Annotated in this window: 99 protein-coding genes and 2 pseudogenes (2 of these 101 running past the window's edge); 53 read left to right on the top strand and 48 right to left on the bottom strand. The window is 39.4% G+C overall.

The annotated features are described in order from the left end of the window. Positions 1-93 carry the 5' end (the start) of a LacI family DNA-binding transcriptional regulator gene (locus tag PS1M3_RS07130; protein ID WP_203986990.1) on the bottom strand. Its footprint begins 924 nt before the window's first position, so the window shows 93 of its 1,017 coding nt (coding positions 1-93); it begins with the start codon at positions 91-93; the stop codon falls past the left edge of the window. A 32-nt stretch (positions 94-125) separates the two neighbouring features. Next, the gene (glk, locus tag PS1M3_RS07125; protein WP_203986987.1) at positions 126-1,118 is read right to left on the bottom strand and encodes a glucokinase; all 993 of its coding nucleotides are present in this window, start codon (positions 1,116-1,118) and stop codon (positions 126-128) included. Between the two features lie 291 nt (positions 1,119-1,409). Between glk and PS1M3_RS07120 the strand changes: the two genes are divergently transcribed. The 3 genes from PS1M3_RS07120 to PS1M3_RS07110 all read left to right on the top strand — a co-directional run bounded on the left by PS1M3_RS07120 (position 1,410) and on the right by PS1M3_RS07110 (position 7,889). Beyond that, positions 1,410-2,426 carry a LacI family DNA-binding transcriptional regulator gene (locus PS1M3_RS07120; protein ID WP_203986984.1) on the top strand — a complete coding sequence of 339 codons (1,017 nt, stop codon included), beginning with the start codon at positions 1,410-1,412 and terminating at the stop codon, positions 2,424-2,426. Positions 2,427-2,727: 301 nt separating this feature from the next. Beyond that, on the top strand, positions 2,728-5,910 hold the full coding sequence (locus tag PS1M3_RS07115; protein ID WP_203986982.1) for a TonB-dependent receptor: 3,183 nt from the start codon (positions 2,728-2,730) through the stop codon (positions 5,908-5,910). A 71-nt stretch (positions 5,911-5,981) separates the two neighbouring features. After that, positions 5,982-7,889, top strand: a complete 1,908-nt coding sequence (locus PS1M3_RS07110; RefSeq protein ID WP_039036875.1) for a S9 family peptidase — start codon at positions 5,982-5,984, stop codon at positions 7,887-7,889. 288 nt (positions 7,890-8,177) lie between these two features. On the opposite strand, the gene PS1M3_RS07105 is transcribed toward PS1M3_RS07110, so the two are convergent. From PS1M3_RS07105 to PS1M3_RS07080, 6 genes are all read right to left on the bottom strand, one after another. Further along, complete coding sequence (locus tag PS1M3_RS07105) at positions 8,178-10,592, bottom strand: glycoside hydrolase family 15 protein (protein WP_203986979.1); 2,415 nt, start codon at positions 10,590-10,592, stop codon at positions 8,178-8,180. Between the two features lie 9 nt (positions 10,593-10,601). Next, a complete protein-coding gene (locus PS1M3_RS07100) occupies positions 10,602-12,101 on the bottom strand; it encodes an MFS transporter (protein WP_203986976.1) in 1,500 nt (499 codons plus the stop codon). Further along, positions 12,094-13,953 carry an alpha-amylase family glycosyl hydrolase gene (locus PS1M3_RS07095; RefSeq protein WP_203986975.1) on the bottom strand — a complete coding sequence of 620 codons (1,860 nt, stop codon included), beginning with the start codon at positions 13,951-13,953 and terminating at the stop codon, positions 12,094-12,096. Before PS1M3_RS07095 ends, PS1M3_RS07100 begins: the two co-directional genes overlap by 8 nt. 88 nt (positions 13,954-14,041) lie before the next feature. Beyond that, positions 14,042-15,898: a glycoside hydrolase family 13 protein gene (locus PS1M3_RS07090; RefSeq protein WP_203986973.1), complete on the bottom strand. Its 1,857-nt coding sequence runs from the start codon at positions 15,896-15,898 to the stop codon at positions 14,042-14,044. Beyond that, on the bottom strand, positions 15,898-17,391 hold the full coding sequence (locus PS1M3_RS07085) for a tryptophan halogenase family protein (RefSeq protein ID WP_138740748.1): 1,494 nt from the start codon (positions 17,389-17,391) through the stop codon (positions 15,898-15,900). The genes PS1M3_RS07090 and PS1M3_RS07085 overlap by 1 nt, the downstream gene beginning before the upstream one ends. Positions 17,392-17,506: 115 nt before the next feature. Then, entirely contained in the window at positions 17,507-20,293 is a 2,787-nt protein-coding gene (locus PS1M3_RS07080; protein ID WP_006792153.1) for a TonB-dependent receptor, read from the bottom strand. A gap of 660 nt (positions 20,294-20,953) precedes the next feature. Between PS1M3_RS07080 and PS1M3_RS07075 the strand changes: the two genes are divergently transcribed. After that, complete coding sequence (locus tag PS1M3_RS07075) at positions 20,954-22,576, top strand: alpha-glucosidase family protein (protein ID WP_203986970.1); 1,623 nt, start codon at positions 20,954-20,956, stop codon at positions 22,574-22,576. A gap of 66 nt (positions 22,577-22,642) precedes the next feature. Here PS1M3_RS07075 and PS1M3_RS07070 read toward each other — a convergent pair whose 3' ends face one another. After that, positions 22,643-23,197 carry a TIGR00645 family protein gene (locus PS1M3_RS07070; RefSeq protein ID WP_010557473.1) on the bottom strand — a complete coding sequence of 185 codons (555 nt, stop codon included), beginning with the start codon at positions 23,195-23,197 and terminating at the stop codon, positions 22,643-22,645. A gap of 226 nt (positions 23,198-23,423) precedes the next feature. Between PS1M3_RS07070 and PS1M3_RS07065 the strand changes: the two genes are divergently transcribed. Beyond that, on the top strand, positions 23,424-23,666 hold the full coding sequence (locus PS1M3_RS07065; protein ID WP_203986968.1) for a hypothetical protein: 243 nt from the start codon (positions 23,424-23,426) through the stop codon (positions 23,664-23,666). A gap of 171 nt (positions 23,667-23,837) precedes the next feature. Here the strand turns inward: PS1M3_RS07065 and topA are convergent, their stop codons facing one another. Both topA and PS1M3_RS07055 read right to left on the bottom strand, forming a co-directional pair. Further along, on the bottom strand, positions 23,838-26,546 hold the full coding sequence (gene topA / locus PS1M3_RS07060) for a type I DNA topoisomerase (protein ID WP_039036869.1): 2,709 nt from the start codon (positions 26,544-26,546) through the stop codon (positions 23,838-23,840). Positions 26,547-26,790: 244 nt separating this feature from the next. Beyond that, a complete protein-coding gene (locus tag PS1M3_RS07055; protein ID WP_203986966.1) occupies positions 26,791-30,141 on the bottom strand; it encodes an invasin domain 3-containing protein in 3,351 nt (1,116 codons plus the stop codon). A 191-nt stretch (positions 30,142-30,332) separates the two neighbouring features. Between PS1M3_RS07055 and PS1M3_RS07050 the strand changes: the two genes are divergently transcribed. Beyond that, the gene (locus tag PS1M3_RS07050) at positions 30,333-31,664 is read left to right on the top strand and encodes a dicarboxylate/amino acid:cation symporter (RefSeq protein ID WP_010557477.1); all 1,332 of its coding nucleotides are present in this window, start codon (positions 30,333-30,335) and stop codon (positions 31,662-31,664) included. Between the two features lie 76 nt (positions 31,665-31,740). On the opposite strand, the gene sohB is transcribed toward PS1M3_RS07050, so the two are convergent. Both sohB and PS1M3_RS07040 read right to left on the bottom strand, forming a co-directional pair. Further along, the gene (gene sohB / locus PS1M3_RS07045) at positions 31,741-32,757 is read right to left on the bottom strand and encodes a protease SohB (RefSeq protein WP_203986964.1); all 1,017 of its coding nucleotides are present in this window, start codon (positions 32,755-32,757) and stop codon (positions 31,741-31,743) included. Positions 32,758-32,859: 102 nt separating this feature from the next. Then, entirely contained in the window at positions 32,860-35,289 is a 2,430-nt protein-coding gene (locus PS1M3_RS07040; protein ID WP_010557479.1) for a VolA/Pla-1 family phospholipase, read from the bottom strand. A 206-nt stretch (positions 35,290-35,495) separates the two neighbouring features. Between PS1M3_RS07040 and PS1M3_RS07035 the strand changes: the two genes are divergently transcribed. Then, on the top strand, positions 35,496-36,242 hold the full coding sequence (locus PS1M3_RS07035) for a YciK family oxidoreductase (protein ID WP_006792162.1): 747 nt from the start codon (positions 35,496-35,498) through the stop codon (positions 36,240-36,242). A gap of 72 nt (positions 36,243-36,314) precedes the next feature. Here the strand turns inward: PS1M3_RS07035 and rluB are convergent, their stop codons facing one another. The 4 genes from rluB to PS1M3_RS07015 all read right to left on the bottom strand — a co-directional run bounded on the left by rluB (position 36,315) and on the right by PS1M3_RS07015 (position 39,091). Continuing rightward, positions 36,315-37,184 carry a 23S rRNA pseudouridine(2605) synthase RluB gene (gene rluB, locus PS1M3_RS07030; protein ID WP_006792163.1) on the bottom strand — a complete coding sequence of 290 codons (870 nt, stop codon included), beginning with the start codon at positions 37,182-37,184 and terminating at the stop codon, positions 36,315-36,317. After that, complete coding sequence (scpB, locus tag PS1M3_RS07025; RefSeq protein ID WP_058428988.1) at positions 37,181-37,771, bottom strand: SMC-Scp complex subunit ScpB; 591 nt, start codon at positions 37,769-37,771, stop codon at positions 37,181-37,183. The genes rluB and scpB overlap by 4 nt, the downstream gene beginning before the upstream one ends. 148 nt (positions 37,772-37,919) lie before the next feature. Beyond that, on the bottom strand, positions 37,920-38,441 hold the full coding sequence (locus PS1M3_RS07020) for an EF-hand domain-containing protein (protein ID WP_203986962.1): 522 nt from the start codon (positions 38,439-38,441) through the stop codon (positions 37,920-37,922). A 218-nt stretch (positions 38,442-38,659) separates the two neighbouring features. Beyond that, the gene (locus PS1M3_RS07015; RefSeq protein ID WP_008131524.1) at positions 38,660-39,091 is read right to left on the bottom strand and encodes a hypothetical protein; all 432 of its coding nucleotides are present in this window, start codon (positions 39,089-39,091) and stop codon (positions 38,660-38,662) included. Positions 39,092-39,331: 240 nt separating this feature from the next. Here PS1M3_RS07015 and xthA point away from each other — a divergent pair, with 240 nt between their 5' ends. Genes xthA through rlmA form a run of 3 tightly spaced genes read left to right on the top strand, consistent with a single transcriptional unit; the run spans position 39,332 to position 41,585 of the window. Beyond that, complete coding sequence (gene xthA, locus PS1M3_RS07010) at positions 39,332-40,138, top strand: exodeoxyribonuclease III (RefSeq protein ID WP_203986959.1); 807 nt, start codon at positions 39,332-39,334, stop codon at positions 40,136-40,138. A gap of 5 nt (positions 40,139-40,143) precedes the next feature. Then, the gene (locus PS1M3_RS07005) at positions 40,144-40,791 is read left to right on the top strand and encodes an energy-coupling factor ABC transporter permease (RefSeq protein WP_039036863.1); all 648 of its coding nucleotides are present in this window, start codon (positions 40,144-40,146) and stop codon (positions 40,789-40,791) included. Beyond that, positions 40,788-41,585 (top strand): 23S rRNA (guanine(745)-N(1))-methyltransferase, encoded by a 798-nt coding sequence (gene rlmA, locus PS1M3_RS07000; RefSeq protein WP_203986956.1) that lies wholly within the window; start codon positions 40,788-40,790, stop codon positions 41,583-41,585. Before PS1M3_RS07005 ends, rlmA begins: the two co-directional genes overlap by 4 nt. Positions 41,586-41,601: 16 nt before the next feature. Here the strand turns inward: rlmA and yfbV are convergent, their stop codons facing one another. Beyond that, positions 41,602-42,048 carry a terminus macrodomain insulation protein YfbV gene (yfbV, locus tag PS1M3_RS06995; protein WP_203987285.1) on the bottom strand — a complete coding sequence of 149 codons (447 nt, stop codon included), beginning with the start codon at positions 42,046-42,048 and terminating at the stop codon, positions 41,602-41,604. Between the two features lie 282 nt (positions 42,049-42,330). On the opposite strand from yfbV, the gene PS1M3_RS06990 reads away from it, so the two are divergent. From PS1M3_RS06990 to PS1M3_RS06960, 7 genes are all read left to right on the top strand, one after another. Next, on the top strand, positions 42,331-43,545 hold the full coding sequence (locus PS1M3_RS06990; protein ID WP_203986953.1) for an acetate kinase: 1,215 nt from the start codon (positions 42,331-42,333) through the stop codon (positions 43,543-43,545). Between the two features lies 1 nt (position 43,546). Next, positions 43,547-45,700: a phosphate acetyltransferase gene (gene pta, locus PS1M3_RS06985; protein ID WP_006792172.1), complete on the top strand. Its 2,154-nt coding sequence runs from the start codon at positions 43,547-43,549 to the stop codon at positions 45,698-45,700. Positions 45,701-45,923: 223 nt separating this feature from the next. Beyond that, complete coding sequence (locus tag PS1M3_RS06980) at positions 45,924-46,310, top strand: ACT domain-containing protein (RefSeq protein WP_138741132.1); 387 nt, start codon at positions 45,924-45,926, stop codon at positions 46,308-46,310. A gap of 3 nt (positions 46,311-46,313) precedes the next feature. Continuing rightward, positions 46,314-46,811, top strand: a complete 498-nt coding sequence (locus PS1M3_RS06975) for a PTS glucose transporter subunit IIA (protein WP_008131509.1) — start codon at positions 46,314-46,316, stop codon at positions 46,809-46,811. A gap of 3 nt (positions 46,812-46,814) precedes the next feature. Further along, entirely contained in the window at positions 46,815-47,159 is a 345-nt protein-coding gene (locus PS1M3_RS06970; protein WP_203986951.1) for an ArsC family reductase, read from the top strand. After that, entirely contained in the window at positions 47,159-48,286 is a 1,128-nt protein-coding gene (dapE, locus tag PS1M3_RS06965) for a succinyl-diaminopimelate desuccinylase (RefSeq protein WP_371816607.1), read from the top strand. Before PS1M3_RS06970 ends, dapE begins: the two co-directional genes overlap by 1 nt. Next, positions 48,286-48,972: a M15 family metallopeptidase gene (locus PS1M3_RS06960; RefSeq protein ID WP_203986948.1), complete on the top strand. Its 687-nt coding sequence runs from the start codon at positions 48,286-48,288 to the stop codon at positions 48,970-48,972. Before dapE ends, PS1M3_RS06960 begins: the two co-directional genes overlap by 1 nt. A gap of 8 nt (positions 48,973-48,980) precedes the next feature. Here PS1M3_RS06960 and PS1M3_RS06955 read toward each other — a convergent pair whose 3' ends face one another. Next, a complete protein-coding gene (locus PS1M3_RS06955) occupies positions 48,981-49,850 on the bottom strand; it encodes a DMT family transporter (protein WP_203986946.1) in 870 nt (289 codons plus the stop codon). A gap of 309 nt (positions 49,851-50,159) precedes the next feature. Between PS1M3_RS06955 and PS1M3_RS06950 the strand changes: the two genes are divergently transcribed. Genes PS1M3_RS06950 through PS1M3_RS06935 form a run of 4 tightly spaced genes read left to right on the top strand, consistent with a single transcriptional unit; the run spans position 50,160 to position 53,069 of the window. Continuing rightward, positions 50,160-51,524 carry a COG3014 family protein gene (locus PS1M3_RS06950; protein ID WP_203986944.1) on the top strand — a complete coding sequence of 455 codons (1,365 nt, stop codon included), beginning with the start codon at positions 50,160-50,162 and terminating at the stop codon, positions 51,522-51,524. 8 nt (positions 51,525-51,532) lie between these two features. After that, on the top strand, positions 51,533-51,958 hold the full coding sequence (locus PS1M3_RS06945) for a YcfL family protein (RefSeq protein ID WP_008131494.1): 426 nt from the start codon (positions 51,533-51,535) through the stop codon (positions 51,956-51,958). Between the two features lie 11 nt (positions 51,959-51,969). Next, positions 51,970-52,584 carry a penicillin-binding protein activator LpoB gene (lpoB, locus tag PS1M3_RS06940; protein WP_203986942.1) on the top strand — a complete coding sequence of 205 codons (615 nt, stop codon included), beginning with the start codon at positions 51,970-51,972 and terminating at the stop codon, positions 52,582-52,584. Positions 52,585-52,601: 17 nt separating this feature from the next. Then, positions 52,602-53,069, top strand: a complete 468-nt coding sequence (locus tag PS1M3_RS06935; protein ID WP_138741136.1) for a glycine zipper 2TM domain-containing protein — start codon at positions 52,602-52,604, stop codon at positions 53,067-53,069. A 54-nt stretch (positions 53,070-53,123) separates the two neighbouring features. Here the strand turns inward: PS1M3_RS06935 and PS1M3_RS06930 are convergent, their stop codons facing one another. After that, on the bottom strand, positions 53,124-54,341 hold the full coding sequence (locus tag PS1M3_RS06930) for a pyridoxal phosphate-dependent aminotransferase (protein ID WP_006792184.1): 1,218 nt from the start codon (positions 54,339-54,341) through the stop codon (positions 53,124-53,126). 163 nt (positions 54,342-54,504) lie between these two features. After that, positions 54,505-54,849 (bottom strand): Hpt domain-containing protein, encoded by a 345-nt coding sequence (locus PS1M3_RS06925; RefSeq protein ID WP_006792185.1) that lies wholly within the window; start codon positions 54,847-54,849, stop codon positions 54,505-54,507. A 135-nt stretch (positions 54,850-54,984) separates the two neighbouring features. On the opposite strand from PS1M3_RS06925, the gene PS1M3_RS06920 reads away from it, so the two are divergent. Together PS1M3_RS06920 and PS1M3_RS06915 are read left to right on the top strand one after the other, a co-directional pair. Continuing rightward, complete coding sequence (locus PS1M3_RS06920) at positions 54,985-55,578, top strand: tRNA-uridine aminocarboxypropyltransferase (RefSeq protein ID WP_203986940.1); 594 nt, start codon at positions 54,985-54,987, stop codon at positions 55,576-55,578. A 20-nt stretch (positions 55,579-55,598) separates the two neighbouring features. Beyond that, on the top strand, positions 55,599-56,390 hold the full coding sequence (locus PS1M3_RS06915; RefSeq protein WP_138741138.1) for a CLCA_X family protein: 792 nt from the start codon (positions 55,599-55,601) through the stop codon (positions 56,388-56,390). Here PS1M3_RS06915 and dcd read toward each other — a convergent pair. Then, on the bottom strand, positions 56,387-56,974 hold the full coding sequence (dcd, locus tag PS1M3_RS06910; RefSeq protein ID WP_006792188.1) for a dCTP deaminase: 588 nt from the start codon (positions 56,972-56,974) through the stop codon (positions 56,387-56,389). The two genes, PS1M3_RS06915 and dcd, sit on opposite strands and share 4 nt — an antisense overlap. Positions 56,975-56,978: 4 nt before the next feature. Continuing rightward, positions 56,979-58,055, bottom strand: coding sequence for an iron-sulfur cluster carrier protein ApbC (gene apbC / locus PS1M3_RS06905; protein ID WP_138741139.1), 1,077 nt, complete (start codon positions 58,053-58,055; stop codon positions 56,979-56,981). A 187-nt stretch (positions 58,056-58,242) separates the two neighbouring features. On the opposite strand from apbC, the gene metG reads away from it, so the two are divergent. After that, complete coding sequence (gene metG / locus PS1M3_RS06900) at positions 58,243-60,264, top strand: methionine--tRNA ligase (RefSeq protein WP_058429002.1); 2,022 nt, start codon at positions 58,243-58,245, stop codon at positions 60,262-60,264. Positions 60,265-60,327: 63 nt separating this feature from the next. Here metG and PS1M3_RS06895 read toward each other — a convergent pair whose 3' ends face one another. Together PS1M3_RS06895 and PS1M3_RS06890 are read right to left on the bottom strand one after the other, a co-directional pair. Then, positions 60,328-61,260, bottom strand: coding sequence for an IS3 family transposase (locus tag PS1M3_RS06895; RefSeq protein WP_203987283.1), 933 nt, complete (start codon positions 61,258-61,260; stop codon positions 60,328-60,330). Beyond that, the gene (locus PS1M3_RS06890) at positions 61,170-61,670 is read right to left on the bottom strand and encodes a transposase (RefSeq protein WP_203984230.1); all 501 of its coding nucleotides are present in this window, start codon (positions 61,668-61,670) and stop codon (positions 61,170-61,172) included. Before PS1M3_RS06890 ends, PS1M3_RS06895 begins: the two co-directional genes overlap by 91 nt. Before the next feature lie 142 nt (positions 61,671-61,812). On the opposite strand from PS1M3_RS06890, the gene PS1M3_RS06885 reads away from it, so the two are divergent. After that, positions 61,813-62,463 (top strand): bifunctional 4-hydroxy-2-oxoglutarate aldolase/2-dehydro-3-deoxy-phosphogluconate aldolase, encoded by a 651-nt coding sequence (locus tag PS1M3_RS06885; RefSeq protein ID WP_138740012.1) that lies wholly within the window; start codon positions 61,813-61,815, stop codon positions 62,461-62,463. 90 nt (positions 62,464-62,553) lie between these two features. Here PS1M3_RS06885 and lepB read toward each other — a convergent pair whose 3' ends face one another. Further along, entirely contained in the window at positions 62,554-63,204 is a 651-nt protein-coding gene (gene lepB, locus PS1M3_RS06880; protein ID WP_052242862.1) for a signal peptidase I, read from the bottom strand. A 168-nt stretch (positions 63,205-63,372) separates the two neighbouring features. On the opposite strand from lepB, the gene PS1M3_RS06875 reads away from it, so the two are divergent. After that, positions 63,373-63,870 (top strand): fasciclin domain-containing protein, encoded by a 498-nt coding sequence (locus PS1M3_RS06875; RefSeq protein WP_203986938.1) that lies wholly within the window; start codon positions 63,373-63,375, stop codon positions 63,868-63,870. A gap of 75 nt (positions 63,871-63,945) precedes the next feature. On the opposite strand, the gene PS1M3_RS06870 is transcribed toward PS1M3_RS06875, so the two are convergent. From PS1M3_RS06870 to aceK, 3 genes are all read right to left on the bottom strand, one after another. Further along, a complete protein-coding gene (locus PS1M3_RS06870) occupies positions 63,946-64,197 on the bottom strand; it encodes a DUF2999 family protein (RefSeq protein ID WP_008131476.1) in 252 nt (83 codons plus the stop codon). A gap of 69 nt (positions 64,198-64,266) precedes the next feature. Next, complete coding sequence (locus tag PS1M3_RS06865; RefSeq protein WP_203986937.1) at positions 64,267-65,229, bottom strand: zinc-binding dehydrogenase; 963 nt, start codon at positions 65,227-65,229, stop codon at positions 64,267-64,269. Positions 65,230-65,283: 54 nt separating this feature from the next. After that, a complete protein-coding gene (gene aceK, locus PS1M3_RS06860; protein WP_203986935.1) occupies positions 65,284-67,059 on the bottom strand; it encodes a bifunctional isocitrate dehydrogenase kinase/phosphatase in 1,776 nt (591 codons plus the stop codon). A 117-nt stretch (positions 67,060-67,176) separates the two neighbouring features. Here aceK and PS1M3_RS06855 point away from each other — a divergent pair, with 117 nt between their 5' ends. Together PS1M3_RS06855 and PS1M3_RS06850 are read left to right on the top strand one after the other, a co-directional pair. Next, on the top strand, positions 67,177-68,124 hold the full coding sequence (locus PS1M3_RS06855) for a LysR family transcriptional regulator (RefSeq protein WP_203986932.1): 948 nt from the start codon (positions 67,177-67,179) through the stop codon (positions 68,122-68,124). 521 nt (positions 68,125-68,645) lie between these two features. After that, complete coding sequence (locus PS1M3_RS06850) at positions 68,646-69,083, top strand: hypothetical protein (RefSeq protein WP_006792199.1); 438 nt, start codon at positions 68,646-68,648, stop codon at positions 69,081-69,083. A gap of 12 nt (positions 69,084-69,095) precedes the next feature. On the opposite strand, the gene icd is transcribed toward PS1M3_RS06850, so the two are convergent. Beyond that, positions 69,096-70,364: an NADP-dependent isocitrate dehydrogenase gene (icd, locus tag PS1M3_RS06845; RefSeq protein ID WP_006792200.1), complete on the bottom strand. Its 1,269-nt coding sequence runs from the start codon at positions 70,362-70,364 to the stop codon at positions 69,096-69,098. A gap of 184 nt (positions 70,365-70,548) precedes the next feature. Between icd and PS1M3_RS06840 the strand changes: the two genes are divergently transcribed. Beyond that, a complete protein-coding gene (locus tag PS1M3_RS06840) occupies positions 70,549-71,349 on the top strand; it encodes a hypothetical protein (RefSeq protein ID WP_203986929.1) in 801 nt (266 codons plus the stop codon). Between the two features lie 40 nt (positions 71,350-71,389). Here PS1M3_RS06840 and PS1M3_RS06835 read toward each other — a convergent pair whose 3' ends face one another. Next, on the bottom strand, positions 71,390-71,941 hold the full coding sequence (locus PS1M3_RS06835) for a hypothetical protein (RefSeq protein ID WP_203986925.1): 552 nt from the start codon (positions 71,939-71,941) through the stop codon (positions 71,390-71,392). 392 nt (positions 71,942-72,333) lie between these two features. Between PS1M3_RS06835 and PS1M3_RS06830 the strand changes: the two genes are divergently transcribed. Continuing rightward, positions 72,334-72,477, top strand: a complete 144-nt coding sequence (locus PS1M3_RS06830; protein ID WP_006792203.1) for a hypothetical protein — start codon at positions 72,334-72,336, stop codon at positions 72,475-72,477. A 125-nt stretch (positions 72,478-72,602) separates the two neighbouring features. Further along, positions 72,603-73,436, top strand: a complete 834-nt coding sequence (locus PS1M3_RS06825; RefSeq protein ID WP_039036843.1) for a transporter substrate-binding domain-containing protein — start codon at positions 72,603-72,605, stop codon at positions 73,434-73,436. Between the two features lie 60 nt (positions 73,437-73,496). Here PS1M3_RS06825 and PS1M3_RS06820 read toward each other — a convergent pair whose 3' ends face one another. From PS1M3_RS06820 to PS1M3_RS06800, 5 genes are all read right to left on the bottom strand, one after another. Next, on the bottom strand, positions 73,497-74,075 hold the full coding sequence (locus tag PS1M3_RS06820; protein WP_203986922.1) for a YceI family protein: 579 nt from the start codon (positions 74,073-74,075) through the stop codon (positions 73,497-73,499). Between the two features lies 1 nt (position 74,076). Continuing rightward, the gene (locus tag PS1M3_RS06815; protein WP_203986919.1) at positions 74,077-74,628 is read right to left on the bottom strand and encodes a cytochrome b; all 552 of its coding nucleotides are present in this window, start codon (positions 74,626-74,628) and stop codon (positions 74,077-74,079) included. 155 nt (positions 74,629-74,783) lie between these two features. Further along, positions 74,784-75,608, bottom strand: a complete 825-nt coding sequence (locus PS1M3_RS06810) for a ScpA family protein (RefSeq protein ID WP_203986917.1) — start codon at positions 75,606-75,608, stop codon at positions 74,784-74,786. Positions 75,609-75,614: 6 nt separating this feature from the next. Beyond that, the gene (locus tag PS1M3_RS06805) at positions 75,615-76,235 is read right to left on the bottom strand and encodes an L-threonylcarbamoyladenylate synthase (protein ID WP_138740003.1); all 621 of its coding nucleotides are present in this window, start codon (positions 76,233-76,235) and stop codon (positions 75,615-75,617) included. Beyond that, positions 76,232-77,086 carry a PHP domain-containing protein gene (locus tag PS1M3_RS06800; protein ID WP_138740002.1) on the bottom strand — a complete coding sequence of 285 codons (855 nt, stop codon included), beginning with the start codon at positions 77,084-77,086 and terminating at the stop codon, positions 76,232-76,234. The genes PS1M3_RS06805 and PS1M3_RS06800 overlap by 4 nt, the downstream gene beginning before the upstream one ends. 447 nt (positions 77,087-77,533) lie before the next feature. Here PS1M3_RS06800 and PS1M3_RS06795 point away from each other — a divergent pair, with 447 nt between their 5' ends. The 6 genes from PS1M3_RS06795 to trpA are packed head-to-tail and all read left to right on the top strand — an operon-like array spanning position 77,534 to position 84,120. Next, the gene (locus PS1M3_RS06795) at positions 77,534-79,102 is read left to right on the top strand and encodes an anthranilate synthase component 1 (protein WP_138740001.1); all 1,569 of its coding nucleotides are present in this window, start codon (positions 77,534-77,536) and stop codon (positions 79,100-79,102) included. A 1-nt stretch (position 79,103) separates the two neighbouring features. Continuing rightward, on the top strand, positions 79,104-79,706 hold the full coding sequence (locus tag PS1M3_RS06790) for an aminodeoxychorismate/anthranilate synthase component II (protein WP_138740000.1): 603 nt from the start codon (positions 79,104-79,106) through the stop codon (positions 79,704-79,706). Positions 79,707-79,715: 9 nt separating this feature from the next. Next, positions 79,716-80,753: an anthranilate phosphoribosyltransferase gene (gene trpD, locus PS1M3_RS06785; RefSeq protein WP_138739999.1), complete on the top strand. Its 1,038-nt coding sequence runs from the start codon at positions 79,716-79,718 to the stop codon at positions 80,751-80,753. Next, positions 80,746-82,110 (top strand): bifunctional indole-3-glycerol-phosphate synthase TrpC/phosphoribosylanthranilate isomerase TrpF, encoded by a 1,365-nt coding sequence (gene trpCF, locus PS1M3_RS06780; protein WP_203986913.1) that lies wholly within the window; start codon positions 80,746-80,748, stop codon positions 82,108-82,110. Before trpD ends, trpCF begins: the two co-directional genes overlap by 8 nt. Positions 82,111-82,117: 7 nt before the next feature. Then, positions 82,118-83,302, top strand: a complete 1,185-nt coding sequence (gene trpB / locus PS1M3_RS06775; protein WP_006792214.1) for a tryptophan synthase subunit beta — start codon at positions 82,118-82,120, stop codon at positions 83,300-83,302. After that, positions 83,299-84,120 carry a tryptophan synthase subunit alpha gene (trpA, locus tag PS1M3_RS06770; protein WP_203986910.1) on the top strand — a complete coding sequence of 274 codons (822 nt, stop codon included), beginning with the start codon at positions 83,299-83,301 and terminating at the stop codon, positions 84,118-84,120. Before trpB ends, trpA begins: the two co-directional genes overlap by 4 nt. A gap of 60 nt (positions 84,121-84,180) precedes the next feature. Here the strand turns inward: trpA and PS1M3_RS06765 are convergent, their stop codons facing one another. Both PS1M3_RS06765 and PS1M3_RS06760 read right to left on the bottom strand, forming a co-directional pair. Then, positions 84,181-84,759, bottom strand: coding sequence for a type 1 glutamine amidotransferase domain-containing protein (locus tag PS1M3_RS06765; RefSeq protein WP_203986907.1), 579 nt, complete (start codon positions 84,757-84,759; stop codon positions 84,181-84,183). A 207-nt stretch (positions 84,760-84,966) separates the two neighbouring features. Further along, positions 84,967-85,236, bottom strand: coding sequence for an HU family DNA-binding protein (locus PS1M3_RS06760; protein WP_203986905.1), 270 nt, complete (start codon positions 85,234-85,236; stop codon positions 84,967-84,969). A gap of 171 nt (positions 85,237-85,407) precedes the next feature. On the opposite strand from PS1M3_RS06760, the gene ispZ reads away from it, so the two are divergent. Then, complete coding sequence (gene ispZ / locus PS1M3_RS06755) at positions 85,408-85,983, top strand: septation protein IspZ (protein ID WP_008127733.1); 576 nt, start codon at positions 85,408-85,410, stop codon at positions 85,981-85,983. Between the two features lie 61 nt (positions 85,984-86,044). Beyond that, positions 86,045-86,686, top strand: a complete 642-nt coding sequence (locus PS1M3_RS06750) for a CPBP family intramembrane glutamic endopeptidase (RefSeq protein ID WP_203986903.1) — start codon at positions 86,045-86,047, stop codon at positions 86,684-86,686. A 53-nt stretch (positions 86,687-86,739) separates the two neighbouring features. On the opposite strand, the gene PS1M3_RS06745 is transcribed toward PS1M3_RS06750, so the two are convergent. Then, complete coding sequence (locus tag PS1M3_RS06745; RefSeq protein WP_006792220.1) at positions 86,740-88,164, bottom strand: sodium-dependent transporter; 1,425 nt, start codon at positions 88,162-88,164, stop codon at positions 86,740-86,742. Between the two features lie 189 nt (positions 88,165-88,353). Here PS1M3_RS06745 and PS1M3_RS06740 point away from each other — a divergent pair, with 189 nt between their 5' ends. The 6 genes from PS1M3_RS06740 (at position 88,354) to PS1M3_RS06715 (ending at position 92,652) form a co-directional block, all read left to right on the top strand. Continuing rightward, positions 88,354-88,656, top strand: coding sequence for a YciI family protein (locus PS1M3_RS06740; RefSeq protein ID WP_058429022.1), 303 nt, complete (start codon positions 88,354-88,356; stop codon positions 88,654-88,656). A gap of 155 nt (positions 88,657-88,811) precedes the next feature. Then, positions 88,812-89,072 (top strand): PepSY domain-containing protein, encoded by a 261-nt coding sequence (locus tag PS1M3_RS06735; RefSeq protein ID WP_010557520.1) that lies wholly within the window; start codon positions 88,812-88,814, stop codon positions 89,070-89,072. Positions 89,073-89,075: 3 nt separating this feature from the next. Next, positions 89,076-89,750 (top strand): response regulator transcription factor, encoded by a 675-nt coding sequence (locus PS1M3_RS06730; RefSeq protein WP_008127723.1) that lies wholly within the window; start codon positions 89,076-89,078, stop codon positions 89,748-89,750. Beyond that, positions 89,744-91,081 carry an ATP-binding protein gene (locus PS1M3_RS06725; RefSeq protein WP_010557521.1) on the top strand — a complete coding sequence of 446 codons (1,338 nt, stop codon included), beginning with the start codon at positions 89,744-89,746 and terminating at the stop codon, positions 91,079-91,081. The genes PS1M3_RS06730 and PS1M3_RS06725 overlap by 7 nt, the downstream gene beginning before the upstream one ends. Further along, positions 91,068-91,478 carry a hypothetical protein gene (locus PS1M3_RS06720; protein ID WP_138741009.1) on the top strand — a complete coding sequence of 137 codons (411 nt, stop codon included), beginning with the start codon at positions 91,068-91,070 and terminating at the stop codon, positions 91,476-91,478. Before PS1M3_RS06725 ends, PS1M3_RS06720 begins: the two co-directional genes overlap by 14 nt. Positions 91,479-91,581: 103 nt before the next feature. Next, a complete protein-coding gene (locus tag PS1M3_RS06715; protein ID WP_138741008.1) occupies positions 91,582-92,652 on the top strand; it encodes an FAD-dependent oxidoreductase in 1,071 nt (356 codons plus the stop codon). Between the two features lie 38 nt (positions 92,653-92,690). Here the strand turns inward: PS1M3_RS06715 and PS1M3_RS06710 are convergent, their stop codons facing one another. Then, on the bottom strand, positions 92,691-93,725 hold the full coding sequence (locus PS1M3_RS06710) for an AI-2E family transporter (RefSeq protein WP_008127717.1): 1,035 nt from the start codon (positions 93,723-93,725) through the stop codon (positions 92,691-92,693). A 170-nt stretch (positions 93,726-93,895) separates the two neighbouring features. Between PS1M3_RS06710 and PS1M3_RS06705 the strand changes: the two genes are divergently transcribed. Together PS1M3_RS06705 and PS1M3_RS06700 are read left to right on the top strand one after the other, a co-directional pair. Continuing rightward, positions 93,896-94,786, top strand: a complete 891-nt coding sequence (locus PS1M3_RS06705) for a TIGR01777 family oxidoreductase (protein WP_203986901.1) — start codon at positions 93,896-93,898, stop codon at positions 94,784-94,786. Positions 94,787-94,926: 140 nt separating this feature from the next. Then, positions 94,927-96,090 carry a GGDEF domain-containing protein gene (locus PS1M3_RS06700; RefSeq protein WP_138741006.1) on the top strand — a complete coding sequence of 388 codons (1,164 nt, stop codon included), beginning with the start codon at positions 94,927-94,929 and terminating at the stop codon, positions 96,088-96,090. 109 nt (positions 96,091-96,199) lie between these two features. Here the strand turns inward: PS1M3_RS06700 and PS1M3_RS06695 are convergent. Together PS1M3_RS06695 and PS1M3_RS06690 are read right to left on the bottom strand one after the other, a co-directional pair. Then, positions 96,200-97,707: pseudogene (locus tag PS1M3_RS06695) on the bottom strand (ISNCY family transposase). A gap of 233 nt (positions 97,708-97,940) precedes the next feature. Further along, a pseudogene (locus PS1M3_RS06690) lies at positions 97,941-99,101 on the bottom strand (IS30 family transposase). 278 nt (positions 99,102-99,379) lie between these two features. On the opposite strand from PS1M3_RS06690, the gene PS1M3_RS06685 reads away from it, so the two are divergent. Further along, positions 99,380-100,888 carry an ISNCY family transposase gene (locus PS1M3_RS06685; RefSeq protein ID WP_203983756.1) on the top strand — a complete coding sequence of 503 codons (1,509 nt, stop codon included), beginning with the start codon at positions 99,380-99,382 and terminating at the stop codon, positions 100,886-100,888. A 213-nt stretch (positions 100,889-101,101) separates the two neighbouring features. On the opposite strand, the gene PS1M3_RS06680 is transcribed toward PS1M3_RS06685, so the two are convergent. Further along, a complete protein-coding gene (locus PS1M3_RS06680) occupies positions 101,102-103,651 on the bottom strand; it encodes an exo 1,3/1,4-beta-D-glucan glucohydrolase (RefSeq protein ID WP_203986899.1) in 2,550 nt (849 codons plus the stop codon). Further along, entirely contained in the window at positions 103,651-104,925 is a 1,275-nt protein-coding gene (locus PS1M3_RS06675) for a sugar MFS transporter (RefSeq protein WP_006792235.1), read from the bottom strand. The genes PS1M3_RS06680 and PS1M3_RS06675 overlap by 1 nt, the downstream gene beginning before the upstream one ends. A 258-nt stretch (positions 104,926-105,183) precedes the next feature. Between PS1M3_RS06675 and PS1M3_RS06670 the strand changes: the two genes are divergently transcribed. Genes PS1M3_RS06670 through PS1M3_RS06660 form a run of 3 tightly spaced genes read left to right on the top strand, consistent with a single transcriptional unit; the run spans position 105,184 to position 108,948 of the window. Further along, positions 105,184-106,512, top strand: coding sequence for a GH1 family beta-glucosidase (locus tag PS1M3_RS06670; RefSeq protein ID WP_203986897.1), 1,329 nt, complete (start codon positions 105,184-105,186; stop codon positions 106,510-106,512). Positions 106,513-106,565: 53 nt separating this feature from the next. Then, on the top strand, positions 106,566-107,903 hold the full coding sequence (locus PS1M3_RS06665; RefSeq protein ID WP_203986893.1) for a glycoside-pentoside-hexuronide (GPH):cation symporter: 1,338 nt from the start codon (positions 106,566-106,568) through the stop codon (positions 107,901-107,903). Positions 107,904-107,946: 43 nt separating this feature from the next. Next, on the top strand, positions 107,947-108,948 hold the full coding sequence (locus tag PS1M3_RS06660) for a LacI family DNA-binding transcriptional regulator (RefSeq protein WP_203986891.1): 1,002 nt from the start codon (positions 107,947-107,949) through the stop codon (positions 108,946-108,948). Between the two features lie 48 nt (positions 108,949-108,996). On the opposite strand, the gene PS1M3_RS06655 is transcribed toward PS1M3_RS06660, so the two are convergent. Together PS1M3_RS06655 and PS1M3_RS06650 are read right to left on the bottom strand one after the other, a co-directional pair. After that, on the bottom strand, positions 108,997-109,665 hold the full coding sequence (locus tag PS1M3_RS06655) for a DUF2987 domain-containing protein (protein WP_203986889.1): 669 nt from the start codon (positions 109,663-109,665) through the stop codon (positions 108,997-108,999). Then, a complete protein-coding gene (locus PS1M3_RS06650; protein WP_203986887.1) occupies positions 109,658-110,467 on the bottom strand; it encodes a glucosaminidase domain-containing protein in 810 nt (269 codons plus the stop codon). The genes PS1M3_RS06655 and PS1M3_RS06650 overlap by 8 nt, the downstream gene beginning before the upstream one ends. A gap of 169 nt (positions 110,468-110,636) precedes the next feature. Between PS1M3_RS06650 and PS1M3_RS06645 the strand changes: the two genes are divergently transcribed. Then, positions 110,637-111,929: an anti-phage deoxyguanosine triphosphatase gene (locus PS1M3_RS06645; protein ID WP_203986885.1), complete on the top strand. Its 1,293-nt coding sequence runs from the start codon at positions 110,637-110,639 to the stop codon at positions 111,927-111,929. 98 nt (positions 111,930-112,027) lie between these two features. On the opposite strand, the gene PS1M3_RS06640 is transcribed toward PS1M3_RS06645, so the two are convergent. Further along, positions 112,028-114,187 carry a prolyl oligopeptidase family protein gene (locus PS1M3_RS06640; protein WP_203986884.1) on the bottom strand — a complete coding sequence of 720 codons (2,160 nt, stop codon included), beginning with the start codon at positions 114,185-114,187 and terminating at the stop codon, positions 112,028-112,030. Positions 114,188-114,343: 156 nt separating this feature from the next. Between PS1M3_RS06640 and PS1M3_RS06635 the strand changes: the two genes are divergently transcribed. Then, positions 114,344-114,658, top strand: coding sequence for a DUF962 domain-containing protein (locus tag PS1M3_RS06635; protein ID WP_203986882.1), 315 nt, complete (start codon positions 114,344-114,346; stop codon positions 114,656-114,658). A gap of 79 nt (positions 114,659-114,737) precedes the next feature. Here the strand turns inward: PS1M3_RS06635 and PS1M3_RS06630 are convergent, their stop codons facing one another. Continuing rightward, positions 114,738-115,343: the 3' portion of a branched-chain amino acid aminotransferase gene (locus tag PS1M3_RS06630; RefSeq protein ID WP_203986880.1), read on the bottom strand. Its footprint extends 393 nt past the window's final position; the window shows 606 of its 999 coding nt (coding positions 394-999); its start codon lies beyond the right edge, outside the window — the gene reads right to left on this strand; its stop codon occupies positions 114,738-114,740.

Below are 115,343 nucleotides of genomic sequence, written 5' to 3'. Positions count from 1 at the left end.
ACTCACGTTGGGCTCGTTATTTAGAACCCGCGATACTGTCTTTTTAGATACGCCAGCATGACTTGCTACGCTGTTGATTGTTACTTTCTTCATCACTCTATTTTCCACATGCAATCAACAAAAAACTAATTGGCGTTGTGCAAACACGCCGCTGCGCCAATTAAAGGTATGTTGTCTTGTGTCACTAATGTAACAGGTATTTGCCCTGTGTATTGCGACATAATCCCTTTTTGCGAAAAGCGTTCAACAAAACGGCTTTCAAGTAATCGAGCTTGCATACGCGGTAATATTCCACCACCTATAAATAGGCCACCCAATGCGCCATAAGCTAGTGATAAATCGCCTGCTACGCTGCCAATCCAATCACAAAATTGATTCAGGGTTGCATCGCACACATCACATTCGCCACTATTTGCTAAGCTGCTAATTTGTGCAGCATCAAGATTTTTAGGCGATTGCCCTTTAACTGCAGCCATTGCTTTGTATAGATGGGTAATACCAGGGCCTGAAAAAACGGTTTCGACAGACACGTGTTGATGCTCTTTTTTTAGTTCTTGAATTAACAAGGCGTCAAGCTCTGTTACCGCTGCAAGCGATATGTGCCCACCTTCCGAACTTAAAACAGAAGTAGAGTGAGATGTTCTGACTAAACAAGCCGCACCAAAGCCAGTTCCGGGCCCCATTACACCAATATTTGCATTGTCATCAGCTTGACCTGCTTTTATAACAACATTTTTGGATGGGCTTAAGTAAGGTGCAGCGTAAGCAAAAGCAGCAAAATCATTAATAACATCAAGCTCATTTAACTCAAAATGAGCCTTAAAATCGTTAACACTAAAGTGCCATCCTAAATTTGTTAAATGCACTTGCCCTGCTTTTATAGGGCCAGCAACCGCCAAACATGCGCGTTTTGGTACAATATGTGGTACGGTTGATAAGTAATGCTCGAGTGCTTTTTCAAGTGAGCCAAAATTAGCACTAGGAAACGTATTATTATGCTCAATTGCAAATTGGTTTGTTGTATCATCAAACGATGTAATTAAAGCAAAACGAGCATTAGTGCCACCAACATCGGCAACTAAAATAGGATCAAATTTGGTAGAAGAGTTTAGGCTCATGGTGTTATCTCTTTTGTTTAAGCAATCAGTGCTTTTTGTTCTACAATAGTAAACCATTGGTGTAATTGCTTTAGGCTATCACCCTAAAGCGGCTATCAGAGAAAAAATGCTGCCTGTAGCAATTACAAGCAGCCAATTCGTTTTGACAACAAAATGATAAAACATAAATATTATGACACCGGTGTCACAGTCAAATCAATAAATAATTTACATTAAACACAAAAAGCTTGAAATATTTAATTAATAAACGAAAATGGCACTATTGTGTATTACATTAACTAAGTTGTGATAATGAAAGGTAAAGCTACATCATTTGATATTGCCCACTATGCAGGGGTATCTCAATCAACTGTATCTCGCGCTTTACGAAATAGCCCGCTTGTTAACGAAGAAACACGTAAACGTGTTCATGACATTGCAAAAAAACTTAATTACAAGGTCGACAAAAACGCAAGCAACTTGCGCACGCAACAAAGCAGCACACTCGCACTTTTATTATTTGAAGACCCCACCTCAGACGAATCACAAATTAACCCGTTCTTTTTATCTATGCTCGGCAGTATTACACGTGCGTGTGCAAAAGAAGGCTACGATTTATTAGTATCGTTTCAATCAGCCAGTGCAGATTGGCAAGCCGATTACGAAGATAGCCACAGAGCCGATGGCATTATTTTGCTTGGTTATGGCGATTACATTGATTTTCAGCCTAAATTTAAAACACTGCTTGAGCAAAACACTAGATTTGTATGTTGGGGGGCAACGGTAGATAACAGACCTGATTTAACCGTGTGCTGTGACAATTACGGTGGTGGTAAACAAGCTGCGGCTCATTTTATAGCTCACAACAGACAAGATTGTGCATTTATTGGCGATGCTTCTGACCACAGTCCGGAATTTTTTGCTCGTTTTCAAGGGTTTAAGGACGAGTTAGAAGCTAACAACATCGCAATAAATGAACGTAAAATGGCTAACGCTATTTCAACGGAAGAATCTGGCTATCATGCAACTCGCTCGCTCATTGCCAATAATATTAAATTTAATGCCTTGTTTGCAGCAAGCGACTTAATTGCAATTGGTGCTATCAGAGCACTCAAAGAAGCAAACATTAATGTCCCTAAAGATGTCGCTGTAGTCGGGTTTGATAACATAGCTATAGCCAGTTTTGTAAACCCACCGTTGACAACCATAGAGCAGAATACAACTCTTGCAGGGCAAATGCTTGTTGAAAATTTACTCAAACTAATCAGAGAAGAAGATGTGCAAAGCACCCTTTTACCCCCTGTGTTAATTGCTCGCGGATCGAGTTAAATATTAAGAAAAGTCATGAAATTTAAACAAATGTAACACCTCCCTGATTTACATTTGTTTACAAATTGCAAGCCAAATCAACACAATAATTTAACCATCAAAAACAATATCTTACATTTACCCCAGCACTTTCACGTACATTAATTATCATTCTTAATCATTATACCTGTTGAAATGCAATGTTTTTTGAATTGGACCGATTTACATAACAAGCATCATGATGTAAATTTATTGTGACTTATCTATCTTTTTATATATAAGTTGTTAAACATTATAAAAAAAATATCACAGGGATTTTAATATGTTCAAAACCAAAGCTCTATCAAATGCAGTAAGGTACTCTTTATTGTTAGGCTCTGTAGCACTTGCCCCCAATGTATTGGCGCAGGAAGAGTTAAACGCAGACGTAGAATTAGAAGAAGAAGGTCCTGAGAGAATTGTTGTTACCGGCTCTCGTATACGAAAAGCAGAATTCTCTAATGCGTCCCCAATTCAAATTATCAATGGCGATTTATCACGCGAAATGGGGTTGTTTGACGCAGGCTCTATGCTGCAATCCACAAGCCAAGCTGCAGGTACACAAATAGATAATACATTTGGTGGTTTTGTATTAGATAACGGTCCGGGCGCTGCAACAATCGGGTTTCGTGGTTTAGGTGCAGAGCGTACTCTTGTACTAATTAATGGCCGAAGAATGGCTCCTGCTGGCGTTGGTGGTGCACCAACTTCTCCAGATCTTAACTTAATACCAGGTGTTATGGTTGAACGAGTTGAAAACTTGTTTGACGGTGCATCAACTGTTTATGGTTCTGATGCGGTAGCCGGTGTAGCTAACGTAATATTGAAAAAAGATGTTGAAGGATTCATTTTCGACGCATCGTACCGTCAGCCTAAAGGTGAAGGCGGAGAAGAAACTGTACTATCTGGTATGTGGGGTAAAACCATGGACAATGGTTTTATAACAGTCGGTGTTGAGTACTCTGAGCAAAAATCTCAATCTCTATCTGGTAACCCTTTTGTTAAAGGCTGTGAAGAGCGTATTTGGGAAGCAGAAGATGGAAGCATTGTTACGCGCAATAGTGGCTATGGTCCAGTTGCAAGTGGTGAAGACTCTTGTGACATATTTCCTTTAACGAATCGCATTAGTGTTCCTTCGTTTTTTGGAAGTGTTTACTACACACCTAATTTTACGAATACAGGGATACCTAATTTTAGTGAATCAACTGTTCCTGCAAGCCTTGAAGGATTTTTTCCATCTTGGGTAGCGGGTGATTTTGATGGCGATGGCATTAATGATGGTGTATTTGTTGATGGTGATGGTGATGGTTTCCGTGATGTTGACTTCCAAAACCCACTATATGCATTCCAACAATCTGATTATTACAAAAGCGGTGATTACAGAAGTAAAAATGAACGCATCTCGTTAATGCTAAACGGTGAATATAACTTTCAAGATGATAACGATACTACATTCTATTACGAAGGTTTATACGCAAGTCGTAAATCACCAATTTTTAGCCCAGGCGCACAAATTTTTGAGTATGTACCAGAAACAAACCCATACAACCCTTGTGGAACAAATGGCATTGATTGTTTTGGCGTTTTAGGTGTAGGTCCTGGAGGCCCTGAAACAGTTCGCCCTATTATAAATATTCGTGGAGATCGTGACCGTACTGATGTTGAAGTTTCTCAATATCGCTTAGTCTCAGGTGTAACGGGTAACTTAGGGATGTTTGAGAATGTCGGTTTAAACAACTGGTACTATGATGCATCCGTATCTTACAGCGCATCTAAAGGTGATGATCACCGTGTGGGTATTGATGAAGAACGATTACTTTACTCTCTAGAAACATCTGTACTCAATGATGACGGCACTGTTACTTGTGGTACAGGTTCTGATGGCTGTGTTCCTGTAAATTTATTTGCTGATAGTATATATCAAGAAGGTGGCGGAACGCTTTCACCTGAAGAAGCGGCTTACTTGTTCATTGACCGTGATATAGAGACTAAGGTAAACCAATTCGTATTCAATGCGTTCATGGGTGGTGATTTCTTTGCATTACCATGGAACGATGAAACTGTAGCTGGTATTGTTGGTGTTGAATATCGACGTGACGAAATTGAATCAAACCCGAATGCTGCAGCAGCTCAAGGCTTGCTTTGGGGTTACTTCTCTGACCAAGGAGCAGATGGTGCACGAAATCTAAAAGAGGTATTTACTGAAGTTGAATTCCCTTTGCTTAAAGGTCTTAAAGGTGCAGAAGAATTAACGTTTACGGCCTCTGGTCGTGTTTCTGAAGAGTCTTTTTACGATGCTGAATCTACGTACAGTATCAAAACCATTTATCGACCTGTAGATTGGTTCACACTTCGTGCTACGAAAGGTACTTCATACAGAGCACCAAATTTACGTGAACGTTTCTTAAATGGTACCTCTGGTTTTAATACAGTTACAGATCCATGTGTTGTACCTGAAGATGCACGTGATATTGATCCATTAAATCCAGGCGCTGCAGCGACATATAATGCAGCTGAAGAAACTCGTGATGCTGCGGTATTGAACGCTTGTCAAGCATCTGGGGTTGATCCTACTTCGCTTGGCTTAGGTCAAGACGGAACAACGGTTTACACTGCAGGATATAGTGCTGAAATAGAAACTGGTGGTACTACAGAGCTTCAACCTGAAACCTCTGTAGCAAAAACATACGGCTTTATCTTTGAACAACCATTCAGTGAAGCGTTTGATTTAACTCTATCATTGACGCGCTTTGATATTGAGGTTACCAACAGTATTGCAGAACCAAGTGCAGGATACAGCATTGCACAATGTTACTCTGCAGACGGTAATGAAGCATTCTGTGACAGAATAAACCGTAATGCTAATGGTCAAATTAGCTTGGTTGATGCTAGCTTTATTAATATTGGCTTAATCTCATCTAAAGGTTTTGACTACAACGTTTATTTCGAAACTGATACTGTTATAGCCGAGCAAAATTTAGGTATTACTCTAGACCTTCAAGCAACACGTATGACTGAACAAGTATATGATGTGCTTGGTACAATTGACGATAATATGGGTGAACCAGATTCACCAGAATGGCGTGGTACAGCTCGCTTACAACTTAAGTACTCTGATTTTAGATTTAACTGGGAAACTCGTTTCATCGGTAAAGGTCGTGAAGATGAAGATGATTTAGGTGAGTTTGAAGAAGGTACTGCAGGATGTCGTGGTTTAACTGACGCTAATGGTGAAGCACTTAAGTGTCGCCCTGTTGGTTTCACTGATGACTACTTTGTGCACAACGTTGGTCTTACATGGTCTAACGATGCATACAAGGTTAACTTAGGTGTCCGTAACGTATTTAATGAAGCGCCACCAAAAGTAGATCCGAGTGGGTCTTTCTCAAATACTAACATCCCACTGGGTGTTGGTTACGATACCTCTGGTCGAAGCCCTTACATCAGCTTTACAGCATCATTCTAATTTAGAATGGCTAAGTAAATTTCAATACAAATGGCCTAAAATTTTAGGCCATTTTTTTTGAAGGAATAAAAATGAAACTAAAAAAAAGAATGTTAGTAGGATTGAGCTTACTAAGCCTATCTTCTTTCGCCAATAGCGAAACTGAAGATACGACGCAAGTGAGCAGTATCGATGCTTTCTCAATGTCGGCTGCTATTCGGAGCGTTGTAGCATCACCAGATGGTAATAAGCTTGCTATTTTAAGAGCGACTACCAAAGATGGTGATTATATTATTGAGATACGAGATCCTAATAATCTAGAAGCAGAACCTGTAAGATTAGGTGCTGATAAGATGTTGATATCTTCCATCGTATGGTTAAACGATGAAAAAATTGGCGTTATGTTTAGGCAAATACTTGAAGATGGTAGTCGCAAATACTGGGTAAACAAATTTGCAATAACAGATGCAGATGGTAAAGGTGACTGGTTATTACCGTTTAAGAAAAAGCGAAATGTTCAATTTAATATAATCAATATACTTCCAGACAAAAAAGATGAAGTACTCGTAGAGGTTGATATTAATAATAACTACATTCCAGATGTAGTCCGATTTAATATTAATACTGGACGAAGTGTTACTGTAATGCGTGGTAATGAAAAAGTATCAGGCTCGTTTTTATCTGATTACGATGGTGAAATAAGAATAGCCCAAGGTTGGAATAAATCTGATAACGCAATTGATTATTATGCACGCGATAAAGGCAGTGATGACTGGAAAGTAATTAAGCAAGTTAGTCCTAAAAAGCGTGAAAGCTTTGAGATATTAGGATTTGCGAAAGGTAACCCTAACGAAGTTTATGTAAACGCTAACTTGGGCGAAAATACGACTGGTATTTATATATACAATATTAAAACAGGTCAGTACACTGACCGACAATTTGGTCTTAAATCTGTAGATACCGATGGTGTCGTACTTGATACCGACGGCACTTTACAAGGCTTTCGCTATACAACCAAGCAACCTAAGTTTTATTTCACAGATCCTAACCTTCAAGCACTTAACGAATCTGTTTCCTCCCTATTTAAGGGTAAATTTGTACAAATTGTTAGTAGCTCTGAAAACGATAACGTATTAGTGGTTAGAGTATCTGCTGACGACAATCCTGGCAGCTATTACATTGTTACTAATAAGCAAAAACTAACTAAAATTGGTGATCGACTCCCGTTTATTGATAAGAGTAAGCTAGGAACCGTTAAGTATATCTCTTATAAAGCTAGAGATGGTCGTAAAATAAAAGCATATGTAACCATCCCGGCTACTAAAGGCCCTTACCCTGCGGTAGTGCTTCCTCATGGTGGCCCTTGGGTGCGAGATTCCATTGTGTTTGATGATTGGGCACAGCTACTTGCTTATCATGGGTATGTAGTTATTCAACCAAACTATCGTGGCTCTACTGGTTACGGTTTAGAGCATTGGATGGCTGGTGATAATAACTGGGGCTTGAAAAAACAAGATGATTTAGACGATGCTGCGCAGTACTTGATCAAAAAAGGCTTAGCGACAAAAGATAAACTTGCTTTATTTGGCTGGAGCTATGGTGGTTACGCTGCATTTGCTGCATCTATGCGTGAAAACAACATATACAAATGTGTTGTTGCCGGTGCTGGGGTAAGTGATTTAAGTCGTATAAATGCAACCCTTAACGAAAATCGCTTTTTAAGTATTTTACAACGCCCTACTATTTCAGGTGTATCCCCTGTAGAACAAGTAGAAAAGGTAAATGTTCCTATATTGGTTATACATGGTGATATAGACAGTCGTGTTCCAGTAAAACACAGTAGAGACTTCGTATCAGAGCTTGAGAAGTATAAAAAAGACTTTAAATATGTTGAGCTAGAAGATGCCGATCACTTTTCCGATACGCTTTTCTACGATCATAAAAAAGAGTTTTATACAGAGTTGTTATCATGGTTTGATAATAAATGTGGTCTCAAATAATATAAATAAAAAAGTGGCATTCATTTTATTTGAAGAGCACTTTTTGTGTATTAAGTGAGGATATAGAAAAAGGGCTTCTAAATTTATTTAGAAGCCCTTTTTCCAGTTACAGTATTTTATATACCGTTCCTCAATAATACTTAATCATTTTTTGGGGCTAAACTTGTCGCTAACGGCGTTAAAAATGTCTCATTTAGAACAACTAAGAGCTAATTTTTTAGCCAAGCTATCAACGCGTTTTTCTAGCCCTCAAATAAATCACTTAATTATGCTAATTGGTATGATGTATTATTTCTTTAGCGATTCTTCAACAACTGGGTAATGATCCCATACTTGTTTATCACTTAGTGAGCGCACTAGCTTAACGTATTCAGCATGAGTCCATGCCAGTGGGGTTGCTGAATTAGTACCTTCGCCTAGTTCATAACCCGCTTTGTTGACACCTACACCATCCCATACTTGCTCAGGCAGCATCATGCCTTCATTCGCAAATTGTTCTAAACCTTTTACGTAACTATTTCTAATATCAGCCTGCTTAGCATCATTCAATGTTTTGGTAGCGTTGGCTGCCGCTATTTCGTAATGGCCACGTTCACCGGTGAAAAATGGCCATACACGACCACGTTGGCCTGGTGTGTTAGCGCCACCTTCTGCGTAATTTGTGCCTATTACTTCATCTTCGCCGTAACCGTCGTTACCGTAACGGCGGTAGCCTGCAAATGTGCCGGTCCCATCTTCAAAACTAAAGCTATATTTAACTTGTAGGTTATCTTCAAGCGTTTCGTCATCGTACTCAGGCAGTGTTTTAACAATACTTTCGTCGTTAGCACCGCGAACGCCATAGCGTACTAGCTCTAAAAAACCACCATCTAAAATTTGCTTTTTATTAAACCCTTCACGGCCATTATTGGCGTTAATTTTAGTGTTTGAATTGGCGTCAGTGTCCTGACCAATGCGAATAAAATATTCACCATCGGTACTTTCGCCTTTTAAATTACCCTCTGTAGTAAACATTTGCGATTCTATTTCGCTGTTATACTTTTTAGCCGTTTCTAAATAACGCTTAGCGTTTTTATCATCACCGCTAAGTGTTGCTATGTCACTTGCTGTTATTAGGCCTGCAACAATTGCGGCAGTAGTAGAAGGAGAATACCCTTCTTGCTCTTCCCAGCGCTCCTGCTGTGTTGCCGGTGGAGTGATCTGCGTGTCGTTCCATAAAATTTTAGCAAGGCCTCCATCAACTAAAAAGTCAGCTGCAGGTTTTAACATTTTGCCGTACCAAGTTTTTAGCTCTTTATCGCTTAACACATCCGCTTGGTGAAGTTTCCAAGCAAGCATAATAGGCATGGCTGTTTGGTCAAGCTGTACACCTACCCACTCAAGTTCACCATCAACATGTGTTTTTTGTAAAAACCAGCCAGTATCACCATTGTTACCCGGTGTACTGCTGTTAACTTGTACTTTTTCAAGGTATTCGAACGCTGTTTTAGCTGTAGCGGTATCGCCTAGCGCCATAAAAGCCATAGCTACTTGATAAAAATCGCGTACCCATACCGCTTTATAACCCGTAGAGCCCTCTTTAGCAGATACGGTTTCGCCCCATGGGTTTGACAGTGACGCAATAAGCGCACCCGCGTGTGTTTTATCTTCTTGCGCTTTTAAAACCATAGCACTGGTGTATAAAAGCTTGCCGTTATCGGCAGTTTGTTCAGTCATTGTATTTAGTGGTTTAAGGCTTTGTAGGTAATCTTGCCAACCTAGCGCATCGCCTTTACCGTTGTAATGATCGAGTACGGCTTGGTAGCCCTTAGCCAAACTTTGTTCGCCTTGCTGAATACTTTGCTGCTGCGTTTTGCCAAAGCTTAACGCTAAATCAAATGTGGTGTTGTTACTAATATCACCGAGTTCTGCAAGCATGTTTACATTACCTGAAACTTCACCGGTATTTGTATACTGATTATTAATTGCTTGCGTTGTTTTAAGTGCATTAATACCATCACTTTCACCTGTAAATCCTACTGTTTTAGCTTTAAAAGGTGAACTTGATTGTAATGTTAAATAGTTATCGCCTTCCCATGCGACAAGTCCTTGATCTGTTGTTTTAGCAAAGTCACCTAACCCGTTATTGTTAATGTACGGGTTAACGTTAACGTAAGCTTTTAGACCCTCTAATTGAGTATTAAACACACTTCGTACAAATAATGTTTGTGTATCTGGGTCGGTAAATATGTGCTTTTCTAAGCTAAAGCGGCCTTGCTTATCGGTACTTGTTACCTTATAAGCAAGCGAAAGCGGTCTGCCTTGCTCATCTTTGTATAAGTAATCAATGCTTACGTCTAAGTCATCCGCTTCGGTAACGGTAAAATCATTACCTGTTACTATAAATTGCATGTCTTTTATTTGCGCTTGGTGAATAAGCCCAAACATGGTTTCGGTGATCATTCCTTGAGCAATAGAAAACCATACTTTAGACACATTGCCTGTTGCGGCTGTATCGCTGTACTGCCCGTTTTTATATTCTTCAAACGATGTGCCAATACCTGTTTTGCCTGCATACGCCCAAAATGGCTCTACCCCTGGGGCGCCTGGTGCCGATGTGACTTTTGCTGAAGTACTTTCATTAGTTGTGCTTGTGTTTTGTGCGCCACAAGCTGTTAATCCTAAGGCTAAAAGTGAGGCGGTTATAAGGTTGTATTTTTTCATTGTGTGTCCTTAATTAGAATTTTTAACGCGCATTACGGCTACAGCGGCAACCACAAATGAGGCTGCACCAATTAATAGGGCGTAAATAGGCTGGTTAGAAAATACATGGCGTAAAATAAGCCCTAAAATGCTAGCGGCGAGTAACTGCGGTATTACAATAAAGAAGTTAAAAATGCCCATATAAACGCCCATTTTATTACTTGGTAAGGCGTTACTTAACATGGCATAAGGCAGCGATAAAATAGACGCCCACGCAAACCCTACGCCTATCATAGGTATAAGTAACACTTTAGGGTCTTGTATAAACATAAAGCTTGCAAGGCCTAATGCGCCTAGCAATAAATTAAAACAATGTGCGCCTTTTAAACCCATTTTTTTTACTAAAAACGGAATACACATAGCTGCAATTGCGGCAAAGCCATTGTAGGCTGCAAATAAAATACCCACCCAGTCTGCGCCATCGTTAAATGCTTTAGAAGTTGCATCGCTACTACCATAATGAAAGCTTGTTACTGCAGCGGTGGTATAAATCCACATAGCAAATAAAGTAAACCAGCTAAAAAACTGTACCCATGCAAGCTGCTTCATTGCCTCTGGCATTGTAAAAACATCTTGTACGACTTGGTAAAAACCACCTTGGGTTTTATTCGCACTTTTAAGCGCGGCTGCAATCCACTGCACAATACCAAATGCCAATAATCCACCAGCAAGTAGGTAAAGCTCTTTTTCAAGCGATAAACCCATAACTAATGCAAGAGTTGCTAAACCTAACACCACAAAAATAATGGCACCTTTATTAAAGTTAATATCAGCAATAATTGCAGTCGTAGATTTTGCTGTTTGCTGTTCAAATTCAGCAAGTTGTTCTGGGCTATATTCCTTCGTGCGTGCCACAGTCCATAAAACAGCAACTAATAAAACTACTCCACCCCAGTAAAATGAATATTTAACCGACTCGGGAATTTGCCCAGCCGCTGCGGTATTACTGACATCAAACCAGTTGGTCATCATCCATGGTAGCGCCGAGGCTAACACCGCTCCAATACCAATAAAAAAGCTTTGTAAACCGTAACCTGTCGCGCGTTGTTTTTCTGGCAGGTTATCGCCAACAAGCGCTCTAAACGGTTCCATTGTCACGTTGATTGAGGCATCCATGATCCATAACATACCCGCAGCAATCCAAAGTGTTGGCGAGTGCGGCATAATAAACAACGAAAGTGTTGTTAACACAGCGCCCACAAAGAAAAACGGACGACGACGGCCAAAGCGCCCCCACGTTTTATCGCTCCAGTAACCTATAATAGGCTGAACAATTAAGCCTGTAAGCGGAGCTGCAACCCATAAAATAGGAATATCATCAACTTGTGCGCCTAATGTTTGAAATATTCGGCTTACATTGCCGTTTTGCAGAGCAAAACCAAACTGTATGCCTAAAAAGCCAAAGCACATGTTCCATATTTGCCAAAAACTTAAATTTGGCTTATCGGTATTATTATTTTGATTATTCATTATTAGCCTTATTTGTTAATACTGCGCTGCTAAATGCATCAAGTGTCAGGTTAAATGTGGCGCCTTGTGAGTGTGTTTTAAGTTCCACTTGGTGTTGCTCGAGTAAATCAACAATTAGTGAGCTTTCTCCCAGTTTTGTTACTTGCTCCTGAGATAAATCAACTGAGATACTCTGTGTTTGATCACTGAAGTTACTTAGTACCAAAATTGTTTGCTGCCCTAGCGTTCGGCTAAACCCAACAATACGATCGCTACCTGTAAGGTTAAGCTTTTGCATATCGCCGCCTACAACAGCAGGTAAGCTATTTAAAGCCATAATTGCTTTATAGTACTCACGCAAAGCAGCTTGTTCGTTAGTGAGTTTTGCGCCATCAAACTTACCGTTATTCATCCATGCTTGATGAGCGGGTACGCCTATGTAATCAAAAATACTTGTGCGAGTAGGCGATCCAAAGCCGGCATTTTCAGATCCATCCTCACCAACATCTTGGCCAAAGTATATTAGGCTTGGTGCACGACTAATTAAGTTAGAAACCACCATGGCGGGTTTACCCCAAACTGCATTTCCTGCAAAGTCTGGGCTAGCGATACGTTGCTCGTCGTGATTTTCTAAAAAGTGCAACATGTGTTGCTCTATGTCTGCAACAGTTTTATGCGCATCAAAAATAGTGTTTGCTGGTTGCTTGCTTTGCATAATGGCCTTTAACGTATCGTAAAAGCCCACTTTGTCGTAAAGAAAATCCATTTTTCCTTGATGAATATAGGCGCGATACATTTTTGGGTTGTAAACTTCAGCCAGTAAAAAGGCATCTGGCTTTTGCATTTTTATTGATGAATTCAAAAAACTCCAAAATTCGACAGGTACCATCTCAGCCATATCATACCTAAAGCCATCAACCCCTTTGTCGAGCCAAAACAATGCAATATCTCTAAATTTATACCAGCTATTAGGGAGTTCTTTATCCTGCCAAAACGCATAATGAACACGGTAATCTTTCGTTTCTATGTTTTTTGGTAGTGTTGGAAAGTCGTAACTGCCGTCTGGTTTAACACCGTAATTCACTTTTACGGTTTCGTACCAATCGTTTATGTCAGGTTTTGGCGCTCGTGCACCATTACCAGTCCATTTTGCTGGGTTTTCATCAAAAAAGCGGTCCGCAAGTGGATGAGCATTGCCACCTAGGACTTGGTAATTTACATCTGTAGGTACTTGAAAAGACTTTCCTGGTACATAGTAAAAATTATTATTTTTATCGTACTCTTTGCTGGTGTCATCTTGCTCACCAAAGTCTTTAACACCTTTAGGCTTACCTAGCGATTCATAATTACGTGCCACATGGTTAGGCACTATATCAATAATGACTTTCATGCCATGGCTATGTGTACGTTCAATAAGCTGGGTAAACTCTCCCATGCGGTTTGTTACATTAACAGCTAAATCGGGGTTAACATCGTAGTAATCTTTAATTGCGTACGGTGAGCCTGCGCGACCTTTTATTACATCAGGGTCATCTTTTGAAATGCTGTAGTCGGTATAATCGCCCACTAACGCGTGGTGTAACACACCGGTGTACCAAACGTGCGTGGTACCTAGCTCTTTAATGCCTTTTAGGGCTGCGTCGTTAAAGTCGGCAAATTTACCTACACCGTTTTGCTCTTTCGTGCCCCATGGCACATTAGCTGTCTCGGTATTACCAAACAAACGGGTAAAAACTTGATACACAACTGGCTTGGTAAGCTCATTTTGCGTATGTGCAGGTGTTTGCTGTTGTTCAGGTTTATTATTTTCTGAACACCCTGTAGCAATAAGTGCACTACACAGCACTGCGGGTATATAAACTGATTTTTTCATTGTGTGTCTTTTTTGTCAGTATTGTTATTAACTTTATACTAAAGATTACTGCAGCAACCATACAGTTGCTGCATACGTATTCAGGTCACTATTGTGGCTTATTGATAACTAATACAGTTGCGCTCATAGCTGGTAATTGAACAGTTTTGCCAAGCTTTTGTGTTTTTTGAGTAAATAAATTAAATGCTGTTATGCTGCTAGGCATTACCTCTTGCATATACTCAATATTTTTTTGTAGTGCCTCTGTGTTTTTATTCATAAATACCAACACAGTTTGCTCATCGCCAATACGTGCATAACTATAAACCCCTTGTTGAGGCGTAAAGTGTACAAGTTTACCTTTATCTAGTGCTGAGCTGTTTTTTCTAAAGTTAAGCAGCGTACTGATGGTGTTATGCATCTCTTTTTGCTGTTTTGTTAAGCCCTCTTTGGTAAAGGCGTTACGTGTTTGCCCATCAAACCCTCCAGGAAAGTCAATTCTAATATCGCCATGGTCTTTACTTGGGGTGTTATCTAATAGTACTTCCGTACCGTAATACATTTGCGGTATGCCACGTGTGGTTAAAAACAAGGTCATCGCCATTTTTGTTTTGGCTACATCTTGACCTAGCTCAGTGTAAACACGGCTCATATCATGGTTATCGGCAAACACCATAATGTTATTTGTATCAGGGTATAAAAAGTCATTAGCTAACGATTCATATACTTTAATCCAACCCGTGTTCCAGCTTTCATCTTCATTTAGCGCTTGAATTACCGACTCTTGCAACGAAAAGTCCATCACGCTTGGTAAGCTTGATGTATACCCATCTTGATTATGCTTGCCACGTTGCCAGTAAGAAGCAATAGCAGGGTTAGACGTCCACTCTTCTCCAACAATATTAAAGTCTGGATACTCTTGCATTATGGCTTTTGTCCAATCACTTAAAAATGCTTTATCTGAATATGAGTAGGTATCAACGCGTATGCCGCTTAAATCGGCGTATTCTATCCACCAAATCGCATTTTGAATTAAGTATTCACTTAACAGTGGTTGGCGCTGATTTAAATCAGGCATGGTTTCTACAAACCAGCCATCGTTAAACTGGCGCTTATCGTATTCACTGGCGTGTGGGTCTTGTATGGTTTGGCGCGCATGGCTGGTGGCATTCTTGCCTTTATTAAACTCACCATTAAAGTTAATCCAATCTTTAGTTGGCTTATCGTTAACCCAAGTATGCTCAGAGCCAAAATGGTTAAGAACCATATCCATTACAAGGCCTATACCCTGCTCTTTTGCTTTTACAGATAACGTTTTGTATAACTGGTTTGAGCCCATTCGTGGGTCAACCTTATAAAAGTCTGTAATTGCATATCCATGATAAGAATAATTAGGCATGTTGTTTTCAAGCACAGGCGTTAGCCAAAGCTGTGTTACGCCTAAGTCATTTAAATAGGGAAGCGCGTTTATAACGCCTTGAATATCACCACCGTGGCGCCCACCTTTTATACTCGGGCTTGCTGCTTCTAACATGCTAGGGACGGTATCGTTTTCTTTATCACCATTAGCAAATCGATCGGGGTTAATTAAATAAAGCGTATCAGCTGATGTAAACCCTTTACGCTGAGCGCTGTTTTTATCTCGTTCAAGAAGTGGAAACTCAAAGTTATTGCTCGTTTCGCTGCTATTAAACTTAAGCGTTCCGGCTTTAGCGGCGTCGGTAATGGTAATATTTAAAAATACATAATTTGGATTATCGGTACGGGTTACTTTATTTAACTTAACGCCGTTGTATTTAGCTAATTTAATTTGCTCGTTTGCAATGTTTTGCTCATGAACCATGATGGTAATCGTGTTTTTGTTCATGCCAACCCACCAATTAGCTGGCTCAACGTCAAGTGCGTAGCTAATGGTTGGTAAAGTACAGGCACTTACAAGTAAAAGCTTTTTTAAAAGTTGCATCATCAGGCCTTTTTAATTTTTGCTAAAAAATCTTTATGAGTGGGTAATTGATCTACCGTTGAGGTAATAAGCGTTTTTAGTGTTGAGAATAAATCGTTTAGTTGTTCACTACTGAGTGAGTCAACGATGTTGTTATAATCCTCGGGAATAAGACCTTGTCCAATACACACCTGCTGCCAAGCCACTTCTGCAAATAGCTCGTCGTTTTCGCGCACTACCTTGCCTGTTTGCCTAAATAAATCTATTTTATGAGCTAGCGATTGAGGTATATCCATTTGCTTACATTGGCGCCAAAATGGCGAGTCTTCTCGTTCGGTTAATTTGTAATGCAAAATAATGAAGTCGCGAATATGTTCTATTTCAGTAACACTTTGCTTATTAAATTCAGTAACAAGCGCATCACTAATGCCATTATGAGGAAATAACTTAATTAAACGTATAACCGCACTTTGAATTAAATGAATACTGGTAGACTCAAGCGGCTCTAAGAACCCACTTGAAAGCCCCACTGCTACCACATTTTTATGCCATTGCTTTAAGCGTCGCCCAGTTTTAAATTTTATTAAGCGAGGATCTGTTGTAGGTTCACCCGGTAAGTTATTAAGTAAAAGTGCAGTCGCGCCCTCGTCAGATAAATATCGACTGCAGTAAACAAGCCCGTTTCCTGTTCTATTTTGCAACGGTATTTGCCACTGCCAGCCTGCGTTATGTGCAATAGAACGCGTATAAGGCCTTAATTCGTCACTTCCTGTTGATTGCACTGCTACGGCGCTATCGCATGGTAAATAATGCGACCAATCAACAAACCCTGTATTAAGCGTTTGCTCAATTAAAAGTGCACGTTGCCCCGTACAATCTATAAATAAATCCCCCTCTATTTGGCTATTATTATCAAGCGTTAGACTGTTAATTTGGCCTGTATTTGGGCACTGAGTAACACGCTCTATTTTTGCATCGATGTGTTTTACACCGCGTGATAATGCCAGTTTTTTAAGGTACTCAGCATATAAGGTCGCATCAAAATGAAAAGCGTAACTTATCCCAGGTAGCTGTGTATTAGGAATAGCGCTTAGTGGTGCAAACTTGTGCTTTTTAGCTGCTTGGTAATTAAGTGAAAAATCCCATAAAGAATCCTCACTACCACTAATTTGCCCTTTTACCCAAAAGTTATAAAAGTCACAAAACGGAAAGTCTTTACCAAACGAGCCAAACGCATGCATGTAACTATGTGATGGTGTTTTCCAGTTTTCGAACTCAATGCCAAGCTTTATAGAGGCATTAGTAGCATTTATAAAGTCTTGTTCATTAATACCTAACGCATTGTTGAGCTGAATAATAGGCGGAATGGTCGCTTCACCAACGCCAATAGTACCAATACTGCTGGATTCTATAAGGGTGATGTTAATTACTTTACCTAACACTTTATTAAGTAGCGCTGCGGCTATCCAACCAGCGGTCCCACCACCCGCAATAACAACGTTTTTTATTGGTTTCATAGTATTGCCCACTTCTACAAGCCAAAGCTTTGTTAAGTTTGATAAAATTTAGATAAAGTAGCTATAAAAAAGCCCTTGTAAAATAAATTACAAGGGCTTCTACACACAACGTTTATTATAGCTTGTAACTAAAGCCCAATAAGAACGTACGACCATAATCTTGGTAGTCACGTACTTGCAGCGCGTTATCGCCACTTAAAGTGGTAAACGGTTCTTCAGTAATATTTTGTACTTGGAAGGTTACATTTAAGCCATCTAAGCTATCAACACCTGCTTCGCCAAAATCAAAGCCCAATTGTGCATCCCAAATTGTTTCACCTTTAATGTCAACTTGAGTTGCAGCAAGACCTAATCCATTTACATTACCTTTAAAGTCACTACGTTTACGCATGCTGGTACGTGCTTGGAAACCATTACGCTCGTAGTAAACAGTCAAGCTATCTATTTGGTCAGATAAGCCAACAAGTTCATATTCATTCCCATTTTGATCTTCAACGTCTTGCTCAATGCCTGTATGGCTTGCAATTAAACCAAAGCCATCAAGTGAAGAATGAAATACGTTAAACGGTAGCGCAAGAGAAAGCTCGTAACCCCATAGGTCACCGCCGCCGCCATTTACTTTACCATTACCAGTACCTGAAGAAGTTGCTGGTATTTCACCCGTTGCAGGATTAGCTACGCCAGACATATCGACTGCGTAAGTACCATCAAATATCCACTGGTTGATATCTTTATAGAAAACCGCTGCAGAGAAGTAACCTTCTGCATTAAAGTAATTTTCGTAGCTGATATCAAAGCCTGTCGCTTCTTTTGGCTCTAGTTTAGGGTTACCACCTGAAATACTCCAAAAGTTACCATTATCATCTGGTTGTTGCCCGTATGATGCATTGATTGACGCATTCATATCGTTTAATAATGCGCGCGAAATAGTTTTAGCCGCACCAAAACGTAACGTTTGTTCTTCGTCGATTGCAAACGACAAGTTAATGCTTGGTAAAACGTGGCTGTAGTCGTGACTTACGTCTGTTGGTGTAACAACTACAAGACCGTCTACTGTGTTAGCAGCTGAACCTTGTGAAGACTGTTCAGTTTTAACATAGCGAACGCCCACATTACCTGTTACCGGAATTGATCCAATTTCTGCGTTAATATCAGCTTGAACAAAGAAGGCTGTTACTTTTTCTTGGACTGTCCACGACTGTGTTTTATGTTTTTGGTCTGTAAGGCTCTCTTGAAGTAAATCATAGTAACCATCGTTTATTAGGGCACGAGTATCGTAGGCAATCATATCGCCCATACCAATGAAGTCTAAGCTAGCTGAACCTAAACGGTACTGCTCTGGAACCGAAACCATACCTGGGTTAGATAGAGAAAAATCTTTAAGTGTTAAAAAATAACCTTCAGATAACTTTGATTTTTCACGGTCACGATAAGACATACCAAATTTAACAGCATTAACGTATTCGTTGTCTAGAATTTTAGTTGCAGCAAGTTTTAACGTGGTTAGTTCATCATTCACTTCTGGCGCATTGATGAAACCATCTTGTGCTGTATTTTGAAATGGTGTGTCAGTTAAACCATATTTGTCATTAAGGGCTTTACTTCCACCCCACGATAACGGGCCACCTAATTGAATTAGGTTATAGTCACTGTAATCTAGCTCATGAGAAAATTGTGCACCTGTATTACCACCATCAAGCATATAACCAATGTTGTCAGCAACACCATTAGCATCACCTCGACCTGTGCCTGAATAACTTTCAATGCTCCATAGCTGACGTTCAACCTCAGAGCGGCTAATATCAAACTCTGTGCTCCAACTGTCGTTAATATCGTATTTTGCATTAAAACCAAACTGCGTTAATTCGGCTTTTCGTTCTTGATGATCGTTACGAACAACAACACGCTGACCTTCAGTCACAGCACTTGTGATAAATCCAGTTTCAGCATCAACTGTTGTTGAATCTGAGCTAATTGAACCTTGACCCCATGCAAATGGAATTTCGATACCGCGCAAAATTTGTTCATCTGAAAAGTCGATATAAAGCGCATCAAACGTCATATTTAATTTATCAGTTGGTGCAGCTTCTAATACAAGCATTGCTGAATCACGCTCAAGCGTTGAAGAACGTACGTATGGTTTAGCACCACCTAATATAGAATATGATTGACCATCTTCAGTAGTAAACTCTGGGTAACCCCATGAGTTCCAACGCTTTTCTTGGTTTGGTGAACTCATTGTGTTTAGAGCAAACGCAACACCAATGGTGTCATCTGCAAATTGGTCAATGTATGAGACCGTACCGCGGTAACCTTGATCATCACCGTCTGGATTAAGCTTACCAAAACCAGTTTGCTCAAGTTGACCATTAAACATGATTACACGTTCACCTTTACTTAAAGGTTTAACGGTTTGCATGTCGATAACACCGGCGATGCCTTCAGCTTCGATACTCGCACTTGGTGTTTTATAAACGGTAACGCCGCTCATTATTTCAGATGGGTAAAGGTCGAACTCAACGCCACGGTTATCACCAATTGATACTTGCTCACGACCATTAAATGTAGTGGCACTTTCATTTTCGCTAAAGCCACGAACACTCACTCGGCTTGCACGACCGTCTAGGCGCTGTGCTGTTAAGCCAGGTAAACGAGCGATAGACTCAGCAATCGACGAATCAGGTAACTTACCTATATCTTCTGCAGAGATAGACTCAACGACTTCTGGTGAAAAACGTTTAGTGTTGATTGATTCTACAATACTGCCACGAAAACCTTTAACTTCGATAACTTCTACGTCATCATTTTTTAATTGTTTTTCTTCCGCTGCAGTTGCTGCAAAACTAGTGATGCCAGCAGCAGCTAACGCCAGAGTTAATATACTTGGTTTGAACATAGACATGATGTTTTCCCGTTACCCATATTGTGATACTCGCTCAATTGTTTAGTGATAGTAAACCGAGGCGAGCTTATTTTGTTGTCAGGATGGATATTAACGCTTGGTTTATTTTATTAACAAGTTTATGCATACGTATTCAAGCCTTATAAAACCAACATAAATTAACATAAACTTCACACAAAACTTAGTAACATACTGTTTTAAATGATATTAATTGGTGCAACAAATTTTATCCGAATATTACAATTATGCAAAATAGCCTAATGATTTAAACCTGCTTTAACAGCTTGTAATTATTAAGAAATAAATTAGATCTATACACCATTGGCTAAATTTAACTAATAAATATTAATGTGAAATTGGTAAGACCATTTCATGCAATCACTATTATAGTGCAATCCAGTAAAAATATGCACTTGCGAGGTGCTATGCCGTGTTACTTTTTAATTACATGCAATTGGTAAACAGATTCAATTTAATGGCAACGCTTCCTTAAAACTAAATAGACGCTTTTTGAAGTCACTCAAACATGCTTATTTTTGTGCATACGTATGCAGTCTTTTTACAGTATCTCGGCCTTCACGTATGCTTTTTGCAAATAACGTGATTTACCATAATCACATATAAGAATTTAAAAAACTGTTTGGAATGACGGAGAAAAGCATGGCCCAAAAGCAGTGGTATAAAGGTGCGGTTATTTATCAAGTTTACCCGCGTAGCTTTCAAGATAGCAACAACGACGGTATTGGTGATTTAAGAGGAATAATTAATCGTATTGATTATATTAAGAGCTTAGGTGTTGATGCTATTTGGATTTCGCCATTTTTTAAATCTCCTATGAAAGATTTTGGTTACGATATTAGTGACTACCGTGATATTGACCCTTTATTTGGCAATTTAAACGACTTCGACGAGCTTATTGGACAAGCACACGACCGCGATATTAAAATTATTATCGACCAGGTGTTAAGCCACACGTCAGATCAACATCAATGGTTTTTAGACAGCCGTGAAAATCAAAGTAACGACAAAGCCGACTGGTATGTGTGGGCTGACTCTAAAGAAGACGGCACTGCACCAAATAACTGGTTATCAATTTTTGGCGGCGGTGCATGGCAATGGGAACCACGCAGAGGGCAATACTACCTTCATAACTTTTTAACTGAACAACCCGATTTAAATTTTCATAACCCAGATGTTAGAAAAGCAGTGCTAGATAACGTTGAGTTTTGGCTTAAAAAAGGCGTTGATGGTTTTAGACTCGATGCCATTAACTTTTGCTATCATGATGCGCAGCTTCGTGATAATCCTGCAAAACCAAAAGAAAAACGCCAAGGCCGTGGTTTCAGTGAAGACAACCCTTACGCATTTCAATACCACTATTACAATAATACCCAACCTGAAAATATTGAGTTTATGCAAGATATTCGTGCGTTACTTAATAAATACCCAGGCACTGTATCACTGGGTGAAATTTCGTCAGAGGACTCTTTAGCCACTATGGCAGAGTACACACAAGGCGGTGATAAGCTGCATATGGGTTATAGCTTTGAGCTTTTGACTAACGATTATTCAAGTGAGTATATAAGAACAACCGTGCAAACCCTTGAAAAAGGAATGACAGAAGGCTGGCCTTGTTGGGCGTTTAGCAATCACGACGTTGAACGTGTAGCAAGCCGTTGGAGTCAAAATGGCGAAGTTAATTCACAGCAATGTAAAATGCTCACCGCCCTACTCGCATCCTTGCGCGGTAGCGTATGTATGTACCAGGGTGAAGAATTAGGCCTAGGGGAAGCAAACGTAGCCTTTGAAGATTTGCAAGACCCGTATGGAATAACCTTTTGGCCAAACTTTAAAGGCCGTGATGGCTGTAGAACGCCGATGCCATGGGATAATGCCGATTTACACCATGCAGGCTTTAGTGACACTAAGCCATGGCTGCCTGTAGACGAGCAGCATAAGCAGCAATCAGTAAAACAGCAAACACATGATCATAATTCTATTTTAAATGCTTATCGTGAATTTATGGCGTGGCGAAAAACAAAAACCGTGCTACTTGAAGGCGATATTGAATTTATTAACACACATGAGCCTGTACTTGCTTTTTACAGAACATTCGAAAATGAAAAAATGTTGTGTGTTTTTAATTTAAGTGGCACTGAAGCATCGCTATCGCTGCCAACTGAAGTATTAACAGAGTTTAGTGAGCTTAGCCACCACAAAGGCCATGTAACGAACGATGAATTACTATTAGCGCCTTTTGCATGCTATTACGCAAAGTGCTAATTGATACTAACCGCTAATTAGTTACAAAAAAGCCCATGTAATAACATGGGCTTTTTTTAGGTAAGTTTAATGGTTATGGGTTTTACTATTGAGGTAATCGGTAAATGCAAACAACACTCCAGACATCACAAAGGTAACGTGGATTATTACTTTCCATAGTAGCTCGTCGTTTGAATGCGCCTCTGAATTTATAAACACTTTTAATAGTTCTACAGCCGATATTGCAACGATTGCGCTGATAAGCTTCATTTTCAGCCCTGAAAACCCCACTTTACCCATCCAAGATGGCTTATCTTCATGATTATCTATACCTAGTTTAGACACAAAGTTTTCGTATCCACTAAATATAATAATTAACAATAAGCCTGCAAGTAACGCTGTATCAACCAGCGTCAATATGCCTACTAGTAAATCTTGGCTTGATGCGGTAAAAGTAGCGATCCCCATTAAATAAAGTTGTTTAAAAAACTTTATTAATAACAAAATAACTGCAAACAAAAGGCCAACAAAAAAAGGCGCTAACAACCAACGTCCTTTAAAAATAAACGACTCCAGTGCATGCTCTATTTTATTGGTTGATTGGATGTTTTTTTTGGGTGTAACGGGAGTGTTAGGTGTCATTTATTAATCTACGAATTAAAAAAGGCGACATTAACGTATTAATTAAGGTTATACAAATAATTATAAAATACGGCTCATAAATAAACTTATCTTTACGATAAATATATTTCGTTATCTTTTATTTAAAATTCGATTAAATTCAGCATACCAACAGAAGCGTTCTGCTTGGACATGTTTGTTTAATAGCAACAATCACCGCTATAAAACCATTTTTAGGAATAAACGAATGAAAAAAGCATTACTTGCATCACTTACAGCGTCACTATTTGCAGTATATGCAACATACTCAGCAGCAGACGATACACCTGTAGCATCAGCACAAATGGTAAAAGAGTACACTGAGATGTGCGTTAACTGGGCTAAAGACGACGATGTAATGAATGAAGACCTTTACGCGTATGTTTTAAATTGCGTAAATGATGAGCTTGAATCAGAAGGCTATCAAAAAGTAACTTCTGTAAAAATCTAACCCTGACTCAAAGATATGCTTTAAGCCTGCTTTTAAGGCTAGCTATGCTTAGCTAATTGAACAGCCAAAAAGCCGTTGCGAGCACAATTACCAAGCATAAAAAAACCGGAATAGACACATGCTGTGCATTCCGGTTTTTTGTAACTATAAGGTGTTAAAAACGAGCTTTAGTTACTCTTCATCTTTTTTTGCTTTTGCTTTAGGTTTTGCTTTAGCAGGGGCTTTTTTAGCAGCTGCTTTCTTTTTAGGTGCAGCTTTTTTCTTGGCTTCTTCTACCCACTTACCTGCTTCATAATGAGCAGTCCAACCAGTTGCTTTGCCGTCTATCTCAGTCATAACATACTGCGCTTTGTTTTTACGACTGTAGCGCACAACAGCAAGATTACCATCTGGGTCTTGACCTGGTGCGTCCGCTAAATAGTAGAATTTAGGGGATATACGATCTCTAAATCGTTTTAACTCTTCAACCTTAGGTGCTCGAGTTTCACGCGATTTAGGGAATGTATTTGCAGCTAAAAATATACCTGCAGCACCATCTCGTAATACAAAATAGGCTTCTGATTTTTCACATTCTAATTCAGGAATATGAACTGGATCTTCTTTAGGCGGAGCGGCTTCACCATTTTTTAGTAACTTACGTGTATTTTTACACTCTTCGTTATTACAGCCAAAGTATTTACCAAAACGTCCAGATTTAAGTTCCATGTCTGAGCCGCATTTATCACACTCAATAATTGGACCGTCATAGCCTTTAATCTTAAACGTGCCTTGCTCAACAATATGCCCTTTACACGCTGGATTGTTACCACATACATGTAACTTGCGGGTTTCATCGATTAAATACGAATCCATCGCTGTTTCACAAACAGGACAGCGCTTCATTTGCATTAATTTTTCTGTTTCTTCGTCTTCAACATCAGCGGCAACCGCTTCATCGCCCGACACTAAATTCATAGTTGTAGTACAACGTTCTTTAGGTGGTAAGTTATAACCAGTACACCCTAAAAACACCCCGGTTGAAGCAGTTCGAATACCCATTTTACGGCTACAGGTAGGACACTCTATATCAGTTTCAACCATTTCATTAAGACGCATGCCACCTTGTTCTGGTTCGTCTTTTGCAATGGTTAATTGTGTTGAAAAATCAGCGTAAAACTTATCAAGTACTTGCGTCCATACACGCTCACCTTCTGCTATATCATCTAAACGGCCTTCCATTTTTGCTGTGAAATCAAAGTTCATTAAATCGGTAAAGTTTTCAACCAGACGATCGGTTACAATTTCACCCATTTTTTCAGCAAAGAAACGACGGTTTTCTACCCGCACATAGCCACGGTCTTGAATTGTAGAAATGATAGAAGCATAAGTAGATGGACGACCTATTCCTCGTTTTTCTAACTCTTTTACTAAACTTGCCTCACTAAAACGCGCTGGTGGCTTAGTGAAGTGCTGTTTAGGATCAAGTTCAACAAGTGTGAGTGTTTCGCCCACTGCAACAGCTGGGAGTGATTGATCTTCTTCGTTCTTCTTACGAACAGCTGGTTGCACTTTGGTCCAACCATCAAAACGAAGCACACGCCCTTTTGCCTTAAGCTGAAAATCGTTAGCCGCAACAGTTAAGGTTGTTAAATCGTACTCTGCAGGTACCATTTGGCACGCTACAAATTGACGCCATATTAATTCGTAGAGCTTTTTAGCATCGGCATCTACACCTTCAAGGTGTCCAGACAGTACAGTAACGCTAGAAGGACGAATCGCTTCGTGTGCCTCCTGTGCATTACCTTTAGAGCTGTAGTTAATTGGTTCTTTTGGCAGATATTTTGAGCCAAACTGCTCTGTAACGTATTCACGACACATCTCAACAGCATCTTTCGATAAGTTTGTTGAATCAGTACGCATATAAGTAATATAACCACCTTCGTACAATCGCTGCGCTAGCATCATGGTCTTTTTAACACCATAACCTAAACGTGTACTGGCAGCTTGCTGCATTGTTGATGTGATTAAAGGTGCACTTGGGCGACTTTTACTCGGTTTTTCTTCAACATTAACAACTTTATATTCTGCACTCTCAAGGCTTTTTACCGCCTCTTTGATCTGTGCTTCATTTACAGGTTTAAATGGCTTGTCTGCTTGTTTAGTGACTTCTAAACGTAAGTCAGACTCGCTATTTTTAACATCTGCATGAATATCCCAGAACTCTTCTGGAATAAACGCTTTTATTTCACGCTCACGCTCTACGAGTAATCGTACTGCAACTGACTGTACTCGCCCTGCAGATAAACCACGCGCTACTTTTGCCCACAGAAGCGGCGATACCATAAAGCCCACAACACGGTCTAAAAAGCGACGAGTTTGCTGAGCAAATACCATGTCAGTATTTAGCTCACCCGGTGTTTCAAACGCTTGCTGAATGGCATTTTTAGTAATTTCGTTAAAAACAACGCGTTTGTATTTTTCTGGTTCACCACCAATGATTTCTTGAAGGTGCCAAGCAATTGCTTCCCCTTCTCTATCCAAATCCGTTGCGAGGTATATTTGGTCTGCTTTTTCGGCCAGCTTTTGTAATTCTTGAACAACCTTTTCTTTACCCGGTAGGATTTCGTAATGAGGCTGCCAGCCTTTTTCAGGATCAATCCCCATACGTGCAACCAGGTTTGTGTAATCTCGTTGCTGTTTATAAGCTGCTTTCTCATCCGGTGGCATTTTACGCACTTCTGCTGGCGTTTTAGTTGCCGGCACTTTTGCTTTGCTCGAACCTGAGGTAGGTAAGTCTCGTACATGTCCAATACTGGACTTTACGATAAAGTCATTACCTAAGTATTTATTAATTGTTTTAGCCTTAGCAGGTGACTCTACAATTACTAGCGATTTGCCCATAGTTGCCTATTTCTAACCAAATATTGAAAATGTGTTTACCGCATTAGCGGTGCGAATATTTATAGGTATATCTACAAACACTAGTTGTTACAAGCTTTTAATACAAACTTTTCAGTATTTACTGAATAAACGAACAATTTTTGTTGCTAATTTAGACAAACTGGTGTTTTTAGAATAATTGCTGTGGAATATATAGAACACAAAGAAAAATGCCAACCTAAAGGTTGGCATTTTTTACGATAACTTAAACATCATCGAAAATTGTGATGCCTGTCGAGACCGTTTTACTGGCCCCTAGTTGGTTTTCAAATTCAAAAGTAATACTTAAAACCCCACTTGTTTGGTCGTTACCATCAGTCTCTCGTGAAATTAATACATCTGAGTACATCGGTTTATCTGTGTTGGTATTAGGTATTGTTTCACTGTGACTAATAATTGACAGATCGCCATTGCTCGTTGTTAAAGACACTACCGTGTTTGCAGGTAATGGATTACCAAATTCATCTGTGTAGTGAATACGAACAGCCATTGATGTTAAACCAATGTCCACGGTAAGTGTTTCAGGGTCTGTTTCGTCAGGGTCATTAGGATCGAAATCTGGGTTAGCGATTTCAACATTGTTGACAGAAAGGTCTATTGCAGCAACATCACAACGCTCAGTTACATCGGACTCTTCTAACTCTACAAAAGTTCTGTTACCAGATACTGAACTTGAACAATCCGCAGGAACAAATACTTCAAATGGTGCTGGTAATGCATCCGTTTTAACCACAGAGAAACGTACGTATGGTTCATCGCCTGACATAACTAGCTCTATGTTTTTACGAACCTCAACCAACTCACGTGAACACTCGCCTGCAGCATTTGCAGCTTCGCTACATAATAACCCATTGTATAGGCCGTCAGCGGCATCGTAGATACCGTCGTTGTCTAAGTCACGCCACGTTTCGTTATGACCACCACGTGAGTTTAACTCTGAACACGCATCTGATACAGGGTCGTAATCATCGCCGCGTGCATCACTACAATCCGCTTTATCAAAGCTGTTATTTTCGTTGTGGTCAATAAAGGCTTCAGGTAAATCGTAGCTAGCGTAGTACTCGCCAATATCAAATAAACCATTCGTACGCTTTATATCATCAGTTGATTGCTCATCAACAAAATTCTCTTGACCTTTAGTAACTGCAAGCACACTTACGCGCCCGCCCATTACTACACCATTTTCGTCATTTTTAGCGCGGGTAATACCATTAATACACGGTGCAGCTGCGCCAAAGTAAGGGTCACAGTTAATTTCGCCCGTTTTAGGATTGATACCCTCAGTTGTAGACGCATTACCGTCGATATCGCCTATTCTGTTGCCCCATTTGTAATCTTCAAATGGGCGGTCACCTTGAGAGCGCCATGTAACAACACAGGTTGCATCGGTTGTTTTACATGTTTCTTCGTTGCTTGAAGAACCAACTACACCCGCCTCTGAAAGCACTGTGGCTTCAACACCGTCACCGTTGTAATTATTAAACTGGTCACCAAAAAATACAGTTAAATCGGTTATGATACCGTTGTAGTAAAGCGAGTTAGTGTTAAATGTTGTTGGGCTTAAATCAAAGCTGTTTTGATCAGTTACACCCGAGGCAAGTGTAAGCTGAGCAGAAACAGAACTAATTTGCTCAGAAAGTGGGATCAGGTTTAATGTACCCTCTGGGCATATTTCATTGCTAGGATCAGTTTGGCACAATTGGAAGTCATCAACCCAACACGTTAAATCATCACCCTCTGGAAGTGCTTTAACATCGTCTTTAGACACATAACACGCTTTCACAACTAAAGGCCCAGGCACAATACCTGACGTTACTGTCGTTTGTACCAAACCTTCGTTATCTGTGTTGCCACTGGTAAGCGTTAAATTTGCAGCGCCTACCGAATCTGTTAGTTTAAAGTCTATTCGTTGCTGAGAAGACGCTATATTGTCAGCATCTAAAAGTTTAAAAGTAACGATTGATTGAGTTGGAAGGCCACCTTCGCCTGGTGGAAGCGCAATAAATGTTTCGCTTACATCCACAAATTGAATAGACTGTACTGCAGAACTTTCCACGGGTATAACCGTTGATTCAGTAAAGTTTTGTCCGCCTGTTTCAACAGTGATAGTTACATCATCGTCAATGTTACACCCTGTTGCTCTGTAAGTTGCTGTAGCAATACCATTTGACGATTTTACGCTGTCATCAATGACCGACTCACCCGCAATCGCACAGGTAGAGCTAAATTCAACGTCAGTAGCCGTTAAGTATAAATTACCATCTTCGTCTGTAAGCGTTACTTCAATTACAGTACTACCACCTGCTTTAAGTGGTATTACACTACCGTCATCATTGGTGTTCAAGCCGTTATCAACGCTAAGCGTTAAATTTGCAATACCCACTGCAAAGTTTAAAGATGCACTTTCATCGAGAGCCGTTGCTGTAACGGTTCCTGCGCCACCAGTATTGCCCGGTTGCAGCTTCAATAATGCAATACCAAAGTTATCAGTTAAAGCAGTGCCCGATGAAGGTAAAATTGTACCTAAATTAGTTTCAATATTTACGAGTGCGTTTTTACTGCCTTCGCCACTTTGTTCGTTGGTGACTTCTACAAATAGCTCACCCAATTCAGAAGATGAAATACTGTTGGTCACAGTACAACCAGATGCTGCAGATAAAGGGTCTAATTTAACATTGCTTCGGTTATCATCCCAATCAGCATTACAGCCTGTTAGTAGTTTAATAGATACCGAAAATTGCGCTTCATCTTGCGCTGCACCATCACCCGATGAGTAAAAGACAGCCGTGTTGCTAACGCTCGTACCACTTGCTGGAGCGTAACTTGCTACAACTTGGCCAGCACCCGTTGCAACACCACTGCCCAATGTGACGCGAGCTTCGCCTGAATCATCAGTAATTGCCGTGCCAAGCTCTGGCGTTATAACGCCCGTAAAATTGGTATTAAAAGAAATGAGTTTATCCGCAACAGCAACACCATCTGATTTAAGTGTAGCAACAACAACACCAACGTTATCCGCAGTTACAGGGTTAGCACTGTTAAATTTATCACCATTTTGGTCAACAATTTGGACTTCTAAAGTTGTTGAGCCACTCACACCCGTGTCGTCACCTTGGCCACCTGTTGATTGAAATGCAAACGTGGCTGTATACGTTTCATCATCGCCATTGTAGGTGGCAGTAACTTCACCAGCGCCTGCCTCAGAGCCTGCACTTAACTCGATTGTTGCTATGCCATCGTTTTGTGTCAGGGCTGAATCAGGGTTTAAAACCCCTATATCGTCAGCCAACGTAAAGGTAATGCGTTTACCAGCAACAACAGCGCCATCATTGTCTTTTAGGGTTGCACGTAAATCTAATGCCGCAGTATTCGTCACGCTATTTGATTTAGTTGCGTCTGCTTGAGAGTACCCTTGTAGCGTTAACGTGTAAGTTGTTGTATCTGTGTCCGTATCAGTGTCACCAACTGTACCGCTTTTTTCAATTGATCCACCGCCACCACAGGCTGTGAGTAATAAACTGAGCAATAAAATGCCGAGTAGTCGCATTAAAGGCATGAACCTCTCCCTAGCGTTGTTATTATTAACAATATGTTGTTTACCTCATATTAACCTATAACTTAGTCTAAAATCACAGTTTTTTATTACTTTTTTGTACAAAAATATTTCGTGTAAATACTAATTTTTTCTGTAGTAAATAATTTCTTACTGGTAGTCTATGGCAAATTTATAAAAAGTAGATTCGGTGTATGTCAAAAATCGGTACGTTAAGTTTAACTACTCGCATCATGATTGGTATGGTGCTCGGTGTTACAGTTGGTTTTATATTTCAAGCAATCTTAGCTGGTCAAGACGATTATCTAATCCCTCTTGGGTTATTCTCTTTGCCAATTAAAGCATTTTTTGTTGACGGTATTTTTCATGTGGGTGGGCAAATTTTTATTGCTAGCCTAAAAATGCTCGTTGTCCCTCTTGTTTTTGTGTCGTTGGTATGTGGAACCTGCAGCTTAAGCGACCCAAAAAAATTAGGCCGTTTAGGTGGTAAATCAATTGGGCTGTATTTAATTACAACAGCGATAGCCATAACCGTGGCTATGACTCTTGCCTTATTATTTAACCCTGGTGAAGGCATTGGCTTGCCATCTCAAGCAAGTTACGATGCAAAAGAAGCCCCAACCCTTGCGCGCGTTATTATTGATATGTTTCCAACTAATCCTTTTGAAGCGATGGCAAAAGGTAACATGTTGCAAGTGATTGTGTTTGCATTGTTATTTGGTATTGCTATGGCTTTAAGTGGCTCAGCAGGTAAACGTGTTGCAGCAGTTTTTGAAGATTTGAACACCGTTATCTTAAAGTTAGTAACGTTACTCATGAACATTGCCCCTTACGGTGTGTTCTTTTTAATGGCCAAACTATTTACTACCATTGAACTTAATTTGATTGTAAGTTTAGCTAAATACTTTGGTGTTGTTGTATTAGCGCTATTGTTTCATGCCTTTGTAAACTACACCTTATTATTAAAACTCCTTACCGGCTTAAACCCTGCTACTTTCTTAGCAAAAATGAAACACACGTGTTTATTTGCCTTTAGTACATCAAGCTCTAGTGCAACCATGCCAATAACACTTGAAACAGCAACTAAAAAGTTAGGTGCCAGTAATTCTGTAGCTTCGTTTACTATTCCGTTAGGTGCAACCATTAATATGGACGGCACTGCAATCATGCAGGGTGTGGCTACGGTATTTATTGCACAAGTTTTTGCCGTTGATTTAACGGTGTCTGATTACTTAATGGTAATTTTAACAGCCACACTTGCGTCCGTCGGTACGGCAGGTGTACCTGGGGTTGGTTTAATAATGCTTGCGATGGTGCTTAATCAAGTGGGCTTGCCGGTAGAGGGCATTGCCATAATTATTGGTGTAGATAGACTGTTAGATATGACTCGCACCGCTGTCAATGTTACAGGCGATTGTATGGTTACCTGTGCAGTTGCTAAAAGCGAAGGTGAGTTAGATGAAACTATATTTAACGACCCTAATGCCGCAAAGGATTTAGAAGATTACCATAAGTCAATTGACTAATTGCCATGCATTTTATGGTGTGAAAAACCCTGATAATTATCAGGGTTTTTTATGCTTAACATTCTTGTACGAACATCTACGGGTTTAGCGATTTAAACTTAGATATTAAGTTTACCCCTATTTTATTTACGCCACTACTTAGCCCAAGCGCAAATTTATCGCTTAGTCCTTTTTTTACTTTGTACTTAACCTTATAAATTTGACGTTCGTATTGCTGTTCAAGTAATGCATCATCACTTGTTTTAATAACGTCAACTAGGCCTTTGTCTATTGCTTGTGTTGCAAACCAATGCTCACCCGTTGCAACTTGGTCTATATCTAAACTCGGACGCTGTGAACTAACAAAGGTTTTAAATAAATCATGCGTTTGTTCTATTTCATCACGAAACTTTTCACGTGCTTTGTCTGTGTTCTCACCAAAAAGAGTTAAAGTTCGTTTAAACTCACCTGCAGTAATTTGTTCAAACTCAACATCATTTTTTTTCAAAATTTTATTAAAATTTGGAATTTGCGCTATTACGCCAATAGACCCAACTATAGCAAAAGGCGCTGCTAGTATTTCATCAGCAACACAAGCCATCATGTAACCACCACTTGCTGCTACTTTATCAATAGACACACTCAGCGGTATTCCTGCCGATTTAATGCGTTGCAATTGCGATGCAGCAAGCCCATAACCATGTACTACCCCGCCGCCACTTTCCAAGCGAATGAGGACTTTATCTTTTTTAGGATCTGCAATTGAAATGATTGCCGTAATTTCTTCTCTTAAACTTTCAACTTCATTTGCATCCATGCTGCCAATAAAATCAACAACATAAAGGCGAGGTTTTAAGCCTTCTTTATCTGACTTTTTGTCGAGCGCTTTTCGCTCTTTATCGTGCGCTTTAAGTTCTTTTTTACTTAATGTATTTTGTAAAAAATCCTCTTTAAGCTCACTCAACTGAGCCGACACATCATCAATTTGTATTTCACCCTTTTTTGCTTTTGGCTTCACAGCAGCGCCAACAAGCATCATTAAAATAACTCCTATCGCAATAACAAAGGTAACTGTTTTGGCGAAAAACAAACCGTACTCGTATAAAAATTCCAACTGGTTTCTCCGATTTTAAATTTACGCTAATTTATCATGCTTTTAAGCAAAAAAAAGCCACTTTAAAGTGGCTTTGTACTAGATATATTTTAGAGTGTATATTTAATCAGTAACAACATCACTGTTTGTTACTAATAACATACGACCGCGCGTTGCTAAATAAACAGCAACTTGCATTTGCATTTCAGCATTTGCAGCAGCACTCCCCTCTACAGTAGAAGACTGAGCAGCATCTTGAGCAGGTGTTAAAATAGAACCATGATGACCCTTAGAAAATTTAACTAAGTAGCTAGCCGGTGCTTCTGTCATTGCTTGCGTTGTACTTACCGTTTCTAATCCCATAAAGTTAGCAAGTGGAATTGTACCAGAAATAGGATTGTTAGCTGCCATTGGTGGAATAACTTGATCTGGCTTGTTTTCACCGCCGTCGCCCACTACAACATTCGTATAAACAGGTGTACCTAACGCTTGTACCGCCGCTGCGTAATTAGTTGGATCGCCACTGTCTAATGCTGTTTGAGAAGCAAACGCAAACTGCGTAAACACGCCTTGGATATTAGTAAGCTTAGCTGTTTCGCCTGCCGTTGTTATAGAAGTAATATACTCGTTATAACCACACGTTAAATATGCTTCCATATCTGGCAACTCAGCACCACAGTTAGAAACAGCATCACCTTGCAAGAAGGCATTAAATTCATCAGCTTCAGTCGTACCAGCTTGAGAAAGTACAGAGCCTTGAATAAACGGACCAAATGCTGCTGATTCTAATAAGAAGCTAGCTATACCACCGCCGCCACTTGCCAGAGCCACTGTATTTACATTAAATAATGGGTCAACAGTAGGCGCTAATGGATTATTAGCCTGTGCAATAAATGCAGGAGCAACAATAGAACCCAATGAATGCCCTATGTATGTTACATCTTGGCTGTTAATAGTTGCATCTTGTAAAAAGTTTAAGCCTAAACGTAAACCTAATAAATCAGCTGCTGATTGGCGTAAGCTATCACGTGCAACTAATAAAGAGCTTAAATTCATGTAGCTAAGTACTGAACCGGTCGTTGCATTAAAGTCATCGTTGCCGTCACCGTCTACATCAACACCACGTTCACCATGACGAGGGTGGTCTATTGCAACCGTTGCAAAACCTTGAATTGAAAGTTGAGCCGTTAGTGCAAGCATACTCTCTTTATTAGTTGTAATACCGTGCTGCATCATAACAACAGGCCAACCGCCTTCAGGCATCTCAATTGCTGGCAACTGTAACTGTGCACGTACACCGTTAATGATTGGTAAAATTGGTTTTGTCACCTGTACTGGTACGTTAGCCATACTTTGTACTTTAGGGATTGAGTTATATTTTGTTAAATGACGTGTGCTATCGATACCTAGGTCACGTAACTGTCCACCACTAAGCGCTGAACATAACCCATCATTTTCACTAATAGGATCAGTTGGGAATGCATCACCTGCAACCGCTTTGTAACCTTGAAGTGCTACAGCGTTATCACACATACCTTGCCAGTATGTATCGTTTAAATCGCTAATATCTGTGCCAGTTGGCGTACCAAGATACATAGGTAACATAATGCTACCTTTTTGGTATTGAACGCCTGAAAACGCAGCAGATACTGTTACACCCTGAGATGCAAACACTTGTTGCACATTGACCATAGGTTGTTCAGGTACTTGCAATGCTGGAGTAGGCAAAGCATCGTTTTGTAAACTTGCAGCCAATAAGTTTTTAATTGTGCCAAGTACTGGACCCGCTGACTGAATCGTCATAGCGCCAGAAAAAATAATATCTTCCTTTGAAATATCACCAGAGCTCACAACTACGTTCTCGTAACTATTAACTGCACCTTGTAATGCAAGTTGAGAATCAGTAATTAATGGCGCTTCTTGCTTAACTAAGCCATAAGTAGATGACGGCGCAATAGAACGCCCCATAGAATCTTTAAGGCCTGTGGTTAATACATTGATGTACGAACTACCTGCTTTAAAAGGCTTTAGAGGAATAATAGCGACGGCATTTCCTGAAGCTTGAGTAACAAAGTCAACACCGAATGTTAATTCGCCAACAAGCTTACAAGCTGCACCAGCTGGAGCAACAGAACACTCTGCATCTGTCAGACTTGCGCCCATTATTACTTCAAAAATTCTTACGCTACCAGGTGTTCCAGCTGACGCTTCGTCAAGTGAAACATTTGGTGGAAATGTCAAATCAACTTTATAAGGAACTTGAGACGACCAGCCGTCCAGTGCGCCTAATGCTAACTGAGGATCAGCATATGCAGCACGCGGGATAGATACATTGTCGTCATCTAATTCACCTGGAATATTTAAAGTACCATCTTGGGTACCGCTCATTAATAAATCATTGGGAACAGAAATTACACCGTTAGCAGGGTCAAAGCTAACCGTGGCCATAGGTACAACTGTAGCGGTTTCATTCTTAACATCTTCTAACGTTTCTCCGCCGCCACAACCTGCTAAAGCAGCAGTGACCGAGAGTGAAAGTAGCATTTTCTTCATATTGGTGACTCCGAACATATTTTATTTTTATAGTGTGTTTAATCAGTGTATCAAGTTAAAACAATGTAATCAGATTATTAATGAGACATTAGACCAGTTAAACTTAACGTAAAGTTTCTTTTTTCGCCACCTAATTTTTCAATAAATTCGATTACTTGTCGAATTGCTATGTTAAAATCAGAAAAAATCTATCAATTGGTACTTTTATGCACACTTATCAAGCAGCTGAAAATGCATTAAACGATAAAGTTATTTTAATCACTGGCGCAGGCGATGGTATTGGCCGGGTAGCAGCTATTACTTATGCAAAGCATGGTGCGACTGTTATTTTATTAGGTAAAACAACAAATAAACTTGAATGCGTATACGATGAAATTGTGAATGCAGGTTACCCAAAACCTGCGATTGTGCCAATGGATTTAAAAGGCGCAACAAAACAAAATTATCGTGATCTTGCTGCAACTATTGAGAATCAGTTTGGTCGTTTAGACGGACTTTTAAATAATGCTGGCATATTAGGCTCTCTAGGGCCACTAGAACATTTTTGTTCATCTACGTTTGAGAACATCATGAAAGTTAACGTGACAGCTCAAGCAATGATCACCAAAGCATTATTCCCCGTGATGCGTAAATCAGACAATGCTTCTATTGTTTTCACTTCATCTGGTGTTGGTCGTAAAGGCCGTGAGTTTTGGGGACCCTATGCCATCTCTAAGTTTGCAGTTGAAGGTATGATGCAAACGTGGGCTTGTGAAGTAGGTAAAACCAACATTCGCGTAAACTGTATTAATCCAGGTGCTACACGCACATCTATGCGCGCATCGGCATACCCTGGTGAAGATAGGGATAAGTTGGCAACACCTGAAAGCATTATGCCGACCTATTTATATTTAATGAGTGATGATTCAATTGCAGTCAATGGCGAGTCATTAGACGCACAAATAAAAAAGTAACAGCTGTTTACTTTTATTAACCTCAATAAAAAAGCCGCAAATAATGCGGCTTTTATACAAAACGTCAAAATATCACTTACGCTTAGTCGACTTAACACGTTGGTTGTGCTTTTTAACCGCTTTACGAATTTGATTAATTTTAGCGCGTTTATCTTTGCGTTTTTCAGGCATAACTGAAAGTTTAGTTTGCGTTTCACGACCTAACTTAACCGTTTTACGCAAGTAGTTAACGGTTTCTAAGTCGTATTCAACCCAACCACCTTGTGGCACACGCTTATCTAGCTCTAGCTTACCGTAACGAATACGGATAAGACGCGACACTTCAACGTCTTGAGATTGCCATAAACGACGAACTTCGCGGTTGCGCCCTTCGTTTAATGTCACATTAAACCAGCGGTTAATCCCTTCACCACCTAGCGGTTTTATATTTGTGAATTTTGCTGGACCATCTTCAAGCTCAACACCACGCATCAGGTTTTTAAGTGTCTCGTTTGTTACTTCACCAAACACACGCGAAGAATATTCACGCTCTACTTCATAACTTGGGTGCATTAAACGATTGGCTAATTCACCATCGTTGGTAAACAACATTAAGCCTGACGTATTCACATCCAGTCGCCCTACAGCTATCCAACGATCGCCATCAATACGAGGAAGTCTGTCAAATACAGTACGACGACCTTCAGGGTCTTTACGTGTACTCAACTCTCCCTCGGGTTTGTTGTACATAATTACACGGCAAATTCTGTCAGCTTTTTCTTCAATTTTTACGGTATGACCGTCAACACGAATTAAATCGGTTTCTTCAACGCGGTCACCGAGTTTAGCTACTTTGCCATTAACACTAACACGGTTAGCGTCAATGTATTTTTCCATTTCACGACGCGAGCCTACACCAGCTCTGGCTAAGACTTTTTGTAACTTTTCACCTTGTATATTCATTCGGATGGTTCTCTCACAGAAGGATCACTTAATAACTGGTTTATTTTACTTTCTTGTTGCGCAGGTAACGCAGGTAAGTTTTCTAAACCCGTTAATGAAAAATAATCTAAAAATTGTTTAGTAGTGGCGTATAAAGCGGGCTTACCCGGTACTTCTTTGTGCCCTACCACTTTCACCCACTCTCTTTCGAGTAAGGTTTTAATTATATTCGAACCCGTTGTTACACCTCTTACTTGCTCTATTTCACCACGCGTAATGGGTTGACGATAAGCAATAAGTGATAATGTTTCCAATAAAGCACGTGAGTATTTAGGAGCTCGTTCTTGCCATAGGTTACTCAACCAAGGGCTCAAACTACTACACGCCTGAAATCGATAACCACTACCAACTTCAACAAGGCGAATACCACGGGTTTGAAAGTGTGTTTGTATTGTTTCTATAGCATCGTTTACACGTGACATAGAAATTGCAATATCCACTAAAACAGTGTCTTTAATATGGCGTTTACTTATGGGTTTGTCTGCAACAAAAATCGCAGCCTCAATGATTTCAACCAACTGCTCATCACTAATTCGCCGCCCAGCCATATACACTCTTAATAAATAAAAATACACAGCCATCTATTATGACAGAACAACCACTAACTAGGAAAATATATCTGGCAATTATCTAAAATTAGCCATAAAAAAAGCCAGTTAAAATAACTGGCTTTGATTTTTATGTTCTGAATTTTAATTAGCTGTGTTTAATTGACTCTAACGCTTCGTCTTCAGCTACAGATTTACCATATTTATTTATGTAGCTCATAAACTCATTTTTACTAATTCGCTTGTCTTCGTTTTTGTCCATATAACCAAAGTGATTTGAAATATCGTCGTCATTGCCTTCAACAACTGATATGAAACCATTACTATCGTTATCTAAACTGGCAAAACTACTTTCAATTTTGTCAAATTTTGCAATTTCAGCTTTAAAGGCTGATTCACTTACATCACTATCGGTTGCAACCTTGCCAGTGTTTAACTGCATGTAAGCATTAAATTCTTTACGACTAATTTCTTCATCCATATTGGTGTCGATATTTGAAAAGTGACCCCAAATATTATCGTCGTCAGCTTCAACTTTTGAAATAAAACCATCACTGTCGTTGTCTAGGCTTGCAAAGTCGCTGTCTATTTTATCAAGACCTTGATTAGATGCGCAGGCTGCTAAACTTAATGTTGCTAGAATAGTTGTTGCTAATGTTAACTTTTTCATAAGACGTGTCCTTCGTTGTTAATAAATGTCACAACAACTAATACAAGTCTGGTGCCAAAATAAAATAAATATAAATTTCAACACCTTATAATGCACCCGTATATTTTTCACTCTATTTTCAATACATTAGCCTTGAAACCTTTTCAACCAACCTTGTAAATTTTGCAAAAAAAAGCCCAGCTATAAAAGCTGGGCTCTCATTAATTTTGTTGTGCTAATTAAATTGCAGCGTTTTGATAACGCTTAACAAAGTCAGTAACTTTCTGACCGTTACATTTAAGCGAGTTTAAGTTACCTATTTTTTGGCGTACTGGCGCTAAACCTTGCTTTAATGCAGTCATACATAATTGAGTTTCTTGTTGAGCGTCTTTAGCAAACACTTCTACTTTGTTTTCAGTTATGTTGTTTGTTGAATCTTTCTTTGCAATATCACGAATATCTTGGCCGTTACACATGATGCTTTGTGAGAAGCGTGATAAGTATACATTGTGCTTAGCTGCTAATTTACGTGCCGCAGAAAAACCTTCGTTTGCGCTTAATACACACAGCTTAGACTCAATTGAGCTGTCTTGGCTAAAGTAAGTGTTACTTTGAGCTGAAACAGAAGAAGATGCTAATAATGTTGCCGCTAAAAATAATTGTGCTTTCATGAGAGATCCTATGTGAACGAGTTTGCCAATGAATTTGCGCGCATTATATAGCCAATTTTAAGCAGATCAATTGAATTTTTTATTTATTTTATAAATTAATACAACATTAACAATGTTTAAACTTTCACCACCATTTGATCAACATTTGCGCAGCTATTTTGTCATTTCAGACATGTTATGTAAGCTAAATTACTGATACAATTTGCTATCAAAATGAGAACAAATTTAAAGGTAAATCGAATGAAAGTGATTTCTTTCAATATCAATGGTCTGCGTGCTCGTCTTCACCAATTACAAGCTGTTATTGATAAACATCAACCAGACGTAATTGGCTTGCAAGAGATTAAAGTTCATGATGAAGCGTTTCCATTAGACGATGTTCAAAAAATGGGGTACCACGTCTACTTTCACGGTCAAAAAGCACATTACGGCGTAGCTATGTTATGCAAAAAAGAGCCAAAATCGGTCTTAAAAGGGTTTGCTACCGACACAGAAGAGTCGCAAAAGCGCATGATCAGTGTCACTATTGAACAAGATAACGGCCGCGACATTACCGTTATGAATGGTTATTTCCCGCAAGGCGATAACATCAATCACGAAACTAAATTCCCCTATAAACGTCAATTTTATAAAGATTTGATGACACATCTAGATACAAACCTCACTCCCGATCAGGATGTAGTTGTTATGGGCGACATAAATATATCACCTACAGATTTAGACATAGGTATTGGTGAGGTCAACGCTAAACGCTGGCTAAAAACAGGTAAGTGCTCTTTCCAGCCAGAGGAGCGTCAATGGCTATCAACACTTTTAGATTGGGGATTTAAAGATACCTTCAGAGAACTCTATCCTGATGTTAACGATCAATACTCATGGTTTGATTACCGCTCTAAAGGCTTTTTAGATAATCGCGGTCTGCGAATTGATGTTGTACTTGCAACTCAATCACTTGCTGAGCGTTGTATTGATTCAGGAATTGACTATGAGCTGCGCGCAATTGAAAAACCATCAGATCATGCGCCAATTTGGTCAACGTTCAAGTAGCTATAATGTTAAACACTGAAATACAAGGGCTGATGTGGGTCCTTGTACTTGCTATTGCGATTTTTAGTTTCGACAAAAACACCTATAAATCGCTTTATAAAACGTCTGCTAGGCAAACAGGTGTATTAGCCTGTGCGCTTGTATTTGCACTACTGTGGCGTATTAAAGCCGGTATTTTAACTGGCCTTGACCTGCACATACTTGGTATTACTGCAGCCACCTTAATATTGGGCTGGCGGCTAGCCATTTTGAGTAGCCTACTGGCAAGTGCTTTATTGTTTTCATTTGGGCAGGTTAGTTTTAACCTTTTACCTGTACAAATACTTATTGGCGCTTTTATTCCCATATTACTGAGTTATTTAAGTTTTGTTGTGTGCTATCACTATTTACCGAAGCATTTTTTTGTTTATATATTTGTTTGTGCCTTCATAACAGCTGGGTTTATAGCGTGCATAAAAATATCTTTAGGTGCCCTCTTTTATTTCTCTTTAGGTCAGTATAATTGGCAAGAACTTGCCGACAATTACGTTTATTTAAGTGCTATAATTTGGTTTCCAGAAGCCATGTTGAACGGAATGGCCATCACCATTTTAATTACATACCGTCCCCACTGGGTTAAAACTTTTTACGACAAGGATTACCTAGACTCATGAGTCTTGAATATCAATGCCCTTTATGTAGCAAATCGCTAACAAAAACTCAAAATACACTGCGCTGTGAAAGCAACCACAGTTTTGATTTTGCCAAAGAAGGCTACGTTAACTTACTGCCTGTTCAAAACAAAAACTCTAAACAACCTGGTGACTCGCTTGAAATGGTGCAAGCAAGACGCACATTTTTAGAGCAGGGTTATTATGCTTTCTTACAACAAGCACTGAGCGATATAATAAGCACTATAAAAGGTAATAATATTATTGATTTAGGGTGCGGTGAAGGGTTTTACACCCACGCTATTGCTAATAATACTCAGGCGCAAGTTTATGGTGTAGATATTTCAAAGTCAGCTATAAAATACGCCGCTAAACGTTACCCCAACTGCAGCTTTAGCGTTGCTTCAATCAGTCAAGCCCCTTTTAAAGAAGGGTTTGCTGATATTCTTATAAGTGTATTTGCACCTTTATTTACTAAAGAGCTTGAAAGACTCGCTAAACCTAATGCTACGCTTGTCGTGGCCAGCCCTGGGCCATGGCATTTAAAAGAGTTAAAAGCTTATATTTACCAATCAGTAAGCGAGCATACGAAAGTAGATGCGCCTGAAGGTTTTACAGAAACTCACCTAGATTTGATCACTCAACAGGTAACACTGAGTATTAACGATGTTAGAAACCTGATAATGATGACACCGTTTGCGTGGAAATTTAGGCCTGAACACTGGGAAACACTAGAAGAGAAAGGTGAACACCATGTCACCTTGTCGTTTTATATAACGCAATTTCAAAAAGCGTGATTGTTGAAAGCGTTTATTAAAACTGCTCTTTAGTGAACGCTTTATCCATTTTTTCAAACATATCTTTAAGTAAAGTTGCAAGCTCCAAATACCGGGGCTTTTTTTCGCTTAACTCAGCCTGATAACCATTAGCAACCATTTTTGTATACAGCTCTTTGTACCAACTTAGCATGGCTGGGTCTAATGGGGTTTGTGCTCGTTTACCCAACCACAATAAACCTTGTAGAGGTAAAGATAAGAAAAACAATGCACTGGCAATCGCTTGTGGTAAAAAATCAGGGCCAAGGTAGTTGAGTTGAAAAAATAATGTCAACATAGCAAGAATCGGCATAACAGTAATGGCAAGTTCTGTTGCTCTAATTACCCTAAACTCACTAAACAATGGAGCTAACTCTTTTCGCATTGGCCATTGTTTTGCGTACTGTCTACCAATTTGAACTTGTGACATCACACTTTTTTGCATCATGACTCCTCACAATTACTAAATTCAATATATAAATTAGCTCGTATTTTACAAAGTGTAACACAAATACGGCGGGTTTCACTTAATCAGTAAAAGTGCTTAATTATGCTGTTAAATTGTGCAAAATACTAAACTAAATACATCAAATAGTTTAAAATATAAAACTTATTCATGGGTCTAACGACCTTGTTTATAATATCTTTAGCCTTTTAATTAAGACCTGAGTGTAACAGTAAATAATTAATGTTCACTTACTAAACTTTATTTATGGAAATTATATCTATGCCAACACCCGCTCCTAAGTCACAACATGTTTTAGTATTAAACTGTGGTAGCTCAAGTTTAAAGTTTGCCATTATTGATGCAAACACCGGCCATGAAATTATATCGGGCTTAGCAGAGCGACTAGGTGCAGCAACTCCGTCGGTAAAGTATAAATACAAAGGTGATAAAACACTTATTGATTTAGCACCAGAGCAAGCTCACGCTGAGGCTATTAATACGCTAGTAACGTTAATAAAAGATCATAAGCTAGATGAACAGCTAATTGCTGTTGGTCATCGTGTTGTTCACGGTGGCGAGCACTTTACCAAATCAGTATTAATTAATGATCAAGTTATTGAAAGCATAACCCAGGCTGCAACACTTGCACCGCTTCATGGTCATGCCAACTTGCTGGGTATATCTTCAGCGCAAGACTCGTTTAAAGGCTTACCTCAAATTGCCGTATTCGATACGGCTTTTCACCAAACTATGGATAAGGTCGCATACCTTTATGCGCTACCTTACAATTTATATACCGAGTTTGGTGTTAGACGTTATGGCTTTCATGGTACGAGCCATTTTTATGTTGCCGGGCAAACAGCAAAACTACTTAACCAACCTATTGAAAAAAGTAATTTTATTAGTGCTCATTTGGGGAATGGCTGTTCTGTATGTGCGATTAAAAATGGTCAGAGTGTCGATACAAGTATGGGCCTTACGCCACTTGAAGGGTTAGTAATGGGTACTCGCAGTGGCGATATTGATCCAGGTTTATTTAACTTTTTAACGACACAACTTGATTATAGTGCGCAACAAATAGATGACTTACTCAATCAAAAAAGTGGTTTGTTAGGCATTAGTGAACTTTCTAACGATTGTCGTACTATTGAAGAAGCTGCTACAGCGGGAAATCAACAAGCAACATTAGCACTCGATATGTTTTGCTATCGTTTATCTAAGCAAATTGCATCGTACATGGTGCCTTTACAGCGTCTTGATGCGCTTATTTTCACCGGCGGTATTGGAGAAAATTCAGATATCATTCGTAAAAAAGTGATCACTCAACTTGGATTTTTAGGTATGGAATGTGACACGCAAGCAAACCTAGATGCACGTTTTGGTCAACAAGGTGTAATTAGCACTGAGCAATCTCGTATCAAAACTGTCGTCATGCCAACGAATGAAGAATGGGTTATCGCCCTCGACTCTGCAAATATTGTTAAGGAGCTATAATATGGCACACCGTATTATGTTGATACCGATTTCTACGGGAGTTGGTTTAACATCTGTTTCCGTCGGGCTTGTGCGTGCGCTTGAGCAAAAGGCGGTAAAAGTTAATTTCTTTAAACCTATTGCTCAACCGCGCTCTGGCGAAACCGGTCCAGAAAAATCGACACAAATAATAAAGCAAGGCTCCCCTATTGACCCACCAACACCGTTTGCATTGGATTACGCAGAGCAAATGATTGGTGATGCAAAGGGCGACGACTTATTAGAAGAAATTGTTGAGCGCTTTGAAAGTAAAATTAACGACGATGAAGTTGCCATTATTGAAGGCATGGTTCCGACTCGTAAACAACCTTATGCAGGGCGCGTTAACCGTGAAATAGCGCAAACACTCGGTGCCGATATTGTATTTGTATTAACGCCTGGTAACGATAATATTACCCAGCTGGAAGATCGTCTTGAGATTGCTGCTGGTAATTACGGTGGTATTGACCACCCGCGTGTATTAGGCTGTATTTTTAATAAAGTAAATGCCCCTCTAGATGAAGAAGGCAGAGCACGCGCCGATTTAGTCGACTCCTACAAACCTGATGAAGTAGATAACGAACTAAACCGCTTAGCATCACTGCCAATTTTTAGAAAAAACCCATTTATGTTACTTGGTGCAATACCATGGGATTTTGATTTAGTCGCACCACGTGTGAAAGACTTAAGTGCGTATTTAAAAGCCACAATTATTAACGAAGGTGACATGCTGCATCGACGCCTGCGTCGTATCACATTTTGTGCACGTACAGTGTCTAATATTTTAAACCACTTTACACCTGGTGCATTATTAGTTACTCCTGGCGATCGTTCTGATATTTTAGTAGCTGCGTGTTTATCGGCAATGAATGGTACTAAAATTGGGGCAATATTACTCACCGGTGGTTTTATGCCAGAACAGCGTATTATGGCGCTGTGCGAACAAGCAATGCAAACGGGACTACCAATTTTAGCAACAGAGGCCGATACATGGCGAACATCGTTGTTACTTCATAACTTTAATATGGAAGTGCCAAGCGATGATGACCAGCGTATAGAAAAAGTGAAAAGCCACAATGCTGAATATATTGACTCAGATTGGCTGAACTCACTGGCAAAAAATGTGGGGAAAACACGTAAACTCTCGCCACCAGCTTTCAGATACTTACTTACAGATAAAGCTCGTAAAGCAGGCAAAACGGTTGTTTTACCTGAAGGCAACGAACCTAGAACTATTAAAGCAGCTGCTATCTGTGGGCAACGCGGTATAGCAAAAACCATTTTATTAGGTGATCGCGAAGAAATAATGCGTATTGCTGAGCAACAAGGTATAGAGCTCAACGAAAATGTAAGTATTGTAGAACCAAGCAGCATCATTAATGATTATGTCGAGCCTATGGTCGAAATCCGAAAAAGCAAAGGTCTCACCGCTGTTGTAGCGCAAGAACAATTACTTGATAACGTAGTACTGGGTACTATGATGCTTGAACAAGGCAAAGTTGACGGACTTGTTTCAGGAGCAGTTAACACAACCGCCAATACAATTAGACCGCCATTACAACTCATCAAAACGGCCCCGGGCTCATCGCTTGTATCGTCGGTATTTTTTATGTTGCTGCCTGATCAGGTACTCGTTTACGGAGACTGTGCAATTAACCCAGATCCAAATGCTGAGCAACTTGCTGATATTGCGATTCAGTCAGCTGACTCAGCTGCAGCTTTTGGTATAGAGCCTCGTGTTGCCATGATCAGCTACAGTACAGGTACTTCTGGTACAGGAGCCGACGTTGAAAAAGTGCGAGAGGCAACCAAAATAGCTCAACAAAAACGTCCCGATTTGATTATTGATGGTCCCCTTCAGTACGATGCAGCAATTATGGAAAACGTTGCGCTTAAAAAAGCACCAAATAGCCCCGTAGCGGGTAAAGCAACGGTGTTTATTTTCCCTGATTTAAATACCGGTAATACAACCTATAAAGCCGTGCAAAGAAGCGCAGACCTCATCAGTATTGGTCCAATGCTTCAAGGTATGCGTAAACCAGTCAACGATTTAAGCCGTGGTGCATTAGTTGATGACATTGTATACACAATCGCACTTACCGCTATTCAAGCAGCGCAAGTCGAAGCACTTAATTAAAGGCTTTAATTAACATGTGCTTTTTATAGCCTAGCTAATTTCTAATTATAAATTAGTTAGTTAGGCTATTTATACCTCTCAACCCCCATAGTTATCCACAGAAATTGTGGGTAAGTATAAGTAGCTCATATTTTGCAGCTTAGTTACGGTGAGTTACCGCTTTAATTTATCTTTAATAATCTATACTATTAATAAATCGTCTTTGCTGTACCGCAGGTTTTTAATGTCAAAACAAACATTACAATTACACAGCACTATTTTGTCTATACATAGTTTAGATATTGATGCTGATATCCCTGCTGCTTTGTTAAAACTTCCGTTGTTTTTTATCTCAAAGACCCATGACGAACTATCAATTGTATGCCCCAGTAGTTTTGAATTACACAGCCTGGATACAGAATCTGATTGGCAAGCATTAGAAGTTATTGGCCCTTTAGGGTTTTCGTTAACAGGAATTATGGCTAATATTTCTGGCGTGTTAGCTAAAGCACAAATATCTATCTTTTCTATTTCAACTTACGATACTGACTACATACTTGTAAAAAATCAAACAGCGGCCCAGGCAATCACAGCACTAAAAAAAGATGGCTATAATGTGGTGACAAACTAATTTATGAAAGCACAACCAATAGAGCTTATTGCACAAAATAAAATCCCCCGTGATGCTATTAATATCACCAGTCCTTTTACGGGAAAGGTAGTAGAATTAAGTAATCACCCAGAGCCTTTGTTCAGTTTTGGTACACTTGGCCCCGGTGTTATGGTGCAAGCAACCAGTCATAAAATTTTAGCCCCCTTTGATGGGGTTTTACTGCAGGTTAAAAACGCAGGAACTGAATTTATTTTGCAGGCTAAAAATGGTTTAAAAATACTCATTAATTTAACCTTACCTGCCTCTGCAGCAATTACGCATACCCATATAGCACAGTTAAATGGCAGCCAAGTACTCAAAGGTCAACGACTTGCTTATTTTGACCTAAGAGAATTAGACTCCCCTATGCTAGGAAGTTTAATATTACTTAATGGTCACAACCTGGGCACATTTCATTATTCACACCTGCATGTAAAAGCAGCTGAAGACACCTTATTAACTATTATTAAAAAGAAGTAACTTATGATCACTCTTTACGGAATTAGTAACTGCGACACAATTAAAAAAGCTAAAAAATACCTTACAGATAATAATATTGAGTTTACCTTTCACGATTACCGCAAAGAGGGTGTTAATGAACAAATGGTCGCTGAATTTGCTGATAAATTAGATTGGGAACAATTAGTCAATAAACGTGGAACTACATACAGAGCTCTAAGTGACGAGCAAAAACAAAATTTGACTAAGCAAAATGCTATTCAATTATTAGTTCAGCAGCCCGCTATGATAAAGCGACCAGTATTAGCTAACGGTACTGACTTTTATTTAGGCTTTAAGGTCGCGCAATACGATGAGATTTTTAAATAATGAATGAAGTAATTGCACTTGCACAAGCCTTGATACAGCGTGAATCTGTCACCCCAGAAGATGCCGGCTGTCAACAAATGATGAACGAACGTCTTGAAGCGATCGGCTTTAATATAGAGTCACTATTTTTTACTGATACATTAAATACTTGGGCGCGTAAAGGCGACCAGTCGCCGCATTTTTGTTTCGCAGGACACACAGATGTAGTGCCTACGGGTCCGGCAAAAAACTGGCAGCACCCACCTTTTTCAGGGCTGGTAGAAAATGGTTTATTGCATGGTCGAGGAGCTGCCGACATGAAAGGCTCGCTTGCTGCCATGATTGTAGCTACTGAGCGTTTTGTAACTAAATACCCGAACCACAAAGGATCAATTTCTTTTTTGATCACTTCTGATGAAGAAGGACCATTTATAAATGGAACCACCCGAGTTATTGATACACTAGAATCTCGCGGTGAAAAAATTGATATGTGTTTGGTTGGCGAACCTTCATCTCGGGATGTCTTAGGTGATGTAGTTAAGAATGGCCGACGCGGCTCGCTTACCGGATTCGTAAAAGTTAAAGGTATTCAAGGACATGTTGCCTACCCTCACCTGGCTCAAAACCCTATTCATCTAGCCACTGAAGCATTAACAGAGCTTAGCCAAACCCAGTGGGATAAAGGTAATGATTTTTTTCCGGCAACCAGCTTTCAAATATCAAATATTAACGGCGGCACAGGTGCAGGTAATGTGATCCCTGGTGAGCTAGATGTGCAATTTAATTTTAGATTTAGCACCGAAGTTACACATCAACAATTACAACAGCGTGTAATCGACATTTTACAAAAACACAACTTGAACTACGAATTAAACTGGATTGTAAATGGTCTCCCATTTATTACAGAACATGGCCCACTTGTTGACGCAACCGTTAATGCTATTGAGTCTGTGACAGGATTAGCAACCAATTTAGAAACCACGGGGGGAACCTCTGATGGTCGCTTCATTGCTCAAACCGGTGCTAAAGTCATTGAGCTTGGGCCTCGTAATGCCACCATTCACAAAGTGGATGAGTGCGTAAGTACAGATGACTTAATTAAACTCACCGACATTTACGAGCAAATACTTGAGCAATTGTTAACCTAATGACTGATTTACAAGTACCCACGATAGCGTGTGTCACAGGGCAAAGTGATACACATTTAACTAAAATACAAAGCCATCGTTTGCATAGCGCTATCACTACTGATTTTATAGCGCTACAAAATGCAGCTAAACAAGCTGGGTTTGACTTAACTATTGCATCAAGCTTTAGGGATTTTGAACGTCAGGCGCTAATTTGGAATAACAAATTTTCAGGACAAAGGCCTGTTTATAATTCACAACAAAAGGTTGTTGATTTAACGAACTTAAATGACATTGATAAGTGTATTGCAATTATGCGTTATTCAGCTTTACCTGGGGCAAGTAGGCACCATTTTGGTACCGATTTGGATGTATATGACAAAGCCAGTGTTAGTGACGATTATCAACTGCAGTTATCTCCTCATGAATATGAGAAAAACGGTCCCTTTTCACCATTGAGTGAATGGCTCAGTATTCACCTTGAGAAATTTGGTTTTTATCGGCCTTATCGCGAAGATTTAAACGGGGTAGCTCCTGAACTTTGGCATATTAGTCACATTAAGCAATCACAATTGCTTAGTATTCAACTCACTGAAAGTGCTTTACGAAAATGCATTGAAAACAGTGAACTACTTGGTAAAAGTGCCGTATTGGCGCACTTACCTTCACTTTATAAGCGCTTTGTGACCAACGTTAGTCCACCGTAAAAGAAGGACTACTCCTTCTTTTTATTTAAAATAAATATGAGTACCGCTGTTAAAATAACTGAGCTGGCGATAACAAATTCAACTGTTAACTGTTCTTGTAAAAAAATAACGCCTGCAAACGCTGCAACTACCGGCACACACAATTGCACAACCGCAGCCTGCGTGCTTTTAAGTAATGGCATTGCAACGTACCAAATACTATAGCCAATGCCAGAGGCTAAAGCGCCAGAAGCGCTCGCGAGTAAAATGCCTTGTATGGTAAGTGCGTTAAAGTAGCTCATACTAACAAGTAATAAGATGGGGAGCGCTACTAAACTTCTAATAAAATTAAACCCTGTCGTTCGCAATGGCGATACACATACTTTGCCACGTATACTGTAAATACCCCAAGCAACACCGCTTATGGCCATCAATCCCGCTCCTATTAGCGAGGGCACCGCCGCTGAGGGCAGCATCAAATAAGCAAACCCCGTAACAGCAATCAAAAAAGCAGCCCACTGCACGGCGCTTAATTGTTCTTTTTTATATATACCCCAACCAATCATCGTAAGTTGCACGGCTGAAAATAAAATCAGAGCGCCTGTTCCGGTATCTAACTCAACGTAGGCCACCGAAAAACTAAGTGCATAAACAAGTAAACTAATGCTACTTCGCCAACTCCCTGTATCACTTAAAATAGCATCATTAAATGACCCATTACGTTTTAGATTATAAGTATAAACGCTCATAATAATACCTAAACATGCAGCACCGCTTAATAAACGAATGATGGTAAAGTTATAGGGATCTATATACCCCTCAGCTAATGCCATTCGGCAAAATAAAGAATTGGCGGCAAATGCTATTAAAGCAATAAATGTATATATAGCTGCTTTCAAAATAATCCTTTTTAACCTAAATCTGGTTGTTAAATAATCTGTTTTTATGGGTGAGTAGTTAAATAACTTAAACTGCTATAAAAGTAAGTTATTTATACAGCATAAGGCAAAGTGTGCAAAAACTTTCAACTTAATAAGACCTTAACTTTTCGCTGTCTATTTCACACATTACTAAATTCACGCCTTATTCACATAGAACATGCATATTTACCTTAACGATGATATGGCTCTACGTTTTTTTACAATGTTTCACACTCTTGTTTAAAGTGAGTGTGTTAACCTGCTTAAGTAGATTAAAAGGAGTGCTGTGTGCGCAGAAGTATAATTTTAAGCGTTTGTTTTATTTTAAGTGGTTGTAGCTCTATAGGGTTTAACGACCTGTTTAACGATTACGCCACACAAATGACGCCAGTGCGAAATGCTATTGAAAATAATAACCCACAACAAGCTAAATCGTTAATTGCAGACAATAGCACTATACACAGTAGTTACTTGCTTAACCAACTTGAGCAAGCGCGTATCAACGACCTTACTAATTCAGCTGATAACGCTCAAAGCAAATTCGAAAACGTATATGCTCAAATGCAAACGAAACGCCAAGCTGCAAAGATTCAACTAAGTGCCGGGCTTGAACAAAGTAATGCATTATTTACGAATGACTCGGCAATTACCTATGTACCACCTGCTTACGAGATGAGCATGCTTCATAGTTATAAAGCGCTTAACTACGTGTATAAAAATGATGTTGAAGGCGCATTAGTAGAAGTTCGGCGAGCTAATAAAGTACAAGCCGATGCGCTTAGCGAGAATGAAGCAGAAATAGATTCAGAAAAAAATGAAGCGCAGCAGCATTATCCAAGTATGAATAATGTGACAAGAGATGTTAAAAACGGCTTTCAAAACGCATACACTTTTTACTTATCGGCTTTGCTTTACCAAAGTGCAAAACAGTTTGACGACGCCTACATAGACTACAAAAAAGCGTTAGCTATTCAACCAAATAATAAATATTTACAGCAAGATGTAATTCGCCTAGCTAAAAAACAAGGGTTTCATCAAGAATTTGACGAATACACACAACGTTTTGGCGAACTTAGCACTTTAAAGCCTAACCATGGTGAGGTAATCGTATTACTTGAGCAAGGTTTCGTGCCCAAACAAACTGAATTTAAATTAAGACTACCGATTGATACAAGTAGAGGTGATGTTCGTTTTTATAGCCTTGCTATGCCCGTATATAAAGACAGTGCTTACATTAGCCCTATACAAAATGTGAATATTGCTGGACAAAAAGTAGCATTAGCGCCATTAGTTTATTTAGAAGCCCTAGCCGCTAAAACTCTTGAACAAGAAATACCAGGCAAAATTACACGCCAAGTATTACGGCTCATAACTAAAGAAAAAGTTCGCGCTGAGCTTGCGCGCAGCGCAGGAGATGTAGGCAACATTTTAGCCAATATATATAATTTAGCGTCAGAGCAAGCCGACACCCGAAGCTGGCTTACATTACCAAATCAAATTGCTGTAGCGCGTCAAAGTCTGACAGCAGGTGAACATATATTAAATATAGGCAATCAACCGCCTATTAGTTTTACCGTTAGTAAGCAAGGGTTAACTTTAATTTACCTAACCTCTATTAATAACTATTTTAACTACCATGTAGTTCAACTCTAGGAGACACCATGAAATACATAGTGCCAATGTGTGCCGTTTTATTGCTAAGTGCTTGTGCAACACAGCCTGACACATCAGGTATAGCGGTTGAACAAAATAAAGGAAATTTTAATGATCAACTTAGAGTGGATAACCCTGATTTAGGTGAAAAACTCGCCATTACCGACGTTAAAACGCGTCAAACAAATCAGTTAACGGATGTGGTGGTTACCCTATCTAGCCAATATAAAAAGTCACAATATTTACAGTATCAATTTAAATGGTTTGATAAAGATGGTTTTTTGATTAAAGGAAATCATTCACCGTGGCAGCCATTAACTTTATTTGGTTTTGCTAATACACAATTACCAGGTTTAGCGCCTAGCTCTGATGCTGTTACATTTTCACTAGCAGTTAGAAAAGTATCAACTGAATCTCAAGAATTTAAAGATTAAAGGAAACTATTATGAACACGACATTTAAAACAGCATCCACCTACGCATTAGTCGGGCTCAGCACATTGATCTTAAGCGGCTGTGCTAACAAAGCCGTAGTTAGCTATGGTGACGCTCAAGCAGTTGAAACAACAGATATAAATTTTGGTTCTACCGATTTACAAAAAGTCGCGAGCCAAATGACCGACTCACTACTAAGCTCGCCAGTAGTGGGAACCATGACTCAAAATAACCGTCCTGTTGTGTTTGTGGAACGTATTAAAAACAAAACCAGTGAGCATATTGATACAGAATCAATCACTGATTCTATCTCTACGCAAATGCTACGCAGCGGTAAGTTTCGCTTTGTAGACATGACACGTGTAGAAGCTGTACGTGAACAGCTAACCTTTCAAAACGAAGATGCATTAGTGAACCCAGCAACAGCGGTTGCATTTGGACAACAAATTGGTGCTCAGTACATGTTGTATGGCAACTTATCAAGTATTGTTAAAACAAATGCAGATAAATCAGACGTATATTATAAATTCACAATGCGTTTAATGGATATGAAAAGCGGACTTATTGAATGGGCGGACGAAACTGAAATTCGCAAAACCAAAGAAAAATCAACCTTTGGCTGGTAAGCCGATAGGAGTAAGTTATGAAAGCAATTGCTGTAATTATGTGCGCTTTACTTACATTAAGTGCACCCACTTTTGCCAAATACGAGCGAAATAAAGCCGTAGCAGTTCAAAAAGTGTTGTTTGGTGACATTAAATCAGTACGAAACATCAGCGAGCAAGAACTAATACAAGACAAAAAGAACGGCTGGAAAACGTTTGGTGGCGCACTTATTGGTGGTGTTATTGGTAATCAATTTGGTGGTGGCAGCGGTCGTGCTATAGCCACAATTTTAGGCTCAGTTATCGGTGGTAGTGTTGCTAACAATAGTCAGCAAGGTAGCTATTACAAACAAACTCAGTTAGTTGAATTACTAATTCAGGTAGAAAATGGCGACCAATTTATGGTAGTTCAAGACCTAGACCAAGGTATGCGATTTCACAAAGGCGATAATGTGAGGTTAGTTTATTTAGGCGATAATACCGTAAGAGTAGATAAAGCATATTAATAACACGCCTTTAAAAACAAAAACGAGCCAACAGGCTCGTTTTTTTATAAAGTTTTATAATTGGCGATAATCTTTAAAGAAACGCTGCATTTTTTGCATGGCGTCAGTTAAGTCATCTTTATTAGGTAAAAATACTAACCTAAAGTGGTCAGGCTCTGGCCAATTAAACGCACGCCCATGCACTAATAATATTTTTTCGGCCTTGAGCAAATCAAACATCATTTGCTCATCGTTTTTTACATTAAAGTGTGCAGTATCAACCTTGGCAAACGCATATAAAGCGCCTTTTGGCTTTTTACAGCTAATGCCTTCAATCGCATTTAAACCGCGCCATGCAATATCACGTTGTTCGTATAATCGCCCGCCCGGATTAATTAAGTTATCAATTGATTGCACACCACCTAATGCCTGCTGAATTGCATATTGGGCAGGTACATTAGCGCATAAACGCATTGACGAGAGTATATCTAACCCTTTACTTAAGTCGTCCATGGCTGATGTTTTACCACTTAAAACCATCCACCCCATTCTTAGCCCAGCAGCACGGTAAGTTTTAGCTAAACCATTAAAAGTAATCATTGGCACATCATCACACAATGAAGCAATTGAAGTGTGGCTAACTCCATCGTATAAAATCTTTTCGTAAATTTCGTCGCTTAACAACAGTAACTTGTGCTCTCGCGCAATATCTATTAATTGCTTAAGCAGGTCATCACTGTATACCGCACCAGTAGGATTGTTCGGATTAATTAACACCAAGGCTTTGGTTTTAGAGGTGATTTTACTTTTTATGTCATCTATATCAGGAAACCAATCTTGCTCTTCATCACATAAATAATGAACGGGATTACCGCCCGCTAACTTAACTGACGCAGTCCACAACGGATAATCTGGCGCGGGGATAAGCACTTCATCATCGTTGTTAAGCAAAGCTTGAGTGATCATTTGGATTAGTTCACTTACCCCATTACCAATATAAATGTTATCAACGTCTAAGTTGTTTAACCCACGTTGTTGATAATGCTGGTACACAGCTACTCTGGCTGAGTAAAGTCCTTTAGAGTCACAATAACCTTGGGCAGAATACAGGTTACGGATAATATCGCGATGCATATCTTCAGGCATATCAAAACCAAATGCAGCTGGATTACCGATGTTTAATTTTAAGACTTTTTGACCATCGTCTTCCATTTTTTTAGCTTGAGCTAAAACAGGCCCACGAATGTCATAACATACGCCTTCTAATTTATGACTCTTTTTTATATCTGACATTTTACCTCTACTCGCTGGCGCCTGATGACCTTTGTAATTTGAGTTTTATAAGCAGGGTCTATTTTATCTAAACAATAAAAACCCGGTTGCCTACTAGACTAACCGAGTAAATATATAACACCAGTAAATTTAACAGCTTAAAACTGAAATTAATTCACGTTAACTATTGTGCATCTAACCATTGTTTAAATTTTGTTTGAGAGCCTTCTACCTGTGGCATTAAGTTGGCACAAGCATCCATCGCTTTAGCTAAGTCATCATTAACTAAGCTTAACTCTATGGTGCGCGAAACATCAGCTAAACTAGACGCACCAAACTGCGCGGCATTTGATTTTAAACTATGAGAATGACGAATCGCTGCCTCTTTATCTTTACCAATGGTTGCCATAACTTCAGAGCCCAGACGTTCAAACTCGGCACAACAAAAATCAAGCGTATCAGCAAACTGCTCGCCCAATAAAGATTTCATATTCTCTAACGCTGATGTATCTATGGTAATGTCTGTCATTATTTAATTCCTTCAACTATCCATGTTCATTGTATTTGATATAACTACTGTATATTGATAAATGAAAAAAAACCAACTTAATTGCTTTCATAAATGTATAATTTACAAGTTAATAATAGAGAGAAAATTTTTAAAATGGCACGCATTCTTTGTACTCGTTGTAATTTTGCGCTTAATACCTGTGTATGCAGCGCTATTGAAACAATAACTAACAAAGTTAAAGTTATTATTCTACAACACCCCAGCGAAGAAAAAATAGCAAAAAACACGGCTAAATTACTCGACTTAAGTCTAACTGATTGCGAAATCATCAAAGGTGAAAACAGTGCTGACTTTAGTATGTTAAATAGTTTGCCAAAAGAATCAACAGTACTGCTTTACCCAAACGAAAACGCCACCTGCCTAGATGAACCAAGCTCCACAAAACATAAGCACATCACTCATTTAATTGTGATCGATGGCACATGGAAAAAAGCCTATAAAATTTTGCAACTCACCCCTGCACTCAATCAATTTAGAACAGTGAGTTTTAATAAACTACCTAAAAATCGTTATACAATACGTAAAGCACCCCGTGCCGATAGCCTCTCTACACTTGAAGCCGTTGCTCATAGCTTAAGCTTAATAGAACATTTAAACCCAGAGCCTTTGTTTACTTTATTAGAAGAATTAATTAATAAACAAACCCAACATATGCCTGAGCACGTAAAAGCACGTTACTTAAATTAAATTTAGCTTTTGATAAACAGATGCGACATTACCCAAATAGATTAAAACGAGGATTTACTCGTCAAGGCCCCGACTATCGCTTTGATGACCAAGTTGATTTTAGCGATATAAGAACCACGTTTGGGTTTAGATCAATGGTCGTTGGTAAATGGGTAACCAAAGAAGAGCGCTATATTAGCGCTAATTTAATTTACGATGCGCTGGCCGACCTGGCGCAAATACTGCACTTACCACCTAAAGCAATTGGTCTGCGCGGAAAGTTAAATTTTGCATTTGGGCACGGTGGTCAAAAAGGTGTGCAAGCGCATTACAATGCAGGCAGTCAAACATTAGCACTTGCTAAAAATGCGGGCGGTGGTGCGCTCGCGCATGAGTGGTTTCATGCATTCGATCACCACATTAGTGAACATTTATTTAAAGTAAAACCACGCTATGGATTTGCTTCAAAGCTTTGGCTTTCAAATACACCAAATTTAATGCACCCACTCAATGACGCATTAAATAGTTTTTTCAAAGAAGTATTTTTAGATGCAAGTGGCGAAAATGCCAATGAATTTGTGCAAGCATGTATTAAACACGACCAAGCCCATAATATGAATTATATGAGTATGCCTGAAGAAATTGCAGCTCGCTGTTTTGAAGCCTGTATATATGCACACCCAAACATAAAAAACAGTTTTTTGGTGGCCGGTTTGCAATCCAGTAATTTAATATACCCACCAGCACAACATACCACCAAGGCAAATAAAGCGCTTAACCACTATTTTCAACTATTGGGTTATGCGCTTCATAATTTACCCGATAAGGTTTAGCTGTTTTCATCACTTATGCGACTTGCAACTGCGCTACTCTGGTCTTTGTATTTAGCATCTTTACGAATGTTATACGGGTTTTCACAAGGCCCTGAGAGCATTTCGAAACTCATAGCGCCAATTTTCATCATTGGGCGCAGCGCTAAGGGTAATTTTCCTGAGTTGTAAAACTCTAATACAATATTACCGCTCCAGCCGGGATCAATTCGGTGTGCTGTTACATGCACCATCAAACCTAAACGCGCAAGCGATGAACGCCCATCCAACCACCCTACAATATCGGCAGGTAGCGTTACTTTTTCATAAGTGATTGCAAGCGCGAGTTCACCTGGGTGTAAAAAAAACGCTTCACCGTCTGCAAGCTCAATTTCCTCACTCATGATTGATTCCATGGCTTTATTGAGTTGATCCTTTGGACCACTTAAATCAACGTAGGCTGCATTATGGGCATTGAACGTTCTAAATTTATTACCAAGACGTAAATCTGCTGTCACACCCGATATCATCTCACTACTCGGAGCAGGCTCTATAACTATTCGGCCATCTTTTAGGTGTTCTTTAATATGTGTATCTGAAAGTCTCATGCTTTTAATCTTCTGTAATCACAATTTCTATGCTGTTGTGATGCTGTTGATAATATAGCGTGCTGGCTATAAGCCTAGCTGCTGCGCTGTATGTTTTGCTTATTGCCGCATCGTTATCGCTAGCAATAAGTTTTCCTTGCTCAGAGTACTCTCTAATATCAATGGCAAGGGGAATATGGCTAAGTACCGGAACGCCATGCTTGTGGGCTAGTTTTTGTGCACCCTCTTTGCCAAATACATGGTTTGCCTCACCGCAGTGGCTGCAAACGTAATGGCTCATATTTTCTATCAAACCAAGTACTGGCACATTTACTTTATTAAACATTGCAATGCCTTTTTGGGCATCAGCGAGTGCTAAATCTTGAGGCGTAGTTACAATAACAGTCCCACTGGCAGGTACTTTTTGACTCATGGTAAGTTGTATATCACCTGTACCTGGGGGCATATCTACAATTAAATAATCGAGCTCGCCCCAATCAGTCTCGTTCAGTAATTGACTAAGTGCACCCGATGCCATTGGGCCTCGCCATACTGTTGCGTCATCACTGGGTACTAAAAAGCCGATAGATTGGGCTTTAATGCCATTGGCATCAAACGGTAGTAATTGTTTGTTATCTTTTGTTTTTGGCTCAGCACCAACAAGGCCCAACAACATTGGTATTGAAGGACCATAAATATCAGCGTCTAAAATACCAACTTTTGCTCCCTCAGCTTTTAATGCACCCGCTAAATTAACAGCTGTAGTCGATTTACCTACCCCACCTTTACCTGAAGCAATAAGTACAATGTGTTTAATTCCTTTAAACTTTGCAGGCTCTTGAATATCAACCTTAGCCTTTATTGAGATTTCAATATTTAAAACATCACGGACATGCTGCTCTACAAGGGGGATTTCTGATTGCGCAGCAAAAGGTAAAGTAAGACTAATTTGTAATGATTTATCGTCGTTTTCAGAAGTTGACTCAATAAAGCTTTCGTCAATTCCTACGGCAAAGGCCGCACTACGATAAGCCGCTAAAGCAGCAATAATCGGTTGTTTTTGCACCGATTTAGAAGAGAAAAGTTTCGACAGTCCAAACATAGCAATTAAATAGCGTTTCTTTGATGAAAAGTGCCTCGGAATTATGTAACATTCAGGTCATTAACACCAGTCAATTAATAAAAATCCATAAGCAGTGTGCGCGCATAGCCACCTGTTTATAGATAAATTAATGATAACAGCCGTTTAAATAGTAAAAACGGTATTTTATCCTCAATTCGGAATGATTATGGCACAGCGAAAGATCCTGATTACCAGCGCATTACCTTATGCAAATGGCCCAACCCACTTAGGTCATTTATTGGAATATATTCAAACTGATATTTGGTCACGTTTTCAAAAACTTCAAGGCCATGAAACGTATTATGTTTGCGCAGACGATGCCCACGGCACACCAATCATGCTTAATGCACAGAAGCAAGGGATCACACCTGAAGAAATGGTAAAAAATGTGAGCATTGAACGCCAACGCGACTTTGCTGATTTCAACATTAAGTTTGACAATTACCACAGCACGCATAGCCAAGAAAACAAAGAATTTAGTGAATTAATATACAACCGCTTAAACGACGCGGGCCATATAAAAAAGCACACTATTTCGCAATTGTTTGACCCAGAAAAAGGCATATTTTTACCTGATCGATTTGTAACCGGTACTTGCCCAACGTGTAAGTCTGAAGATCAAAATGGCGATAGCTGTGATTCGTGTGGCGCAACTTACAGCCCAACCGAATTAATAAACCCGCGCTCTGTTATGTCAGGTGCCGAGCCTATTTTGAAAGATTCTGAGCATTACTTTTTTGACCTACCAGCATTTGAAGGCATGCTTAAAGAATGGCTACACTCAGGTACTATTCAACAAGAAATGGCTAACAAGCTAGACGAATGGTTTACTGACGGCTTACAACAGTGGGATATCAGCCGTGATGCGCCTTACTTTGGTTTCGAAATTCCAAATGCCCCAGGTAAATACTTTTACGTATGGCTAGATGCGCCAATTGGTTACATGGCCAGCTTTAAAAACCTGTGTGATAAAAAAGGGATTGATTTTGACGCATTTTGGGCTGAAGGATCAGAAGCAGAACTTTACCACTTTATTGGTAAAGACATTATTTACTTCCACAGCTTATTTTGGCCAGCCATGCTAGAAGGCGCTAAATTTAGAAAACCAACTAACGTATTTGCACACGGGTTCGTTACTGTAAATGGCGAAAAAATGTCTAAGTCAAAGGGCACGTTTATTAAAGCGCGTACCTACCTAGACAACCTAAATCCAGAATACTTACGTTACTATTACGCTGCAAAATTAAACAGCGGTATTATCGATCTTGATTTAAACCTAGAAGACTTTGCACAACGTGTTAATTCAGATCTGGTTGGTAAAGTCGTTAATATAGCGAGCCGTTGCGCAGGCTTTATTACCAAAAAGTTTGATGGAAAATTAAGCGCAACCATTATGCAACCAGAGCTTCTCGAAGAGTTCCAAGCTGCTGCGCCAAGTATTACCACCCATTTTGAGAACCGTGAATACAGTCGCGCAATTCGTGAAATTATGGCCCTTGCCGACAAAGCAAACCAATTTATTGATGGCGCAGCACCATGGGTATTAATTAAAGACGAAACTAAGCAACAAGAAGCTCACGATGTGTGTTCGCTTGGCCTTAACTTGTTCCGTGTTTTAATTACCTATTTAAAACCAGTACTACCGGCTATGGCCCAAAACGTAGAAGCGTTTTTAAACGATGATCTTGCTTGGGATGCAGTACAGACGCCACTAGTAAGCCACTCAATCAATAAATTTAAACCGTTAATGCAACGCGTAGAAATGGACAAAGTAAACAAAATGGTTGAAGAATCTAAAGAAAGCCTAGAGCCTAAAGTAACAATTGATCCAAATAGCCCTCTTGCAAAAGAACCTATTAGCGAAGAAATTGAGTTTGACGATTTTGCAAAGGTAGACCTTCGTGTTGCTAAAATTGCAAAAGCAGAGCATGTAAAAGGCGCCGACAAACTACTGAAGCTAACCCTTGATTTAGGCGGCGAAACGCGTCAAGTATTCGCAGGCATTAAATCAGCATACGCTCCTGAAGATATTGAAGGTAAGCTAACAGTAATGGTTGCAAACCTTAAACCGCGTAAAATGCGTTTTGGTATGTCTGAGGGTATGGTACTTGCTGCAGGCCCTGGCGGAAAAGAAATTTATATTCTTAATCCTGACGACGGATCAGAACCTGGAATGCGTGTAATGTAAATTTACACATATGAATAAAAAAACCGCTGACTCTGAAGTGACCCCAATAAGTTGGACTCATTTCTAAGCGGCAACCAAGGCCTGATTTCGATATTGTATCGGACTCAGGCCTTTTAGTTTTAGCTTAATGCGTTCGTTGTTGTAATAATCGATGTATTCTTTGATGTTTTCAATGAGTTCATTTGCGTCCTTGAACGTCTCATTGTGATACATCTCAGTTTTTAATATGCCGAAGAAGTTTTCTGCAACGGCATTGTCTAAGCAGTTTCCTTTTCGAGACATACTTTGAATTAGCCCATGCTTTTTCAGGTGTTGTTGATATCGTTTATTTTGATATTGCCAACCTTGGTCTGAGTGGATGAGTGGTCTCTCATGCTTCAACAGCTTTGCTGTTGCGGCTTTAAGCATGTCAGTCACTAGTGGTAGCGTGACAGATGTCCTTACCTCATAGCTGACCACTTCTTGGTTAAATAGGTCTATTACCGGTGACAGGTATACCTTTTCTCCATTGACTTTAAATTCAGTGACATCGGTCACCCATTTTTGATTGGGCTTCTTTGCCGTAAATTCACGTTTGAGAATATTTTCAGCGATTCTACCGACTTCACCTTTGTAAGAGGTGTAGCGTTTAGGTCTGACTTTTGATTTCAAGCCAAGTTCGCCCATCAAGCGTTGCACGCGCTTATGATTAACCATCAAACCCATTGCTCTTAGCGTGCAAGTTACCCTACGGTAGCCGTATCGTCCTTTGTGCTTGTGATAGATATCACGTATTCTTTCGCATAAGTCAGTGTTGGAACAGGGCTGAAACAGTGTATTACGATGGTAATAATACACACTCTTGGGAAGCCCTGTGACCTTTAATAAGTGTTGTAAGCTGTATTTTGCCTTGAGCTCTTCGACAACTATCGTTTTGTCTTTGCTTTTTTCTTTCTGGCCTGAGCCAAGGCTTCTAACTTTTTTAAGACTGCGTTCTCTGCACGTAGATAATCCAATTCTTCCCTGAGCTCTTTTTCAGACATGTCTGCTGATGGTTTAGGAGATGAAGAATGATTCGTCACGCGAGGCCTACCTTTTTTCTGTGGTTTTAGTCGGGTTATACCCTCGTGAGCATAAAGCTTTTGCCATTGAAATAAAATACCTGGGGATGATAAGTCGAAATAGGCGCTAGTATAACCCAAAGACCAATCATTAATTTCCATCGTCTCGAGCACATGAATTTTGAACCCGCCTGAATAAGGTAACTGTTTATGGATAAAACTCTTTGACCCATTAAGCAGGTAGACCTGAAACCAATAACGAATAAGCCGAGCGCTAATATTGTACTTTCTACTTAATGCTTCAGAGTTTTCCTGCTCAGCAAGTTGTGCGAGCTTTAACTTAAATATTCTTTTGTGCTTGGACATAAAAAGACCCCCAGTAATTGGATTGTCCAACTATTGGGGGTCACTTCACTCTCAGCGGTTTTTTTATATGTTATTTTATCCTATTTGCGACTTTTATCGATTTTTTGTACCATCGACCAATAAATAATAAAAAAGTAATACAATGCCTAGCACAGTTCCTCAAGAAAAGACTGTAACTCGCAACAAAATTTTAAAGCACAAAATAGTGGCTATTATTCGATTAAAAAAACAATCAGATGTTGCACCACTTGTCGATTGCTTAGTTGAGGCTGGTATAAAAGTGCTTGAAATCACCTCTAATACACCAGGGTTTGAGCAAGAAATTAAAAATGCACGTATTCGTCATCAACATATTTTGGTGGGTGCAGGCACCATCACAAATACTAAACTAGCTCAACGAGCCATTAATGCGGGTGCACAGTTTATAGTAACCCCTAATACTGATAAGCGTATTGTGTCAGTTGCCCATCAGTGTAATTTACCTGTTTTAATGGGGGCTTTAACGCCAACAGATATCGCTAACGCGATTGAGTATAATGCGGATATTATTAAGGTATTCCCAGCAGGTAGCATGGGGATTGACTATTTTAAGGCATTAAAAGGCCCATTTGATAGCGCCAATTTAATGCCCGTTGGCGGGATAAATTTAAATAACATTACTCAGTGGTTTGACGCAGGGGCTTGCGGTGTAGCCATTAGTAGTGATTTTTCAAAAGTGATTACTAGCCACGCTGACAAGCAAGCTCTTACCCAGTTAGTTCATGACCATTTAACTGACATACCCACTGATTAAAGGTCTTTAATTTGCTGTAATCACTAGGTATTGTTCAAACTTAAATTACATCAAATACTTAATACTCTGTTCAAACAAATCTAAATGCACTTAGTTTAAAGAGAGCAAAACACGCTCTTTTCTTGGTATGTAGTAATTATCGTAATCAAGCGAAACAATAACCTTATTTGCTTTTCCGAGTAGTTCACCACGAGGGATTAAACCAATTACGCGAGAGTCTGCGCTATTGTCACGGTTATCCCCCATTGCCAAATAGTAATCATCTGGAATGGTGATCATTTCAAAGCCAGCTAATTGGGATGGTACATTTGCTATCCTAATGGTGTGCTTCTTACCGTTTAATATCTCTACTTTATCAACCGAATCGATATTATTTTGCACATGTTCGTAGTTAAGCTTTTTGCCATTAATAATTAATTCGTTATTTACTAAAGAAACGGTATCACCAGGCACACCAATAACACGTTTAATTAACCGGTTATCTGCCGCTTGTGAGTCGAATACAATAATGTCCCCTGTCTGTGGTTCGTTAATTTTAAGCAAAGAAATATGCGTAAAAGGCACTCGTAAGTCGTACGCCATTTTGTCTGTTAAAATTCTATCTCCTTGCTCAATTGTAGGTTTCATTGAGCTCGTAGGCACTTCATACCAGTCGGCTACTGCACTTCTAAACACACTCATTAAGGCAATAAATACAATGAGTGAACGATTATTTTTCCAAAATTTATAAAGCACTTTCATAACTGCTCCCTTTAATTGATCAAGTAATGGTATGACCTAACAGCGCTTTAGCAGTTCAAAAAAGGATGTAACAAAAGATGTTTGACCAAAAAACGTTTTTGATCGATTAAATTTTCAGCAGCGTAGCATCTTAGGAATTTAGCAAATATTAACTTAAAGGAAACTAACATGTTTAAGAAGATAACCACCGCAATTTTAATTACCGCCGCAAGCATAGGGTTTTCATTTTCTGCGCAAGCCAACCATCATGGCATGAAGAAAGATGTGGTTGATGTTGCGGTTGAAAATGGCTCGTTCACAACACTTGTTGCAGCCGTAAAAGCAGCCGGTTTAGTTGATACTCTAAAAGGCAAAGGACCATTCACTATTTTTGCACCATCTGATGCCGCTTTCTCAAAGTTACCTGAGGGTACCGTTGAAATGCTGTTAAAGCCAGAAAACAAAGAGAAGTTAACGGCAGTGCTAACCTACCATGTTGTCGCTGGAAAAATAATGGCAAAAGAGGTGGCTAAGTTAGATAGCGCCAAAACACTCCAGGGGCAGTCGGTAATGATTAAAACAAGCATGGGTGTGATGGTAAACGACGCTAACGTGATGATGCCAGATGTTAAAGCAAGTAATGGCGTAATCCATGTAATTGACACTGTTCTTCTTCCAAAAAAATAAGCAGTAAAAATTATGTACAAAAAAAGAAGCATAAACGTAAGCTTATGCTTCTTTTTAACGAATACTTAGACCTTATTACTGATTAAGCTTTTCTTTCGCTTCTTTTACTTTTTCAAAGTCTAAACCTAACTCATCGGTAGCTTCTTTGATTAAGTGTGGTTGTGTCATAACAACAGCCATTAATTGCTGAAGCTTTTCAGGCGGTATGCCAAGCTCCTGTACAAGCGCCATAGCCATCATTGGGTTTTGTGTAAACGCCTCGAATAACGCTTTTACTTTTTCATCACTTACATTATGTTCTTTTAAAATTGCAATTATTGGATTCATTTTTAACCTTGGTTTTATAATAACGTGTGTATGACTGAATTATATGGGCATAACGTGTAAAATAAAGCGTTATTCTACAAGCAATACGACTTTACCCGCGTTTTCGTTGCGCTCTAATATTGCATGTGCCTCTTGAGCCTGTGTCCATGGCAACGTTTTGTACACATTAAAGTCATAGTTTTTAGATGCTATGTCGTTGTAAAAGCGTTCTACTAAGTCATCTCTTAGTTGGCGTTTAAAATCAATACTGCGGTTACGAAGGGTTGACGCATGAAACGAAATCCTTTTACGTAACAGGGCTGCAAAATCAACCTCAGCAAAACGCCCATCTAAAAAGGCAAGCATAATTATTTGGCAATCCATGGCAGCAACTTGTGCATTTTTGTTTAAATAACTGCCTGCAACGGGATCAACAATTACATTAGCGGTTAAATTACGGCTTTGCATGTAATCTACAAAGTCTGTGTTTTTGTAGTTAATTGTATGATCTGCTCCCAGCGACTTAGCGTGTTGGCATTTTTCATCAGAACCTGCGGTTATAACAACTGTTGCTCCTGCACTTTTTGCCATTTGAATAGCGGCACCACCTACGCCACTGGCCCCTGCATGTATCAATGCCGTTTGCCCATGTTGTAGCTTGCCAAGCTCAAATAATGCACCAAAAGCAGTTAAATACACCTCGCTTATGGCAGCACCTTCAACCATAGTTACATCATCAGGTAGTTCCATTAATTGTTTAGTATCTACCGCAACATATTCGCTATAAGCGCCACCTGCACACAGTGTAAAAATACGTTTATCGAGCCAGCTTTTATCAACTTCGTTACCCAGCTCTACCACAGTGCCTGCACACTCTAAACCTAAAATTGGGCTGTCACCTTTTGGGGCTGGGTACTTACCTTGGCGTTGCATGCAATCAGCACGATTCACGCCAATTGCAGCCACTTTAACAAGCACTTCATAATTTTTTAGCTGCGGTTTACGGGTATCACTAAAGGCAAGGTTTCCGCTTTCATGGGAAATATATTTCATTACCACTCCTTTGCTTTAACTAAAGTTGTACTTTAGACATGGGGGTAATTATTTCTATTTAAACCGCCAGCTTTGCTTGTACGGGTAAACATCAGGTAAAAAACCATTTTTTATTTGCTGCTGGCACTGTTGCCAATAGGTTGTTGTAAATAAGTCACTGTGGTGGTTGTTAAAACACTCAAATGCATGAGCATTTGCGCTAAAAAAAACCTTAAATTGACTGGGAAATATATCGTTTTCATCAATATCAAAATAAGAATGACTACTTAACTCCTCTAATGCATTTTGTGTTTGAGGTACATCTCTAAAATTACACTGAGTTAGTGGGCAAATCTCATCAAAGTCATAAAACACAACACGCCCCCAGCGAGTAACGCCAAAGTTTTTCATTAGCATGTCACCTGGAAATATATTCGCCCCAGCTAAATCTTTAATTGCTTTTCCATAATCAAGCATCACATGGTCCAATGCGTGTTTATCGCAGTGGTTAATATATAAATTAAGAGGTGTCATTTTTCGTTCAACATACACATGTTTTAAAATAAGTGCCTTGCCCGATATAACTAAACTGCTATCAATGTGTGTTTTCATCTGCGTTAATAGTTCTTCACTAAAGCGGCTCAAATCAAACGCTAAATACCTAAACTCGTGCGTATCTACCAATCGCCCTACTCGGTCGGCTTGCTTCACAAAGTTATATTTTTCTTTTACGTGTGCTTTAGTTGCGGTTTTTGGTGCACTAAATTTATCTTTTATTACTTTATATACATAATCTGAGCCTTCAATAGTAAATACCAGCATAACCATGCCAGGTGTACCAGGTGCGTTTATATATTTAAAACTTGCGGGGCTGTTTTTAGTGGTATCAACCTTGTAGCGGTAAAACTCGGTTTTAGCGTGTTTAATAAAGCCAATAGCGTTAAATAATTCAAAACGCTTTTTATGCGGCATAAGTACACTGAGGTAATCAACATAACGCGCGGGTTGGTCTGTATCTACCATAAAATATGTACGGGCAAAGCCAAATAACAAGCTTAATTGATCGGCGCCCATCATAACCGCATCTATTCTTAAGCCTTTTTCGGTGTTTAAAATAGCAATAGCAAACGGCATGTTATCGCCATTTTTAGCGATACAACGGCCAATCAAATAACAGGCTTTATTTCTAAAAAATAACGAGTTTGCGTATTCAATAAACCCGTCGTTTAAATTTATCAGTTCATAGACCTGCTTACATTGATGTTTAGCACCTTGCATTAGGGTTTGCTGTAAACGCTTTAAATCGGCATTTAATTGGCAGAACGGAACTCTAAACATTTGCGTAGTAATAAGCTGTGAAATTGCGGTTTCAAACCCATTTTGAAGCGATATTCTACTTACTAAACTTTCAAATGAGCGTGGTTCACTTCGGTATTTGGCTTTTAATACAAATAAATGCACTGTACGAATTTTTTTATCGTCCCAAATAGCACCAAATGTTGAATTAAAAAAAGTATGCGCAATGGGTTTATTCTCATGGTGCTCAACCATATCCCCATAAATACTTTTAGCTAGTTGCCATGTGTGTGGGCAGTCTAGTTCTTGATAAGCAATTATTTTAACCGCTTCACTCACATTTTTTACTTGGCGCTCATAAACTTGTAACCGATCGCGCATTGCACGCTGTACATCATGATATTGGCGCTGCTCAAACCGACTTTGTGCACCAAGTGTTATATTTAAAAACTCAGCAAACATCGCATCAAACCCTGCAAGTACAGCACGTGCAAGCTTAGTTGCAATCACCTTTTGAAGAGCATTATTTGAATCATCGATTAACGTATTTGGCATGTTAACAACACTTATATTTTTACCCGTTATGGCGGTTATTTTTTATTAATTGTTTACACCTTAACAAGCAGGCTTTAATTTAGATAATTAATACAGCAAATAAATAAGATTGATCTAATGAATATACGTAACGTCGATCTCAACCTTCTCGTCTATTTAAACGTGCTTATAGACGAAAAAAGTGTGTCTAAAGCCGCCAATAAATTAGCGCTAACACAACCGGCAATGAGTAATGCATTAAAGCGATTACGCGATTTATTTGAAGATCCGCTTCTTGTTCGCGCTGCAGGGTCAATGACCCCAACAGCTAAAGCACTCCTACTTAAACCCGAAATAGAATCATTATTAAAAATGGCTGAAGCAATTACTCAACCCAGTGAGCAATTCAACCCCGCTACGGCTGAAATAACCTTTAGAATAATGGCAAACGACTATTTAGAGTCAACGTTAATTGCGCCATTTATAACAGCGCAATTAAATAAAAATCCAGGTATTAATTTTGACGTTTTAAGCCCAAGCGATGTTAACTTACAAGACATGGAAAAAGGCACCATAGACCTTGCTATTAATCGCTTTAACGGATTACCGCGATCGTTTCACCAAGCCACAGTATGGCGCGATAACTACTGCTGTTTAACACACCCCAAGAATACTTTTTTACAAAACGCCACACTCGATAATTACCTCAAAAAAGAACATATTTGGGTAAACCGGGCTGGTTGGGGCCCTGAAGCCGCAGTAACTAATAAGTCAGGTAAACAAAAATTAGGCTGGGTAGATGAAGCACTCTGGCAGTTAGAGCAAACACGTAAAATTAGGGTATTTACCCGCCACTACATGATTGCCAGTTTACTTTGTCAATCAGAGCAACTGGTGGCGACATTACCACGTAGGCAAGCTAAGCTATTAACAACACATACTAACTTAGTAATAAGTCCACCCCCGTTTCAAATAGTGCCTATTGAGGTAAAAATGATATGGAGCCCACTGCTTCACCATGCGCCAGCGCATCAATGGTTACGCCGCGAAATGCTTGAGTTCGCTAAAACAGTAGCAGATAGGTAAATTTTAAAATATCCATTACGTTTTTCAAAAAATACTGAAAAATCTAAAAGCACACATTCAATTTGCTAGTAAATACATACTAAAAATGACGGGCTAGGTGAGAGGTAAGAAAAACACAACGTTTAAAAACTAATTTTTCAATAAATAAAACATCGAGACACTCACTTTAATAAAGTGAGTGTCTCGATGTTTTGCTTTGGAGTCGTATAAGTCTTAGCAAGGGGAGTAACCTTACTCATTAATAATTTGCAAAGCCGATACCATGTTTTTTATTTTAAATTAATTCAATAACTTAACAAAAAAACCCTATACTCCTTCTTCTGAAATTTGTACCACTTTTGTGCATTTATTTATTTTTTGCACCAAATTAAATAAAAAAAGAAGCCGATAAATTTAGCGTAAATTAAATGAATAAAACTTAATATTGATCTAATCAATATCAGTTATTGAAAACAACAATTTCATTAATAATACAGTTAGCGCTAGAGTGAAGTTAAGCCAACAAACTAAGAGTATTTATTATGACAACAGCTTCTTTCACACGCCAAGACGGGTTATTCATCGACGCTAACTTACATCAGTTCATTGAAGAGCAGTTATGTTCTAAAGCAACATTACAAACAACAGATGTTTACCAAACACTGGCGACATTAGTTGATGAGTTTGGGTGTACTTGTCGTAAAACTAAGCACCAACCAAACGATGTACTTGAAGTACAAACACTATTGAACGCTTACCAACTGCAAAACCATCCGCACTGTCATGTGGATGCGCAAACAACTGAAGCGGTACTTGATGAATATTGCTGCCAGGTTCCTGCAATCATTGTTGTTGCTTTAATGGATACGCTTAGTGGTACACAATGCGATGAACCAAATGCACACGACATCTACCATCGTGCCGCACAGTTAACTAATCGCCCATGCGTACATACAGTTAAAACTGCCTCAGCAGCTTAATAATGAATGTGTTTAAAAGTGCTCGATAACTTTATCTGCAAAGTCTGTGCAGCTTAAGGTTGTCGAGTTATGAGTTTTTGAAGTATCAATGCCTTGCTGGGTTAAATCAAAAGTAACATACCCACTTGCTAATGTGTTTTCTAGAGCATTTTCAATAGTTAATGCCGCCTCATCCCATTTCATAAATTTAAGCATGAGTACTGCGCTCAAAATACTGCTGCTTGGATTCGCTTTGTTTTGCCCTGCAATTCGCTCAAATGTACCATGAGTAGGTTCAAAAAAAGCCACATCATTATTCAAGTTTGCAGCAGGCATAATGCCCACACCACCCACTTGAGCGCTGAGCATATCGGCTAAAAAGTCCCCATTTTGATTCGTAGTTGCCACTACATCAAACTGCTCAGGGTTCATTAAACATTGTTGCAGCATGTTATCGGCAATGACTTCTTTAATTATTAGAGGCGCCTGCCCAGCACGCTCAATTTTAAGCCAGCGGCCATTTTCGTGTTCAATAGCATTAAATTCCTTTTTGGCGAGTGCAAAGCCCCAACGTTTAAATGCACCATCAGTAAACTTAAGCACATTGCCTTTATGAACAAAAGTGACAGAATCTCGATTGTTATTAAGGGCAAAATTAAGAGCGAAACGTGTTAATCGCTCAGAGCCTTCTTTGGATATATTTTTTATACCTATGCCGCAATCTTGTGAAAACCTAAGGCGTGTTACCCCCATTTCTTCACATAAAAAGTCGAGCATTTTTTCACTTTCAATGCTGCCTGCTTGCCACTCAATACCTGAATATACATCTTCGCTGCTATCACGAAGAACCGTAATGTTGGTTAAAAAAGGATTTTTTAAAGGAGAAGGCAAAGCACTAAACCCTTTGATAGTGCGCATATTTACAAATAAATCCATTTCTTGGCGTAAAGCAACATTTAAAGAGCGGAACCCTCCACCCAAAGGCGTAGTTAATGGCCCTTTTATTGCTATTTTACAGGCTCTTACTGCTTGTATTGTTTCTTGTGGAAACCAATCACCATCGTAAAGCTTGGCTGCTTGCTCACCATTAAACACTTGCATCCAATGTATTTTTCGCTTGTTTTTGTAACAGTGTTTGATAGCGCAATCTACAATATTTCTCATAACGGGCATAACATCTTGCCCAACTCCATCTCCATTAATATAGGCAATAACAGGCTCTGAAGGAATAACCCACTTCCCTTGCTCATCTACCGTTATATGTTGCCCTTGCTCTGGCATTTTTATATGTTGGTATTGCATCATTAAAGCCTATAAATCAATGTATATGCTCGATTAAACCATGTTAATTAAGGCGTGTCTTTAATTGCCTTTTTATAGTTGGTATCAGTTTAAAAAATAACAAATACGATGTGCTTATGTAGTTAAAAGGATGGTCTTATAGCGTGTACGGTTCGTATTAGTTTTTAAATATAGAGGGGTTTTAATGAAATTATTGTGGACGTTGCTATTTTTATACTCTTTAAACATCTGCGCTCTTGAGGTTGACATACACGAGCTAGACTCGCTGTCTAAAAGTGGCCAGCAAGTTGTCTCTACCTGGATTGATCAGAGTGTAAAAAAAACTGAAAATACGCTTGGGCCTTTAAAGCAAACTACCTTGCCTATTTATTTGAAGCCGCAATATTTTGCATTTGAGCCAGTACCATGGGCAACGGTAAAGCGAAGCAATCCCGATGGGGTTGAACTTCATATTGATAGATATGCAAGTTTAAATGCATTTACTAAAGACTGGACCCTATATCACGAGCTATCGCATTTATATTTGCCGCTTTTCCCCTACTCTGCTTTTTGGTTAAGTGAAGGGTTTGCTAGTTATATGCAAAACGTAATTATGCGAGACAGCGGTGTAATAACCCAAGCGCAATTTGTTCAACGATTAAATGCTGGGTTTAGTAGAGGTAGACTACAAAGCAAAACAAAGTCGCAGCCTTTAAGTGAGCTTTCTGCTGATATGTGGAATCAAGGTGCACAGCAACGTGTGTATTGGACAGGCGCTGTATTTTTTGTTGAAGCCGATTTAGCACTCCACCAGCAAGGCCAAACCCTTGCTGAAATAATAAAGGCCTATCAACTATGCTGTAGAACAGCGCGTTCAAGTGCTAAAGCATTTATTAAAGACCTTGATAAACTCTCACGTAGTAGTATTTTTACTTCTTTATATGCAGAGTATAAAAACCGCACTGACTTTCCAAACGTGACTAAAAAATTAATAAACACACTTTGAGCTGTATTGATTTTAAAGTTAGGCTTCTAATACCAAGATGCTAAAAATCATTTGAAGTTAAATAGTTACAAAAGTATTGATAAGCCTGTTCATTATAATTTAAAGAACGCTTATTCATAAATCCATGACAATAATCTGTTGGTTTGCAAATTACGTTTTGTTTTTTATTAAGCTCATTAATAACAGCAGTCACATCAAAGTGCACCTCATGGTAAGGAAAAATAAACTCACAGAGTACACTTGCGTCTAAATCTAAGTAGTTTCGTATTTGTGATGGATAAAAACCAACCACTTTTTTAAGATGTGGATTGCTTGTTAATAACTGGGCTCGCCATGCGGCACTAGCCCCTGCACTAAAGGCAATGCAAATTGTTGGCTCTGTGAGTCTATCAAATTGTTTATGCAGCATTGCCGTATACACGTTGTGGCCACATGCTTTTATAAAGTTTTTATAGTTAAGTTCTTCACTTTCAATAGCTTGTTCTTGCCCACTGTAAGGTTCAACAAGGGTGTACTGAGTGTTTAATGTTTTACAAAAGTCATGTAAAGCCGGTGTTTTTCCGTAAATATCACTCACTATTATGTAATGCATACGATTCCCTTTTGGTGTAATTCAAAGTATTTAACCCAGTTGATAAAGTCTACACTACAAAAACTATACAAATAACTTGCGAGCATAATTTATTTAGGTTACATTCCCTCTCTGGTTTTAAGAAACCACTGCGGTTAACCTATTTACCCTGATCCAGTAAGCCCCGCACAACGTATATTTGAAAGCTAAGTTATTGTACGGCGAGTACCCCTTAAATAATACCGAGATGAATTTTACAATCATCGTAAAAGTGTCATAAAGATCGTCAACACTGTAATGAAGCTAAACACAACATCGTTAATTTATTGACTGCAATCTGCTATAAAAAATAGCGCAGAATAAATTACAAGAATAAAGTGAGTTTTATTATGTCTTATAAATATAACGGATCTATGATCCAAATAGCACATCCTGTGCAATCAATTTCTGTTAATAAACATCGTGTTATCTTTAGTGATACACAAGGTTTAAAAAACGCATTGTTTCAAAAAGCTAGCGATGCGCGTCAATTTGTTAAGTGGCTAAAAGTTAGCTAAGCAAAGCTATATCGCAATCCCATGCGCGATAACACGTAATATTATGCCAGCCTTGTTGCTGGCATTTTACTTTTTAATACTTAAGTGTTAAAACAATAATCCAATTACATTCGTTGGTTACTGCAATGTTACGTGTACTTTTCACTCTTTTATTTTGTTGCTCTCTAACTTCAGTTTGTCATGCTCAAACAATTAACTGGTTAACCAACGACTTTGCACCTTACTATATATTAAATGGTAAGTATCAGGGCCAAGGCCGCGACGAAACAATCATAAAATTACTCGAAGACCAACTACCTCATATCAAATTCAATCGTGTTGTGGTGCCTGCAAGTAAGCTAATTCAAACCCTTTCTGATAAAACGAATGACGCGTGCGTACTTTCTCTTTATAAAAACGAAAACAGAAAGCAACAAATGGTATTTACACAAGAAAGCTCTACTGTTGGTTTATCTCCCTCTGTTGCACTACATAAAAAGCTAGCAAATGCGCTATCGCTTAAAAACGACGCTGAGGTGTCTTTGTATGATTTACTACAAGAGAAAAAGCTAACATTAGGCGTGTCTTTGAGTCGCTCTTATGGGGAAGCTATCGATAGTATAATTAATTCAACGCCCGATGTTGACATTGTTATTCGCCCTACCCGAGATAGCTTAGCTAGTCTTACCTATATGCTTAACTTAAAACGCATTGATATTTTACTTGGCTACCCAAGTGAACATTTTTATTTAGCTAAATCTATGAACTTTCAAGATAACTTAACCCAAAGACCATTAACTGAAGCACCTGCGTTAAGCTATGGTTTTATAGGTTGCACTAAAACCGAGCAAGGGATTAAAAATATTGCTTTGCTAAACAAACACCTTAAAGTAATCAAACAAACTGATGCATACATAAATGCCTTATCAAAGTGGTTGCCCGAGCATTTAAAGCCATTGCTAAAAACAAGAATGAACTAAGCAAAAAAAACGCCACGTAATGTGGCGCTTTCAAAGTTAGTTGTATAATTACAACCCTGCTTATTTACGAATACCTTCAATAAATAACCCAATATCAACATGCGTCGACGCAGGTCCTAAATTATAGTTAATACCATAGTCACTTAATTTAAGGCTTGTTTCGCCTTCAAATCCAACACGGTAACCACCCCACGGGTCTTGACCCTCACCTATTTTATCTATTTCAAAGGTAATACTTTTTGTCACACCATGTAATGTAAAATCACCAGTTACTTTGCCTGAATCATCGTTGTTAAAAGTAATTTTAGTACTTTTAAATGTAGCCGTTGGGTATTTATCAACATTTAAAAAATCTTTACCACGTAAGTGCTTATCTCGCTCTGCATGGTTAGAGTCAAGACTGGTTGTATCTATATTTACCATTATTTGTGAAGCATTAGGTTTTTCTGCATCATAATTGAATTCACCGTCAAACGTATTAAAACGTCCATGTAGCCAGCTGTAACCCAAATGTTTTATTTTAAAGTTCACAAAAGCATGTGCCCCTTTTGTATCAATAACATATTCAGCAGCATTTACAGCCGATGCTGATAAAACGAGAGCCGCCGATACAGCCGTATTTAGTAATAGTTTGTTCATATTAATCTTCCTTCAATGGGGTAATCATTCTTGTTAAAGTTTTATCTTTATCTATAAAATGGTGCTTTAGTGCACCCAATGCATGTAAAACAACAAAACCAATTAATATACATGCACCGTAGTAATGAACTTTTCCTGCTATATCAGCTTGATCATCAAAAACAAAGTCGAGAGCAGACACATTAAACAGGGTAAAAACTTCAATGGGCCTTCCATCTGCAGTTGAGATCAAATAACCAGCTACCACAATCACAGCTAATAAAATGTACATAGCTATGTGGGCAGTATGTGCTAGTTGATTCACTTTAGTATTTGTACCTAGCGGTTTTGGCTGTTTAGAAAAAACACGCCATAAAATTCTAAAAATCAAAATAGCTGCAAGCGTAATTCCAATGCTTTTATGTAAATCAAGAGAACCTTTGTACCAACTGTCATAGTAGGTAAGTTCAACCATGTATAAACCCAAACCAAATAAGCCAATAACGGTAAACGCCATCAACCAATGCAATATAATGGCAACGACCCCATATGAGAGTGGTGTGTTTTTAAACATAATTAATATCCTGTGTTTTGATAACGACAAGATATAGAAAAGAAGTGCACAGTAAAATAGCATGTGCAAACAGCTTGTGTGCGTATATGCACATAAATGGTTTACATAGGGGAGTTTAGTGGTTAAAGAGAGTGTTTCAGTTTTACTCGAAGCGGCTATTCAGTGAGGCTTACGTATATTAAGCTCTCTTCATTAACTTGCAGGCAAGTAATAAGCCCTTCCTTGATAAGCTCAAGTATAGCTATAAAGCTTACGACAACCCCGCTGCGCCCTTCTGATGCTTTAAACAGTTCGTTAAACACAATTGTACTCTTTGCTTTGGAAAGCTGTTGTAATATTTGGCTCATGCGCTCGCGGGTTGATAACACTTCTGCTGTTATTTGATGATGCTCAAAGGTTTTAGCTCTCGCCATAACTTCACTTAAGGCAAGCATTAAATCTTTGAGTTCTAATTCGGGTAGGTTTTTGCTTGTATCGTCGTTAATGGTCATTACCGCATGGGCAACGAAAATATCACGACCAACACGAGGAATATCATCCAAATTTTCAGCTGCTTTTTTAAACTGCTCGTATTCTTGTAGGCGTTTAATTAGTTCAGCACGAGGGTCTTCCTCTTCTTCGAGCTCTTCGTGAACAGGAAGAAGCAGCCGTGATTTTATTTGCGCTAACAATGCCGCCATGACTAAATACTCACCAGCTAGCTCTAATTGAAATTCGCTCATCATTTCAACATAGCTAACATATTGTTCTGTAATACTAAATATTGAAAGCTCAAGTACGTCAAGCTTATGTTTTTTTATTAAATAAAGAAGTAAATCAAGCGGCCCCTCAAAGGTTTCTAAAATAACTTCAAGTGCGTCGGGTGGAATATATAAGTCTTCAGGTTTATCAACAACGGCCTTTCCATGCAAAAAAGCCAGTGGCAGATTTTGCTGCACTGGCTCATCAATTACTGGTGGAAGTTTAGTCGTTGAAGCCACGTTTAATTACTCAAACGGGCTCACATCACCACAGCCAACACGCAGTATTTTTACATCGTCCTCGGACAAATCAATAACGGTTGTTGCCTGCTCTGGTAAGTATCCACCGTGAATAATTAGATCTACATGCTTATCAAGCCTATCTAAAATCTCGTCTGGGTCCGACTCTGTAAATTCTTGTCCGGGTAAGATAAGCGAACATGACATTAGCGGCTCGCCCAACTCGGCTAACAGTGCACATGCTATTGGGTGCTCAATAACACGTATGCCAATCGTTTTTTTCTTATCGTTTAATAAACGCTTAGGTACTTCCTTTGTGCCTTTAAAAATAAAGGTATAAGGTCCCGGCGTATTATTTTTAATCAGTCGGAATAATTGATTATCAACGCGTGCATAAGTAGATAACTCTGATAAATCACGACATACAAGTGTAAAATTGTCGTTTTTATCAATGCCACGAATACGCTCTATACGTTCTTTGGCTTGCTTATTACCAATATTACAGCCAATTGCATAGCCAGAGTCGGTAGGGTAAACAACAACACCACCTTGTTTTATTGTATCAACAGCTTGAGTTATTAACCTTGCTTGTGGGTTATCTGGATGAATATGAAATAATTGACTCATGTTAATGCCCCTTCTTGTCCTTCCCAAACTTGCCAAACACCTTGGCAATCTTTAGGTAAGTATAAATTTTTACCAAGCTCTAAATAGCTTGTCGGAAAATGAAAATCTGAGCCTTGTGAACATAATAATTCGTACTCTCGGCTGAGTTCACCTAAAAATTGACGTTCACTAGGTGCTTGCTGAGGTTGCGCTACTTCCATTGCATCTCCCCCTGCATTTTTAAATTCAACTAACAGTCTACGCAACCACTTATTAGACATTCTGTAACTACTTGGATGGGCAAGCACTGCAACCCCTCCTGCTGCATGTATTGCTTTAATAGCGGTTTGCATATCACACCAACAGCTTGGTACGTACCCCGTTTTACCTCGCCCTAAATACTTTTTAAATATTCCAGGGAAATTTTTAGCGACTCCACGCTGCATTAATGCACGTGCAAAATGGGCACGTGTAATTTGTCCATTTACAGCAAGTTCTTTAGCTTGGTCGTAAATGCCTTCAAAGCCATTTTTTTCAAGGCGAAAGCCTATTTGTGTTGCCCGTTCCTCTCGCTTTTGCTGCTGTGCAGTTAATAAGGCATCGAGCTCTTCGTTATCAATATTTATGTTTAACCCGACAATGTGGATCTCAAAGCTTTCCCACTTTGTCGATATTTCTGTGCCTGTAATTAATGACAGCGGAAGATTCTCTGACTGAATAAATGATTGAGCCGGTTTAATAGCTGCCACAGTGTCATGATCGGTAATAGCAAACACATCAATATTTTTATCTACTGCACGGTTTAATAATTCTTCAACCGTTAAATGTCCGTCTGAATGTGTTGTGTGGCTATGTAAATCATATTTTATCAAAAGAAAACTGCTTAAAATTAAGGTTTGAAGGTATTTATGCAAGTATAACAAGTTTTTTCATTAAATTGTTTTAAATAAACACTTGACACAAAAGCACTAGATACGTTTTACTGTAGCCACTTTAAGACACATAAAGAATTAAAAACAATGAACAATTCAAACCTAAACACAATTTGGTGGTGGCACTCGTAATTATCGGGTGATGAATTGTCGTGTCTGACAAAATTTCAAAACCCGCAAACATGCGGGTTTTTTTATAACTAAATTTTAATAAATACATAATAAATTTGAGGCAGAAAACATGAATAACGGTATTACTCTTACACATCATTGGTGGTGGCGCCTGGTATAGCGGGACGGTAATGATCTGTTTGTAATTTAGATATCGTTATTCAAACCCCGCATTGCACAGCATTGCGGGGTTTAATTTTTTTGAGGGAATGAGGTTTGATTTTTAGTCATATAACAACTACGCCGGGTGAAGTAACGAGTATTACGCAAACCCGCGACTACATCAGTAGTCCACTTGCGCTGTACGCGGCACTTGATAAACCTAACTCACTGCTACTTGAATCGGCTGAAATTGATTCTAAAGACAGTGTAAAAAGTTTAATTTTAGTCGATTGCGCATTGCGCATTGTTTGCCAAGGCAAAACAGTCACGATTACAGCCCAGTCAAATAATGGCCACCAGCTGTTAAGTTACTTACAAGCTCATGTTAAAAACTGCAATGTAGAATTAAACGATACAACCCTAACCCTAAATTACTTGAGTACAAGTAACGACATTGATGAAGCCAGTAAACTAGTGGCCGATAATGCATTTAGTGCCCTACGAACTTGTATTAACTCAATCAAAAGCACCACCGACAATCCATTTTCTCTATTTTTAGGCGGTGTATTTGCCTACGACATGGTTGCAAACTTTGAACAGTTAAGTGACGTTCCCGATGGCGAGAACAGCTGTCCTGATTATGTATTTTATTTAGCTGAAACATTAGTTGTAATAGACCACCAAAAACAGACCACCGAACTTATCGGTAACGTATTTAACGGCCCAGACGTACACGCAAACTGCTTTGAAGTAGGCAAACAGCTAGAGCAGTTAAATAGCCTTTGCGATAACGCAGCCCAATACAGCGCCCCATTAAACAAAGGCGAATGTGAGGTAAATGTAGACATAAGCGACAGCACCTACTGTCAGCAGGTTGTAAAACTTAAAAAGAACATTGTAGACGGTGATATTTTTCAGGTTGTTCCTTCTCGTACTTTCTCGCTGCCTTGCCCTAACGCTTTACATGCGTACAGCCAATTAAAACAACAAAACCCAAGCCCTTATATGTTTTATATGCGCGATGAAGACTTTGCTTTATTTGGCGCATCACCCGAATCGGCCCTTAAATACGATATTAATAATCAACAGGTAGAAGTATACCCAATTGCAGGAACGCGCCCTCGTGGTAAGTTTGCTAATGGGCAAATAAACCCCGATTTAGATAGCCGTATTGAGCTTGAACTTAGAAACGATCAAAAAGAACGTGCAGAACACTTAATGCTTGTTGACTTAGCCCGTAACGATGTAGCACGAATTAGTGTTGCAGGTACACGTCATGCCAAAGAGCTATTAAAAGTAGACCGTTATTCGCAAGTTATGCATTTAGTTTCACGTGTTGTTGGTACATTAAAACCCGAACTTGATGCACTTCACGCTTACCAAGCATGCATGAACATGGGTACCTTAGTAGGCGCGCCTAAAGTTCGCGCTGCAGAATTAGTTCGCCAAACAGAAGGAAAACGACGTGGCAGTTACGGTGGCGCAGTAGGTTATTTAACCGGTGACGGCGCAATGGACAGTTGTATTGTTATTCGCTCTGCCTTTGTTAAAAACAACATGGCTTATGTGCAAGCCGGTGCCGGGGTTGTATTTGACTCAGACCCACAATCTGAAGCTAACGAGACACGTGCTAAAGCTCAAGCGGTTATAACCGCCATAAAATCAACTTTCGAGGCGGTATAACATGGGTGCATCACAGCCAATCAAAATTTACTTTTTAGATAACTTTGACTCGTTTAGTTACAACTTGGTAGACGAACTAACTATGCTCGGTGGTGAGCTTGTTGTGTATAGAAATAACATAAGCGCCGATACTATTTTTAATAAAATGCGCCAAGAGCAAGGCCAAGTATTACTTGTACTTTCTCCAGGCCCAGGCACACCAAGCGATGCTGGTTGCCTCATGGATCTTATTGCGCTGTGTAAGGGCCACTTTCCTATGCTGGGTATTTGTTTAGGTCAACAAGCGTTAACACAAAGTTATGGCGGAGTAATCGGACATGCGGGTGAAACCGTACATGGTAAGTCATCAATTATTGATCTAAGCACACACCCTGTGTTTGAAAATATGGGCGATACAATGCCGGTGGCACGTTACCACTCATTAATGGCTACGCAAGTACCTGATAGCATAGAGGTAATAGCACAATACCAAGATATTCCTATGGCTATTTATCACCATGATGACGGTGCTCTGGGTTATCAGTTTCACCCTGAATCAATACTAACGCCCAACGGGGCTATGTTGCTGCAACAAAGTGTTGCTTACCTAACAAATAATAATTAAGAGGACGTTATGAGTACACATTTAACCAACGTACTTAATGTTCAACACGCAATTGAGCAACTTACGATTAAGCAATCACTCAGTTATAGCCAATCAAAAGCGCTATTTAATGAAATTATGCAAGGTAACATGAGCGATATTGAGCTAACTGCTTTGCTTATTAGTCTTAAAATGAAAGGTGAAGTGAGTGATGAAATAGCGGGAGCTGCGGCATCTATGCGTGAAAACGCAGTGGCTTTTAATACTACTTGCTCACAACTTGCAGATAGTTGTGGCACCGGTGGCGATGGGTCAAATACTATTAATATCAGCACCACTGCCGCTATTGTCGCAGCTGCAGCGGGTATTAACATGGTAAAACATGGCAACCGCAGTGTGTCGAGTAACTCAGGCTCTGCCGACTTACTCAAAGCGCTTGGTATTAATATAGATATGAGCCCTGAACAAGCAGCAAAATGCCTTGAGCAAACACACTTTACATTTTTGTTTGCACCTCATTATCACAGCGGTGTGCGCCATGCGATGGGTGTGCGTACTGCACTTAAAACACGAACTATTTTTAATATTCTAGGCCCCCTTGCTAACCCTGCGGCGCCTGATGTGCAATTATTGGGGGTCTACGACGAGTCCCTATGTATGCCTATGGCGCAAACGCTTAAAACATTAGGCACACAACGCGCAATGATCGTACACGGTTCTGGCACTGACGAAATTGCCCTTCATGGGCCAACGCATGTTGTTGAATTAAACAACGGTGAAATAAACCAGTACACGCTCAACCCAAGCGACTTCGGCCTTGCAAACTATTCACTTGAACAACTAGCAGGTGAAGGCCCACAATATAACGCTGATGCAAGCGTTGCTATTTTACAAGGCAAAGGCACTGATGCGCACAACGCCGCTATTGTGGTAAATGTTGCTGCTCTTTTATATCTAACAGGTAAAGCTGATTTACTTAAAGATGGCGCACAGCAAGTACACTCACTTTTAAGTTCAGGCAAAGCCATGGACACATTAAATGCAATTATTGAGGTAAGTCATGGCTAATGTATTAGACAAAATTGTTGCTGATAAAAAGCTAGAATTAATTGAACGAAAAGCCGCTCGTCCGCTTGAAAGTTTTAAAGATCAAGCGGTGCCAACCAGCCGTGATTTTTATAAAGCATTGGCGGCACCCGGTACGCAATTTATTTTAGAATGTAAAAAAGCGTCCCCTTCTAAGGGGTTAATAAGAGAACCTTTTGATTTAACTGAAATCACTGCAGCTTACAAAAAATATGCAAGCTGCATGAGCGTACTCACCGATACTAAATACTTTCAAGGTAGCTTTGACTACCTAGAGTTTGTACGTAGCCAAGTTGATCAGCCACTTATTTGTAAAGACTTTTTCATAGATGAGTATCAGGTTTATATGGCTCGTATTTATGGTGGCGATGCTATCTTACTTATGCTTTCGGTACTTAATGATGAAGAATACACAGCACTGCATAAGGTCGCTGATTCACTCAATATGGCGGTGCTAACCGAGGTAAGTAACGAAGAAGAAGTACACCGAGCACTTGACCTAAATGCTAAAATTATTGGTATTAATAACCGTGATTTACGTGACTTGAGTACCGATTTAGCTACTACTGAAAAACTACGTAAATTAATACCTGAAGATAGAGTTGTTATTTCGGAGTCAGGTATCTATACCCATCAAGACGTTAAACGCTTAGCACCGCTGTGCGATGGCTTTTTAATTGGTAGCTCGCTGATGGCCGAAGTTGATTTAGAACAAGCATGTCGCCGGGTTATTTTTGGGGAAAGTAAAGTATGTGGACTTACTCGCAGCCAAGATGCGCAAGCTGCGTATAATGCGGGCGCTATATATGGCGGTTTAATTTTTCATTCTAAGTCTCCACGTTGTGTTGATTTAGATTGCGCCCAAGCCATAACGCAATCAGCCCCCCTCAAGTTTGTGGGTGTTTTTGTTGATGAGCCAACAGAGAAAGTTGCTCACGCCGCAAGTGTGTTAAAATTAGCGGCAGTTCAATTACATGGCCAAGAAAGTGACGATTACATTAAAGCGTTGCGTACACAGTTACCTAGCAATTGCGAAATTTGGAAAGCACAAGCAATTAAAGATGAGCTACCTACTCCTGTAAATGGAGTTGACCGCCACTTGTACGACACTCACAGTGATAAACAAGCTGGTGGAACAGGAAAAGTATTTGATTGGTCGCTTCTTCGCGATGCAACAACACCGTTTATGCTAGCTGGTGGCTTAAATCCAGACAATATTAAAGATGCGCTTTATCAAGGTGCCTTAGGCCTTGACTTAAATTCTGGGGTTGAAGATGCTCCGGGCAAAAAGTGCCCAAACAAATTACATCATGCTTTTACAAGTATCAGAAATTATTGAGGTTAAAATGCAAAATCCAGCTTATTTTGGCGAGTTTGGCGGTATGTTTGTACCCGAGTTGCTTGTCCCTGCACTTAAGCAGTTAGAAAACGAATTTAACAAAGCGCAAAAAGATCCTGAGTTTCAGGCAGAACTTAGCAAATTATTAAACGAGTATGCGGGTCGCCCTACGCCTCTTACTTTAACGCGTAATTTAGTTAAAAACCCAAAGGTTAAACTTTACTTAAAGCGTGAAGATCTACTTCATGGTGGTGCACACAAAACAAACCAGGTGCTTGGCCAAGCGTTATTAACAAAACGTATGGGTAAAAAAGAAGTAATTGCTGAAACCGGCGCAGGTCAGCATGGTGTTGCTACTGCTTTAGCATGCGCACTTTTAGGTTTAAAATGCCGTATATACATGGGCGCGAAAGACGTTGAACGCCAACAACCTAATGTATTTAGAATGAAATTAATGGGCGCAGAAGTCATTCCTGTTACAGCGGGTTCTGGCACATTAAAAGATGCCGTAAACGAAGCGCTACGTGACTGGTCAGCTAACTACCAAGAAGCGCACTACTTACTAGGAACTGCGGCGGGCCCTCACCCATTCCCAACAATTGTTCGCGAATACCAAAAAGTAATTGGTGAAGAAGCCAAGCAACAAGTGCTTGAAGCTGAAGGACGCTTACCAGACGCCGTTATAGCCTGCGTGGGTGGTGGGTCAAATGCTATAGGTATGTTTACCGATTTTATTGACGAGCCTAGCGTAAAACTAATTGGTGTAGAGCCAGCGGGTAAAGGCTTAGACACCCATGAACACGGCGCCACTATTTGTAAGGGTACTAAAGGTATACTACACGGTACATACACTTACATTATGCAAAACGATGATGGCCAAATTGAAGAGTCATACTCTGTATCAGCGGGTCTAGATTACCCAGCGGTAGGCCCACAGCATGCATTTTTACATGAAACTGGCCGTGCACAATATGTAGGTATCAGTGACACTGAGGCACTTGACGCATTTCAGTCATTAGCTAAAAACGAAGGTATTATTCCCGCTCTGGAGTCAAGCCATGCTTTAGCCTACGCGCTAAAATATGCAGAAGAGCAGACGCAAGACAGTGTAATCGTAATTAATTTAAGTGGCCGTGGCGATAAAGATTTAGCACATGTACACAAAGTATTATCTGAAGGAGGCCAGCTATGAGCCAAGTTAAGACGGACCGTTATGGCGACATGTTTAGTGCACTTAATGAGAAAAATCAAGGTGCGTTTGTTCCCTTTGTGACTATTGGCGATCCAGGTAAAGAGCAGAGTATTGCTATCATTAAAAGCTTAATTGATGGTGGTGCTGACGGACTAGAGCTGGGTATCCCCTTTTCAGATCCAATAGCCGATGGCCCTGTTATCCAAGCCGCTAATATTCGTGCGCTTGATGTGAATATTAACACCCAAGATTGCTTTGACATCATTAAAGAAATTCGTGAATACAATGCAGATATTCCAATTGGTTTATTGTTATATTCAAACTTAGTGTTTAAACGTGGCTTAGAAGCGTTTTACAAAGATGCAAAAGCCGTAGGGGTGGACTCTATTTTGGTAGCAGATGTTCCTTTGCATGAGTCTAAAATGTTTAGAAAGGCTGCAATGGATAATGGGGTTGACCCAATATTTATTGCAACACCTAATGCAGATGACGACACTCTTCGCCAGTGTGCTTCATATGGACGCGGTTATACTTATTTGCTTTCACGTGCAGGCGTAACAGGTACTGATACCAAAGCACAAATGCCCGCTGGTAATATTGTAAATAAATTAAAAGAGTATCATGCAGCCCCTGCTCTACTAGGCTTTGGTATTTCAACGCCAGACGATGTGAAATCAGCATTAAATGCAGGTGCAGCCGGGGCAATTTCAGGCTCTGCGGTGGTAAAGATTATTGAAGCCAATCTTGATGATTTGGATGCAATGACAACAAAACTAAAAACGTTTGTTAGCAACATGAAAGCCGCTACAGAGCTTTAAGTAAACTCAGGTTTAAACACATTAAAAGGGCATTTAAATGCCCTTTTTCATTATTAAAATTTAGTGTGCTTTATGCTTCCCTTCTAGCACTTCTTCAATAAATTTAGCGTTAAAAGCATCTAAATCTTCTGGACTGCGGCTGGTCACTAAACCTCTGTCTACACACACTTCTTCATTTACCCAATTTGCGCCTGCATTCATTAAATCGCTTTTAATACTTGGGAAAGAAGTGATTGTGCGGTCACGTAACTTGTTAATTTCTGCCAACAACCATGGTGCATGACAAATTGCAGCAACTGGTTTGTTTTTTTCTGCACCAAAAAAGCCGTCTATAAAGGCTTTTGCGTGTTTGTCTTGACGAAGGCTGTCTGGATTAAATAACCCACCGGGTAACATTAATGCATCGTAATCAGCAGAGTTTGTATTGGTGACGAGTTTATCTACTGATACTTTTTCGCCCCATTTATCTTCATTCCACCCAGTTATTTTACCTTCTTTGATAGAGACGATCTCTATTTCTGCACCCGCGTTTAATAATGCATCGCGAGGAGAAAACAACTCACTTTGTTCAAAACCGTCAGTGGCTAAAATGGCAATTTTTTTACCTTTTAGGGGCGTACGCGATTGTAATGTATTCATTTGGCTCTCCTTATAAATTAATTAAGTGTTTAACTCACTAAACAATAAGCAGGACGGATGCCAAATTTAAATCATTGAAAATTATATTAAATTTTAATTTATGATATAACCCCATGTAAATTATTTATAATTAATGAATAATCTACATGACGTTAAAAGAGCGTTGTTCTAGATAGTACAAATAAAAAGGTAAGTAGAAGTGAAGTATTAAAGGCGATCTTTAAGTGCTTTAGCTGGTTTAAAAACGGCCTTGTTAGCCCCTTCTATTTCGATTGCCTCACCCGTTTGTGGATTGCGCCCAGTGCGTGCCGGATAATAGCTAAGTGCAAACGTACCAAATCCATTAATTTGCACCTGATCACCTTCAGATAACGATTTAGTAATCACTTTTTGAATACTTGTAAGAGCGGCTTGTGAATCTTTTTTAGTAAGTTCGCTTTGTTTTGCCATTTCGGCAATAAGTTGAGTTTTGTTCATATAAGGCTCCTAAATACACGTAAACAATGAATACGTTTAACGTGGGAATATAATGATGAATAAATAAAGCCACGCAGGCTAAGGCTTACAGGGCTTTAAGTCAACCTTGTAGTTACCAAGTGTTATGTGGTAAAAACGCTGTAATTTATTTTTGTATAATTTAGGTAGTATATGCACGCATTAATTGAATACATTCCACTTATACTGTTTTTTGCAGTGTTTAAGCTTGTAGATATTTACTGGGCAACGGCTTTATTAATTGCAACATCGCTTATTCAAGTCATATTTAGCTATTACAAACATGGGAAAGTACCGACCCGCCAGTGGATCTTTTTTTCTATTGCTGCCGTGTTTGGCACCTTAACGCTTGTGTTTCATGATGAGCAATTTGTAAAATGGAAAGCCACTATTATATACGCGGGTTTCAGCATTATGCTGCTTGTGAGTCGTTACATACTCAATAAAAACTTAGTAAAAAAGGCACTAACCGCTATTTTAGAAAACGCAAATGACACAGATAAAAAAATAACCGTGCCAGAGCCATTATGGGATAAATTAAACTTAATGTGGGTAGCTATTACCGCCGGTATTGCAGCACTTAACATATACATAGCGTATAACTTTTCACTCGACTTTTGGGTAAACTTTAAAGTCTTTGGCTTGATGGCTATTACATTTGTAAGCATTTTTGCCACAATTATTGCCCTTTATAAATACCTCCCTGATGATGACGAAGCAGTAAACTAGTTTTCGTCATAAAAATGTCGTCTTAGCTTGTTAGTTTATAAAAAAACAGCCTGAGACGACCTTGAACGCTAATCAATACCGCTGGTTTGAATTTACCCTCATATTTATTTTTTTACCGCTAGTAGGCTTTAGCTTACGCAGCCATTTAGCAAATTGGCTTTTCCCTGCGCTTATAATATTAATGAGCGTATGTTGCATGCTTTTGTTAAGCGACCCACACTTTAAACGTTTCAGGCTTACCAGCCTTGGGCAGTTTTCTGCTGTAAAAAATCGTCTGTTTAGTTTCTTTTTATTAGGCGCCGTTTTCTCTGGTATGTTTTACGGGATCATCCATCAAGAAAATTGGTTTGCCCTCCCCCGTCATTCTTTTAATGATTGGCTGCTTTTGTTACTGCTATACCCCGTATTGTCGGTTATCCCTCAAGAGCTAATATTCAGAACCTATTTTTTTCATCGTTATAAACACATTATGCCTAAAAAAAGCATGCGAATTATTGTAAGTGCCACTGTGTTTGCACTGGCTCATATAATTTATGCAAATTTGATTGCGGTATCTTTAGCTTTTTTAGGCGGGTTGTTATTTTCGTATACTTACGCTCAAAGCCGCTCAACCTTTGTATGTGTTATTGAGCATAGCTTGTGGGGAATTTGGATGTTTACTCTAGGTATTGGGAGTTATTTAGACTCAGGTGCTTTAACCTAAATGTTAGGCAAAAAAAGCCGCGACAATCGCGGCTAATTTTCATACTACACATTTTAAAAACCAAATAACTTTAAACCAAAGAACTTGGTAGCAACCGTGTTTATAAATATCACGGCTAAAATGAATGGAATAAACGTTGAAAGAGAAAAATTAACGTATTTCTCCATCATGCTGCCTTCGTAGCTAGGTGAACCTTGGCTTAGTTCCTGTGTTAAACGCGCTTTTTTCCATCGATACATTACAAACAAACACACCATTAAGCCATTAAGAGGTAAAATAGTGTCGTAGAATACATCAACTACAATATCAAAAAAGCTCTTACTGGCACCGCCATAGCTGGTAAACGACGTTAAACTGTCAACCATACCAAACGACATAGTACATATAATTGTAAGCACGCCTGTGCTAAGCGTTAGTATACCTAAGGCTTTTTTACGACTAATACCTTTACGATCACTCAATGTTGCCGTTGGTACTTCTACAATTGAAACCAAAGACGTTATTGCTGCAAAAAATACAAGTAAAAAGAATGAAAAGGCGACAACTGAAGCCCCTACGTAGCCAATATCGTTTTGTAATGCTAATAAAATTTTAGGTAAATAAACAAAAATCATTGATACAGACGAGTCTGATAACGACTCCGGGTTAGTATTTGGGTCAAAACTAAATATAGCGGGTAAAACCATAAGGCCGGCAACAAACGCGACTAGTGAGTCTGTAATAGCCACCATTTTTGCACTACTAACTATGTCGTCTTTCTTAGAAATATACGACGCATAGGTCATTAAAATACCCATACCTAGCGATAAAGAGAAGAACGCTTGACTCAATGCACCATTGAGTACGCTAGCACTCATTTTTGAAAAGTCAGGAATAACGTAATACTCAACGCCTGCCAATGCGTTATCTAGCGTTAAAACATACGCTACCAAAGCTAACAGCATTACCAACAATGCTGGCATTAATACTTTAGCCGCTTTTTCTATGCCCTGTTTTACACCGCCGAGTAAAATAAGGTTAACAATAACAACCACCACTGCCATATAAGCAAATACTGTGTAGCTGTTAATAAATGTCCCAAAATGGCTTGGATCGGCTAACGCATCTAAGTTACCCATGCCTGCCTGTATCAAGTAGCCAAAAATCCACACTGTAATTACCATATAAAAAACGGCAATCATAAATGGAGTTAAAACGGCTAAAAATCCTGCAAATTTCCATTTTTTATCGTTATTTGCTAAAAGTTTGTATGAACCGAGCGGATCTTTTTGAGCATTTCGGCCCATGGCCATTTCTGCCATCATCACGGGTAAACAAATAAACACGACAAATAGAGCATAAATTAATAAAAATGCGCCGCCACCATTTTTAGTAGCAGAAACGGGAAAACCCACTAAATTACCAATACCAACGGCAGAACCAGCTGCAGCCAGTATAAATCCGAGACGGGAGCTAAATCGCTCTCTATTATCGCTCATGTATAAAACCTTTTTATTATTTTGAGTATCTGAGCGACTCTACCAGTGTTATACAGCGGTTTTCAAGCAATTAGCGTTAAAAATAAAATCCAACTGTAAACCTAAGTGTATACGCTTTTAGTTAGCCAAATTTGAGCTCTGTGGTACTATTTGCATAATTAAATTTAACAACTTAAGTGAGAATCTATTATGTTGTACATGATTTACTCAACAGACGTTGAAAACAGCCTTGAATTACGAAAAGCTGCACGTCCAGCGCACTTAGAACGCTTAAAAGAGCTTGATGCACAAAACAGGCTACTTACCGCCGGCCCTTTCCCTGCGGTTGATAATGAAGACCCTCAAGATGCCGGTTTTACTGGCTCAGTTATTATTGCAGAGTTTGATTCGCTAGAAGCTGCGCGTGAATGGGCAACTAATGATCCTTACGTTTCAGGTGGCGTATACGTAAATACAATTGTTAAACCATTCAAAAAAGTGTTTCCAGTATAAATAACAGCGTGTTGTTACAAGCCAACCTGTAATTCAGGATTTGTTCACACGTTTTTAATTAAAATTATTAATGTAATTACGGATTTAACGTTTTTACTTGAATTTTAGTAACTTAGTTAATTAAACTAAGGTTATCTGGTCTAGGAGTTTCTGTTATGCGCGTATTGTTAAGCCTTATTTTTATTGCTTGTGTTAGCTTTGCTAGCAATAGCCAAGCTTCGGCTACGCCCACTAAAAAGGTAAATCAACCGGTGGATAAAAAGAAAGCGGTAATACTTGCAAAACAAAGCATTGGCGGTAAAACGCTAAAGATAACTGAAAAACCAGAGTTTTATACCGTACGAATACTCAAATCTGACGGCCACGTCGTTGATTTACATATTAATAAAAAAACCGGCGAAGTGAAAAAGGATTAAAAAATGCGAATTTTAGTTATTGAAGACGATCTACATTTAGCAGACAACCTACGAAATGCATTAGAGAAAGAACGCTACAGCGTGGATTTATGTCACGATGGTGAAGCTGGTTTATTCCATATTACTGAATACCCTTTGGATATGGCTGTGGTTGATTTGGGTTTACCTAAAATTGACGGAATTGAGTTAATTAACAAAGCACGTGCCCAAGGCGTGACAATTCCAATTTTAATTTTAACAGCCCGTGATCGCTGGCAAGATAAAGTTGAAGGGCTAGATGCCGGTGCAGACGACTATTTAACAAAGCCATTTCATGTTGAAGAATTAGCAGCGCGTTGTAACGCACTTATTCGCCGCAGTGCAGGTAAAGCTAACCCTGAAATGACAGCAGGACCTATAAAAATACACACCCGTTCGCAACAAGTTTGGGTCGATGACAAAGAGTTAAGTCTAACGGCTTATGAGTATAAAGTACTTGAATACTTAATGGTAAACCCACAAAAGGTTATTTCTAAGTCAGAGCTTACCGAGCATATTTACGATCAGGATTTCGACCTTGATTCGAATGTAATTGAAGTGTTTGTTTTACGCCTACGTAAAAAGTTAGACCCAGAAGGCACCCTCAACCCAGTTGAAACGTTACGTGGCCGTGGTTACAGGCTAAAAAGTCAGTGGTAGGACCGCAAGTATCACTAAAAATAAGGCAAGGATTTATCCTTGTCTTTGTTTTATTGGTGGCACTGCCTATTTTGTTTTACTCAATTGGCAAAGCCTATTATGCCTCTTTGGTCGATGCCACAGAAAAAACGCTAGAAGCTCAACTCTATTCTCTCATATCTGAGGTAGACTTTACTGAACATGGCATAATTATGCCAAGCACTATATTAGCGCCTGAGCTTAACAGATTAAACTCTGACACTTACGCAATGATTTACCGAGATGAAGAGCCAATTTGGCATTCGGAGTCAGCGGTGAATGTCGACTTTGTACCTCAACAAATAGAAACCAAAGCCGGTGCCGCTGACTTTAGGCGCGTAGAATACAAAAATACGGTTTATTGGCAGCTTAGTTTAACCGTAATATTAAATAATATTGATCAGTCCGAGCAGGCTCGGTTCATTTTAGTAAAACGTAACGACGCTCTACTTCGCTTAATGGATGGGTTTAAACAAACACTTGTTGAGTGGATGTTTGTTATGGGTATTGCCATAACAATTTTAATGGCTATCGGTTTTATTTGGAGCGCTCGCCCACTTCAGCGCTTAGATAAAGAAATAAAAGCCATTGAATCTGGTGATATACAAGAAATTAAAGGCCTTTATCCTATTGAACTACAAACCATAAAAGCCGACTTAAACTTGTTACTTGAATCTCAGCAACGACAAAAAGAACGCTACAGAGCATCGCTCAGCGATTTAGCGCACGCACTTAAAACCCCACTAGCTGTTCTTAAATCAAGCCCGCTTGCAAATGATGCTGACGCACAAGAACAGTTAGACCGTATAAATGTGATGATCGAACACCAATTAAAGCGTGCAGCTACTGGCGCATCAGATACGTGGAAAAAACAAACGCCTATAAAACCAGTTATCGACTCAATACTAAGTGCAATGGCTAAAGTTTATCGCGACAAAGATATTATTTTTGATTGTATAGTTTCTGATAAAGACTACTTTTTAGGTGACCAAACCGATTTAATGGAGTTACTAGGCAACTTAATTGATAACGCCTGTAAAGCGTGTCGTTCTCAAGTAACGGTACAAGTGGTGCAAAGTAAAACATTATGTATAGGTATAAGTGATGATGGCCCGGGTGTGCCAGAAGATAAGCGCGAATCATTACTTAAACGCGGTACACGCTTAGATACATACCAAAGTGGGCATGGTGTTGGCATGGCCATTGTCTCGGACTTGGTTACATCTTACCACGGCACACTGACAATCACTGAAGCCGACAAGCTAGGCGGCGCACAATTTATATTAGAGTTTAATTACCATGATAAAAAATAATACGTATGCAAACTTGTTTTCGTTTTTTCTCCTTATAATAAGTGGCAGTGCATATTCTAATGCTGTGTGCCAATTGGTTGATAAGCCAACTATGAATGAATCTAAGCGTTACATCCAATGCCTTGACACCCAGCTCGATAAAGCCAAACAAGAGCAAGGGACTTGGGTACAAAAACGCAAGTACGAACTAGTCCAATCTGAAGAAGCAACGGGTAATACCCAAGTGCTGCAGTTATTTATGCGCAGTATAAAAAATAATGAGAAGTACATTGAAAGTGCCTGTCAGTGGCGCTACATATTAAAACTTCCTAATGCAAAAGCAGCCGCTATCAGCTACAAGCACTGTGAAATTCAGTTAGTAAATCAGTTTACAGAATCCTTAAAACAACCTTTTTAAAGCACGTGTAAATAACACGACTAGCTCGCATACTCACTTGACAATAGTGCACACACAAAACAAACTACCTACTAGTAGATTGTTAAACTTAAAAAGGTAAATAATGGCCAAGCCTATAATAATTATTGGTGGCGGACTTGCAGGGCTTTATGCTGCAACAAAATTGCATGAACGTAATATTGCGTTTTTATTATTAGAAGCCAAACCATTTTTAGGTGGGCGTGTTTATTGTGAAAATTCAATAAAAAATGAAAATGTTGGGTTTGATCTTGGTCCGACGTGGATCTTTCCTCATCAGCCAAAAATTCAATCATTGGTCAAATCGCTCAATTTATCGACATTTGAGCAATACAATCATGGTGATGTGTTATACCAAGCGCCTAATCAAGCAGTTCAACAAATAGCTGGCGCTGGCGAAATGCAATTGTTTAGGCTAAAACATGGCATGAACACCTTAATCAAGGCACTCTATAAACAGCTACCTGCAAAGCATATATTGTTAAATCATTGCGTAACAGAACTCAAAAAAAGTAATGATAACTGGCAGTTAACAGTTAATAACAATGGTAAAATACAGCAGTTTGAAACAAACACAGTGCTCACTGCCCTGCCTCCACGAATGATCACCCAACATCTAACACCTAATTTTTGGGCAAGTGAGAGGCTTATAAATCGTTTGACTACAACGCCCACTTGGATGGCAGGACAGGCTAAATTTGTGGCCACATTCGATTACGCCTTTTGGCGAGAACGCAATCTATCTGGACAATGCTTTAGCCGAGTCGGACCCATGGTTGAAATACATGATGCAAGTGCAGAACACAATAAGCATGCTGCCTTATTTGGCTTTATCGGCGTGCCATACGCCACTCGCAGTAAAGTTTCCAAAGCACAATTAATAAAAGCTTGTATTAACCAGCTAGTCTATTTTTACGGCGAAGCCGCTAGAAACCCCACACATTGTTTTATAAAAGATTGGGCTGAGGATGAATTTGTTGCCAATAACGACGATAAAACACAACCCTCACAACACCCTGATTTCCATTTAGGTGAACTAACAAGTGAGCTAAGAGATTTAAATATTCACTTAGTAGGAAGTGAATTCGCGAAAAAAGAAGCAGGTTATTTAGAGGGAGCACTTAACGCTGTTGATGACGCATTAAGTGCTATATAGCAATTCAAATGGGTTATATTGGCTATAAATGCTGAAGGTTAACGCATCGCGCTATCTTCACCACTGCCTAATAATGTAGCAACCCATTTACCTTCTATGCTTGTTTCAAGGCCTATTTTAACAATCATTGTTAATGGAACAGATAAAAGCATACCTACTGTACCAAGTAGCCACCCCCAAAATATTAAAGATAAAAATACAACAAGGGTTGATAGGCCAAGCCCTTTACCTAAAAATTTAGGCTCTACAATGTTGCCCATCACCGTGTTTATTGTTAAGTAACCCGCCGCTACCATACCGGCAATTAGAGGACCTTGAGTTATTAAGGCAAGTAACACGGCAGGCACAGCCGCAATAATTGACCCAATATTCGGAATGTAATTAAACATAAATGCTAAAACACCCCATAATATAAAGTAGTCAACATTTAGAACCCACAAGTAAACAGACACAATAATACCGGTAGCTAAACTAACGAGTGTTTTTATAGCCAAGTAAGAATTAATTGATTCTAAAAATCGGTCAATTTGCTTCATTTTACTATCAGGATCTTCAAGAGCCATATGTATTTTATTGCTTAGCAGTGGGCCTTCAAACAGCATAAAAATAACCGTTAAGATTATTAAAAACATGTTTGCCATTACGCCACCAAGCCCTGTCAGCATGTTAGTTGCTACATCAACCATTTTACCTGGATCGAACATCGAAATAAGTTGTTCTTTATTAATTAAAATATTGTACTGGGAGGCGAGGTCTACAAGCCAAATAAACTCTTCTTTGAGTTGGGCTTTATATTCAGGAAGCTGCTGTGAAAAATCATTAATGGACTGGCCAACTAAGCCACCTAAGCTGACTCCAAGCCCAACAATAATTAGCACCACAAGCATCACTGCAATGCCTTTAGGAATTTTATAACGTGCAAAAAATTTAATTAGTGGATTACAAATAATGGCAATAAATGCCGCTAATATGAAAGGAATAACAATGACACTTGCTGATTTGATCCCTGCCAATACCACTACTAAAGCAGCAAAAACAATTAAGCTTTTATTTACACCCGTTAAACCTGCCACTTTATTTATCCTTTTATTTGTAATAAGGCCACAGTGTAAGGCAAAACCTAATGAAATGAAATAATTACAAAGTGATCATAACCCTTGTTACTTCGTATTAAGGATAGAAACTACATGCTAGTGAGTATAAATTAAAAACACTTGCTACAATTATAATTTGAGGATTCAATATGCATATATTTGTTACAGGTGCTACTGGGCTAATTGGCCAACATTTATGCCCTTTTTTAGAGCACCACAACACGGTTACCGTGCTAAGCCGTAATACCACAAAAGCAAATGTATTATTGGGTCATAAAATTAAAGCAGTCACTGACATAAGCGCTGTTGATTTTAATACCGTTGATGTTGTTATTAATTTAGCCGGTGAGCCAATCGTTAATAAGCGTTGGAGCGATAAACAAAAGCAAACTATACGTGACAGCCGCATTAATCTAACAGAAAAAATTAGCCACGCTATTGCAGCAAGTACTAACCCTCCACACACGTTTATATCAGGCAGTGCTATTGGCTACTATGGACGCCAAAGCAACAAGCGCATAGATGAAAACTTTACAGATCCCCACAATGAGTTTAGCCATCAGCTGTGTAAAGACTGGGAAGACGCAGCATTAAAAGCAGAGTCTGAAAAAACACGAGTCTGCCTATTACGAACCGGTATTGTATTAGCTAAAAAAGGTGGCGCATTAAGCAAGATGCTTCCCGCATTTAAATTGTGTTTAGGCGGGCCAATTGGTGACGGCGAGCAAGGTATGTCGTGGATACATATAGACGATATGACACAGCTTATTTTATATATTATGAAACACCCTGAAATTTCGGGGCCAATTAACGCCGTAGCACCAAACCCAGTTAGTAACTCAGAGTTTAGTAAACGCTTGGGTAATGCATTATCGCGTCCCGCTTTTATGCCCATGCCTGCATTTGTATTGAAAGTATTAATGGGTGAAATGTCTGACTTACTCACTACCGGGCAATTTGTAGTGCCAACCAAAGCACAAAAGCATAACTATCGTTTTCATTACGAGAACCTTAAATCGGCCTTGGACAGCTTGGTTTAGCTGGCGTTAATTATCTTCTGCGTATACTCTATTCAGTTACAATATGGGTAACTAGTACTATTTACCCATATTGACCTTTCATGATTAATACATAATACTTAAGTTAGTCAGACACAATTTCCTAATAAAAGCGAAAATGAATGCTACACCTGCCTACTGTGATTGGTCTCTCTTTTATACTTAACCTACTAATAGGGTTGTTTTTTTTATCTGTTCATAATTACAAAAAACAATCTGCTTTTTTAATTTTTGGTTTAGCGTGCATTGCATTTTCATTTGCTGAACTACTCGCATGTTTAAAACTAATACTTAATTTTCCTTTTATTACGAGTTATTTAGCGAATGTTTTTATAATACTCAGCCCATTTTTAATTATTCTGGGACTACATAAATACAAATACAGCAAACCTTTAAACTTACGCCCTATTTACTATTTGCTACTTTTTACCGCTGTAATTTTATTATCTGTGTATCCTTACTCCGCGGCACAAATGGTAACGAGCTTTATTATTGCAGGGTTATACTTATTTTCTGCTTACATCATTAGCACTATGAGCTTTGTTGCAACCTTACAAAAAAAGGCATTAATTACCTGCTTTTTAATCCATAGTTTGCTTATGTTTGTTCAAACAGTGCTGCTTGCTTTACCTATTTTAAGCCTAAGCGATACAACCTATTTAGAACCATTAGAGCTCATTTTAAGCAGTCATTTAATTTTAGCCACTTGCAGTGCATTATTACTCCCTTACTTATTAGCATCTAATACAGAACATACGCTTGCCAGCATTGCTAATACCGACGTTTTAAGTCAACTATTTAACCGCCGTGGTTTTTTTATAAAAGGAAAAAACGCGTTAAGTTTACCACTTTACCAAAACAAAAATATTTCACTTATTTTGCTCGATATTGATTTTTTCAAACGCGTTAACGATACCTATGGCCATGAGGCAGGCGATCAAGCCATAAAGTGGATCGCCCAGCATATAAAATCACAGTTTTTAAATGAAGAAATATCAGCCAGAATCGGCGGCGAAGAATTTGCCATTTTGTTGCCCAACTGCTCATTAAGTGATGCCAGAAATAATGCCGAAGAACTACGCGAAAGCATAAGCTGTTATCCATTTTATTACGAGGGGCACGATATAAATTTATCGGTGAGTGCAGGCGTCAGTAGCACAATAAACGGCGAGCAGACTATAAAAGAGTTACTAGCGAACGCCGATAAACGACTCTACCTTGCTAAAGAAACTGGCCGTGACAAAGTGGTGACCTACGATGAAAAAAGCTTACTTTTGCAAGCTTAATTTGAAAAAGTGTGATTACCAAGGGATTGTGTCGGTCTAATTACCGAGCGACTTTGTCGTAAATAGCATATCAGCCAGTTGTTAAACTGGCTATGATTTATGCCTATTCTTACAACGCTTGCGACCTTGCAACTCTCAGTGCAGTGGTATTCAAATTGTTTCTTAACCACATGCTACGCACACCGCCTGCGCTAATATCAATACCGAGGGCTTCAGTCAGCTTGATGGCCACTTTCTGTTGACCAAGGTGGGGATGCTCAACGGAGAATTTTACGACTGCATCTTCGATGGCTTTATCTACACAGTTTTTATGTCTTATATCGGGAGTTTCTTGGCGTTTTAAGGCATCAGGACCGCCTTGCTTAACCAGTCTTAAGTGTCGGTGAATAGTGTCTCGTGAGACGCCACTTTGTCGTGAAGCTGCACTGATACTTCCAAGCTTTTCGATTAATGCCAACACCTCTAGTTTCTTTTGTACTGCTAAGTCTTCTGATTCAAGCTTACTTGGCTCATTTACTTCAGATACCTTGAGTTGCCGCCCTGCGAAGTGTGCGGTGAAGCCTTTCTTGCTGGTGTTTCGGATCTCAATTTTCTGATTAGCTATGGAATGTTTTAGCGGTGAATCAATCAAATAGAACTTGTTACCGTAGCTGAAGGTGTGGTCATTGCGGATCTTACGATGGTCTTTAATGACGCAGATATCATCAAGGTTGGTGTGTTTCGATAATGGTGTAAATTCAGGCGCTTGCTTTGATTTCACTTGAATTCTAGACTGCCAGAATTGTGGGATGAATACATGTTTCAGGTATGCATTAGCACTGGCTATATCTTTAATATTGTTAAGCCTTAGCTCAGGTACAAGACGGTCTTGAAATGTATCAAAGGCACGTTCAACACGGCCTTTACCTTGAGGCGAATTGGCGAAGATAATCTCAATACCCAATTCTTCACATGCACGCTGCATTTGTGAGAAGTTGCAACGCTTAGGGCCGCCGAAGATACCCGCTCTATCCACGTACAGCGTTTTAAACACGCCCTTAGTTTCGATGCAATCTCGCATGACTTTCATACAACCAGCGGTGGTTTCAGATGGGAAGAACTCTGCATGTACTTCACTGGTGGCATCATCAATCATCGCAATCAAACAATGCTTCTTATCGCCAAACCAACGATGGGGACTACCATCCATCTGCATCATTAAGCCCGGCGCTGCCATACGCTCTCTGCGTTTTCGAACATTGCTACGTCTTCGTTTGGCTCGTTTAACGTGATGAATATCATGTGCCCAACCGCGAAGGGTTTCACGCTTAATAACAATGTTCTCATTCGTAGCTAATTGTTCAGCCAAGTGCAACAGATTCAAATCGTAATATTTTTCCTGAATCAATTTTTGAACCGCTTTTTTATTGATACCGGCGTTTTGTTGGGTGGGGCTTTGCCACTGTTACCATGCACAACAAACTGAATACCGACTTTCTGATATCTCTTCACATAGCGTTCTATTGAACGTCTAGACTTACTGAGTAACTTAGCAGCATTGGTAATTGTTATTCTGCCTTCAACCACTTTGGCAATTATATCAACGGTTAGTTGAGCTTTAGAATCCATCACAATCATCCTCAACATGCCTTCTAGTATTCAAAAACAAGAACACTAACAAACATGTAAAAAAGAGACCGACAGTTTCCCTTGGTAATTAGCAATTACGACAGAATTGCTTGGTAATTAAGATACGACAAAGTCGCTTGGTGTTAACAGCTTAATTTGAAAAAGTCTTAACTTGATCTGCCAGATTCGATTTATAGAGTTGAATTAAATCTGACAGTGAATAGCCGATTTGTGCTGTGAGTTCAATCACTCGATGCAACACACTGATTAAATCGCTCCGCAGGTGTTTCGTATTCTAGTGTTTTCCGCGGTCTCTCATTAAGTTGTCTGGCAACTTGGTTTAATCTTATCTGAGAATGCTCATTTAAGTTAGTTCCTTTTGGAAAATATTGTCTTAATAACCTATTTGTATTTTCATTGGAGCCGCGTTGCCAAGGTGATTGTGGATCGCAGAAATATACTTGAATATCTGTAGCTAGAGTAAAGTCTTTATGATTAGTAAGCTCACATCCTCTGTCCCAAGTTAATGATTTATAAAGCTCTGCTGGCAACTTATTAGCTTGTTTAATCAACGCTTCGATTACTGGCTTTGTTTTATTACTAGGTACTTTCACTAACATTACATACCTAGAGTGCCGCTCAACTAGAGTCGCGATAAAACTGTTTCCTGAGCCTTGGATCAAGTCTCCCTCCTAGTGGCCTGGAACAGCTCTGTCTTCAACATTTGATGGCCTTTCACTAATTGGTACAGCGTCAACTATCTTTCCTAACCCTTTACCTTTAAGAGTGGCGTGTTTTGATTTCCTGACTACCCGCTGCGTCCTTAAGTGTTTCTGTAGCTCTTTTTTTAAGGCGCCGCGGGTTTGTATATATAGGGTTTTATATATTGTTTCGTGCGACACATTCAAATCCTCATTATTGGGGTATCTCCGCCTAAGCCAACCAGAGATTTGCTGAGGTGACCATGCAGATTCCATCTTTTGAGCAATGATTAAACATAATTCTTTGTTGCCATACAGCTTACAAGGCTTAGGGCGTTTGGCATTTTCCCAGGCAACTTTGTCAGCTTTACTCGCTCGATATTTTTTAATCCCGCCGTGGCGGTGTACTTCACGGCAAATAGTGGAAGGTGAGCGATTAAGATATCTCGCTATTTCTCGAAGTGACTTACCTGCTGCTAACCCTCGTGAAATGTCTTCTCGCTCTGCAAGAGTTAGTGTCGTTGGTGAGCGTTTGGGCTCAAGCGGCCTAACACCACCTGTTTTATGGATAATACCTAATATAGATGAATGGTATCGATCAAATAATCTTGCTATATCATGCGCACTATCACCGCGCTGATATCGATCCCAAATTAACCTTCTTTGTTCTGCATTATAATAAATACGCTTTCTCTGTTTCATGTAAACGCTCCTTTAACTAATAATAAGGATAGCGTTGCATTCACCAGTTGAACTCACAGCTCATAGCTGCCTTTCAGATAAAGTCTAAACCTATTTGCTTATACTGTCAGATCAGATATGAGCTACTACACTTAATTATGTTAACACCAAGCGACTTTGTCGTATCTTAATTACCAAGCAATTCTGTCGTAATTGCTAATTACCAAGGGAAACTGTCGGTCTCTTTTTTACATGTTTGTTAGTGTTCTTGTTTTTGAATACTAGAAGGCATGTTGAGGATGATTGTGATGGATTCTAAAGCTCAACTAACCGTTGATATAATTGCCAAAGTGGTTGAAGGCAGAATAACAATTACCAATGCTGCTAAGTTACTCAGTAAGTCTAGACGTTCAATAGAACGCTATGTGAAGAGATATCAGAAAGTCGGTATTCAGTTTGTTGTGCATGGTAACAGTGGCAAAGCCCCATCCAACAAAACGCCGGTATCAATAAAAAAAGCGGTTCAAAAATTGATTCAGGAAAAATATTACGATTTGAATCTGTTGCACTTGGCTGAACAATTAGCTACGAATGAGAACATTGTTATTAAGCGTGAAACCCTTCGCGGTTGGGCACATGATATTCATCACGTTAAACGAGCCAAACGAAGACGTAGCAATGTTCGAAAACGCAGAGAGCGTATGGCAGCGCCGGGCTTAATGATGCAGATGGATGGTAGTCCCCATCGTTGGTTTGGCGATAAGAAGCATTGTTTGATTGCGATGATTGATGATGCCACCAGTGAAGTACATGCAGAGTTCTTCCCATCTGAAACCACCGCTGGTTGTATGAAAGTCATGCGAGATTGCATCGAAACTAAGGGCGTGTTTAAAACGCTGTACGTGGATAGAGCGGGTATCTTCGGCGGCCCTAAGCGTTGCAACTTCTCACAAATGCAGCGTGCATGTGAAGAATTGGGTATTGAGATTATCTTCGCCAATTCGCCTCAAGGTAAAGGCCGTGTTGAACGTGCCTTTGATACATTTCAAGACCGTCTTGTACCTGAGCTAAGGCTTAACAATATTAAAGATATAGCCAGTGCTAATGCATACCTGAAACATGTATTCATCCCACAATTCTGGCAGTCTAGAATTCAAGTGAAATCAAAGCAAGCGCCTGAATTTACACCATTATCGAAACACACCAACCTTGATGATATCTGCGTCATTAAAGACCATCGTAAGATCCGCAATGACCACACCTTCAGCTACGGTAACAAGTTCTATTTGATTGATTCACCGCTAAAACATTCCATAGCTAATCAGAAAATTGAGATCCGAAACACCAGCAAGAAAGGCTTCACCGCACACTTCGCAGGGCGGCAACTCAAGGTATCTGAAGTAAATGAGCCAAGTAAGCTTGAATCAGAAGACTTAGCAGTACAAAAGAAACTAGAGGTGTTGGCATTAATCGAAAAGCTTGGAAGTATCAGTGCAGCTTCACGACAAAGTGGCGTCTCACGAGACACTATTCACCGACACTTAAGACTGGTTAAGCAAGGCGGTCCTGATGCCTTAAAACGCCAAGAAACTCCCGATATAAGACATAAAAACTGTGTAGATAAAGCCATCGAAGATGCAGTCGTAAAATTCTCCGTTGAGCATCCCCACCTTGGTCAACAGAAAGTGGCCATCAAGCTGACTGAAGCCCTCGGTATTGATATTAGCGCAGGCGGTGTGCGTAGCATGTGGTTAAGAAACAATTTGAATACCACTGCACTGAGAGTTGCAAGGTCGCAAGCGTTGTAAGAATAGGCATAAATCATAGCCAGTTTAACAACTGGCTGATATGCTATTTACGACAAAGTCGCTCGGTAATTAGACCGACACAATCCCTTGGTAATCACACTACTACACTTAATTACTAAATTAAACTATCTGTGTATTTGATTCATAAAAAAAGCCCTTCAAATGAAGGGCTTTACTACACACAACAATCTATCTATTTAATTTAGCGTACCCTTACTTGCACTTAAGCGTTGCTTCATCTGCTTTGTTTGGTACAAATTTTATATCTGATACCGACACAGAGGCTTTACCTGAGCTGTGCAAACTAAATGGGCTTGTCAAACTCGCAAAATTTACGCCTTTATCAGCAAAACATTTAAGGTCAATCGAAACTGACTGCCATTTACTAAGTAAACTACTATCTACAACGTTAGCTAGGTTAATACTTTCACCACATTCACCTGAACACATTGCAAGTGAAAGTTCATTACCAAGCGCTTGGTTAAGCTTTATGTCAAAACTAATTACGCCATTTGCTTCAACATAAGTAATAGTATCTTCAGCAAAGCTCGTTACTATTTCTGCGCTCGCTTTTTCACTCCCGTTGAAATTAAACTGACGAGCATCTTCTTGTACAACCTTATCTTCAGTTCGGTATTTTATAGCGCCAAACTCATGGGTACTGCTCGACACATCTAACAATTCATCACCTGATTTGAGCAATAAGCGCCATGGCGCAACCGGTGCTCCCACTAAAATATCCATACTCGTTAGTGATGAATTATCTAATTGCGAATTTTCATCTAAATTATCCGCAAGTATATTTTTATCGCCATAGGTTAAACCAAAGCCATACGGTAATAACGGCGAGTAATCTTCATCTCCCTTATTAACCGTTGTTTGAACTGCCGTTTTAGGCCATGAAAAAGAAAGTTTGCCTTTAAAATCGTGGTTAACACTACCGTCGGCTGCTTTTAATAGCACATCGGCAACACCACCGCCTTCAGTACCAGGTAACCATGCTGCTACAAATGCATCAGACGCATTAAGTTCACTGTTTACCCACATTGGACGACCAGAAATAAATACAGAAACAACGTTTATTCCTTGCGCTTTTAATGATTTTAACAGCGCTAACGATTTTTTATTGCCGCGCTCAAATTCAAGGTTATCTCTGTCACCATGACCCTCCGCGTAAGGTTCTTCACCAAATACAACAACGGCTACATCGGGTTTTTGCTCAAAAGAGCCATCATCACTGAGTGTAACTTTACCGCCTGCGGCAGTAACTTGCTCTTCTAAGCCTTTATAAATTGACGTGGCTCCTGGGAAGTCAGCATTTTTATTGTTAGTGCCCTGCCAAGTAATACTCCACCCACCAGACTGTTTACCGATATTATCGGCACCGTCACCGGTAATAAGTACATGTTGATTTGGCGAAAGCGGCAATAAGTCATTTTTATTTTTAAGAAGTACGAGTGACTCACGTACTGCTTGTCGTGCTACTTCACGGTGATCTTGTGCACCAATTAATTCTGTTTTACCTGAATATAAACGGTTTGCTGGACTTGGCTTATCGAATAAACCCGCGCGTAGTTTTACACGCAATACACGTGCAACAGCATCGTCAATACGCGCCATGCTAATTTCGCCAGATTTAACTTGCGCTATGGTATTTTCATATAGTGGTTTCCAAGCGCCCGTTGGCACCATAAATATATCTAGCCCTGCATTAATAGCTTGTGGGCAGCTTTCGTTGGTACAACCTTTTATTTGTCCATGTCCATTCCAGTCACCAACAACAAACCCGTCAAAACCCATACGTGTTTTTAATACATCGGTCAGTAAATATTTATTACCATGATTTTTAACACCGTTCCAACTGTTAAACGACGCCATTACAGACTGACTACCCGCCGATAACCCACCTACATAACCTTGTGCATGAATATCAAATAACGATTGCTCACTGTCGATATTGTTACCTTGATCGTCACCATCAACAGTGCCGCCATCACCTAAAAAGTGTTTAACAGTACTAATTACACGTTTATCACTTAAAAAGTCTTCATCGGCCTTACCTTGTAAGCCATTCACAATAGCCGCTGAATACTCACGCACTATTGCAGGGTCTTCAGAATATCCCTCATAGGTTCTACCCCAGCGATCGTCACGTACAACTGCAACGGTTGGCGCAAACACCCAATCAATACCTGTAGCCATAACTTCTACAGCGGTAACAGCTGCAATTTGTTCAATTAGTTCAGGATTATTAGCCGCACCTAAACCAATATTATGTGGAAATAACGTAGCACCAATCACATTATTATGACCATGCACTGCATCTGTTCCCCACATAGTAGGGATTTTGCTACCGTCTATTGAATCATCAACAGACGCTTGATACATTTTTTCAGCAAGGGCAACCCAATCTTGTGGTGTGGCATGTTTATCCCCATTAGGAAACGCCCCACCACCGTTTAAGTAAGAACCAAAACCGTATTTACGCATATCTTCAACGGTAATATCACGTATTTCAGGCTGAATCATTTGCGCTACTTTTTGCTCAAGCGTCATTGAGTTTAAATAACTCGCTATTTGCGCTTCTATCTCTGCATCTTTTTTAACCGCAATGTTGAGCTTGGGCCATATTTGTTCAGCACTAGCGTGCGCTTTTGTAGTATCAGCTTGATTAGTATTGTCGTTTGAACAAGCAGTTAATGTAGTCACTGAGGCAACCAATGTTGCTAATGCAATTTTATTGAGCGTAAAACGTGTGTTCATTATAAAGTCTCCTTAGCTTGAACAGGTTTGCTGCCACTTAAGCCGTAAAATACGATGAATAGATAACATAAAATTGGTAAAGCATACGATAGTTGAACCCCAACACTATCAGCAAGTGCACCTTGTAAAAGCGGCACAATTGCACCGCCTACAATTGCCAAACACAAAATGCCCGAACCTTGCGCTGTGTGCTTGCCTAAGCCATTTAGTGCAAGGCTAAAAATAGTAGGAAACATAATGGAGTTAAATAATCCAACTAATAATATTGACCACATTGCTAACTGACCAGATGTGCTCATGGCAATAACCACTAAAATAATAGCCATGGTTGCATTAAAACCAAGCACTTTACCGGCGGGAAGTTTTTGCATTACAGCCGCGCCAATAAAACGCCCAACCATTGCACCGCCAAAGTAATAGGTAATGTAATGAGCCGCGACATGTTCTTTTAATCCAGCAATATTTTCTTGCGCTAAAAAGCTAACTAAAAAACTACCAATCGCAACTTCCGCGCCCACATACATAAATATGCCTACCGCACCCAAAACAAGGTGGCGATACTGCCATGCACTCCCTTCAATAGTGTCTGATTTCTCGGCCGCTTCTTTTTGCTCGCTCATAATGTCTGGAAGCTTAAGCCATGCAAACACACCGGCTAATACAATTAGCATTGCAGCAAGCAGCAAGTAAGGAAGTTGAACTGATTCGGCATTTTGCGCCGGTGTTAAAAAAGCATCCGACGCTGAGCCTAGTATTAATAATGCACCAAATGACGGTGCAACCGTGGTACCAAGCGCATTAAATGCCTGTGTTAATGTCAAACGAGAAGACGCTGTTTTTGCAGGACCTAATAAACTTACGTATGGGTTTGCAGATACCTGTAATAAAGTAATTCCGCTTGCTAAAACAAATAGCGCAAACAAAAATACAGGATAGTTATGCATTTGTGCCGCCGGATAGAATAATACACACCCAACTGCAGCAATTAGTAACCCGACAACAATGCCGTTTTTATAACCCAGCTTTTTCACAATAAGCCCGCTAGGTATAGACATTAAAAAGTAAGCACCAAAAAAACAAAACTGCACAAGCATAGCCTGCACGTATGTTAAATCGAATACCGCTTTTAAATGCGGGATTAGAATATCATTTAGGCAGGTAATAAAACCCCACATAAAAAATAGCGTTGTTAACGATGTAAGTGCAAATCCATAATTATTATCGCCTGTGTTTTGCGATTGTGTGTGTGTCGTTGTTGGTGCTGAACTAGCCATGTGCTCTCCGCAATTTATTATTATCGTTAACCTTCTCTGTATTGTTAATAAATTGGCGGCTAAGCCATGCTATTAAAGAGTTGACCTGAAGGTTAATTAACATTAATCTTAAAAATGTAAGCGCTTTCACAGCTAATTAAATACGAACACGTAACATAATTCAACAATTTTTATTTTTTTATCAAGTCGAGAGTAAGCTACGAGGCAGTAAATATCGGCGCTAAAAGTGCAATTTAGGTTTTAAAAGGTTTGTAACTAATGACTAAAATATCTTTACCAACTCGTTCACCTCTATTAACAAAAGAGTTTATTTATGGTGTAGCAACAGCGTCTTTCCAAATAGAAGGTGGATCAACTCACCGTCTGCCGTGTATCTGGGATACCTTTTGTGATACTCCAGGTAAAATAGCTGATAACTCAAATGGGCATGTTGCATGCGATCATTACAATAATTGGAAACAAGACATAGATTTAATCGAATCATTAGGAGTAGATGCTTACAGACTTTCTATTTCTTGGCCTCGTGTTATTACTAAAAGTGGTGAGCTTAACCCTGAAGGCGTAAAGTTTTACACCGACATCTTAGATGAACTGAAAAAGCGCAATATTAAAGCGTTTGTCACGTTATACCACTGGGATTTACCTCAACACCTTGAAGACGAAGGGGGTTGGTTAAATCGAGAAACAGCTTATGCGTTTGCTCACTATGTTGATTTAATTACCTTGGCATTCGGTGACCGAGTCCATTCATACGCAACCTTAAACGAGCCCTTTTGCAGTGCTTTTTTAGGTTACGAAGTTGGCATTCATGCGCCAGGTAAAGTGGGTAAACAATACGGGCGCAAAGCCGCCCACCATTTGTTATTAGCACATGGGCTTGCCATGACCGTATTAAAGCAAAACTCACCGACGACTTTAAACGGTATCGTGCTTAATTTTACTCCCTGTTATAGCATCTCTGAAGACGCTGATGACATTGCTGCAACAGCGTTTGCAGATGACTACCTAAACCAGTGGTACATGAAACCCATCATGGATGGTACATACCCAGCAATTATTGAACAATTACCGTCAGCACATCTGCCAGATATTCACGATGGTGACATGGCCATTATTTCACAATCAATTGATTATTTAGGTATTAACTTTTACACCCGTCAATTTTATAAAGCGCACCCTACTGAAATATATGAGCCAATAGAGCCTACTGGCCCGCTAACCGATATGGGCTGGGAAATTTACCCTAAATCGTTTACAGAGTTATTAGTCACACTTAACAATACCTATACCCTACCGCCTATTTTTATTACTGAAAATGGCGCAGCGATGCCCGACAGCTATAATAATGGTGAAATCAATGATGTAGATCGACTAGACTACTACAACAGTCACCTAAATGCCGTTCACAATGCAACAGAACAAGGCGTTAGAATAGACGGCTATTTTGCCTGGAGCCTAATGGATAACTTTGAATGGGCAGAAGGTTACTTAAAAAGATTTGGCATAGTTTATGTAGATTACAGCACACAGCAACGTACTATAAAAAATAGTGGCCTAGCCTATAAAGCATTAATCTCAAATAGATAAAAAAACGTATTTATTAACGCAACTAAAAAAACATAAAGCGAGATAAAGCAACCATGGTTAGTGTAAAAGAAAAAATAGCCTACGGATTAGGCGACACCGCCAGTAATATTATTTTCCAAACGGTAATGATGTTCCTAATGCTTTACTATACCGACGTGGTGGGCTTATCTCCCGCTGTTGTTGGTACTATGTTTTTAGCTGTTCGCATTTTTGACGCCGTAACCGACCCCCTAATGGGCAACCTAGCTGATAAAACACATACTCGATGGGGGCATTTTCGCCCTTACCTACTATGGCTTGCGCTCCCTTTTGCCATTATTAGTATTTTAGCGTTTACTACACCAGACTTAGAAGGCACTGACAAAATAATCTATGCCTTTAGCACCTATACCTTACTGATGGTTGCTTACACTGCTATTAATATACCTTATTGCGCACTCGGTGGTGTGTTAACCGCAGACGCAAAAGAACGCGTTACTATTCAATCGTACCGTTTTGTATTTGGGATGCTTGGTGGTGTTATTGTTGCTGGATGCACCATGCCAATGGTTGAGTACTTTGGCCAGGGCGATAACGCTAAAGGTTACCAGCTAACCATGACCGCCATGAGTATTTTAGGTCTTGTGCTGTTTTTACTCTGCTTTTTAGGCACTAAAGAACGTATTCAACAACCCAAAGAACAAAACATCCCTTTTGCTAAAAGTATTCAAGCGCTCATAAAAAACGATCAATGGCGTACCTTGTGTATTGCTGCATTTTTCTTGCTGACTGGCCAAGTACTTAGGCTAACCCTGGCGGTATATTACGTCAAATACTACCTCGGTCGGGAAGATTTAATTACCCTATTTATGACCCTAGGTGTAGTTGCTAGTATGATAGGTTGCGCCGTTGCACAGCCTCTAGCTGCGCGTTTTTGCAAAATAAAGGCCTACATCAGCTTACAACTTATCGCTGCAACTATTTGTGGATTTAGCTATTTTATTGGCAGTGAACAACTGGTTCTCGCGTTTGCTGCTTTTATTCTATGGAAATTCTTTTTAGATATGGCGACCCCACTCCTATGGGCAAAAATGGCTGACACCATAGATTATGGTCACGAAGTAACGGGATTACGGATTACGGGCTTAGTTTACTCAGGTGTTATATTTTTTATTAAGATGGGTGTTGCTGTTGGAGGTGCTATCGCAGGTTGGCTATTATCATTTTACAGTTATCAGGCTGATGTGACGCAAACAATGAGTACTCAGCAGGGAATTTTACTGTCGTTTACTGTACTACCCGCCCTAGGATCCCTTTTTGTAGCATACACAATGAAAAAATATACATTAACTAACCAGGTTGTTGAAAATATTCAATCAAAGCTAACCACAGTCAACAACACTAAGGTATGATTTAGCTGATTAAGTTAAGGGTGAAAGCGAGTCAATAAGTAACATGGCAACAATTTATCAAGTATCAGAGCTTGCAGGTGTATCGTTAGCTACCGTTTCTCGGGTAATGAACAAAAACACAAAAGTAAGTGATAAAACAACTAAAAAAGTGCTCGATGCAATGCAAACATTGGGTTACAAACCTAATTCAATAGCCCAATCCTTAGCATCAAACTGCACTAACAGTGTAGGTATTTTAGTATCTGAATTACATGGTCCTTTCTTCGCCCAAATGATGGCGGGGATTGAGTCTGAGCTTAGAGCTGCCGGTAAACACGTTATTATTACAACCGGCCACAGTGAAGAAGATAAAGAAAAAGAAGGCATCGACTTTTTAATTAGCAGGCGCTGCGACGCCATAATTTTGCATGTTGAAGCAGTGACCGACGAATACCTGATATCGCTCAGTAGAGGCACAACGCCTGTTTATTTAATGAGCCGCTACGTCGAAGAACTCAAAGAGCACTGCATTAGCTTAGATAACAAACTAGGCGGTTATTTAGCAACTAAATCGGTGTTAGAACAAGGCCATACCGAAATTGCTTATATTGCAGGCCCTCAGTTTAAGGCCGATGCTGCAAACCGTTTAGCTGGCCATAAACAAGCCCTTGAAGAAGCCAATATAACGTTTGATCCATCGCTTTATTTTGAAGGTGATTTTAACGAAACCGGAGGAAGTTCAGCGCTTGAGCACCTCATTAATAGTAAGCTAAATTTTACCGCTCTTGTGTGCGCAAACGACGAGATGGCCTCCGGTGCAATGAAATATGCCCGAGAGCACGGCTATCACCTACCCAACGATTTATCGATAGTCGGATTTGATAACGTAATATTTGCAAACTACCTCTACCCGACACTAACAACGATTGATAACCCGGTAGGTAAAATGGGTGAAATGGCCGCAAAACTCGTTCTAAAAGATGTATACCAAACAAAAAATATTAAAATAAATCGTTTTTTTGAACCCACACTTATGCAGCGTGACTCTTCAGCGCCACTAAAATAAAAAAAGCGGCTAATGCCGCTTTATTGTATTCCACTGCAACGTTTACCGTTACTTTGCAATCCAGGGAGTGACTTTTAATACATTACTAATTTCACCGAACGATTGGCTATCCTCTTCCCAATTATCGTCAATATCAAAATAACAAATCGATTCCTCGCAGGTTACGTTTTCATCATTAATGCTTATTGGGTTTTTGAAGGTAACCGCCACACCTTTTTGCTCAGGTAATAAAAACCACATTAATTTACTAACAAAAAAACCAGACAAATCAGTTAGCAATTCATCCAACTCATCATTAATGGTATATAACGCATGTTTTGAAAAGGCTAAATCGTCAAACTCGTTAGCTTCTATTTGTAGCTTTAACTGACAATCATGTTCAGGGTTTTGTGGCTCTATAACAATAACGGCTTTATCTGAATCAAGTTGCTTATCAAAAGGCAACAACAGCTGTGCGCTATCTGTGAAGTTAAGCGGATACTCGTTATTCTCTGTTAAAATGGTTCCGTTTTTTATTGCGCATGCCTCATTAGTAGCAATGTCGCTTATGTAAAAGTTGACACGGGCATATTGAAAATCCCCTTTATTAACTACTTTTAAACGGTCATAAAAACCATCGTACGACATTACAAACTCTCTGGCGTTGGCGTAAAATGCACTTAAGCTCAACAAAAAAAGTAAACTCGCGTAAAAGTGACCTGTCATATATTTATTCATCAAAATAAGCTCTGTTTTGTCTAATCATCGTATTTAACTCCTCAATGTATGCCTCGCCTCGTTCAGAGTAAGACATCAAACCATGAGTTAGTTTGGTTGCTAATACTGGCTTTTTTTCACGGCGCAGGTTTTCACGTATGCCTCGTAACTCTTTGTAAGCGCCGTGGGTATTTATATTTCTGAAATAAGAGCTTACTGCAGCACGCACCGATTGAAATGCAGCGACTTCGTGTGCTGCGCCAGTGTTACGACGCTTTGGCACCATGCCGCAACCTTTTGAGTAACACCACTGACCAAAAAAATTCAGACCAATTCGCGCAAACCGAGAGGTCCCCCAAGCTGACTCATTTGCAGCTTGCATTAATGCCATTTCTTTAGGAATAATATCAACACGGCGCAAAGCCTGAGTTAGCACAAGTGTGTTAACCGTTTCAGGTAAGCCATATTGTTTAAGGATTTTTACAATATCTTTGTTTTGTTTCTCTTCAAGCGATAGGTTGTTTTCAAGCATCATACGGGCTATTTCTAGCTTGGCACGTTGTTGTAATATTTTTTTATTTTCAGCCTCAACATGAGGGCGAATAAAATCAAAAAATGCGCGTTTTTTCTCTTTTACATCGGTAAATTCAGAAAATTTAGGCAACGTGACATTGTGTAACGGCTTTTCTTTTTTCTTCACTTTTTTAGCTTGTTCACTGGTGATTTGATCTACGCTATCGGTTTCATCACTTTGTACAAACGGGTACGCAAGCGCCCATATAAAAAGGATGGCTAACAAAAACTGAAAGATAATCTTAAGCATGTATTGTCTCATTCAAACAACTATTTATGTATGGTAACTACACACACATACGAACCTTCATTATACCTAAGCCACTATATAAACGCGAATTACAAAAATATGTTCATTCGCAATTTATAAGTGCATGGGTATACTAAGCACTAAACAGGTTAAATAGTGGTTTAGCAGTATGGACAAAGTTTGGCAAAGTAGAATAATAGAGCAATATAAACACAGACCTAACGACAACCGTTCACCTTGGCAGGTTGACCGCTCAAGAATCATTCATGCCGCTGCGTTTAGGCGCTTACAAGCTAAAACACAAATTATGGGGATTGGCCTAAACGACTTTTATCGTACCCGCCTTACTCATTCTTTAGAGGTGTCACAAATTGGCACTGGTATTTTAAGGCACTTAAAGACACAACATAGTGATTTTAGTCATTTTCCATCAACCGGTTTACTCGAAACACTCTGTTTGGCTCACGATATTGGCCACCCACCATTTGGCCACGGAGGTGAAATTGCCCTTAACTATATGATGCGAGACCATGGTGGCTTTGAAGGAAACGCTCAAACTTTACGAATAGTTGCTAAGCTAGAGCCCTACAGTAATGGTTATGGTATGAACCTTACACGCCGTACATTACTCGGGTTTATTAAATACCCAGCATTTATAAACGAGTTGTGGCACACCATACCCGATACGCGTAACTCACGTGCTTTTATCAAAGCCGATGATTGGCGCCCTGCCAAAGGGTTATACCAAGACGACGCACACATATTTAACTGGATTGTTGAACCATTAAGCCAAAACGACAGAACGTTATTAAATACTCACGCAACAATAGATAAACACCGCGCTAAAACACTTTATAAATCCCTCGACAGCGCCATAATGGAACATGCCGACGATATAGCATACGCCGTACACGATTTAGAAGACGCCATTGCAACCCGTGTTTTGACATTAGATGATTGGCAAACGCATGCACTCCCGCACTTGCAAGCGCTTAATTTTGAGTGGCTGAATACCTTGCTTGAAACGTTAACATCTCGACTATTTTCAAAAAATGATTTTGAACGAAAAGACGCCATAGGTGAGCTGGTAAACACCTTCATTATTCACATTCATCTAGACATACAAAACGAAGCATTTGAATGCCCTATTTTAAAATACACTGCTAAGCTGCACCCAGAGTATGAAAACGTACTACAGATACTCAAGCACTTTGTATTTCAACGCTTAATTCGCGACCCTGAAATGCAACAGATTGAGTTTAAAGGGCAAAACCTACTCATTGAATTGTTTACAGCGTTTGCAAGCGATCCGCTTCGTTTGTTACCCGAAACAACGCAAGCGCAATATATTGAGGCTCAAAAACATAATCAAGGCATGCGCATTATTTGTGACTACTTAAGTGGTATGAGTGATGAATACGCATATAAAACCTATCAGCGATTATTTTTGCCTGCGCAGTAGTTAATAAATAGGTTTTTGACTCCAAAATAAAGTTAATAAAAAAGCCGAGTAAATTTACTCGGCTTTTGTATTTTAAAACAAGGTAACGTTAACGCATTTTATAGCTCTTTAACACCCATGTTATATAGCGTAAAACCAAACATATCTGCGTATAAATCTATAACTTTGCTGGTTGGTGTGCCCGCCCCATGACCCGCATTTGTTTCAATACGAATAAGTGTAGGGTTATTTCCAGCCTGCTTAGCTTGTAATTCAGCAGCAAATTTAAATGAATGAGATGGCACCACACGATCATCGTGATCACCAGTTGTTACCATAGTGGCAGGATATTCAACGCCCGCTTTAACGTTATGCAATGGCGAGTAAGCTTTTATATATTCAAACATTTCTTTACTTTGCTCACTAGTACCGTAGTCGTATGCCCAACCAGCGCCCGCTGTAAATGTATGGTAACGCAGCATATCAAGTACGCCTACCGCTGGTAATGCAACTTGAAATAAGTCAGGTCGCTGCGTCATCACCGCACCGACTAATAAACCACCATTTGAACCACCGCGCAGTGCTAAACGCTTTTTAGAGGTGTACTTTTTATCTTGTAAGTACTCTGCCGCGGCAATAAAGTCGTCAAACACGTTTTGTTTTTGCATTTTTGTACCAGCGTTATGCCAGTCTTTACCGTATTCACCACCACCACGAATATTAGCAACGGCATACACCCCACCTTGTTCAAGCCAAAGCGCGTTAACGGGGCTAAAACTTGGCGTTAAACTTACATTAAAACCACCGTAACCGTATAAAATAGTCGGGTTTGAACCGTCTAATTTTATACCCGTTTTGTAAGTGATGATCATCGGCACTCTAGTACCATCTTTTGAGGTATAGAAAACTTGCTCAGAGGTGTAATCATTACTGTTGAAATCGATTGCCGATTCACGATAGACCTTTGACTCGCCAGTGCTTACATCAAACGAAAAAGTAGTCCCTGGGGTTTTATAGTTAGTAAACGAGTAATAAAGCGTTGATTGATCTTTTTTACCACGAAAACCACGTGCACTCCCTACGCCGGGTAAGTTAATTTCACGTATTAACTCACCTTGCTTATTATATTGTTTAACATGCGAAATGGCATCAACCATGTAATTAGCAAAAAAAGTATCTCCGCCTTTACTTAGGCTAAGAACGTTATCGGTTTCTGGAATAAAATCGACCCAATTTTCAGGCGCTGGGTTATTTGCATTTACCGTGACCACTTTTTTATTGGGTGCGTTTAAGTTTGTAACTAAGTAAAGCTTATCGCCGTCGTTATCAATTACAGAAGTATCTGAATCTGAGTTACCAACAACAGTAACAAAATCACTATTTTCTTTACTTAAGTCTTTTATAAACAGTTTGTTTCCAGACGTTGAAACACTGGCAGAAATTAGCAAGTATTTGCCATCATCTGTCACATCGGCGCCAACGTAACGATGCTTTTGTGCCTCGCTGTCGCCAAATACAACACGATCGTCATCCTGCGATGTGCCTAAAGCATGATAATACACTTTATGTTGATCTGTTTTAGCCGATAGTTCACTGCCTTTTGGTTTATCGTAGCTTGAGTAATAAAATCCTTCGTTGCCTAACCAATCAATACCACTAAATTTCACATCAACTAAAGCTTGCTCTACTTGCTCTTTAGTGTGTGTATCAATAACAATAATTTCACGCCAATCACTGCCCCCTTCAGAAACTTGATACGCTAATAAACTACCATCTTTAGAAAACGATAAACCCGACATAGACGTTGTACCGTCGTCGCTAAATTTATTAGGATCTAAAAATACCTCTGGCGCTTCATCGCCTTTGCTGCGGTATAAAACATATTGATTTTGTAAGCCATCGTTTTTATAAAAGTAGGTGTAACCGCCCTCTTCAAATGGCGCACCTATTTTTTCGTAATTCATCAGCTTTTCAAGGCGCTCTTTGAGCTTGTTTCTGTAAGGGATTTGTTCTAAGTATGAAAAAGTAGCCGTATTTTGCGCTTTTACCCAATCAGCAGTCTCTGCACTCATATCGTCTTCTAACCAACGATAAGGATCGGCAACGTTTTCTCCAAAATAGGTATCAACTACATCCCCTTTTTTGGTTTCGGGATACACGACTGAGTTAACTTGATTCATAGATGATTTTACTTCTTTTTGATCTGATGTATTGGTTGGCTCTGAACAACCACTAAGTGCCAATAATACAGCACATGCAAGAGTACGTTTGAGTAACATAATTTGTGTTCTTTTTATTGAATAAGTAGTAGGAATAACTTATGAGTTTTTTAAGCTTATGTCTATTAAGATGCGTTAAGTGCCATTTATCGCTGTAAACAAGTGTAAACTTACGCTTTAATAGTAAAAACATACAATAAAAATAAAGCGTGATTTATGGAAAAACAAGAACCCACTTTCAACAGTTTTAAAGCTTTTTACCCTTATTATTTAAAGGAGCATCGCAACGAAACCTGCAGGCGTTTGCATTTTATAGGAAGCTTATTAGTACTTATGGTTATTATTAGTGCATTATTAAGTCAAAAATTTGCGCTATTGTGGCTGCTACCCATTATTGGTTATGGCTTTGCGTGGGTTGGGCATTTCTTTTTTGAAAAAAACCGACCAGCTACGTTTAAACACCCATTTTATAGTTTGTGGGGAGACTGGGTTATGTTTAAAGATATACTAACCGGAAAAATAAAATTTTAATAAATTAATAAAGTTGCTCGCACCAAAAAGCCACCTTAATTAGGTGGCTTTTTGGTGCGAGTAACGCGGGTGTTTAACGCTATACCACTTTAGTTAACCATCCATGTTTATCTTCTGATTTACCCCATTGAATGTCGTTCAATGCTTGGCGCAAACGTGCCGTTGTTGGCCCAGGCTCTCCTGTGCCTACTTTATATTCTTTATCGTTATTAATAAACGTTCCCACTGCCGTTAATACCGCAGCAGTACCTGAAAGCGCAGCTTCTGTGCCTGGTTTTGCAGCACGCTCTAAAAGTTCAGTCACTGTAAAATTACGTTCGCTTACAGTCATGCCTAAATCTTTAGCAATCGTTAAAATACTATTACGCGTTACGCCATGTAAAAAGGTGGAGTCGAGCGCTTTGGTTATAATTTCGTTACCATCAATCAAAATAAAGTTTGCAGCACCGGTTTCTTGTACATCACCACCTGGGCAAAATAATATTTGATCTGCTTGATACTGTTTACGTGCAGCGCTAATTGGGCCAAGAGCACTGGCGTAGTTACCGCCGCTTTTAACCATGCCCATATGAGGTGCACAGCGCATACCATCTTCTTCAAGTAACACACGTAATGCCGTAGCACCACCAGCAAAATAATCACCTACTGGTGAAAGTAAAGTGTACAACAATGAGCTCATTGAAGG

The organism is Pseudoalteromonas sp. PS1M3, assembly GCF_016865405.1.
In the GTDB taxonomy this organism is placed as follows: Bacteria; Pseudomonadota; Gammaproteobacteria; order Enterobacterales; family Alteromonadaceae; genus Pseudoalteromonas; species Pseudoalteromonas marina.
Note: the sequence above shows the minus strand (reverse complement) of the source record. Positions and strands in the feature narration are given on the sequence as shown.

What these genes read in the sequence shown, in the direction of transcription:
- glk (WP_203986987.1), bottom strand. Translation starts at nt 1,118, where the DNA reads ATGAGCCTAAACTCTTCTACCAAATTTGATCCTATTTTAGTTGCCGAT.
- PS1M3_RS07120 (WP_203986984.1), top strand. Translation starts at nt 1,410, where the DNA reads ATGAAAGGTAAAGCTACATCATTTGATATTGCCCACTATGCAGGGGTA.
- PS1M3_RS07115 (WP_203986982.1), top strand. Translation starts at nt 2,728, where the DNA reads ATGTTCAAAACCAAAGCTCTATCAAATGCAGTAAGGTACTCTTTATTG.
- PS1M3_RS07110 (WP_039036875.1), top strand. Translation starts at nt 5,982, where the DNA reads ATGAAACTAAAAAAAAGAATGTTAGTAGGATTGAGCTTACTAAGCCTA.
- PS1M3_RS07105 (WP_203986979.1), bottom strand. Translation starts at nt 10,592, where the DNA reads ATGAAAAAATACAACCTTATAACCGCCTCACTTTTAGCCTTAGGATTA.
- PS1M3_RS07100 (WP_203986976.1), bottom strand. Translation starts at nt 12,101, where the DNA reads ATGAATAATCAAAATAATAATACCGATAAGCCAAATTTAAGTTTTTGG.
- PS1M3_RS07095 (WP_203986975.1), bottom strand. Translation starts at nt 13,953, where the DNA reads ATGAAAAAATCAGTTTATATACCCGCAGTGCTGTGTAGTGCACTTATT.
- PS1M3_RS07090 (WP_203986973.1), bottom strand. Translation starts at nt 15,898, where the DNA reads ATGATGCAACTTTTAAAAAAGCTTTTACTTGTAAGTGCCTGTACTTTA.
- PS1M3_RS07085 (WP_138740748.1), bottom strand. Translation starts at nt 17,391, where the DNA reads ATGAAACCAATAAAAAACGTTGTTATTGCGGGTGGTGGGACCGCTGGT.
- PS1M3_RS07080 (WP_006792153.1), bottom strand. Translation starts at nt 20,293, where the DNA reads ATGTCTATGTTCAAACCAAGTATATTAACTCTGGCGTTAGCTGCTGCT.
- PS1M3_RS07075 (WP_203986970.1), top strand. Translation starts at nt 20,954, where the DNA reads ATGGCCCAAAAGCAGTGGTATAAAGGTGCGGTTATTTATCAAGTTTAC.
- PS1M3_RS07070 (WP_010557473.1), bottom strand. Translation starts at nt 23,197, where the DNA reads ATGACACCTAACACTCCCGTTACACCCAAAAAAAACATCCAATCAACC.
- PS1M3_RS07065 (WP_203986968.1), top strand. Translation starts at nt 23,424, where the DNA reads ATGAAAAAAGCATTACTTGCATCACTTACAGCGTCACTATTTGCAGTA.
- topA (WP_039036869.1), bottom strand. Translation starts at nt 26,546, where the DNA reads ATGGGCAAATCGCTAGTAATTGTAGAGTCACCTGCTAAGGCTAAAACA.
- PS1M3_RS07055 (WP_203986966.1), bottom strand. Translation starts at nt 30,141, where the DNA reads ATGCCTTTAATGCGACTACTCGGCATTTTATTGCTCAGTTTATTACTC.
- PS1M3_RS07050 (WP_010557477.1), top strand. Translation starts at nt 30,333, where the DNA reads ATGTCAAAAATCGGTACGTTAAGTTTAACTACTCGCATCATGATTGGT.
- PS1M3_RS07040 (WP_010557479.1), bottom strand. Translation starts at nt 35,289, where the DNA reads ATGAAGAAAATGCTACTTTCACTCTCGGTCACTGCTGCTTTAGCAGGT.
- PS1M3_RS07035 (WP_006792162.1), top strand. Translation starts at nt 35,496, where the DNA reads ATGCACACTTATCAAGCAGCTGAAAATGCATTAAACGATAAAGTTATT.
- rluB (WP_006792163.1), bottom strand. Translation starts at nt 37,184, where the DNA reads ATGAATATACAAGGTGAAAAGTTACAAAAAGTCTTAGCCAGAGCTGGT.
- scpB (WP_058428988.1), bottom strand. Translation starts at nt 37,771, where the DNA reads ATGGCTGGGCGGCGAATTAGTGATGAGCAGTTGGTTGAAATCATTGAG.
- PS1M3_RS07020 (WP_203986962.1), bottom strand. Translation starts at nt 38,441, where the DNA reads ATGAAAAAGTTAACATTAGCAACAACTATTCTAGCAACATTAAGTTTA.
- PS1M3_RS07015 (WP_008131524.1), bottom strand. Translation starts at nt 39,091, where the DNA reads ATGAAAGCACAATTATTTTTAGCGGCAACATTATTAGCATCTTCTTCT.
- xthA (WP_203986959.1), top strand. Translation starts at nt 39,332, where the DNA reads ATGAAAGTGATTTCTTTCAATATCAATGGTCTGCGTGCTCGTCTTCAC.
- PS1M3_RS07005 (WP_039036863.1), top strand. Translation starts at nt 40,144, where the DNA reads ATGTTAAACACTGAAATACAAGGGCTGATGTGGGTCCTTGTACTTGCT.
- rlmA (WP_203986956.1), top strand. Translation starts at nt 40,788, where the DNA reads ATGAGTCTTGAATATCAATGCCCTTTATGTAGCAAATCGCTAACAAAA.
- yfbV (WP_203987285.1), bottom strand. Translation starts at nt 42,048, where the DNA reads ATGCAAAAAAGTGTGATGTCACAAGTTCAAATTGGTAGACAGTACGCA.
- PS1M3_RS06990 (WP_203986953.1), top strand. Translation starts at nt 42,331, where the DNA reads ATGCCAACACCCGCTCCTAAGTCACAACATGTTTTAGTATTAAACTGT.
- pta (WP_006792172.1), top strand. Translation starts at nt 43,547, where the DNA reads ATGGCACACCGTATTATGTTGATACCGATTTCTACGGGAGTTGGTTTA.
- PS1M3_RS06980 (WP_138741132.1), top strand. Translation starts at nt 45,924, where the DNA reads ATGTCAAAACAAACATTACAATTACACAGCACTATTTTGTCTATACAT.
- PS1M3_RS06975 (WP_008131509.1), top strand. Translation starts at nt 46,314, where the DNA reads ATGAAAGCACAACCAATAGAGCTTATTGCACAAAATAAAATCCCCCGT.
- PS1M3_RS06970 (WP_203986951.1), top strand. Translation starts at nt 46,815, where the DNA reads ATGATCACTCTTTACGGAATTAGTAACTGCGACACAATTAAAAAAGCT.
- dapE (WP_371816607.1), top strand. Translation starts at nt 47,159, where the DNA reads ATGAATGAAGTAATTGCACTTGCACAAGCCTTGATACAGCGTGAATCT.
- PS1M3_RS06960 (WP_203986948.1), top strand. Translation starts at nt 48,286, where the DNA reads ATGACTGATTTACAAGTACCCACGATAGCGTGTGTCACAGGGCAAAGT.
- PS1M3_RS06945 (WP_008131494.1), top strand. Translation starts at nt 51,533, where the DNA reads ATGAAATACATAGTGCCAATGTGTGCCGTTTTATTGCTAAGTGCTTGT.
- lpoB (WP_203986942.1), top strand. Translation starts at nt 51,970, where the DNA reads ATGAACACGACATTTAAAACAGCATCCACCTACGCATTAGTCGGGCTC.
- PS1M3_RS06935 (WP_138741136.1), top strand. Translation starts at nt 52,602, where the DNA reads ATGAAAGCAATTGCTGTAATTATGTGCGCTTTACTTACATTAAGTGCA.
- PS1M3_RS06930 (WP_006792184.1), bottom strand. Translation starts at nt 54,341, where the DNA reads ATGTCAGATATAAAAAAGAGTCATAAATTAGAAGGCGTATGTTATGAC.
- PS1M3_RS06925 (WP_006792185.1), bottom strand. Translation starts at nt 54,849, where the DNA reads ATGACAGACATTACCATAGATACATCAGCGTTAGAGAATATGAAATCT.
- PS1M3_RS06920 (WP_203986940.1), top strand. Translation starts at nt 54,985, where the DNA reads ATGGCACGCATTCTTTGTACTCGTTGTAATTTTGCGCTTAATACCTGT.
- PS1M3_RS06915 (WP_138741138.1), top strand. Translation starts at nt 55,599, where the DNA reads ATGCGACATTACCCAAATAGATTAAAACGAGGATTTACTCGTCAAGGC.
- dcd (WP_006792188.1), bottom strand. Translation starts at nt 56,974, where the DNA reads ATGAGACTTTCAGATACACATATTAAAGAACACCTAAAAGATGGCCGA.
- apbC (WP_138741139.1), bottom strand. Translation starts at nt 58,055, where the DNA reads ATGTTTGGACTGTCGAAACTTTTCTCTTCTAAATCGGTGCAAAAACAA.
- metG (WP_058429002.1), top strand. Translation starts at nt 58,243, where the DNA reads ATGGCACAGCGAAAGATCCTGATTACCAGCGCATTACCTTATGCAAAT.
- PS1M3_RS06890 (WP_203984230.1), bottom strand. Translation starts at nt 61,670, where the DNA reads ATGTCCAAGCACAAAAGAATATTTAAGTTAAAGCTCGCACAACTTGCT.
- PS1M3_RS06885 (WP_138740012.1), top strand. Translation starts at nt 61,813, where the DNA reads ATGCCTAGCACAGTTCCTCAAGAAAAGACTGTAACTCGCAACAAAATT.
- lepB (WP_052242862.1), bottom strand. Translation starts at nt 63,204, where the DNA reads ATGAAAGTGCTTTATAAATTTTGGAAAAATAATCGTTCACTCATTGTA.
- PS1M3_RS06875 (WP_203986938.1), top strand. Translation starts at nt 63,373, where the DNA reads ATGTTTAAGAAGATAACCACCGCAATTTTAATTACCGCCGCAAGCATA.
- PS1M3_RS06870 (WP_008131476.1), bottom strand. Translation starts at nt 64,197, where the DNA reads ATGAATCCAATAATTGCAATTTTAAAAGAACATAATGTAAGTGATGAA.
- PS1M3_RS06865 (WP_203986937.1), bottom strand. Translation starts at nt 65,229, where the DNA reads ATGAAATATATTTCCCATGAAAGCGGAAACCTTGCCTTTAGTGATACC.
- aceK (WP_203986935.1), bottom strand. Translation starts at nt 67,059, where the DNA reads ATGCCAAATACGTTAATCGATGATTCAAATAATGCTCTTCAAAAGGTG.
- PS1M3_RS06855 (WP_203986932.1), top strand. Translation starts at nt 67,177, where the DNA reads ATGAATATACGTAACGTCGATCTCAACCTTCTCGTCTATTTAAACGTG.
- PS1M3_RS06850 (WP_006792199.1), top strand. Translation starts at nt 68,646, where the DNA reads ATGACAACAGCTTCTTTCACACGCCAAGACGGGTTATTCATCGACGCT.
- icd (WP_006792200.1), bottom strand. Translation starts at nt 70,364, where the DNA reads ATGCAATACCAACATATAAAAATGCCAGAGCAAGGGCAACATATAACG.
- PS1M3_RS06840 (WP_203986929.1), top strand. Translation starts at nt 70,549, where the DNA reads ATGAAATTATTGTGGACGTTGCTATTTTTATACTCTTTAAACATCTGC.
- PS1M3_RS06835 (WP_203986925.1), bottom strand. Translation starts at nt 71,941, where the DNA reads ATGCATTACATAATAGTGAGTGATATTTACGGAAAAACACCGGCTTTA.
- PS1M3_RS06830 (WP_006792203.1), top strand. Translation starts at nt 72,334, where the DNA reads ATGATCCAAATAGCACATCCTGTGCAATCAATTTCTGTTAATAAACAT.
- PS1M3_RS06825 (WP_039036843.1), top strand. Translation starts at nt 72,603, where the DNA reads ATGTTACGTGTACTTTTCACTCTTTTATTTTGTTGCTCTCTAACTTCA.
- PS1M3_RS06820 (WP_203986922.1), bottom strand. Translation starts at nt 74,075, where the DNA reads ATGAACAAACTATTACTAAATACGGCTGTATCGGCGGCTCTCGTTTTA.
- PS1M3_RS06815 (WP_203986919.1), bottom strand. Translation starts at nt 74,628, where the DNA reads ATGTTTAAAAACACACCACTCTCATATGGGGTCGTTGCCATTATATTG.
- PS1M3_RS06805 (WP_138740003.1), bottom strand. Translation starts at nt 76,235, where the DNA reads ATGAGTCAATTATTTCATATTCATCCAGATAACCCACAAGCAAGGTTA.
- PS1M3_RS06790 (WP_138740000.1), top strand. Translation starts at nt 79,104, where the DNA reads ATGGGTGCATCACAGCCAATCAAAATTTACTTTTTAGATAACTTTGAC.
- trpD (WP_138739999.1), top strand. Translation starts at nt 79,716, where the DNA reads ATGAGTACACATTTAACCAACGTACTTAATGTTCAACACGCAATTGAG.
- trpCF (WP_203986913.1), top strand. Translation starts at nt 80,746, where the DNA reads ATGGCTAATGTATTAGACAAAATTGTTGCTGATAAAAAGCTAGAATTA.
- trpB (WP_006792214.1), top strand. Translation starts at nt 82,118, where the DNA reads ATGCAAAATCCAGCTTATTTTGGCGAGTTTGGCGGTATGTTTGTACCC.
- trpA (WP_203986910.1), top strand. Translation starts at nt 83,299, where the DNA reads ATGAGCCAAGTTAAGACGGACCGTTATGGCGACATGTTTAGTGCACTT.
- PS1M3_RS06765 (WP_203986907.1), bottom strand. Translation starts at nt 84,759, where the DNA reads ATGAATACATTACAATCGCGTACGCCCCTAAAAGGTAAAAAAATTGCC.
- PS1M3_RS06760 (WP_203986905.1), bottom strand. Translation starts at nt 85,236, where the DNA reads ATGAACAAAACTCAACTTATTGCCGAAATGGCAAAACAAAGCGAACTT.
- ispZ (WP_008127733.1), top strand. Translation starts at nt 85,408, where the DNA reads ATGCACGCATTAATTGAATACATTCCACTTATACTGTTTTTTGCAGTG.
- PS1M3_RS06745 (WP_006792220.1), bottom strand. Translation starts at nt 88,164, where the DNA reads ATGAGCGATAATAGAGAGCGATTTAGCTCCCGTCTCGGATTTATACTG.
- PS1M3_RS06740 (WP_058429022.1), top strand. Translation starts at nt 88,354, where the DNA reads ATGTTGTACATGATTTACTCAACAGACGTTGAAAACAGCCTTGAATTA.
- PS1M3_RS06735 (WP_010557520.1), top strand. Translation starts at nt 88,812, where the DNA reads ATGCGCGTATTGTTAAGCCTTATTTTTATTGCTTGTGTTAGCTTTGCT.
- PS1M3_RS06730 (WP_008127723.1), top strand. Translation starts at nt 89,076, where the DNA reads ATGCGAATTTTAGTTATTGAAGACGATCTACATTTAGCAGACAACCTA.
- PS1M3_RS06720 (WP_138741009.1), top strand. Translation starts at nt 91,068, where the DNA reads ATGATAAAAAATAATACGTATGCAAACTTGTTTTCGTTTTTTCTCCTT.
- PS1M3_RS06715 (WP_138741008.1), top strand. Translation starts at nt 91,582, where the DNA reads ATGGCCAAGCCTATAATAATTATTGGTGGCGGACTTGCAGGGCTTTAT.
- PS1M3_RS06705 (WP_203986901.1), top strand. Translation starts at nt 93,896, where the DNA reads ATGCATATATTTGTTACAGGTGCTACTGGGCTAATTGGCCAACATTTA.
- PS1M3_RS06700 (WP_138741006.1), top strand. Translation starts at nt 94,927, where the DNA reads ATGCTACACCTGCCTACTGTGATTGGTCTCTCTTTTATACTTAACCTA.
- PS1M3_RS06685 (WP_203983756.1), top strand. Translation starts at nt 99,380, where the DNA reads ATGATTGTGATGGATTCTAAAGCTCAACTAACCGTTGATATAATTGCC.
- PS1M3_RS06680 (WP_203986899.1), bottom strand. Translation starts at nt 103,651, where the DNA reads ATGAACACACGTTTTACGCTCAATAAAATTGCATTAGCAACATTGGTT.
- PS1M3_RS06675 (WP_006792235.1), bottom strand. Translation starts at nt 104,925, where the DNA reads ATGGCTAGTTCAGCACCAACAACGACACACACACAATCGCAAAACACA.
- PS1M3_RS06670 (WP_203986897.1), top strand. Translation starts at nt 105,184, where the DNA reads ATGACTAAAATATCTTTACCAACTCGTTCACCTCTATTAACAAAAGAG.
- PS1M3_RS06665 (WP_203986893.1), top strand. Translation starts at nt 106,566, where the DNA reads ATGGTTAGTGTAAAAGAAAAAATAGCCTACGGATTAGGCGACACCGCC.
- PS1M3_RS06660 (WP_203986891.1), top strand. Translation starts at nt 107,947, where the DNA reads ATGGCAACAATTTATCAAGTATCAGAGCTTGCAGGTGTATCGTTAGCT.
- PS1M3_RS06655 (WP_203986889.1), bottom strand. Translation starts at nt 109,665, where the DNA reads ATGAATAAATATATGACAGGTCACTTTTACGCGAGTTTACTTTTTTTG.
- PS1M3_RS06650 (WP_203986887.1), bottom strand. Translation starts at nt 110,467, where the DNA reads ATGCTTAAGATTATCTTTCAGTTTTTGTTAGCCATCCTTTTTATATGG.
- PS1M3_RS06645 (WP_203986885.1), top strand. Translation starts at nt 110,637, where the DNA reads ATGGACAAAGTTTGGCAAAGTAGAATAATAGAGCAATATAAACACAGA.
- PS1M3_RS06640 (WP_203986884.1), bottom strand. Translation starts at nt 114,187, where the DNA reads ATGTTACTCAAACGTACTCTTGCATGTGCTGTATTATTGGCACTTAGT.
- PS1M3_RS06635 (WP_203986882.1), top strand. Translation starts at nt 114,344, where the DNA reads ATGGAAAAACAAGAACCCACTTTCAACAGTTTTAAAGCTTTTTACCCT.